Origin of the sequence: Enterococcus sp. DIV0561, from assembly GCF_050539875.1 — a bacterium.
GTDB classification, from domain to species: domain Bacteria; phylum Bacillota; class Bacilli; order Lactobacillales; family Enterococcaceae; genus Enterococcus; species Enterococcus faecalis.
Map to the genome: position 1 here is coordinate 212,501 of NZ_CP172927.1, position 115,343 is coordinate 327,843.

The window sequence follows — 115,343 nt, forward strand, 5'->3', positions numbered from 1 at the left end:
CCGGGATGGACTTACCGCTGGTGTACCAGTTGTTCTGCCAAGGGCATTGCTGGGTAGCTATGTAGGGAAGGGATAAACGCTGAAAGCATCTAAGTGTGAAGCCCACCTCAAGATGAGATTTCCCATTTCTTTAAGAAAGTAAGACCCCTGAGAGATGATCAGGTAGATAGGTTGGAAGTGGAAGGCTAGTGATAGTTGGAGCGGACCAATACTAATCGGTCGAGGACTTAACCAAAGAATGGATAAGTAAAAGCAACTTGGTTATTTTGATTCAAACTTCAATCCAGTTTTGAGTGAATGAAGATTCAACTCAATAAGAAACAACACCCAGTGTGGTGGCGATAGCGAGAAGGATACACCTGTTCCCATGCCGAACACAGAAGTTAAGCTTCTTAGCGCCGATTGTAGTGAAGGGTTTCCCTTTGTGAGAGTAGGACGTCGCCACGCGAATTGTTGTTTTTGGAGGTTTAGCTCAGCTGGGAGAGCACCTGCCTTACAAGCAGGGGGTCAGCGGTTCGATCCCGTTAACCTCCATTTTTTGAGCCGTTAGCTCAGTTGGTAGAGCATCTGACTTTTAATCAGAGGGTCACAGGTTCGAGCCCTGTACGGCTCATATTCATATTTCATTTGCGGGTGTGGCGGAATTGGCAGACGCACTAGATTTAGGATCTAGCGCCGCAAGGCGTGGGGGTTCAAGTCCCTTCACCCGCATATTTAGCCGGCTTAGCTCAGTTGGTAGAGCATCTGATTTGTAATCAGAGGGTCGAGGGTTCAAGTCCTTTAGCCGGCACCATTTTGCGGAAATAGCTCAGTGGTAGAGCACCACCTTGCCAAGGTGGGGGTCGCGGGTTCGAACCCCGTTTTCCGCTTAGCCAATTCATTACGCCGGGGTGGCGGAACTGGCAGACGCACAGGACTTAAAATCCTGCGGTGAGTGATCACCGTACCGGTTCGATTCCGGTCCTCGGCATTGTTTTATATTTAGCACCCATAGCTCAACTGGATAGAGTGTTTGACTACGAATCAAAAGGTTAGGGGTTCGACTCCCTTTGGGTGCATTAGTTATATACGGGAAGTAGCTCAGCTTGGTAGAGCACTTGGTTTGGGACCAAGGGGTCGCAGGTTCGAATCCTGTCTTCCCGATAATAATTTTCATGGGGCCTTAGCTCAGCTGGGAGAGCGCCTGCTTTGCACGCAGGAGGTCAGCGGTTCGATCCCGCTAGGCTCCATTCTTATTTAATATAAGAGTTTCGCGGTGTAGCTCAGCTGGCTAGAGCGTCCGGTTCATACCCGGGAGGTCGGGGGTTCGATCCCCTCCGCCGCGATTATACATTTGGAAGAGCCTGGACCTTTAGCTCAGTTGGTTAGAGCAGACGGCTCATAACCGTCCGGTCGTAGGTTCGAGTCCTACAAGGTCCATTGTGACGTTGTTTATAGTTTTATTTTTATCATGGAGGATTACCCAAGTCCGGCTGAAGGGAACGGTCTTGAAAACCGTCAGGCGGGTAAAACCGTGCAAGGGTTCGAATCCCTTATCCTCCTTTATTAGGAATCAATTTTCCTTAGTCTAATTATCGCGGGGTGGAGCAGTCAGGTAGCTCGTCGGGCTCATAACCCGAAGGTCGTAGGTTCAAATCCTGCCCCCGCAATTGCTTTTGATTTCAAAAGCACATAAAAAGAAAAGTATGGTTTGGTAGTTCAGCTGGTTAGAATGCCTGCCTGTCACGCAGGAGGTCGCGGGTTCGAGTCCCGTCCAGACCGCCATGCGGGTGTAGTTTAGTGGTAAAACCACAGCCTTCCAAGCTGTTGTCGCGAGTTCGATTCTCGTCACCCGCTTTTCTTTTTGGGCCTATAGCTCAGCTGGTTAGAGCGCACGCCTGATAAGCGTGAGGTCGATGGTTCGAGTCCATTTAGGCCCATAATTTTATAAAATGGCCCGTTGGTCAAGCGGTTAAGACACCGCCCTTTCACGGCGGTAACACGGGTTCGAGTCCCGTACGGGTCATAGTTTTGTTACGGAGGATTACCCAAGTCCGGCTGAAGGGAACGGTCTTGAAAACCGTCAGGCGGGTAAAACCGTGCAAGGGTTCGAATCCCTTATCCTCCTTTCTTAGGAATCAATTTTCCTTGGTCTAATTATCGCGGGGTGGAGCAGTCAGGTAGCTCGTCGGGCTCATAACCCGAAGGTCGTAGGTTCAAATCCTGCCCCCGCAATTGCTTTTATTTTTTAAAGCATACATTTGCATAAAGCAAAAACGAATTGGTTTGGTAGTTCAGCTGGTTAGAATGCCTGCCTGTCACGCAGGAGGTCGCGGGTTCGAGTCCCGTCCAGACCGTTTTTGGCTCGGTAGCTCAGTTGGTAGAGCAATGGATTGAAGCTCCATGTGTCGGCAGTTCGATTCTGTCCCGCGCCATCCAAGAAAAATTTGCGGGTGTAGTTTAGTGGTAAAACCACAGCCTTCCAAGCTGTTGTCGCGAGTTCGATTCTCGTCACCCGCTTTTTTCTTATTTGGGGCCTATAGCTCAGCTGGTTAGAGCGCACGCCTGATAAGCGTGAGGTCGATGGTTCGAGTCCATTTAGGCCCATTTATTTCTTGGGGAAGTACTCAAGTGGCTGAAGAGGCGCCCCTGCTAAGGGTGTAGGTCGGGAAACCGGCGCGAGGGTTCAAATCCCTCCTTCTCCGTTTTTTCTTTTTAATGGCCCGTTGGTCAAGCGGTTAAGACACCGCCCTTTCACGGCGGTAACACGGGTTCGAGTCCCGTACGGGTCATAGTGAAGCATACAAACAATGTTTGTATGCTTTTTTTATTTTTATTACAAAAAAATGTCGTTGAAAGCGTTGACATTTGTTGTAAATATGTTATTCTTTGGATGTAGGGATAAGTAAATAGATGGATAGTGATTGTTTAAAGACAAGCTAAACCTAATTTTTTCATGAAGCGACAGATGTGTCGTTCTTTTTGAAGAAATTGGGTTTTTCTTTTTTCAACGAAACACAAAGGAGGTGGGGCATTGATTATTCACAAAATTTTGAACAATAATGTGGTTATTACATTAGATGATGATAAACGAGAGCAAATTGTTATGGGCAAAGGAATTGCTTTTAAGAAACGCATTGGGGATTGGGTTCCTGATGAAAGTATCGATCAAGTTTTTTATTTAGCCAATCAAGAAACATCACTTAAGTTTCAAGAATTGTTAGGAAATATTCCTTTAGAGATGATGAAACTCTCGGATGACATTATTGTTTATGCAAAATCAACGTTGAAAAAGAGTTTGAATGATACCATTTATATTTCTCTGACGGATCATTTGTACACAGCTTTAGAAAGAAAAAAACAAGGAATTGCAATTAAGAATTTATTATTATGGGATATTAAACGTTTTTTTCCTGAAGAGTACGAAGTAGGAGTAAATGCTTTAAAAATGGTACAAAAGCGCGTAGGAATGGAATTGTCAACGGATGAGGCAGGTTTTATCGCATTGCACTTGGTGAATGCGGAGATGGAGGAAGAAGTCGGTAATATTTACGAATTGACAAAGTTGATGCAAGAGATTACAAATATCGTCAAATACTATTTTAAGGTAAGTTTTGATGAAGACTCTGTTTACTTTTATCGATTTAGCACACATTTAAAATTTTTCTGTTATCGCTTATTACACCAACGTGAAGTTGTCGAAAATGATGATGAAGAACTGTATGCGGTAATTAAAAAGAAATATCTCAACGCCTATCGTTGCGTGGAAAAGATCAGCTTGTATTTAAATGAGAACTATGACTATCAAGTTTCAAATGAAGAACGCTTGTACCTAACGATTCACATTGCACGAATTGTACAAACAACGTAACATTAAACGCACCACTTTGGATAGTGACATTCAGTTGGCTAAACCTTCAAATGAAAATAAATTTTTGGAGGAAAAAAAGATGGGAAAATATCATGAACTAGCAGAAAAAATTGTAAAAAATGTCGGTGGGCAAGAGAATATTAATAGTTTGACACATTGTATCACACGTCTTCGCTTCAAATTAAAAGATGAGAGTCAAGCGAATGATGATGTCTTAAAAAATATGGAAGGTGTGGTAACTGTTATGAAAAGCGGTGGACAATACCAAGTCGTTATTGGAAATCATGTCCCAGCCGTTTATGAAGAAGTAGTTAGTATTGCAGGCTTGTCAGGAGAACGTGAAGAAGAAGCTTCTAGTGGGAATTTATTTGATCGCTTAATAGATATTTTAAGTGGTTGTTTCCAACCCTTTTTAGGGGCGTTAGCAGCGGCTGGGATGGTCAAAGGGTTAAATGCCTTATTGGTTTTCTTAAAGCTCTATACGGCTACGTCAGGGACTTATACCATGTTAAATGGGATTGGCGATGCAATTTTCTACTTTATGCCAGTTATTTTAGGTTATACAGCAGCTAAAAAATTCCGGTTGCATCCAATGGTAGGGATCGTGATTGGCGCAGCTTTATGTTACCCAACGATTCAAGGAAGTGCATTACAAACGGCCTTTGAAACAACAGCGGGTGCCGGAGCCGCAGCACCGTATAATTTATTCGGCTTACCTGCCTATAATACATTTATGGGGATTCCTTGGGTCGGTGCGAACTATACAAGTAGTGTCGTACCAATCATCTTCATTATTGCTTTTGCGGCACAAGTTCAAAAAGTGTTTAAACGTATTATTCCAGAAGTTGTTCAAACGTTCTTAGTACCGTTTTTTGTCTTGTTGATTGCCTTACCAATTGGTTTCTTAGTAATTGGGCCAATCGTTAGCATGCTAACGGATTTATTAAGCGCTGGCTTTACAGCATTAATGAGTTTCTCACCAGCTTTGTATGGTTTGATTCTTGGTTTCTTCTGGCAAGTCTTAGTTATTTTTGGTTTACATTGGAGCGTTGTGCCATTAGCTATTATGCAAGTGACACAAGAAGGTTCAAGCCAAGTATTAACGGGATCATTTGCAGCTAGTTTTGCGCAAACAGCGGTTGTTTTAGCGATGTTCTTCAAATTGAAAGATAAAAAGTTAAAAGCTTTGTGTCCGCCAGCAATTATCTCTGGTATTTTTGGTGTAACAGAGCCAGCGATTTATGGAATCACTTTACCGAAAAAATGGCCATTTATTTATTCAATGATTGGTGGCGCTGTCGGTGGTTTATATTTGATGATCAACAATGTGACAGCTTATACAATGGGTGGTTTAGGAATTTTCGGTGTGCTAAACTTTATCAATGGTGATGATGCAAGTGGGATGATTCAGTCCTTTATTGCAATTGCCATTGCAGCGGTCGTTGGTTTTGGTCTAACATTCTTCTTCTGGAAAGACAATACAGTTGAGGAAGAAGAAGTGATTATTGATAAAACAACGATTAAAAAAGAAAATATTACAAGTCCAGTCAAAGGACGAGTGTTATCTTTAAAAAATGCAGAGGATCCTGCTTTTGCAAATGGAGCTTTAGGAAATGGGGTCGTGATTGAACCAACGGAAGGTAAAGTGGTTGCACCCTTTGATGGAACGATTGTCACACTATTCCCAACAAAACATGCATTAGGTTTGATTTCAGATAACGGCACAGAATTATTGATTCATATTGGGATTGATACAGTTCAATTAGAAGGTGAAGGCTTTGAAGCTTTTGTAAAACAAGGTGACCGCGTGAAAAAAGGTCAAACATTAGTAACCTTTGATTTAGAAGGAATTAAAAAAGCTGGGTTTAGTACACAAATCCCAATCGTTGTGACGAATACAGCGGATTATTTAGATATTTTGGAAGTCGGCAGTAATGAAGTTTCAACAAGCGATGATTTGCTGACCGCTTTAATATAAAAAGATGTGGAGGAAGAGAATTTATGGCATTTAGAAAAGACTTTTTATGGGGTGGCGCAACAGCAGCCAATCAATGTGAAGGTGGCTATAACGAAGGTGGACGCGGTCTGGCAAACGTCGATTTAGCGCCAACTGGTCCAGATCGTTTTCCAGTAATCACTGGTGAAAAGAAAATGTTTAACTTTGATGAGGAACATTTCTATCCTGCACAAGAGGCGATTGATATGTATCATCGCTATAAAGAAGATATCGCCTTGTTTGGTGAAATGGGTTTTAAAACATACCGTTTATCCATTGCTTGGAGTCGAATTTTTCCAATGGGAGATGAAACAGAGCCGAATGAGGAAGGCTTGAAGTTCTATGAAGACTTATTCAAAGAATGTCATAAATATGGGATTGAGCCACTAGTAACGATTACACACTTTGACTGCCCAATGCACTTAGTGGAAGAATATGGCGCTTGGCGTAGTCGTAAGTTAGTAGGTTTCTATGAAAATCTTTGCCGTGTAATTTTCAACCGATATAAAGGATTAGTCAAGTATTGGTTAACATTTAACGAAATTAATATGATTTTACATGCACCATTTATGGGAGCAGGTCTATACTTTGAAGAAGGCGAAAACAAAGAACAAGTGAAATACCAAGCGGCCCATCATGAACTACTAGCAAGTGCAATTGCGACAAAAATTGCTCATGAGGTAGATCCTGAAAACCAAGTAGGTTGTATGTTAGCGGCTGGTTCCAACTACGCTTATACTTGCAAACCAGAAGATGTTTTCGCTGCTCGACAAGCAGATCGTGAAAATTATTTCTTTATTGATGTCCAATCACGCGGGGAATACCCTGCGTATGCTTTAAAAGAAATGGCACGTAAAGGTATTCAAATTGAAATGGAAGAAGGCGACGAAGAACTTTTAAAAGAACATACGGTGGACTTCATTTCGTTCTCTTATTATTCTTCTCGTGTCACATCAACAGATCCAGAAATTAATGAGCAAACAGCTGGTAACATCTTTGCCTCTGTGAAAAATCCTTATTTAAAAGCCAGTGAATGGGGTTGGCAAATTGATCCACTTGGTTTGAGAATTACGATGAATGACTTATATGATCGTTATCAAAAACCACTATTCATTGTTGAAAATGGCTTAGGAGCGGTAGACACACCAGACGAAAATGGTTATGTAGTCGATGATTATCGTATCGATTATTTGGCGGCGCATATTCAAGCGATGAAAGATGCCGTTGAACAAGATGGTGTCGACTTGTTAGGCTATACGACTTGGGGCTGTATTGATTTAGTATCAGCTGGAACTGGTGAAATGAAAAAACGCTATGGCTTTATCTATGTGGATCGCGATAACGAAGGAAATGGTACGTTAAAACGAAGCAAGAAGAAATCGTTTGATTGGTACAAAAAAGTAATCGCAACAAATGGTGAAGATTTAAGTAATTAATAAAATTAGCAACTATTAAAGGGCGTTTGACGTTGGTAGAAAAAACAAGGACTCTTCTGCCAGCGTCAATTCCCTTGATGGTTTCTTTGTTATGCCTAAAAACAGAGGGAAAGAGGGATTTTATGGGATTTCCAGAAAATTTTTTATGGGGCGGCGCAACAGCTGCTAACCAATATGAAGGTGGCTATCTTTCAGGAGGCAAAGGTCTGAGTACATTAGATGCAATTACTGGTGGTAGTCAAACAGAACCGCGACGGATTACGTATTTAACTAAAGAGGGCCAAAAAGCTTCGTGTACGCGCGATCAAGCATTGCCCGAAGGAGCGATTGGCTATATCGATGAAGAGTTATACTATCCTAGCCATGTAGCGACGGACTTTTACCATCATTACGAAGAAGATATCGCCTTATTTGCAGAAATGGGTTTCAAATGTTTTCGGCTGTCTATCGCCTGGAGCCGGATTTGCCCAAATGGAACAAAAGAGATTAATGAAGAAGGCTTAGCCTTTTATGATAAAGTTTTTGATACTTTGCTGCGCCATGGAATTGAGCCTGTTGTGACGATTAACCATTTTGATATTCCGATGTATTTGGCCGATGAATATGATGGTTGGAAAAATCGTGAAGTGATTGATTTCTTTGTTTTCTTTTGCGAAACCATTTTTACACGTTATCAGAATAAAGTGAAGTATTGGATGACTTTTAATGAAATTAATTTTTTAAGAAGTTGGACGCAAATTGGGATTCACAATAATGATAAACAAAGTAAATATCAAGCGGCACATCATCTATTTGTAGCAAGTGCGAAAGCAGTTGAATTAGGACATTCCATCAATCCAGATTTCCAGATTGGTATGATGGTGGCTTATATCCCAAGTTATCCTTTGTCCTGCAAACCTGAGGACGTGATGGCAGCTGTTCAATTTAACCGAGAGCAAGAATTTTATATGGATGTCCAGGCTAAGGGATATTATCCAGCGCATAAGCTCAAAGAATTTGAGCGTGAAGGAATGACAATTCAAATGGAGTCAGAGGATTTAGCGATTATTCAAAAAGGAACAGTTGATTATATCGGGTTTAGTTATTATATGTCGACCGTTTCGACTGCTTATCCCGAAGAAGTAAAATATGTCGGAGGCAACCAAATGCCTGCGGTTAAAAATCCTTATTTGCAAGAATCTGAATGGGGCTGGGCTGTCGATCCTTTAGGATTAAGAATTTCATTGTGTCAGTTGTCAGATCGTTACAATATGCCATTGTTTGTGGTTGAAAACGGGTTTGGCGCGGTGGACACATTGCAAGAGGATGGCTCGATTGTCGACGATTACCGCATTGATTATTTTAAACAACATATTGAAGCCATGAGAACCGCAGTAGAAGAAGACGGGGTTAACTTAATTGGTTATACGCCATGGGGTTGTATTGACTTAGTTTCAGCAGGGACTGGCGAAATGAAAAAACGTTACGGCTTTATCTATGTAGACATGGATGACGAAGGTCAGGGAACCTTGAAACGAACTAAGAAAAAATCATTTAATTGGTACAAACAAGTTATCGCTAGTAATGGTGAAAACTTAACAACTGAGTAGAAAATGAGGGGAAATAAAAAATGAAAAAACGATTGACGATTGTGGGGATGCTTTTTCTGGCCATTTTAGTAATGGTTGGTTGTGGTAAAAATCAGCAAGCAACGACAAAAGAAAAAGAGACAAAACCTGAAGAACTAACTCTTTACATTGTGCGCCATGGAAAAACCATGTTAAATACGACGGACCGCGTACAAGGATGGTCAGATGCGGTCTTAACACCAGAAGGTGAAAAAGTTGTGACCGCAACTGGGATTGGTTTGAAAGATGTTGCCTTTCAAAATGCATATAGTAGTGATAGTGGCCGCGCCTTGCAAACTGCTCAACTTATTTTAGATCAAAATAAAGCAGGCAAAGACCTTGAAGTCGTGCGTGACCCAGATTTACGTGAATTTAATTTTGGTAGCTATGAAGGGGATTTAAACAAGACAATGTGGCAGGATATTGCTGATGATCAAGGTGTTTCCTTAGAAGAATTTATGAAAAACATGACCCCTGAATCTTTTGCCAACAGTGTAGCTAAACTGGATCAACAGCGCGAGGAAAGCAAGAATAACTGGCCTGCAGAAGACTATGCTACAATTACCAAACGTTTGAAAAAAGGCTTAGATAAAATTGTTGCCACAGAATCAGCCAATCCCGGAAATGGCAATGTTTTAGTGGTCTCTCATGGCTTGAGTATTTCAGCGTTGTTAGCAACTTTATTTGATGATTTTAAAGTCCCAGAAGGCGGTTTGAAGAATGCTAGTGTTACAACGATTCATTACAAAAATGGCGAGTATACTTTGGATAAAGTCAATGATGTCAGCTACTTAGAAGCAGGCAAAAAAGAATCAAAATAATCTAAGGCGTCGAGAAACAGTTTATTTAGGAGTTGGTGGAGCAAGAAAAGGGTTGCTCCACCAACTCCTATTGTTGTGTTCTTTTTTTATTAAAGGTAGAATCAGAAAGAAGAATTTTTTCATTGGGAGGAAATGAGATGAAAAATAGAACAAAATCACGCTTGAAAAAAATTGTCCTAGGACTTGGGCTTTTTTTAGTAATCTTAGTCATCGGCCTGACTATTTTTATTAAAAATAGTACGTATCAAGCGACCGATTCGGCCTTAAAAATAAGTCAAAGTGCCGCGCAAGAAAAAAACTATGATTATTACACAAACGGGCAAAAAAATGATACAGCACTGATTTTTTATCCAGGTGCATTGGTTGTGCCAGCTAGTTATAGTGAATGGGCGCAAGAAGTTGCTACGAAAGGTTATGATGTCTATGTTGTTCATTTTCCTTTGAATTTAGCGGTTCTTGCACCAAATGCTGCAGAACAAATTATAAAGGATCATCCACAACAAAACTTCGTTTTGGCTGGGCATTCCCTGGGTGGTGTGATGGCTAGTCGTTTTGTAGCGGAAAATGAGCAACGAATCAAAGGCATGATTTATTTAGCCAGCTATCCTGACGAAAAAGGTGCACTAAACAAGCAAAAACTGCCGGTTCTGTCAATAACAGCCACAAACGATGGTGTTTTAAATTGGACTAGCTACCAAAAAGCCAAACAGTTTTTGCCAAAAGATACGCAGTATGTATCTATCAAAGGTGGTAACCATGCAGGGTTTGGTAATTACGGTGTCCAAAAAGGAGACAACAAAGCGACAATTTCTAACGAGCAACAGCAAACAGAAATCAGTCAATTGATTGTAGCGTGGCTACAATCACGCCCCAATAAATAATCCGATGAGCCGAAATGTTATTTTTTCGGCTCATTTTTAATACGATAAACAGAGGGGGTTACGCCTGTTTCTTTTTTAAAAGTGGTGGCAAAATATGCTGCGGTTTGGAAGCCAACTTTTTTCGCGATTTGTTGAATCGTAAGGGGTGAATGGAGAAGCAATTCTTGGGCTTGCCTAATTCGGACACTTGTTAAATAAGCTAATGGGGTTTGTTTCGTCTGTTCCTTAAAGGTTCGCTGCAAATGAAAGGGACTACCGTGGCAGGCTTGCGCTAAATAGTCTAAACTTAAAGGTTCCGCTGAATGCCGATCAATAAATTGCTTAATTTGAGCAACCCATTCCTCGTTAGGAACGACTTGCCCGGTTGGTTGACATCTTTTACATGGACGAAAACCAAGTGTTAAAGCTTCCTGAGCCGTTTTGAAAATCAGAACGTGGTTCTTGTTGGGCACACGGGAAGGGCACGAAGGACGACAAAAAATTTTAGTTGTGGTCACACCATAAAAAAAATCACCATCAAATTGCGTATTATTTTTTTGAATGGCTTCCCAACGTTTCTGAGTAAGTCGATACGTTGTTTTCATTGTAAGCACACCTCCCGTTTTCTTCATTGTAAAAGAATCCCTAATAAAAACAAGTAAAAAGTGATAGGAGCGCAAGATTTTGAAAGCCAAAAGAATTATAATGAAGATAAGAAAACACGAGAAAGAAGTGTAGACATATGGTAAAAAAGATTTATTATGCGCAACAAGAATGGCAGAAAGATCACTATTATCTTGGTGTGACAGACGCTGGACTAGCTTTTGTAGGTTCAGCCAATCAATCGATAGAAGAGCTGAAAAACTGGTACCCTCAAGCACAATTAGAAGCTTCTGAAAAGAAAACTGCGCCTTATAAAGAAGCATTAATAAGTTATCTTAACCAACATTCGACAACGTTTGCTTGCCCCATAGACATCGAAGGAACGCCCTTTCAAAAAGAAGTTTGGCAGGCGTTGCAAGAAATCCCTTATGGTGAGACAATGACCTATCAAGAAATTTCAGAAAAAATTGGGCGTCCACGTGCGGTTCGAGCAGTTGGCACAGCGATTGGGAAAAATCCTTTATTAATGGTCATTCCTTGCCATCGAGTCATCGGCAGCAAGGGACAATTAACCGGTTACCGTGGTGGTTTAGCAATGAAACAAGCATTATTAACATTTGAACAGTCTTAAAAGGAGGCGGCGATGAACAACTATCAATGGTATACAGAACAATGGGGAAAACCTACAAGAGAGGATGATTTGCTGTTTTTATTGTTGACGGTGGGTGTTTTTCAAGTTGGTTTAAGTTGGAAAGCAGCAGCAGGGAAAAAAGTAGCATTCATGAAAAATTTTTGCCAAATGAAGCCGGAAAAAGTTGCCGCGCTGTTGCCTGACGAAGTCGATCGAATAGTAGCTGATCCAGATATGATTCGCAATCGGCGCAAAATTGAAGCAACCATTAAAAATGCGCAAGCAATTTTAAAAGTACAAGAAGAATTTGGCAGTTTTGCCAATTATCTATGGCAATTTGTAAAAAACGTCCCCGTTTTATCTATTTATGAAGAAGCATACCAAGTCCCGCGCACACAGCTTTTGTCAGATAACGTAGCAAAAGACTTAAAAAAAAGAGGATTTTCTTTTGTAGGTCCGATTGTCACCAATATGTTTCTGAAAGCTAGCGGGATTATCCAGGTGGAAATTTTAAATCCAGAATAAAGGAGTGTTAGGATGTTTGAAAATGAATCTCTTAGTTTTGAAGAACAAACAATTATTCAAGCAGCAGAGCGTTATGTTCAACAAGAATTAGCCAACGAAGCAAGTGGCCATGACTGGTGGCATATTTATCGGGTGACACAATTAGCAAAAACAATTGCAGAGAAAGAACAAGCAAATTTATTTTTATGTATATTAACAGCATTGTTACATGATATTGGCGATGAAAAATTTAACGAAAGTGAAGAGGCTGGCTTGCTAAAGGTGCAACAATGGTTGGAAGCGAATGACGTATCAACAGAGCAAACGAATCACATCCTTTCTATTATTGCTAATATGTCCTTTAAAGGAGGAAATACTGGGAAAACAGTCACTACATTAGAAGGAAAAGTGGTCCAGGATGCGGATCGATTAGATGCCATCGGTGCGATTGGAATTGCACGGGTGATGGCTTATTCGGGAAATAAAGGCCGTTTAATTCACGATCCTCACAAACAACCTCGTGAACAGTTAACCCAAGAAGAATACCGGAATGGGGAAGATACTGCTATTATGCATTTTTACGAGAAACTTTTAAAGTTAAAGGAACAAATGAATACAAATTATGGTCGCTTATTGGCGGAAAAGCGTCATCAATTTATGGAACTTTATCTGGAGGAATTTTATCAAGAGTGGGACGGACACCGATAAATGAGGGCCAACTAAAACAGTCAGTACATTTCTTTTTGAATTTTAAGAGAACTCTTTTTTACAAATACCTCAGAAGTGGTAAAATGATGGATGAATAAACGGGTGGTTTATCTTAGTTTTACGTTACATATAGGAGGTAATTATGGAGACAAAAAAATCGAGTGGCATGTTTGCAGTTATTGCCGCACTGATTGCGAATATTTTAGTAGCGATTAGTAAATTTGTTGGTTTTGCTTTAAGTGGTAGTACCGCTATGATGAATGAAAGTATCCACAGTGTCGTAGATTGTAGTAACCAGGTGTTATTACTTTTTGGGAATAAGCGCGCTTCTCGTGGACAAAGTGCATTACATCAATTTGGAGAAGGCCGTGCAAAATACTTTTTTAGTACAATTGTTGCAACGATGCTCTTTTTTGGTGGGGGTGCGTTAGGCGTAATGGAGGCTATTCAGAAGTTACTGCATCCCTCTCACGAAGTAGAAAATGTGGCTATTGTCATTGGTATTTTAATTTTTGGTTTGCTTGTGGAAGGTAGCTCGTTGCGTGTAGCGATGAAAGAAATCAAAGAATTGAATACAGAGAAGTTATCGCTCTTAAAATTTTTGCGAGAAAGTCGTCACAGTGAAATTTTAATTATTTTTACGGAAGACTTTTGTGCGGTTATTGGTTTGTGTTTAGCTTTGGTGGGGACCCTTTTAACGATGGTAACTGGGATTGCTGCATTTGATGCTATCAGTGGTTTACTGATTGGTTTACTATTAATGTGTGCAGCCATTTTCTTAGCGAAAGAATTTTATAGTTTGATTATAGGCGAAAGTGTGACCGCTACAGATTTAGCAAAAATTAAAACTGCATTTGATCGGGCGGATGTTGAAAAACTAATTGATGTAAAAACCGTTCATTTAGGCCCAACTGAAATTTTAGTAGCGGCAAAAATTGATGTGGTAGAACCAATGGAAGAAGATGCACCTGATGTTGTGAATGCGATTGAACGAGACATTCGCAGTAAAATGCCTGATAAAAAAATCTATATCTATATTGAAGTTGACGATTATGATGTGAATTACGTTCGTAAATAACAAATGAAAGAATAACTTTAAAAAACAATATGGGGGAAGAAACGATGCAAGAGGCAATTATAACAAGTACAGTAGATTTAACCAGTGGTGGTTGCAACGCCTGTGGTTTAGTGGAAGATACCGTCTACACATTAGCAATGAATGGAGTGGACATTCCGTTAGATGGCTTGACAGTTGCTCATCTAGTTTCTGCTGTTGTTGCCAGAAATGGATTTAAACAGGAGCTGCAAATGGATATGCTAGATGACGAATATATCCTTTATCGAAAAGAAGACACAGCAGTAACCTTTAAAGAAACGTACAATCATTTAAGCTACGATAACGGTTCTGAAAAAATCCAATCTAAAAATAAACTGGAAGATTTACCAAAACTTTTTGAACAAGTCAATCAAATCCTAACAACTGTTTTTGGAATTGAAACTGTCAATTTTATTATAGAATAAAGTACAAAATAGAACAGAAATTGGACAATCAATGAGTGAAAGAGATTGTCCAATCTCTGTTTTTTAATGTATAAATAGAAAATAAAGACAAAAAATGATTAAGTTAAGTGAACGCCTTTATCGACATAAATGATGTCACCGACCACACCACTAGCTAGTTCACTGACTAAAAAGGCACAAGTGTTTCCGACTTCTTCAATGGTTACACCTGTTTTATCTGGTGTCCGCTCATTAGAAATACTAATCAATTGATCGTAGTCTTTTACACCAGTCACAGCCAATGTTTTAATCGCTCCTGCGGAGATTCCATTGACACGAATTTTATCTGCAGCTAATTCAAAAGCTAAATATTTCACGGCAGTTTCTAAAGAAGCTTTAGCAATCCCCATCATATTGTAGTTAGGAATCGCACGTTCGGAACCTAAATACGTCAATGTGACAATTCCTGAACCAGGATTTAACAAAGGTTTCGCATAATGAGTGACTGCTAAAAGAGAGTAGCTACTAATATCTTGTGCTAATAGGAAACCATCACGAGTGATGTCACTAACGTTTCCAGACAATTCTTCTTTTTTGGCAAAAGCAATCGCATGGACTAGTCCATCGATTGTGCCCACTTCGTTTTTGATTGTTTCAAAGGCTGCTTGAATGGACGCATCAGAAGCAACATCGCACTCCACCAACAAATCATTTTCATCTGCTAATTTAACCACTTGCTTTTTCATGCGTTCGTTTTGATACGTATAAATAACATTGGCCCCTTGATCTTTTAATGCTTTTGCACAGCCCCAAGCAATACTTTTTTTGTTGGCAACACCCATTACGACGACATTCTTATTTTGTAAAAACATATAAAATCTCCTTTAATAAAAAATTTTTGTTGATAGAATAGGCTTTTCTTCATCAAAATGTAAAAGTTACATTTATTGAGTTGACGAATAAAATTTCAACTGGTATTATCTGTGTGAGAATGATAACAAAATCTTCTCAATTTTCTAATCTTGAAAAAAACAGACATTTTTCCTGATGTCTGAATTATTAACCAAAATACTTTGAAAGTCAAACTATTTTTCTTATTTTTTAAGAAAAAGTGCTGGAAACCGCATGAAATAATAGTTTGATAATCAAAATAAACTCGGAGGTACAGTATGAAAAGAGTGGTCATAACCGGCATGGGAGCCGTAACACCATTAGGCAATACCGTAAAAGAATTTTGGCATAATCTAGTGGATGGCAAGCTAGGAATTGGCAAAATCACTAAATTTGATTCTGAAGATACTGGGGTGGCTTTGGCTGGCGAAGTGAAAGAGTTTGACCCAAGTGCTGTTTTAGAACGCAAAGAGCAAAAAAGAATGGACTTATTTTCTCAATATGGCTTGGTGGCTGCTTTAGAAGCGTGGGAAATGAGTGGTTTAACAGAAGCAACGATTGACCCGACTCGTTTAGGTGTGATTGTCGGTAGTGGGATCGGCGGGATGACTACCTTACAAGACCAAGTACGGGTAATGGATAAAAAAGGCGCAAAACGCGTAACACCATTTTTCGTGCCTATGGTAATTGCTAATATGGCAGCGGGAAATATTTCGATTCGTCTAGGTGCAAAAGGACCTTCTCAAACTATCGTGACTGCTTGTGCTTCTGCGACGAATGCGATTGGTGAAGCTTTTCGCACGATTAAATATGGTTTAGCGGACATGATGGTAACTGGTGGCACAGAAGCCACAGTATGTGAAATTGGGATTGCCGGTTTTGCGGCATTGAATGCTTTAAATACAACAGAAGATGCGACTCGGGCTTCGATTCCTTTTGATAAAGAACGAAAAGGTTTTGTGATGGGTGAAGGCGCAGGAATGCTGGTTTTAGAAGAACTCGAGCATGCACAGAAACGTGGCGCAACTATCTACGGCGAAATTGTTGGATATGGCAGCAACTGTGATGCTAGCCACATGACCGCTCCTTTAAAAGACGGTAGTGGCGCGGCGGCTGCGATGGAAATGGCGATTGCGGAAGCAGGGATTACGCCGGAACAAATTGGGTATATCAATGCTCATGGTACGTCAACCCCAGCGAATGACGCTGCGGAAACAACGGCCATCAAACGTGTCTTTGGTGAGCGAGCATCGCAAATTCCAATTTCAAGTACAAAGAGTATGACTGGACATTTATTGGGCGCGGCTGGCGGTATCGAAGCGATCGCTTGTGTGCAAACATTGCAAGAAGGAAAAGCTCATCCGACAGTAGGCTACCAAGTAGCTGATCCAGATTGTGATTTAGATTATGTCACAGAAGGTGCACGTGACATTACAGCGGACTATACAATTAGTAATTCGTTTGGCTTTGGTGGCCATAATGGTGTAATTTGCTTGAAGAAATGGGAGGAAAACTAGTATGAAAAAAGTAATGACTGCAACAGAAATTATGGAAATGATTCCTAATCGCTATCCGATTTGTTATATTGATTATGTGGATGAAATTATTCCAAATGAAAAGATTATTGCAACAAAAAATGTGACAATTAACGAAGAATTTTTCCAAGGACATTTCCCTGGAAATCCAACAATGCCAGGCGTTTTGATTATTGAAGCATTGGCACAAGTAGGTTCGATTTTAATCTTAAAAATGGATCAATTTGAAGGTGAAACGGCCTATATTGGCGGTATTAACAAAGCCAAATTCCGTCAAAAAGTGGTCCCTGGTGATGTCTTGAAATTACATTTTGAAATCGTCAAATTACGTGACTTTGTCGGCATCGGCAAAGCGACTGCTTACGTGGAAGATAAAAAGGTCTGCGAATGTGAATTGACGTTTATTGTGGGACGATAAGAATCAATCAATTTTGGATACGTTAGTTTCCCTAAGAAAAGGAATAAGTCATATTGGCTTATTCCTTTTTAAATTTATATAAATAACACTAACGCAAAAAAACATGCTATAATCATGAAAAGCTTACGTGAAGGTGGTAAGCTTATGAGTAAAACAATTTACAGGAGGGTTTTTCTTTTGGATATTTCAGTAGAGTTTTCGGGACATAAATTGGCGAATGTGTTAATGAACGCATCAGGCATTCATTGTATGACAATTAAGGAAATGGATGAGTTAGCGGCTTCTCAAGCAGGTGCTTTTGTCGCTAAGACAGCAACACCTAATCCTCGTCAGGGCAATGAGGAGCCTCGGTATTTTGATACACCATTAGGAAGTATTAACTCAATGGGCTTGCCTAATTTAGGGATTGATTATTATTTAGATTATCAGATTGCACGTCAAAAGGAATTTCCTGAGGAGTTACGCTTTTTATCTGTATCTGGTATGAATTATGAGGAAAATATCGCTATTTTAAAAAAAGTGCAAGAAAGTGAATACACAGGAGTGACAGAATTTAATTTGTCTTGTCCCAATTTACCTGGTAAACCGCAAATTGCTTATGATTTTGAATTAACAGAAAAGCTTTTAACAGAAGTTTTTCAATTTTTTACTAAACCATTAGGTGTAAAATTACCCCCATTTTTTGATATTGCGCATTTTGACGCAATGGCTGAAATTTTAAATAAATTCCCTTTAGTATACGTGAATAGTATTAATAGCATCGGTAATGGTTTATATATTGACAGTGACAAGGAAGAAGTGGTCATTAAACCAAAAGGAGGTTTCGGTGGACTGGGCGGCGAATATGTCAAACCAACAGCGTTAGCCAATGTTCGTGCGTTTGCGCAACGTTTGAAACCAGAAATCAAAATTATTGGAACGGGCGGTATTACATGCGGAAAGGATGTTTTTGAGCATCTTTTATGTGGTGCGACATTAGTACAAGTTGGCACACAATTGCATCAAGAAGGTCCACAAGTTTTTGAGCGTCTAGCCAAAGAATTACAAGAAATCATGGCAGCAAAAGGTTATGAAAGTATTGAAGAATTTCGTGGGAAATTGAAAGAGATGTAACAAAAAACCGTCAAGAAAATTTCTTGACGGTTTTTTTGTTATTTCACAGCCTTAACATTTTCCATAAAGGCTTCCAAATATTCAGGTTGTGTTAATTGTTGGTTACAGGTGTCGCTATCATGGCAAATGTAATTGCCTTTTTTCGTGTAGGTTCCGTCACCGCCTGATTTGGTGGTAGCTAGGAACATAGACACATTCGTGATTGTTTGACAGATGGAGCAAACACCTTTAACAATGGTGGGTGAAAGGGTGCCGTGGACGCCGATTAATTTATTTTCTCGATAAGCTAAGATAAATTTTTTCTGAGTCCCAGCGTCGTTCCAACCGACATAGGTATTGTTCCGTAAATCCATGTTTTCCCACTCAGGAATCTTTAACTTTTTCACTTTGCGAAAGACTTTCGTGACTTGTGGTGTTGAAGGTTCTTTAAAGGGCAGCACGGTTTCTTTTAATTCATCTAAATATTTTTCAGCACGTGCGCGTGTTAAACGACGATCCATCACTTTGTCCAACAAAATCGTAACAGCAGGGTGTTCTTCTGGAAATAACCCATTGATTTTTTCGGCACATAGGGCCTGGACAGTTTTGACAGTCGTAGCATCGTTGACAGACGTATAGGTGTTTAGTAACACAGCGACTTGTTCTTTAATTATGTTAAATTGGTAAGGTTGAATAGTTGGGTTCATGATTTTAAATTCCTTTCAAATAGACCGAATACATACGCTGAAAGGCAATTTGTCTCACCAACGTATGTTTAGTGACAGACAACCTCATGTGTTTTTGATAAAGATAGCGTTTGACGTATCATATCATCACCCCCTTTAATGATTGATTTTTTCTATGTAAAAAGTGAAAATAATTGATGAAAGCTTGGTAATTCTAACGCAATTCAAGAAAAAAGGCAAGTTAAACTCGTTTTATTTCCCAATTCAATGTCTGGGGAGTGATAAACTTCTAAAAAAGATACGTGATTTCCTAGATTAATCCTAGGTTATTTGCTACAATAATGAAGAATTAACCAGAGAAAAGGAGAAATTACAATGATTGCAGCAAGCGATTTAAAAGCCGGTATGACTTTTGAGCAAGACGGCAAATTAATTAAAGTAATGGAAGCTAGCCACCACAAACCAGGTAAAGGTAACACGGTTATGCGTATGAAATTAAAAGATGTTCGTACGGGTTCAACAACAGATACAACAATGCGCCCAGATGAAAAAGTGAAAAAAGCGCACATCGATACAAAACCGGTTCAATATTTATACAGCCAAGATGATATGGCTATTTTCATGGATTTAGAAACATATGAACAATACGAAGTACCAACTGCTTTAATTGAAGAAGAACTAAAATATTTATTAGAAAATATGGAAGTAAAAATTCAATTTTATGGTGAAGAAGTCATTGGTTTAACTTTACCAACAACGGTAATTTTACGTGTTGCTGAAACACAACCTTCAATCAAAGGCGCAACAGTAACTGGTTCTGGTAAACCCGCTACAATGGAAACAGGATTAGTTGTTAACGTTCCAGATTTTGTTGAAGCAGACGAATTATTAGAAATCAATACTGCGGAAGGTACGTATTTAAAACGTGCTAAATAAGTAGCAGAAAAACAGAAGGCTAGCCTTCTGTTTTTTTTTGGTCTATTAATTCTTTTACCTATAAGAAAACCATTGGTGTGATAGGAAATAGCAATCGTTAGAATCGTTGACACTAGAAAATGGGAAATGGTATAGTTTGGTCAACACATGACGAAGGAGGAAATCAACCATGACGAAAAAACAAGCTAGCTTTTTTTTAGAAACGGAAAGCTGTTGTTGTATGGTGCAAAATAGTGCAGCATACTCTTTTGTGATGGGGAAAACCTCCGTTATTTCTGAAAAATTGCCTAACACGATTCCTCTCTGAATCTAGACAACCAGAAATAAACAAAAAAGGTGCTGATGCGATCAGCACCTTTTTGTTTTATGTACATGTATTAGAAGGAGGAATTCACTATGATTGTTCAGTCAATTTTAGACACAATCGGAGCAACACCATTATTTGAATTTACAAGTGAACAATATCCTATGCCAGAAGGCACTAAAATTTATGCGAAACTAGAATATTTGAATCCAGGTGGCAGTGTCAAAGATCGGCTTGGTGTGCATCTTCTCAAAGAAGCAATGAAAACGGGAAAGATAAATCAAGCCACAACAATTATTGAACCGACAGCGGGGAATACAGGGATTGGCCTGGCATTAGCTGCCAGTCAACTGGGCCTCAAGACAATCTTTGTTGTGCCAGAAAAATTTAGTCAGGAAAAACAACAGCTGATGCAAGCGTTAGGTGCTAAAATTGTCCCTTCGCAAACAGAGCAAGGGATTGTCGGAGCGATAACTAGTGCTCTAGACTTAGCCAAGGAAATTCCTAATAGTTACGTGCCGTTACAATTTGAAAATCCGGATAATCCTGCTGCTTACTACGAAGGATTAGGACCTGAAATTGTTCAAGACCTAGGCGGGAAGATTACTAGCTTTGTCGCAGGTTTAGGCAGTGGTGGAACATTTGCAGGTGTTGGCAGATATCTCAAAGAACAAAATAGTAAGACGCAATTATGGGGCGTGGAGCCAGAAGGTTCAATTTTAAATGGCGGACCTGCACACGGACATGAGATCGAAGGTATTGGCGTGGAGTTCGTGCCGCCTTTTCTTAAACAGATTCCTGTGGACGGCTTTTATACCATTTCAGACGAGGATGGTTTTTTCTGGGTCAAACAATTAGCCAAGAAAAGCGCTTTGCTGGTGGGAAGCTCCAGCGGCGCAGCGTTTGCGGCGGCATTAAGAGAGGCGCGCCGCTTACCAGCAGGTAGCACAATTGTAACTATTTTTCCTGACGGTAGTGACCGTTATTTATCAAAAAATATTTATTCTTAGGAGGAAAACTTTTATGAAATTCAATACCAAATTAATTCATGGCGGCATTAGTAAAGATACAACAACAGGTGCAGTGAGTGTTCCTATTTATCAAACGTCAACCTTTGAACAAAACGGCGTGGGCCAGCCAAAAGAATATGAATATTCTCGTTCAGGTAATCCCACACGTCACGCGTTAGAAACCTTAATTGCTGAGTTAGAAGGTGGGAGCCATGGCTTTGCGTTTAGCTCAGGCTTAGCGGGTATTCATGCAATCATTTCTATGTTTGGACCCGAAGATCATATTTTATTAGGTGACGATGTCTATGGGGGCAGTTTCCGTTTATTGGACAAAGTATTTGTAGCAAATGGGTTAAGCTATACGATTGTAAACGCCAGCGACTTAGCAACAATTGAAGCCGCAATTCAGCCAAATACAAAAGCCTTGTTTTTGGAAACACCAAGTAATCCACTGTTAAAAATTACAGATATTGAAGCGGCGGCTAAGCTTGCTAAAAAACATCAGTTGTTAACCATTGTCGATAATACGTTTGCAACGCCTTATTTTCAACGGCCGTTAGCGTTAGGTGCTGATATTGTGGTTCACAGCGGGACAAAATATTTAGGGGGCCATAGTGATGTAGTTTCTGGTTTAGTCGTAACGAATCATCCAGAAAGCGCAGAAAAGATTGCCTTTTTACAAAATGCGATTGGCGCTGTTTTAGGACCACATGATAGTTGGTTGGTCCAACGTAGTTTAAAAACATTAGGCGTCCGGATGGCAGCGCATGCCCAAAATGCTCAAAAAATCGCAGAATTTTTAGAAGCGCATCCAGCTGTAGCAACGGTGTATTATCCAGGACTAGCGAGTCATCCTGGTCACGAAATTGCGCAAAAACAGATGTCGGGGTTTAGTGGTATGATTTCTTTTGAATTAGCCAAGGATGAGCAAGTCGTTCCTTTCGTAGAAACGTTGGAAATTTTTACTTTAGCGGAAAGTTTAGGTGGCGTAGAAAGTTTAATTGAAGTACCTGCCATTATGACTCACGCATCTATTCCCAAGGAAAATCGTGAAGCCGTGGGAATTAAAGATGGACTCATTCGTTTATCTGTAGGAATTGAAGCAGTCGAAGACTTGTTGGCTGATTTAGAAAAGGGATTACAAGCATAAACAAAAGGCCCTCGTCTTTAGACGAAGGCCTTTTGTTTATAATTCTTCTCCATTCGTAGCAATCACTTGTTGATACCAAGCAAACGATTTTTTCTTTCGCCGTTCCAACGTTCCGTGACCATCGTTGTCCTTATCTACATAAATGAAGCCATACCGTTTCTTCATTTCGCCTGTACTAGCGCTCACTAAATCGATGAATCCCCAAGGTGTATAGCCCATCAAATCAATGCCGTCATACGCAACGGCTTCTTTCATCATCTCGATATGTTCACGTAAATAAGCGATTCGGTAAGTGTCGTTAATCGTTCCGTCTGGTTCTAGCTCATCAATAGCACCAAAGCCATTTTCAACAATAAAGAGTGGTAATTCATACCGATCATTGAAACAATTCATTGCATAGCGTAAGCCCATAGGATCGATTTGCCAACCCCAATCAGATGTTGCTACATAAGGATTTCGCACCAAGTCTTTTGCTTCATTGTAGTCAAAAGTAGGGGCCTTTTCTGCACCTTTCACAGCAAACGACATGTAATAGCTAAAGCCAATATAATCAACACAGCCATTAGCCAAATCAGTTAAATCTTCTTCTGTGACATCTAATGAAATGTTTTTTCGTTTCAAATAGCATTGAATTGCACTTGGATAATGACCGCGGACATGAACATCGGTAAACCAATAACGTTTTTTCATTGCGCTAACACTCATCATCATATCCTCAGGATTACAAGAATAAGGATAAATAGGCACCATCGCAATCATACAGCCAATTTGGAAGTCGGGATTGATAGCGTGGCCAATTTTCACTGCACGTGCGCTAGCGACTAGTTCATAATGAGCAGCCTGATACATAATTGCTTCGCGGTCTTCTCCTTCCTGGTAAGCAATACCAGAGTTAGTAAAAGGTGCAAAATCTTCTTCATAATTGGCTTGGTTGTTAATTTCGTTAAAGGTCATCCAATATTTGACTTTTTTCTGGTAACGAGTGAAACAGACTTCAGCAAATTTGACAAAAAAATCAATGATCTGGCGATTGCGAAATCCGCCATATTTTGTGACTAAATGATAAGGCATTTCAAAGTGAGACAGTGTCACGACTGGCTCAATGCCATTTTTCAAACACTCGTCAAAAAGTGCATCATAAAAACGAAGACCTTCTTCATTGGGCGTTTCTTCATCTCCGTTAGGAAAAATTCGTGTCCAAGCAATAGAGGTTCGGAAACAATTTAAACCAAGTTCTTTGAATAGTTGAATATCTTCTTGATAGCGATGGTAAAAATCAATCGCTTCATGGTTAGGATAGTGTTCATCCGGTAAAACGCCTGCGGTAATTTTACGAGGGACGCCATGTGCACCAGCAGTCATTACATCCGCCACGCTCACCCCTTTACCGCCTTGGTCCCAGCCTCCTTCTAATTGATGAGCAGCGACAGCGCCGCCCCAAAGAAAATCATTTTTCAAAATTGACATATCGTTTCAGTCCTTTGTTCAAATTTTTATACGTTTTGTGCTTCGACTTTTTCAAGGGTTTCTTCAGTAATCGGTTGATTGGTTTCTTCTGCGTAATTAAGTGCATCCATTTTTTTAGCAAACGGTAAATAGATAAAGAAACTCATCGTTAGTACCACTACTTGAAGCAACGCTGCTTGCCAACCACCAACTAAAAGTCCAGAAATGATTGGAGGAGTAGTCCAGGGAACTTGTACCGCAGTAAAGAGAGGAACCAGTCCTGTGTACAAGGCAAAATATGTCACAACAGAAGAAACAATCGGTGTGATAATGAATGGCACAGCCATGATTGGGTTCATCACGATAGGTGTAGCAAAGACAATTGGCTCGTTAATATTGAAAACAGCTGGCCCAATTGAAAGCCGACCTAATTGCTTAAACTGAGCTGATTTGGCAAAGAAAACCATGAACACGACTAACCCGATTGTCATGCCCGCACCAGTGACCGTTAAAAATTGATCTAAAAATTGTTGTGTAACAATATGGCCACCATTAGCCAGTGTTAAGTCTTTTCCAGATTTCAAAATTTCGGTGTTTTCTAAAGAGTTTGCTTGTAAAATAGGGCCCATGATACCGCCAACGATTGTTGACCCGTGAACACCGAAAAACCAAAAGAGCGGAATGACAAAACCTAATAGTAATGCGCCACCTAGTGAATCTGTGACTCCTTGAAGTGGTGATTGTAGCACTTCGTAAATAAAGTCAAAGAATGTCGTATTGAAGACTTTATCTAGAAGAATGAAAATTAGCATTGCACCAGTTACAATGACGCTGGCAGGAATTAACGCAGTAAAGGAATTGGCCACATTTTCTGGTACAGCTTCTGGTAATTTGATACGAATATCATGACGTAAAAACCAACTATATACAACGCCGACTAACAAACCAACAATAATAGCTGTAATCATCCCTTTGCCAGCTGTCCAATCTTTGTTGATGACATTGCCAACTACTGCGCCAGAAACCGCATCTTTGACTTCAGATGACATAAACAAAATGAAAACCACCATGGCAATCATACCCGCTGGGAGGCCTTCAAATCCCTCGCTTTTTACATACGAGTAGGCAATACCGATGACCGCAAATAACGACATAATCGCAAAAGATGCCCCATATGCTTGATTGAAATAAACAGCCAGACCGCTTGCGTTAACCCATTCAGAAATAGCTGTAACTGGGAAATTCGCTAATAGAAGAAATACGGAACCAACAATGGTAAAAGGCATCGTGTAAAGCATCCCGTTCCGTAAGGCAGTAATTGCTTTGGTATTGACGAATTTTAGTACTGGAGGTAATAATTTCTCGTTAATCCATTCGTTCATAAAAATCTCTCCTTTGAAGAATAATATAAATGCAAATGTATCCGTTTACATATTTACTATATAAGCTTATTTGAAGAAAAAATAGACTTTTGCCTGAATGAGAAACATGTACCAAGAAAAAAAACAAAAAAGCTCATGCTGTTTTAGACAGCATGAGCTTTTGTGAAAAACAACTAGGAAGGTGTTTCATCTAGTTCCTTTAAAAGTTGACTTGCTTGATGAGCTAGGAGTTCAATTAAAGCAATGACAGGGATTTGAGTGGTTGTATTGACTGATTTATCTGCAAATGGAGAACGTTCGTCGGGCATATAATAGGAGATGTTGTAGTCAGCCAAGCGGGCAATAGTTGAATGTTGATTGTTGGTAATGCTTAGCACTTTGGCGCCAGCTGTTTTAAAGTCGGTCATTTGTTTAATCATTTCATTGGTTTCCCCAGATACAGACAGAATCAAGGCTAATGTATTTTCAAATCCGCGCTTGGGGATAGGCGTAAAGGGGTCAGCAATACTGTAAGAATTGATATTTAAGTTGGCAAAATAACGACTGCCATAACTACCTAAAATTCCGCTAGTACCAATGCCAGTAAAGGCAACGTGACGTGCTTGAACAATCATTTGAATTGCTGGACGAAGCATTTCGTAATAGGTTTCTTGGTTTAATTTTTTCAAAAAAGCATCGACGTGAACTGTGGCATCATAAAAATTTTCAAACGTTTGTGTTTGTTTGGCTTCTTCTTTCACTGCATATTTTAATTCGGAAAAACCAGCATAGCCCATTTTGTTACAAAATCGTAGAATCGTTGAGGTGGAGACATGACAGGAAGTAGCCAGTTGGCGAATGGTCTGTTGAGGGATTTGGTGCAGGTGTTCCAATACATAATGGTAAACGAGCATTTCTAATTCATTCAAGGTCTGAACCTTCTCTAAATCAAACAAAGTAATCCTCCTTTATATAAAAACTGAATATGTTATTTTTTTGTGTAAATCAAATACACCAATTCTTATTTTTCTTGAAAAAAATGTAAAATAACTCAATAAAAAGTTTCTTATTTCCTATTTTACAAAAAGTAGCCCAATTATCCTAGTTTTTCTCTTTTTTCTTTTAAAAATAACAATGCGCACCCCTAGAGTTTTTTGTGAAAACAAGCTAAAATAGATAAGAAGAGAAAAGGAGGCGTTGATGTGGCACGGGAAGTAATTTTATTTATTGCAGCGAGTATTGATGGTTTCATTGCGGACAAAGCGGGCGGTGTTGCTTGGTTAGAAGAGAATATTCGTGGCGATGAAGAAGATCGTAGTTACGATGAAATGTATGAAAAAATAGACACTGTGGTAATGGGGCGGACTACTTATGATCAAGTGACACAAGAATTGTCCCCAGATGTGTATTTTTATGAAGACAAGCATTCTTATATCATTACCTCTCATCCAGAACCATCAACTGCTTCAAGAACTTTTACAAAGGAAGATCCCGTCACATTAATTCGTCGTATCAAAGAAGAAGACGGCGCGGGAATTTGGATTGTTGGAGGCCCGAAAGTGGTTCAACCGCTTTTGGCAGCTGATTTAATTGATACCTTCATTTTGACGACAATACCACTGTTTCTGGGTGAGGGCATTGCTCTATACGAGACAATGGATCAATCAATCCCAGTTCGTTTAAAACAGGTTTATCAAAAAAATGAGTTGGTTTATTCGATTTATCAACGTGAAAACAAAAATTAAAAAATAATTATTCGGTTGGGCAAGTTGCTTTCAAGGTTTTGAGTTTCTCATAGGGCGAGAGGAACAAAGCAACAGTTGTCTAGCCGTTTGTGTTGTTTTTGATTGACAAAGAAATGGTAGAGGAGAAAAAAAATGAAACATCAGATCAAAAGAAGGTTGTATATTTCACCTGTTCAAACAATTGTCTTAGGCTTTTTTCTATTAATTGTTGTAGGCACAATCTTATTAATGATGCCTTTTTCTGCACAAGCTGGACAAAAAACGCAATGGATTGATGCTTTTTTCGTGGCAACTTCCGCCGTCTGTGTTACAGGGCTTTCGCCTTTGAATACGGCGGAACATTGGAGTCCTATCGGGCAAGTTATTATTATGATTTTGATTGAATTAGGCGGCTTAGGCTTTTTAACCGTTGCCACGATTTTCTTTAGTTTGCTACGGAAAAAAGCGTCACTAAGTGTACGGATGTTGTATCAAGAAGCTTTAAATGTTAGTGAAGTTTCCGGAGTTTTTCGTTTAATGAAATATATTATGAAGTTTGCGGCCATTATTCAATTACTTGGAGCCTTCTTGTTGTCCTTTCAATTTGTGCCAACATTTGGGTGGAAAAAAGGGATGTTTTTTAGTCTCTTCCATGCCGTTTCGGCATTTTGTAATGCTGGCTTTGATTTGCTAGGGGATAGTATGGTTCCTTATCAAAATTCGCCTTATCTTTTACTAGTCATTAGCTTTTTAATTATAGCTGGTGGTTTAGGATTTATTGTGTGGCGCGATATTTTTGCAATGATTAAAGGTTATAAAAATAGAATTAAGCACCGTGTTAGTATTCATACACGTCTTGCTTTAACGGTGACCGCCACCTTTTTAGTCTTAGGGACCGTTATTTTTTACATTTCAGAATATCGCCATTTTCCAGCTGACATGTCTTTTTGGCAGCGTCTTGTCAACAGTTGGTTCTTGTCGGTTACACCAAGAACGGCTGGCTTTTATTCAGTTGATTATTTGAAAATGAGTAATCCAGGCCTGATTGTCACGATTTTGTGGATGTTTATTGGTGGCACTTCAGGATCAACCGCTGGCGGCTTGAAAACCACTACGTTTGGTGTGTTATTTTTACAATTTCGTGCGATTTTTAAAGGGAAACAGCGAGTGGAATTCCATGAACGCACAATTCCTGAGCGAGTAGTGCTCCAAGCGTTTACTTTGTTCTTCTTGGCAACTTTTTTATGTGTAACTGCTTCGGTTATTCTCTCGTTTACAGAAACATTACCTTTAAAAAACGGGATTGAGTATATCGTTTTTGAAGTGGTTTCTGCATTTGGAACGGTTGGTTTAACAATGGGGTTAACACCAGATTTAACTGTTTTTGGTAAACTGGTGATTATTTTTCTAATGTTCGTCGGTCGTGTGGGTGTGTACACGGTGTTATTGTCATTAATTAAGAAAGGCTTGGAAAGTCAGTCGAAAGTTCAATATCCAAAAGAATCAGTGATGATTGGTTAATAGAGAAAGAGGGAAATAGAATGGAATTTTTAGGTATTTTATGTTTGATTTTAATTACAACGACTTTAGCAGGTGTTGCTTGTAAAAGAGTAGGAATTCCTGCGGTAATTGGGCAATTGCTAGTAGGGATTGTTTTAGGTCCAGCGATGTTAAATATTGTGCATCAAGATGTGTTTGTGCATGACTTTTCAGAAATTGGTGTCATTATGTTGATGTTTATTGCTGGAATGGAATGTGAATTGGAATTATTGAAAAAATATGCGAAACCTAGTGTCATGGTTGCTATTTTGGGCATCGTTTTACCGGTTGGTTTTACTATGTTGATTGGTCAGCTGTTTGCTTTTTCTTGGAAAGAAGCTTTTTTCCTTGGGTTAGTTTTAGCAGCAACGTCGGTCAGCATTTCAGTAGAAGTATTAAGAGAGTTGAATGTTTTAAGTAGTAAAGAAGGTGCAACGATTCTTGGAGCTTCTGTCGTTGACGATATCGTGGTCGTGATTATTTTAAGCGTCGCTGTCGGCATGATTGGTGCAAGTACAGGCGGCAATACAGAAGTCAGCTTTATTGTTAAGTTAATTGAACAAGGCTTATTCTTTATTGGGATTTTCTTTTTGGTCCGCTTTATCGCTCCCTATTTACTACGTTTAAGTCAAAAAATGAACATTGGGTCGTCTGTTATTATCATGTCATTGATTATCTGTTTGGGCATGGCTTATTTGGCTGATTTAGTTGGTTTAAGTTCTGTCGTAGGTGCCTTTTTTGCAGGGATTGCTGTGGGACAAACGGATGCAAAAACAGAAATAGATTTCAATATTGAAGCTATTGGCTATGCCGTGTTTATTCCCGTCTTCTTTGCCAGCATTGGCTTATCAGTGACATTTAACACATTAGGAAAGGATTTACCTTTTATTTTGGTAATGACGATTATGGCGATTTTAACGAAATTACTGGGTGGCGCCTGGGGAGCAAAAATGGTTGGTTTCTCCAATACAAGTTCTTTAATGGTCGGTGCTGGGATGGTTTCGCGTGGGGAAATGGCATTAATCATTGCGCAAATTGGCTACCAATCTAAATTACTTTCAGAAGCGTATTATACGAGCATGATTGTGGTAATTATCTTAACGACCTTAGTTGCACCGTTCTTATTGAAATACTTTGTTAAAAAACAAGAATCTGCGTTGCAATAAAAAAAGATGAGCAGAAGTTGTTGACAAAAAAATAAAATAGCTATATGATGAGTTCAAGATAAATGACTACGTTTGTAGTCAATAACCTTGAACTCTTTTTTTATTGATGAAGGAGGAATTTAACGAGTATGGCAAAAGATAAATTAGCGACAATTACAGATGCAGAGTGGGAAGTCATGCGGGTTATTTGGACCCAAGGCAAGACCACGAGTCGTGAAGTGCATACACTTTTAAATGAGAAGAAAGAATGGAAATCAACGACCGTCAAGACGTTACTAAGTCGTTTAACAGATAAAGGGTTAGTTGGAACGGAGAAAGCAGGCAATAAATATATTTATTATCCGCTAGTAGAAGAACGTCGGAGCGTTGAAACGGTGGCAGACGAACTTTTAGCCAAGGTGTGCAGCCGTAAAGTTGGTTCCGTGGTAGAAACAATTTTAACAGAGAGTCAGTTGAGTTATGACGATTTGGATCGATTAGAGGAACTCTTGAAAGAGAAGCGCAAGACGGCGGTTGAATCCGTCCCTTGCAACTGTATTCCTGGTCAATGCCAATGTCATTTAATTTAAAAAGGAGTGAAAAAAATGGAAAGTAAAACGTTTGATATTGAAGGGATGAGCTGTGCTTCCTGTGCCCAAACGATTGAAAAGGCTACGGCGAAGTTACCTGGGATGGCAAAGGCAAGTGTCAATTTAGCTACGGAAAAATTAAGTGTCACGTATGATCAGACGGAAGTCACAGAAGAAGAAATTAAGGAAGCTGTGTCAGATGCTGGCTACAAGGCGATTAGCCCAGCCCAGCAACGAACGTTTGCGATTGAAGGAATGAGTTGTGCTTCCTGTGCCCAAACGATTGAAAAAGCTGTGAACCAATTATCTGGTGTTCAACAAGCGATTGTTAATTTAGCCACGGAAAAACTGGTGGTTAGTTATGACGACCATCAAGTAACGAGTGCTGAAATTATCAAAGCAGTTACGGATGCAGGTTATCAGGCGACAGAAGAAGTCGCTGCAGGTGCAACAGCGGACCAAGATCGTGAAAAGAAACAAAAACATATTGCTGAGATGTGGCAACGTTTTTGGATCTCAGCGGTGTTTACAGTGCCACTTCTTTATATTGCGATGGGACACATGGTAGGCTTACCATTGCCGGATTTGTTGAATCCAATGACACATGCGACGACCTTTGCAATGGTTCAATTGATTTTGACGTTACCCGTCCTATATGTCGGCAGAGAATTTTTCACAGTTGGTTTTAAAGCGTTATTTAAAGGGCATCCAAATATGTTTTCTTTGGTAGCTTTAGGAACCAGTGCTGCTTTTGTGTATAGTTTATATGGCACAGTCATGATATTCTTAGGAGACACAAGTTTTACAATGGCTCTTTATTATGAATCAGCGGGTGTTATTTTAACTTTAATTACATTAGGAAAATATTTCGAAGCTGTTTCAAAAGGGAAAACCTCAGATGCGATAAAAAAATTAATGGGTTTAGCACCGAAAACTGCCCATATTTTACGTGATGGCGCAGAAATTGAAGTGCCAGTTGATGCTGTTCAGTTGGATGACATTGTGATTGTTCGCCCAGGAGATAAAATCCCTGTTGATGGAGTGATTGTTTCAGGCAGTAGTTCTGTGGATGAAGCCATGTTAACGGGCGAAAGTTTGCCTGTTGAAAAGAAAGTCGGTGATGCAGTAATTGGTGCTAGCATCAATAAAAATGGCAGCTTTCAATTCAAGGCAACAAAAGTGGGAAAAGAGACGGCCCTTGCCCAAATCATTCAATTAGTGGAAGATGCGCAAGGCTCAAAAGCACCGATTGCACAATTAGCTGATAAAATTTCGGGTGTTTTTGTCCCAATCGTTATTGGTTTGGCTGTTCTTTCTGGCTTGGCTTGGTTCTTTTTAGGACAAGAGTCATGGATTTTCGCTTTGACAATTACCATTTCTGTGTTAGTGATTGCTTGTCCTTGTGCGCTCGGCTTGGCAACGCCGACTGCGATTATGGTGGGGACAGGTAAGGGCGCTGAAAATGGCGTTTTAATTAAAAGTGGGGATGCTTTAGAAACCACTCACAAAATTCAAACAATCGTGTTTGATAAAACAGGAACTATTACAGAAGGCAAACCGGTGGTTACGGATATTTTAGTTGCTGATTCAGCACTTTCAGAAGCTGAGTTACTAACATTAGCAGCTTCTGCAGAACAAGGATCAGAACATCCTCTAGGTGAAGCAATTGTGGGAGCGGCTAAAGAACGTCAATTGCCATTAGCAGAAGGAAGCGATTTTTCAGCGATTCCAGGTCATGGCATCCGTGTGACAATCAACGAACGAGTCCTACTTTTGGGCAATATAAAATTAATGAAAGAAGAAGGCATTGAGCTATCAACGTTTGTTCAACAAGCGGATCGTTTGGCAGAAGAAGGGAAAACCCCAATGTTTGTGGCAAAAGATGGTTCGTTTGCGGGTATCATTGCGGTAGCAGATACTGTGAAGGATAGCAGTCAAACAGCCATTGCACGTTTGCATAAAATGGGGATCGAAGCCGTGATGATTACGGGAGACAACAAGCGTACTGCAGAGGCGATTGCGAAACAAGTAGGTATCGATCGTGTCTTAAGTGAAGTTTTACCAGAAGATAAAGCGTTAGAAGTGAAAAAACTACAAGCAGAAGGCAAAAAAGTTGCGATGGTGGGTGACGGGATTAATGATGCACCAGCACTTGCCCAAGCAGATGTGGGGATTGCTATTGGTTCAGGCACAGATGTTGCAATGGAATCGGCCGATATTGTGCTAATGCGTAGTGATTTAATGGATGTGCCTACAGCAGTTGAATTAAGTAAAGCGACCATCAAAAACATCAAAGAAAATCTTTTCTGGGCATTTGCCTATAATACATTAGGTATTCCAGTGGCTATGGGTGTGTTACACTTATTTGGTGGACCTTTGTTAAGTCCGATGATTGCAGCAGCAGCTATGAGTTTTAGTTCAGTCTCTGTCTTACTAAACGCTTTACGCTTAAAAGGATTTAAACCTTCGACGGTGAAAAGAACTAGTGGAAGTCAAAAATAAAATTGAAAAGGATGAAGTGAAATGGAAAAAACAGTAAAAATTGATGGGATGAAATGTGATGGCTGTGTTCAAGCGGTCACTGAAAAATTTAGTGGAATTGACGGCGTAACGAATGTTGCGGTTCACTTGGCAGATCAAACAGCCGTTGTGACAGCAGATCGTGAAGTAAGCCAGGATGAACTGAATACCACGTTGGCAGATACAAAATTCAAGGTTGTCAGCGAATAACAAAAAACAGGGCCTACCATCATGAGTAGGCCCTGTTTTTTTGTTATGGAAGTTTTGCTTTGATTTCCTGATAAATCTTAGTCGTTTCTTGACCATCACGCGCAGTATAATAATAAACTTTCTCCCGCGTTTCTATTTTCAGAATCGGATGACTTTTTGTATAAATTAGTAAATAAGCAGGTTTTCCAGCGACTTTAAATTCTCCTGTTAAGTAACTATCTGTCGCAGCACCCATTGTGCGGATGCGTTCTTGAGGTAAGTCATCAATCAAAGAAACAGCAGTGATTTGGTTAAAAGGAATTGACCTTGTTTTTGCTAATGGGGCAGATAACTCAATTTGTTTCTTTTCAATAGTTGCTTGAAAGGCATGACTAGAAAAATCATTTATAAACATTGGTACTGTGGCAAAGAACAGCACTGCAACCGTTAAAATACCAGTAGCGGCTAGAATAATTTTCCCAGCAGGCCGTCCTAGGTTAATAGATAAATTCATACCAATGCGATCAGGAACCATGATTTTGGGGTCCTTTGGATTGATATAAATCCCATACCGCCAATATTGATCATCATCCCCATAGCGATAATCGCCAGCCTGTAAAACGAATTGATCTTGTTTTTTGCGCATTGAAAATAGGTAGTAGAAGAGAAAGCCTACATAAACAAACAAAAGAATAAAATAACAAAAAGTAAGGGCCATCGCAACCGTATAATCAATTACAATTGTGAAAGTTGGTAAAATGGTTAGCGGTGCAAAAACTAAGGCGGATAAAACCATTAAAACAGACCAATGATGCCGAAATAAGTCATTGATTTGCTGATTAATTTTTGAGTCGCTAGTTAGCGGTTTGACAGGTAAGCGCGCAATAAAATAATAGCCGCCAATGAACAAACTTAACATCAAAACAGTAATTAAGAAAAGAATCCAGGAACCAATCGCCGTTTGCAAGGAATAAAAGCCCCCAGCAAAAGTAAGAATAATCGCAGGTAAAAACCACCAAAATGAAATAAGTTTCTGGTTTTTATTTAAAACTAATTGCGTATCGATTAAGAGAGGACGTTTAGGCAACAACCAGCCGTTTTGCATTTTTAAAGCGGCCATTTTGCGAATATAAACAATTTGCAGATAGTAGCCACTGCCAATAAAACTAAATAAAAGTAACAGAAAAAGGAACAATAAAATCGAATCATAAGGAATAAATAACAAAGGTAAACTAAGAACACTAAAAACAGCTGCTAGTTGAACCAAGCGTTTTTTATAACGTTTTCGGATTGCTTGAACGCTGGGATCTTGTAGTTTATCTTCTGGTAAAGTATTTTCCAAAATAATATTTTTGTGAGGATTTGCATAAATCCCCATAGTAAATGCCATAAAAAAAGCGACAGAAACTAGGATGAAATAAAAGAATACCGCCATTATAATGCACGCCCTTTCGAATCAAAATTTTGATAAATTTTCTGAATAAGTGCTTGGATTTCTGCTTCGGATTGCTGATGTAAAAAACTTTCAGCCAACAGAAGTTCTAAACGCTCATGCAATTGCTGTTGCCAAACAGCGGTAGCAGGTAACTTTGCGGCAATTTTGGTGCCGTTACGACGGTCAGTCACAATATAACCTGATTGCTTTAACTTATTATAAGCTTTTGAAACAGTCATCATATTGACCCCGATTTCGTCCGCCAATTGTCGGATAGAAGGCAAACTTTCATTGGGAACCAGTTCACCTTTGGCAATGCCTACAATGATTTGATCAATGAGTTGCTGATAGATGGGCTGTTCGCTTTGTTCATCTATTTCTAAAAGCATCGAATCACTCCTGTCTTATTTGTGCTATCTGTATTATATATACTAATACAAAAAGAGTTGGAAAGCAAGGAATTTAGAGTAAATGGTTGTTTCTACTTAAAGAGAAGCATATAATGAAGAAGAACGTAAAATGAAAGGACGATGAAAATATGACAGCAATTGAACCAAAATTAACAGAGAAATTCCATCAAGATTTCTTGAACAATAATAAACAAAATGCCTTACAACGTAGTGTAGTAAAAAATGGTATCAGCGCTTCAGGTGAATCTGTACAAGGAGCCGTGAATAACGTACCCGTCTTTTCAGTCGACTTAGCTACTGGAAAAGTGGCCAATCAAAAACAAAGCGGTCGCTGCTGGATGTTTGCGGCATTAAATACATTTAGACATAGAATGTTAAATGCGTTTCAATTAAAAGATTTTGAATTATCACAAAACTATACATTTTTCTGGGATAAATATGAAAAATCAAATTATTTCTATGAAAATATTATTGCAACAGCCGATCAACCGTTGACTAGTCGTAAAGTGGCCTTTTTATTAGCTACACCACAACAAGATGGTGGGCAATGGGATATGATCGTTTCAATTTTTGATAAATATGGCGTAGTGCCTAAAACGGCAATGCCTGAAAGCAGCAACAGTTCCAATTCACGTGATTTAAACAACTATTTAAATAAAAAATTACGCAAAGATGCAACAATTTTACGCAGTTTAATTGAAAAAGGCGCTTCTGCTGAAGAAGTCCAAAAAAACAAAGAAGCAATGTTACAAGAAATTTATAATTTCTTAGCAATCTCTTTAGGAACGCCGCCAGAAACCTTTGATTTTGAATACCGTGACGAAGAAAAAAATTATCATTTGGATCAAAATCTAACACCGCAAACATTCTTTGAAAAATACGTTGGCGTTAATTTACATGATTATGTAAGTATTATTAATGCTCCTACAGAAGATAAACCCTTCAACAAAACATACACTGTTGAAATGTTAGGGAATGTTGTCGGCGGCAAAGAAGTTAAATATTTAAATGTAGAAATGGCTGCTTTCAAAAAATTAGCTGCTGCACAATTGGAACAAGGCGAATCTGTTTGGTTTGGTTGTGATGTCGGACAATCTTCAACACGTGACACAGGAATTATGGCATTAGATGTTTACGATATGAACGATCTTTTTGATATTGATTTTACGATGACTAAAGCAGAACGTTTAGACTTTGGTGAAAGCTTAATGACACACGCCATGGTTTTAACAGGTGTTGATATCGTTGATGGCCAAACAACAAAATGGAAAGTGGAAAATAGCTGGGGTGAAAAAGTCGGTGAAAATGGCTTCTTCGTTATGAGCGATGCGTGGATGGACGAATACACTTATCAAATCGTTGTGCACAAAGATTTATTAACTGACGAACAGAAAAAAGCTTGGGAACAAGCGCCAACTGTTTTGGCACCTTGGGATCCAATGGGAGCATTAGCATAAAACAGAAAAAGAAGGCCCCCGCCGTCATGGCGGGGGCCTTCTTTTTACGTTGGGCGGCGAACTTCACGGATTTCGCCCAATGTTGTATAATCATTGCCTGCTAAACGAGCAATCGGTTGGAGTTTTTCAGGTAAAATGTACTGATGTTCTTCATCGAAAACGGCTGAATCAAAATAGAAATCGGTAATTTCTACAATGAATAAATCCGTAATAATTTGACCTTCATGGTTAGCAATAGGTACATATTGATGTAAGCGAGCTTCCATCCGAATCGGCGCGGCTTTGATTGCTGGAACAGTAACAGTCTGGCTGGCAATGGTTTCAATACCGAATGTGTCAATTTCACTGATCTCTGCTGCTAAAGACGCCGAAGTCTGATTCATTTGAGTAAGAACGTCTTCGTTAACGAAATGGATGACAAGTTCTTTAGTAGCCAAGATGTTTCGTGCCGTATCTTTAGGCTCTTTGTCTGGTCGTAAAATGGACAACGTTGCTAAAGGAATTTCAGCTGCCGCCGCATTAAAGAAACTAAAGGGAGCAGCGTTGACGACACCTGTAGCTGTATCTTGTGTTGTAACCCAAGCGATTGGCCGAGGAATAATACTTCCTGATAAAAATTTATACGCTGTTTTTGCAGATAACTCGTTACTATTGTAATGAATCATAGGAACCTCCTAGAAAAAATACTAATTTCTTTGAACATTCGCATCTGAAGTATCGAAAGGACGCACAAATTCTTCAATCCCTGCCCGTTTTGGTTCTAAAAATGGCGGTAATGATAATTTTTCACCAGCGTGTTCATAGGTTTCATCCTCTAAAAAACCAGGACCATCGGTTGCCAGTTCAAATAAAACATGTGTTGCTGCCAAGAAATATTCAGATTTAAAGTAAAAACGTTCCACAAAGCCAGAATTAGGAAATTCCAAACGATTAATTTTTTCAATCCAGAAACGTAGTGCTTCCTCATCGGCAACGCGCAAGGCTAAGTGATGGACATTGCCGTAGCCTTCTTGGGCCGCTGGCAAATCTTCTCGATGCTCTACGATAATGCTGGCACCATTCCCACCTTCGCCAACTTCAAATAAATGGAAACTACCTTCAGCATCAATCAATTTGAACCCTAAAACTTCAGTTAAAACTAGTTGCAGATGTTCGTAATTTTCGACAGTTACAAAGGCTGGACCTAAGCCGATTAAAGCGTGTTCGCTAGGGACGTTAGATTTTTTCCAAGGCGTGCCGGCTGCAACACCTTGGTTCTTTTCATCAGAAATAAGTTGGTAACGTTGATTGTCAAAATCTTCAAATTCTAAATACTTTTTGCCAAAACGTTCTTGAATTTCTCCATGATCAATTGCATATTCATTAAAGCGTGATACCCAGTAATCCAAAGCAGCATCATCTTTTACACGGAAGGAAGTACGAGAAATTGTATTCGTTCCTTTGGTTCCTTTAGGTAAGCCTGGGAAGTCAAAGAAAGTCATGTCTGTTCCGGGAGAGCCGGCATCATCAGCAAAAAATAAATGATATGTTTCAATATCGTCTTGGTTGACAGTCTTCTTAATTAAACGTAGACCTAAAATATCGGTGAAAAAGTGATAAATTTTTTCAGCACTTGAAGTCATGGCAGTGACGTGGTGTAAACCTAAAATTTGTGTATTCATAATAAAAATCCTCCTAAAAGAAAAATAATTTTTTAATTAACTAACTTACTAAAAGTAAGTTTAAATGATTAGTTCTAAAAATGCAAAAGAAATGTCTCGAATTCGAACTATTATTTTTTAGTTGATTTTTTTTAAAAATAAGAATATAATAACCTGAGATATTTTAATACATAAACTTTCGTAAACATCGCCGGATGCTTGCGACTAAAGTGTTAATGAACAGTTCTTAGGCCATAGCTGAACTGTTTGTTGGCACTTTTTTTGTTTGGAAGGGAAGGAAAACAAGATGAGTAAAGCTTGGTTAAAAGTTATTTTTGGCGCTTTTTGTGAAGTGATTTGGGTCATTGGCATGAAGCATAGCACAACATGGTGGGAGATTTTAGGGACAGTAATCGCAATCTTTATCAGTTTCTATGCGCTGATTAAAGCAGGAGAGGAATTGCCAGTCGGTACAGCCTATGCTGTATTTGTTGGCTTAGGTAGTGCTGGAACTATTGTGACAGATCATTTTTTATTCCACACACCATTGGGCATAGGAAAAGTTCTTTTTCTGTTGCTGTTATTAATAGGTGTAATTGGCTTAAAAATGGTAACTGGAAATAAAGAGGAGGAAACAAGATGAGTTGGTTATACTTAGTTATTGCAGGCTGTTTTGAAATCTTTGGTGTAGGTTCAATTAAACTATTTACAACAAAAAAAGACTTACGTTCATTGTTAATTTTAATTCTAGCGTTTAGTGGTAGTTTCTTATTCTTATATTTAGGGATGAGACAATTACCGATGGGCGTTTCTTATGCAGTTTGGACAGGAATTGGTACAGCAGGAGGCGCTATTTTAGGAATGCTCTTAGGTGAATCAAAAGACCCACGCCGGATATTTTTTATTTTTTTAATCATTGTTTCTGTGATTGGTTTAAAATTAATTGGTTAGAAAGCGAGAGAACATTGTTTGGATTATTGAAAGACAGGTGAGTAAAATTTAAAAAGAGACAGAACCAAATGCGGTGTTCTGTCTCAAAATAGCTTTTATTTTACGAGGTTACTATAACGTGTCGCAAATTCATTGTTGTAGGACTTGCCGTTGACATCTTGACCAACGTCCCAATTTGCAGACCAAGTCATTAAGCCACGGATAGGATTACCGTCTTTTGCTAACTGATCAAAAGTTTTGGCTACAGGGGTAGCCTCAACAACATAGCCACTACCAGCAGCATCCCGATTTGCTGGTAAACCAAGGACTAATTTATCGTTTGGTATCTGTAGATAGCCGCGTGTGCCATGGATTAATGAATCAGACATATAATAGAGGAACTCGTATTTTAGAGCATCGTTGCTTTGAGCAACCCAAGTCATAATTTCATCAACCCAGACACCGTCGCCGCCTTGGTTATATAATTGTGGGGCAATGTAATCATAATAACCATTTAGGGAAGTAATGTATGTTTCATAAGCGGCACCAGGTTTTAAATAAGGGAATTCTGGCGCCATCGTAATGATGAAATTTTTTCCTTGTGCTCGATAATGGTCTTTGACTATTTTCAACGCAGCAGGGATAACGGTTTGGTTGTCGCCAGCAGTAATCGCCAATTGCTCTAAATCGATGTCTAAACCATCAAAGCCGTATGTTTCCACTTGACGAATGATTTCATTCGCAAAGGCTTGTTCATCGCCTTTGACTAATTGAATATGTGCATCTGCTCCACCAAGTGCCAATAAAACTGCGCGACCTTGACTATTTAATTGTGCGACTTCTTGTCGGAAGGCAGTGTCCGTTTGGTTATAAGGCTTGAACGTAGGAATCCGTGTCAGACCATCGCTTTTCATGAAGGAAACCGGTACGACATTGTAGGCTTGATTTACTTCTGAAAGGTTCAGTGATGCTGATGTTCCTTGTTTGTAACCATCGCGTCCTTTTGAGGCCCAGTTATGCCAATATCCAACCAACACTTTTTTGCCAGAGATATCTACCATCGTATCCGCAGCATCTGCAGAAGCTTGAGTAGGCGTTAACCACAAGCCAACTGCTACGGTTGAAAGAAGGAGAAAAGCAGGAATTATTTTTTTTAACTTCATTTTTTGGAACTCCTTTAATTTAGTTTAAGATGTGAGTGTTTTTACTGAATGTTCACATCAATCGCTTGGTAAAAGGCGTTCACCGTATCACCAATGCCCCAAACAGCGTAAATGACATGATAACCTTTGCGGTCTGTCGGAATATTAATTGTTTGTTTAACAACTTTATTAGGAACTTCTTGTTTGCCGTCAATTGAAGCAATTTTGTCGAAGTTTTTAATGTCTAATGGTTGATTGGGATTCCAGCCATTTTTAGTAATATAGTAATCCCAAGAAGCAGTTCTATGTTGGGCAGTTAAGTTCCAAGTGATGTCAAGGGGACCTGTGGTAATGTTTGTTTTGTGCCAACGAGTAGCTGTTTGTTCATCCAAAGGTTCAAAACCTGAGACACCTGCACTGGCTAATTTACCAGTAATAAACGTATTTTTGGGCGCTTCGATACTTTGAGGTTCCCATTGTGCACGACCAACATTTGTATTTAAGTTACCACCAGCAGAACTACCAAAGAAAGCACGACTTCCAGGACTTGCTACGTAACCATGAGCCTCCGAAACAGTAGGGGCCAATGCAGCGCCACCTAAAACAAAACTAAAAGCCAGGACGATTGTTAATAAACTCTTTTTCACGAAAAAAACCTCCTAAAAAATTATTTTGTATGCGCTTACAGATAGGAATATAACATAATAATCTTTCGGATACAAATAATAAGAAATGTTATTTTTAAAAATAAAACAATATTTTTTAAGTAATATTAAGAATGTTTTTAAATAATATAAATAATAGTGTTTTTCAAAGTTTTGTTAATTTTTCATTCGGAATCGCAATTGAAGAAATCACGTGGTATACTTTTAAGAAGAAACAATGACACGAAAGTAGCCATTGGAAAAAGGAGATTATTTCGTGGGAAAAAAACATACATCCTCTTATGAAGTTGCCTACTATGACGGCGATTTTACTGGTGCAATGAAAATACCGGCTTTGTTAGCGGTTGTCATTAAAGTATCAGAAGAACAAACAGAATTACTAGGAAGAAATGCAGCTTATGTCGCCCAATTTGGCCTAGGCTGGGTCATCACCAACTATGAAATAGAGATTCACCGCTTACCAAAAGTTGGTGAAAAAGTAGCAATTACAACGCAAGCTATGAGTTATAACAAATATTTTTGTTATCGTAACTTTTGGGTTCATGATGAAGAAGGCAATGAATGTGTCTTTGTGAAATCAACCTTTGTCTTAATGGATCAAAAAAATCGGAAAATCAGTAGTGTGCTACCAGAAATTATTGCACCTTTTGATTCTGAAAAAATCACTAAAATTTATCGCCATGAAAAAATTGAAAAGGTCACAGAGGGGAACTTTTTACCTTATCGTGTGCGTTTTTTTGATATTGATGGCAATCAACATGTTAATAATGCGATTTACTTTAATTGGTTATTGGATGTGTTAGGGTATGACTTTTTAACAACGCATCAACCGAAAAAAATTCTTGTGAAATTTGACAAAGAAGTAGAATATGGCCAAGAAGTCGAAAGTCATTACGAAATTGTCGAACAAGAAAATCACTTGAAAACACGCCATGAGATTCGGATTGATGGTCAAACCTATTGTGAAGCGAATATCGATTGGACCAACTAAGTTGAGATGACGGTTTAGAAAAATAAAAAGTTACGCAGAGGAGGAAGGACATGATTCGCTTAGGATTAACATCTTTTAGTGAACACGACTATTTAACTGGAAAAAAACGGGCCACGCTTTATGAATATGCCAGTCATTTACCGCTAGTTGAAATGGACACGGCGTATTACGGGATTCCTCCCAAAGAACGAGTAGCTGAATGGGTCAAAGCAGTTCCCGAAAACTTTCGCTTTGTCATGAAAGTTTATAGTGGAATCAGTTGTCAAGGTGAGTGGCAGACCTACTATGCAAGTGAAGAAGAAATGATCACCGCTTTTTTAGAAAGTATGGCCCCATTAATTGAAAGTAAAAAATTATTTGCCTTTCTGGTACAATTTTCAGGAACATTTGGTTGTACGAAAGAAAATGTCGCTTACTTGCAAAAAATTCGTCACTGGTTTAAAGACCTACCCATCGCCATTGAATTACGAAATAATTCATGGTATCAACCAAACTTTGTAAAACAAATGTTGCAATTTATGAAAGAAAATCAATTTTCACTTGTGATTGTAGATGAACCGCAGATTCCTACAAATCCAGTGCCTTTTTATCCTTATGTAACGAATCCTAATCTCGTGCTCTTCCGGTTTCACGGACGTAATGCGGCTGGCTGGTTAGCCAATGATGCAGAGTGGCGTAAAAAAAGAACCCTCTATCATTATAATACGCAGGAAATCGCTGATTTAAGCGAAGCTGTTTTAAAAATGTCGCAAGAAGCTAAAGAAGTGGGCGTAATTTTTAATAATAATTCTGGCGGCGATGCCGCAGAAAACGCTCTACAGATGCAAAAAGTCTTGAATTTGAGTTACGATGATTTGAATCCAAAACAATTAGATTTATTTTGAGAAAGAAGGTAGCTGAATGTCTGAAAAGCAATCCCCTTATGAAATGGCTTGTGCCTTCCACGAGGTTTTTAATCCACAACAACCAGAGCAACCAACTGCTTTTTCGCCAGCGCTAGCCAGTCGGCGAGCAGAGTTTAAAGTTGAAGAACTTGTAGAATTTTTATATAGTGCTGCTAATAATGACCAGGTGCTTTTTCAACAATTGGTCAACGGATTAAAAAAATCTGTCGATAAAGCAGAGCAGAAAGTCTTGGCGAAAGGCAAACCAGTATCTGATCCTTTAGTGGAGGAAGTGGACGCACTAGTCGATTTATTGTATTTTACTTATGGTTCGTTTTGCTTAATGGGCGTCAATCCAACAAAAATTATTGAAATCGTTCATCAAGCCAATATGGGAAAATTATTTCCAGATGGACAGCCACATTATGATCCGGAAACAAATAAAGTATTAAAACCTGAAAATTGGGAACAAGATTTTGCGCCAGAAGCTAAAATTAAAGCGGAAATTCAACGCCAATTGAAAATTACTGAGACCAATGAAAAAGACGAATGAGTTTTCTCATTCGTCTTTTTCATTAATCATGGAAGAACGTCCGATATAAGGCTTTGATGGCTTTTTCTTCTTGTTCTTTTTTGATACCAAACATAATACTTACTTCCGAAGATCCTTGGTTAATCATTTCTAAGTTGATTTTTTCTTTGGCTAACGCCATTGTACTTTCAGCAGTAACCCCAATTCGTTGGCGCATGCCTTCCCCGACAATCATAATCATGGAAAGGTGATGCGTGATGCGTAACTCATCAGGCGCTAAAACTTCTTGGAGTTGGGCCATCAGTCTATTTTCAATTTCAGTTGTTAACTGGTCTTCTCTTAAAACAATTGTGATGTCATCAATTCCTGAGGGCATATGCTCATAGCTTAAGGCTAATTTTTCTAGTACTTCTAAAAGCCGTCGCCCAAAACCTAACTCTCTATTCATTAAATACTTACTAATGTAAATACTTGCGAACCCTTGATCACTAGCAATTCCTACAACAGGGGCATGCTTCACTTTGCGAGAAGTAGTAATTAGGGTGCCAGGATGATGTGGGTTGTTAGTATTTTTGATAACGACTGGAATATTTGCGCGATAGGCAGGCATTAAAGCTTCGTCGTGGAGGACGGCAAATCCTGCATAAGCTAACTCCCGCATTTCTCTGTAGGTCAATTCTTGAATCGTTTGAGGCTGTTCAATAATTCCAGGATGGGCGACATAAATTCCGTCCACATCGGTAAAGTTTTCATACAAATCTGCTTGAACACCTGCGGCAACAATGGACCCTGTGATATCGGAACCGCCACGAGAAAAAGTACAAATTTCGCCGGCTTCTGTATAACCAAAGAAACCTGGAATAACCAAGATTTGTTGAGTCTCACGATAGGCACTAATTTTCTCTAAAGCTTTTGGTAAAATGCGGGCATTGCCTGGCTCAGGTGTCACTAGGAGACCTAATTCTTTTGGACTAATGTAGCGAGCATCTAAGCCATTCTGATTGAAAAAACTGGCAACAACTTTTGCATTATTGTCCTCGCCGCTAGCTAAAAAATAGTCAAATAAAAAAGCATTGTTTTCTTTTGGTAAAGTGGCTAATTGGCGAATCGAAATAGCAATATCAGCTAAAACTGCTTTATCCAAGTGTAATTCATCAAAAAGATCTTCATAACGACGAATGATGGCAGAGATTGTCGATTCAATTTCCTCATTATTTAAGTAGCGCTGATAGTATTGAATCAATAAATCAGTCACTTTAATATCTTGCGGGGTTCGCTTTCCAGGAGCGGATACAACGACAAACGTTCGGCGCGGCTCTTCCTTGACGATTTGTAAGACTTTCTGTAACTGTGGTGCTGATGCTAGCGAGCTACCGCCGAATTTAACTACGTTCACGTTTATCACTCCTGTTTTTAATTATTTTCTCATTTGTAGATTAGTAAAAGGATACCGAAAAACATTTAGAAAAGCAACCACTTATTTTCAGAAAGTTAGGAAATCATGAAAATATTTGTTCTTCATTTTTTCTTAAAATTTTGTTAAACTGTAAAGATATGAGTCGTAACGAAGGAGTTAAATAGTATGACAGAATCCAAAACTGCCATTATTTTTGATATGGACGGTGTCCTAGTAGATAGCGAAGCTTATTATTATGAGCGACGTAAAGCATTTTTAGCGGAATTTGATTTGACCATTGAGGGCCTAACCTTGCCGGAATTAGTCGGTGCGGATATGCGTTCATTATGGCAAAAGATTGAACAAGTCAACAAAAGAGAGCTAGATATTGCTTTTTTAAATGAACAATACATAGCCTATAAAAAAGCGCATCCGATAGATTATTTAGCTGTGCTTGATGAAAATGCGAAACGTGTTTTACAATTTTTAAAAAGACAAGGCTATAAAATCGGATTAGCTTCTTCTTCCACAAAAGACGCAATTGAAGAGGTTTTGACAGTGGGGCAATTAAGTAGTTATTTTGATGCGGTCGTGAGTGGGGAAGATTTCGAAGAAAGTAAACCGGCGCCGGATATTTATCTGCACACGTTACAAGAATTAGCTGTTGCGCCACAGGAATGTATAGCCATTGAAGATTCAGAAAAAGGCATTGCTTCTGCCAAAGAAGCTGGGCTAGAAGTTTGGGCTATGCGTGATGAACACTTTGGGATGGATCAAAGTCAAGCGGATGCCTTCTTAACACAACTAAGTGATATTTGTAAAAAAATTAGTGAAAATCGGATCGATAAAAGCAGTGAATCAACCCCTTCGTAAGAAGATCGCGGGTTTTCTTAAAAAAATTTGTTATAACTAGTGAATGAATATACAGTTTGTGCTATAATTTTCTATAGGTATTTCTGCAAGAATGCCCTTTTTCAAGGGTCAGGAACAATAGATAACCGTGTGAAGAGAACAAACAACCTTTCTTTTATTATAGAAAAATTATCGGAGGAGCCAAAATGAAGAATAATTGGATTATCATTTTAGTACTAGTAATCGTTATTATTGCTGCGGTGCTATACTTAATTGGTTATTTTATGCGCAAAAAAAATCAAGAACAATTAGATGAATTAGAAGTTCGTAAAGAAGCCCTGTTTGACTTGCCAGTCTTTGAAGAAATCGATGACATTAAAAAAATGCATCTAGTTGGACAGAGTCAAAATAGTTTCCGTGAATGGAATCAACGTTGGGTAGAACTATCAACGCGTTCTTTCGCCGAACTAGAGAGTCAAATTTATGAAGTCGAAAATCAAAATGAAATTTTCCGTTTCATGAAAGCGAAGAAAGCAGTCGTGGAAGCGAATGAAACGATGACCGAAATGGAAGCCGAAGTGGAAGTCATTCGTAATGGCTTGAAAGAATTACGTGAAAGTGAAGAGCGCAATTCATTAGAAGTTCAAAAAGCTTTGGATGTCTATGAAGAATTAAGTAAATCACTAAAAGATGATAAAGCTAGCTTTGGTCCAGCATACTCCGAAATCCAAAAACAATTAAGAAACGTCGAAATTGAATTCACACAATTTGTCACACTAAATACATCGGGGGACCCAATCGAGGCTCGAGAAGTCCTAGAAGATGCGGAACGTCATACGTATGAATTGGAAGACTTAATGAAACGGATTCCACCAATGTATGAAGAATTAAATGAAACTTTCCCAGATCAATTAAAAGAAATCGAAGAAGGCTACAACCAATTATTAGCTGACGATTACGTGTTCCCTGAACAAAACTTTGCTGAAGAAATTCAACATGCGAAAAAACGTGTCGAGAATTCAATGGCTGATTTAGAGAAAACAGAGATTGCCGCAGTAGAGGTCGCAAATCGCGACACAGCAACGGCGATTGATGCATTATATGAAGTGATGGAACGTGAGATTGAAGCGAAGAAATATGTCGTGACCAATCAAAAAATTATTGACGATTATATTTCTCATTCCTTAAAAAATAACCGTCAATTAATGATTGAATTGGACCATGTATCACAAAGCTACACCTTAAATAACAACGAGCTAGGACGTAGTCGTGGTTTCCAAACGGAAATTGAAGAAATTATTCGCCGTCAAAAAGACTTGGAACCTCGAATGAAAGAACATACCGTTCCTTACTCTGAAATTCAAGCGTTCTATAAAGAATGCTATAAGATTTTAGATGATATTGAAAATCAACAATTAGAAATTGATGCTTCATTGAAAGAACTAAGAAAAGGCGAAAAAGTCGCCCAAGAAAAAGTCGACGAATACGAATTCCGTTTACGGAGTATCAAACGGTATGTTGAAAAGCAACGATTACCAGGTTTGTCTGCTGATTACTTAGAATTTTTCTATGTGGCAACGGATCGAATTGAAGATTTAAGCCGAGCCTTAAATAAAATGCGCATTAACATGGATGAAATCAATCGTTTGTGTGACTTATGCGAAGATGATTTAGAGTTATTAGATAAGAAAACAAAAGATTTAGTCAATGCAGCAGCTCTGACAGAACAAATGATGCAATATGCAAACCGCTATCGTCATACTCACGAGAACATCCGAACGGCTTTAGATAAAAGCATGTATTTATTCTCGACAGAATTCCGTTATCAAGATGCATTAGATGAAATTGGAACAGCATTGGAAGCTGTTGAGCCAGGGGCGTTCAAACGAATCGAAGATTTTTATTTTAAAAATATCAATAACCCTAATCTAACAGCAATTTAATTAAACAATCACTAAACAGAGGTTTGTCGACAGACAAGCCTCTGTTTTTATGGCGTGGGGGTGACTTGAAGTGATACTTTAGAAAGTATATAATGGGAAAGAATTTTAAAAAAGAAGGGTGACAAATGATTTATTTTGATAATAGTGCAACTACACCGATTTACCCCCAGGCTTTAGATACATATGTAAAAACCAGTCAGCGGATTATTGGCAATCCGTCTAGTCTGCATGACTTAGGCAACCAAGCGAATCGGCTCTTACAACAAGCACGGAAGCAGATTGCGGAGCTAATCAATGTTTCAGCAAATGAAATCTATTTTACAAGTGGCGGAACTGAAGGAGATAATTGGGTTTTAAAAGGAACGGCAATCGAAAAACGAGAATTTGGTAATCATATTATTATTTCTGCAGTGGAACATCCAGCAGTTACAGAAACAGCGGAACAATTAGTCGAACTAGGTTTTGAACTTTCTTATGCGTCAGTGGATAAAGAAGGTCGTGTAAAAGTCGAGGAACTACAGAAATTAATTAGAAAAGAAACGATTTTGGTTTCTGTTATGGCAGTCAACAATGAAGTGGGAACGATTCAACCAATTAAAGAAATTAGCGAGGTTTTAGTGGAGTTTCCTAAAATTCATTTTCATGTAGACGCGGTTCAAGCAATTGGGAAAGTTAATTACTCAGAGTGGTTAACGGATCGGGTGGATTTTGCAACGTTTTCTGCACATAAATTTCATGGACCACGAGGCATTGGTTTTATGTATTGGAAACAAGGAAAACGTTTAGCGCCGCTTTTAACAGGAGGCGGGCAAGAAAACAACCAACGCAGTGGGACAGAAAACGTACCAGCAATTGTGGCAATGGCCAAAGCGTTACGTTTGCATTTAGAGAACGAACAACAACGGCCGCAACATGTGGCGACATTACGGAGTTATTTATTAAAGGCGCTAGAAGAATTTCAAAATGTAACTGTTTTTTCACAAGATAATGAACATTTTGCGCCACACATTTTATGTTTTGCTTTGAAAGGGATTCGTGGCGAAGTGCTGGTCCATGCATTGGAAGAAAAACAGATTTATATTTCGACTACGAGTGCTTGTTCTAGCCGGAAAAAAATGGCTAGCAGCACCTTGTATGCCATGCATGTGCCAGGGGAATTAGCGACTTCCGCTGTGCGCATTAGTTTAGATGAAAGCAATACAATGGCAGAAATTGAACAATTTATGATTGTTTTCAACCAACTTTATCAAAAATTTTCTCGTGTAAATTAATAAAAAAATAAGTCGGAGCCTAGAAATAGGTTCCGACTTATTTTTTGTTCTCTTTATCGATTGAAGCGGTAGCCACTTCCCCAGAGTGTTTCAATTGGAGAGTCAGAAAGATTGGCTTTTTTTAATTTTTCCCGAATCCGTTTAATGTGAACAACGACAGTCGAAACCTCAGTATCTAAGGCATCAAACCCCCAGACACTTTCAAAAAGTTCTTCTTTATTCCACACACGGTTAGGATGTTCCATCAAGAAAACCAACAATTTGTATTCTTTGCTTGTAAAAATAACTTCATTTTCTAAAACAAACACTTTGTGGGCGGCAGTGTCGACAGCGATTTCATTGATTTTTAGTAATTGTGGCGGTTGCTCTGCCTTGCTTAACAATTGATAGCGGTTCATATGGGCTTTTGCTCGAGCGACCAATTCATTGGGACTAAACGGTTTAATTATATAATCATCCGCACCTAAGCCAAGACCACGAATTTTATCAATATCTTCTTTTTTAGCCGAAACAATCATGATCGGCGTTTGCTTTTTTTTCCGAATTGCACGACAGATTTCAAAACCATCCATAGTTGGCAGCATCACATCTAAAATAATTAAATCAAAGGGCTCATTTAAAGCTGCTTCCAATCCTTTTTTTCCATCATGTTCGATTGTGACAGTCATATCGTTAATTTCTAAATAATCTTTTTGCAAATCAGCAATACTTGGATCATCTTCAATAATTAATACATGTGGTTTCATTTTTCATCCTCCAACAACGGCAGCGTAATTATCACGTTGGTGCCGTCTCCTTTTTTACTTGTGACAGTGATTGTTCCCTGATGATAGTCAATAATTTGTTTGACAATACTTAACCCCAAGCCGCTTCCTTTGACCGTTGGGGTTCGAGATTTGTCCACACGATAGAAGCGTTCGAATAAATAAGGTAATTCTTTTTCATCGATACCAATACCATTATCTGTAATGGTTAAAATTAAGTCTGTTTGATTATGCGCTAAAGAAATCGTAAAGGCTAGTTGTTCTTTAGTGGGATCCGCAAATTTAATACTATTTTGAATTAGATTGGTAATTACGCGATTCATCTGCGTTGGATCCATTTGAACATATAAAGCTTCGGCGGGAAGGACAGAAGTGATCACGAGTTCTTGTTCCAAACGGTATTCTTCAAGAATATGTGCAATAAAACGAGTGAAATTGGTCTTTTCCATTGTAAAGACAGCACGGTCTAGGTCTAATTTAGAATACAAAAATAATTCTTCAATTAAATCATTGAGGCCTAAACTTTTTTCATGAATGACCGTTAAATAGCGCTGTTTTTTTTCTTCGGTATTGGCAACACCATCCATCAAGCCTTCAACGTAACCAATGATAGAAGTAATTGGTGTTTTTAAGTCATGAGAAATATTGGCAATTAATTCTTTCCGATTAGCTTCATATTTTTCGCGTTCCGCATTGGCTTCTTCTAAATCTTGCCACATTTGTTCAAAACTAAGTTGGAGCTGTTTGACTTCTGTTGAGACGGTTTGGTGGCTAGTTGGTGTAAATGGATTTTCTTTTTGGGCATCCTTACCCAATGTTTTAGTCGCTTTTTCTAATGCTTCTAATGGCTCGATAGTGGTTTTGGTTAAGCGCTTATTAATGAGCCAAGCTGCCGCAATTGCTACAAGGATAATTAACAAAATCATCCAGATAATCCAGCGTGTGAAGAATTCAAAAAGGCTGCTTTCGCGTTTCAAGACAATAAAGCTCCCGTTAGAACCATCTAAATAATGAAAATCGGATTTGACATAATGATACAGACGCCCTGCGTTATCCAGTGTGCCAGTTGGCGTAATATTATTCATTTCGTAGTTTGGAATATGTACAGACAAAGATTTTTCTACTAAATTATCCGAATAATAAGGAAACCGTGCATTCTTTCGAATAATCACACTTAATCCTTTTGCTTCAATTGTTTGAATCGTTTCCTTTAATTCTTTACTCAAAGGCGTATCTAGTAATTTCGGTGATTTTTTTAGCAGTTGATCTAAGGCCAAATAACTTTCTTCTTCGTTAGCGGTCAATGGTCGTTGCTTATTCATCATTCGGTAAGCTTGGGGCAAACTGGGGACAGTTCCTAATGTGATGTAAGAAGCTAAGGATAAAACAGCTAAAACAGAGGCTAAAGTAATAATGATGGCACTAATATAAGAAATAAAAAAGCGGCGTTTAATGGTCAAAAGCGTCCCTCCTAGTGGTTTTAATCTATTTCTTACTTATAGTGTATTACAAGTGAACAAAAAAAAGCTAGTATTGTTATTAACTTTTTTTCATTTGTTTATAATTTGTTCATTTTTCGGCAAGTAGGAGTTTATAAGGCTTTGCTATTCTAGATATATCAAAAAGAAAAAGGGGATTACCAACCATGAAAAAGAAAAAAGTTTTTAGTGCGCTTACCTTATTAACCTTTAGTACGTTGTTGATTGCAGGCTGTGCTGGCGGAGCCAACTCTGCAACAGATAAATCAAGTGCAGCTAGCTCAAGCACTGCAGTCTCTAGTTCAGCAGAAGCAGCTAAAGAGCAATCAAAAGGACAAGAATTAACAGAAATTTTATCCAGTACTGATTGGCAAGGCACAAAAGTTTACGACAAAAACAATAATGATTTAACAGCAGAAAATGCTAATTTTATTGGTTTAGCAAAATATGATGGTGAAACAGGTTTTTATGAATTTTTCGACAAAGAAACAGGTGAAACCCGTGGCGATGAAGGCACATTCTTCGTGACAGACGATGGCGAAAAGCGTATCTTAATTTCGGATACACAAAACTATCAAGCAGTGGTTGATTTAACGGAAGTGACGAAAGATAAATTTACCTATAAGCGAATGGGGAAAGATAAAGATGGGAAAGATGTAGAAGTCTTTGTAGAACATGTCCCTTATTCTGACAAAAAGTTAACTTTTACGAACGGTCGTAAAGATTTAGAAACAGAAACTGGCAAGATTGTTACCAATGAACCTGGCGATGACATTTTAGGGGCCACATTATGGAATGGCACGAAAGTTTTAGATGAAGACGGTAACGATGTTACTGAAGCAAATAAAATGTTTATTAGTTTAGCAAAATTTGATAATAAAACAAGTAAATATGAATTCTTTGATTTAGAAACGGGTAAAACTCGTGGAGATTTTGGTTACTTCCAAGTAATTGATAATAACAAAATCCGTGCCCATGTTTCAATTGGTGACAATAAATATGGAGCTGCATTAGAATTAACAGAATTAAATGATAAACGTTTTACGTATACACGAATGGGTAAAGACAATAACGGCAAAGAAATTAAAGTTTTTGTGGAACATGAACCGTATGAAGGCGACTTTACGCCAAACTTCACGTTCTAATTAGTCAATTACGAGTAGATGAAGTGGCCAAAAGAAAGTAAAGGATTCTTTTGACCACTTTATTTTTAACAAAAAAATAGTTTATAGTTGTTTTTAATCGTTTATAAATTGTTCATTTTTCTGACAGTGGTAGTTTAGAATCGTTTGTTAAGATAGGTTTATCAAAGAAAAGGAGCGATGCTTTATGAAAAAGAAAGTATTAAGTTCGATTACTTTAGTAACATTAAGTACGTTACTGATAGCAGGTTATGCAAGTCCAGCATTTGCAGATCATGCAGCCAATCCAAACAGTGCTACAGCAAATTTAGGTAAACATCAAAACAATGGCCAAACAAAAGGCGACAAGGCGACTAAGATTTTATCTGGTACGGACTGGCAAGGAACCCGAGTTTATGATGCTGCAGGTAATGATTTAACGGCAGAAAATGCTAATTTTATTGGGTTAGCAAAATATGATGGTGAAACCGGTTTTTACGAGTTTTTCGACAAAAATACTGGGGAAACCCGTGGTGACGAAGGAACATTTTTTGTGACAGGTGATGGTACAAAACGAATTTTAATTTCGCGGACACAAAATTATCAAGCCATAGTGGATTTAACTGAAGTAAGTAAAGATAAATTTACTTACAAACGTTTAGGAAAAGATAAACTGGGGAATGATGTCGAAGTTTACGTGGAACATATCCCTTATCATGGGAAAAAATTAGCTTTTACAAATGGACGTGAAGCATTAACCAATCAAACTGGCAAAATTGTGACAAATAAATCAGGGGATAAAATTTTAGGAACAACCTTGTGGAATGGCACAAAAGTCGTAGATAAAAATGGGAATGATGTGACAGCGGCCAATCAAAATTTCATTAGTTTAGCGAAATTTGATCCAAACACAAGTAAATATGAATTTTTCAATTTACAAACGGGTGAAACCCGCGGCGACTTTGGGTATTTCCAAGTGGTGGACAATAACAAGATTCGGGCCCATGTATCTATTGGTACGAATCGTTACGGTGCGGCGCTAGAATTAACGGAACTAAACAATGATCGATTTACGTATACTCGAATGGGTAAAGATAACGCTGGTAATGATATTCAAGTGTTTGTGGAACATGAACCTTACCAAGGAACTTTTAATCCAACATTTACCTTTTAAAAACTAGACATGAGAATAGGAACCAAAAGCAGGACTTCCTGCTTTTGGTTTCTCTCTTTTTAAAATAGAAAAACAGAGAAAGCGTTTTAATCGACAAATAAAAAAAGATTCGTTAGATTAGAACCACTGGAGAAAAATCTCATATTTCTCTCGAGGAAAGGAAGTTGAGCACAATGAACAAAAAAATTTTAATGGGGCTATTAAGTGTCGTGACCATTCCATTACTTGCTGCGTGTCAAGGAGGAGAAACACCTTCCGCAGCGTCAAAAAATAGTCAAACGGTGACTACTCAAAGTAGTGCAAAAACTGAAAGCACCAGTACAACCCGTTCGGTGGCTCAAACAACATCAAAAGAGGAAGTGAAAGAACCGATGAAGACCTATGAAGTGGGTGCGCTTTTAGAAGCAGCCAATCAACGAGATACGAAGAAGGTCAAGGAAATTTTACAAGATACTACTTATCAAGTGGATGAAGTCGACACAGAAGGCAACACACCGCTCAATATCGCTGTTCACAATAATGACATTGAGATTGCAAAAGCGTTGATTGATCGGGGTGCCGATATTAATCTGCAAAATAGCATTAGTGATAGTCCCTATCTTTATGCGGGAGCACAAGGACGTACGGAGATTTTAGCGTATATGTTAAAAAATGCGACACCAGATTTAACTAAGCATAACCGTTACGGTGGCAATGCGTTAATTCCGGCAGCTGAAAAAGGACATATTGACAATGTGAAGCTCTTGTTAGAAGATGGACGAGAAGACATAGATTTCCAAAATGACTTTGGCTATACAGCGTTGATTGAGGCAGTGGGGTTACGTGAAGGGAACCAACTTTACCAAGATATTGTAAAATTGTTAATGGAAAATGGTGCGGATCAATCCATTAAAGACAATTCTGGTCGAACAGCAATGGACTATGCCAATCAAAAAGGTTATACGGAAATTAGTAAAATTTTAGCACAGTACAACTAAGTATTGTGTCCTTTCGGGAAGGAATAAATACAGGTAGGAGTGAAGGAAAGCATGAATTATTGGTTAAAAAATGTTCGAATTGAAACAGGGTATCAAAAAGAAGGTGACTGGTTATCTGGGACAGTAACCAAAGAAGTGGCAATTGAAGTAACAGATGGAGTATTTACAAAAATCATCCCCAATGAAGAATTGGTAGAAGAACCTGGGTTGACAATTATTGATGGTCACCATCAATTGATTTTACCAGGTTTGATTGAAAAACATTGTCACTTTGATAAAAGTAAACTAGGTGTTCCGTGGTATCCGGTGACGCCAGCGAAGTCAATTGTGGAACGTGTCGAAGCAGAAATCCCTTATTTAGATAGTTTAGAACTTTCTTTAACTGAACGCGCCAATCATTTAATTGACTTAGAATTACCACATGGCGCGACAGCCTTCAGAACACATGTTGACGTGGAACCGATGACAGACTTACGTTATTTTGATGAAGTCCAAGCATTGGCCCAAGCGAAACCATTTGCGGTAGAAATTGTCGTCTTTCCACAGCACGGCTTACTACGTTCAGATTCCGTTGAATTAGTTGATCAAGCATTGGCAAAAGGTGCCGATTTTATTGGTGGCGTGGATCCTTATTCATTGGATGGTGATTACAAAAAATCATTGGCTGAAACATTCCGCTTAGCAGATAAACATGGTGTCGGTGTGGATATTCATTTACATGACCGTCATGAAGCTGGGACAACAACGATTAAAGAAATTATTCGTTTAACGAAAGAATATGGTCTACAAGACAAAGTATTTATCAGTCATGCCTTCGGGTTAAATGATTTCATTGGTGAAAAACGTGACGAAGTTTATGACGCTTTAGCAGCAGAAAAAATTCATATTAATTCCAGCGTGCCAATCACACCTAACACGATTCCGCCAATTATGGAATTGTTACGTCATGGAGTCAATGTCCATCTTGGTTGTGACAATATCTACGATTGCTGGTCTCCTTATGGTGATGGCTCATTACAAGAAAAATTGGCTCGTTTAGGTGAACTTTTTAATGTGAAAGATCAAGATGCTTTAACACAATTATTAGGCTTAGTGACAGATGGTATCACGACTTTAGATGAACAAGGGCAAGCAAATTGGCCGCAAGTTGGTGCTGAAGCAACTTACTTACTCACTGAAGCAGAATGTGCGGCGGCTTTTGTCGCTCGTCAGACACCGGTGGAAATCAGTGTGGTAAAAGGAACCACACTTTATCAAAAATAACAAAAAGAAGCGAGATTTCTCGCTTCTTTTTTTGTTATGCTTATCGTTCCTTCAACCAGCTATCCAATTGCTCAAATAAAGCGATGACCGAAGGATCTTTGGTTTGTTTTAAAAAATCATGTTCTAAATAGTAAACCGCTTTAAAGGTACTCTCAGGAATGGTCCGTCCGATTTTTTTGCTATAGCGGAACGGCACTTCTTCGTCTGAGCTACTAGCTGTACTGAAACAAGGTGGAAACGTTTTTAATGTTTCGTCTGACAGTGCGTAAGCAGACCAGTCCTCATTTTCTGGTAATCCGTAAAAGTGCGGCAATAGCCCTTGCTGAATACTGTAATGATACAGCAGATAGCGAGAAAGAAAAGGATCATCCCAAACAGGCTTTGTTTGGTCAATGGTAGCTATTTCTTTAGCGGAAATGGCTTGCTTTAATAATTTTCGTGGCTCTTTAATAAATTCTAAATCTGTATAGCCGTAAAAATTGACTAAAAATTGTGGCGTCAAATTTAGTGTTTGTAATTGTTTGGTTAACTGTAACATTAAATAACCGCCAGCGGAACGTCCGCACAAACCAAATGGCTGATTTTGAATAATCTCTTCGTTTAGCAATTGGAAGGTTTCTGTTAGCGTCCCTAAGATGTGATCGATTTTTGTATTTGGAGCCAACAAATAGTCCAGCGCTAAAACGGTATAGCCATTGCTTGTAAACAGCTCCTTCAGTTCTTCTGGTAAATCACTTTTGGTTCCATAAATCATCCCGCCACCATGTAAATAGACGACATAGTTCGTTGATTCAGTCGTAGTGGGGTAGATAGTAACTGTTGCGCCATTAGCGAGTGTTTGATTGTTTTTCAAGTGCACGTCTCCTCATCTTTATAATGTATGTGGCAATTTCATAATTTAACAATTGCAAGGGATTGGCTAAGTCAATATCAAGAAGTTGTTCCACTTTGTTTAAACGATAACGAATCGTTTTTGAATGAAGGAACATCGCTTCAGAGGTCTGTTTATAGTTGCGATTATTTTGGAAAAAACTGTACAAGGTTTCAAACAAATCGTAGTTATTTTCGGCTAATTGATAAAGTGCGCGAGGAATTAATTCGTCTAAATTTTCCAATTGGTCTTCGCGGATAAAATTTTTAAATACCCCGATATCGGCTAAGGTGACAATTGGTCCGTTATAAAAAGTTTCATTAAAGCGCAGAATGTCCAGACATTCAATCAGTAGCTCTTTAATCCCTTCTCGTGATTTTAAACTGCTGACGGCAACGGTAAGCGTGTCGTTTTCTTCTAAAAGTTCAGCTAATAAACGACTTAATTGCAGCTTTGTAATTTTTCCATCACTTTCATTGAAGTTAAAAAGGACCGCCGAATAATTTAGCTGATCGAAGAAGATGGATTTCACACGCAGGGTACGAAGTAAGGCAATAATTCGTTCTTTCATGAGTTGTGTATTGGTGTCTTTGGTAGAAAAAGCAATCGCTTGGTAAGAATCTAGCTCTTGCATTTGCACTTCACGAAGCAAACTGTTTAGCTCGTCAGGATTTTGTGGTGTATTTTGTAAAATAGCATCCGCTAAGTTGTTCAAACGAGTATACCGTTCTTTTTTTAACAAATTTTCGGTATTGAATTTTTCTTGTAAGACATCAATCGCATTTTCGATAATCACTAAATCCGTTTCTTTAACCTTTTCATCTTGTAAATAAACCAGAAGTAAACAATTAGTGGAATAACTATTGAAAATAGAAACTTCTAGTGCCAACTGTTTTTTGGGGTTGGCATGAGAATAAAGTGTTAAAAGAGAGTAATCATTTTTAGTGAATTCACTGTTTTTTAGTTTTTCTCTTGAGAGCACAATCGCATCATGGGGTAAGTCACCATCGCTAATTTCCAGATGTTTATCCAACATTTTTAAAGCGAAGGGTAATTTAATGATGTCATAAAATTCTTGCATAATCGTCTCAACCGTTGGGTAGTGGCGCTCTAATTTGGTGAAACGTTGGCGCACATCGTAATACGTACGTAAGACATGCGACTGATAATTCAACAAAGGCTCGTAAATCGTAAATAGAATTTTTTCATAGCTAATGTCTTGTGTGATTTTAATTAAAGGAATTTCATAATTGAAACATAATTCGATAAACCACTCTGGAATCATTTTAATGAATCGATCTGTTTTCAAAATTAAGCCGCTGATGCCAATTCGGCGCATCTTTACGAAAAAATTTTCCAACTCTTTTTCGGGTAGATCATGCAATGCGTAGAAAGAAGTCAAAATTAACTGATTCTTTCTACTCCAGTTCTCGATATCAATCGCTTCTAAGACCATTGCCGAATCAACTTCATTGTCTAAACCAATCTCTTTCGTCAAAATTTTACCTTTTTTTAAGTCACCTATCGATAATAACTCTCTTAATTTCATCGTTTTCTCCTTTTTTCCTCTTATGGATAAAAATTATACCATTTTTTTAGAATTATGTCCGATGAAAACACTTTCTCGTTTCGATACAATAGCATTGTAAGGAATAGATAGGAGGATGAACAATGTTACACACAGTAATTTTGAAAAACAATTACCAAGACTCCATCAACTTAATGTTATTGACCAATAAAATCAATGCATTAGATGGTGTAACCATGAGTCAAATCATGATGGGAACAGATGCCAACAAAGACATCCTTAACAACACGAACTTGTTAACGGATGAGGCCAATAGTGCATCTGCAAACGACATGATGATTGTGGTTGACAGTGAAAAAGAAAACATCATGGAAGAAGTTATGCCAGCGATTGATGAATTCTTAGATGATTTATCAGCAAAGGGAACTAGTGAAGAAGCACAAGCAGCAACTTCTTGGTCAGAAGCGTTTGATCTTTTACCAGAGGCGAATGTAGCGCTATTCAGTATTCCTGGTGAATATGGTGCGCCAGAAATGGAACGTGCCTTAAAAAATGATTTACACGTGTTCTCTTTCACGGATAACGTGTCAATTGAAGATGAAGTACGTTTGAAAAAATTAGCGCATGAAAAAGGCTTACTAATGATGGGCCCTGACTGTGGAACTGGTATTATCTCAAGTATTCCAATCGCCTTTACAAATGTTGTTTCTCCAGGAAACATTGGCGTTGTTGGTGCTTCAGGAACAGGGATTCAAGAAGTTACAACGATTATTGACCGCTTAGGTGGCGGAGTTGTTCACGCCATTGGTACTGGTGGTCGTGACTTAAGCGACAAAGTAGGCGCTATCACTGTGAAAGATGCTATTGTGGCCTTAGAAAATCACGAACCAACCGATGTGATTACAGTCATCTCTAAACCACCTGCAAAAGAAGTTCGTGATGAAGTGGTTGAATTATTACAAAGTATTTCAAAACCAGTCGTTGCGATTTTCTTAGGAGAAAAACCAACAAGTCACGAAGGCAAAGTTTATCTAGCTCATACATTAGAAGAAACAGCTAAAATTGCTGTTGATTTAGCAAATGATGTGGCCGTGAAGAAAAATTACTTTGAAGCATTAGCAAAACCAGCTGTACCAACATTACCAGAAGATAAAGTTGTAAAAGGCTTATATTCAGGTGGTACATTAGCTTCTGAAGCAGGTATGTTAATTTCTGAAGCTTTAGACCTTGGCGGTTTAGTGAAAGCAGAAGGTTATGTCTTGAAATCTCACGGTTATGAAGTCATTGACTTAGGCGATGATATGTATACACAAGGTCGTCCCCACCCAATGATTGACCCAGATGTTCGTATCGAAAAAATTCGTGAATACGCACAAGATGAAAAAACTGGGATTATCTTATTCGATGTGGTGTTAGGCTACGGTGCTCATGAAGACATGGTTGGTGCATTGTTACCAGCAATTGAAGAAGCGCGTGCCACAGCCAAAGAAGCCGGACGTGATCTTTACTTTGTTGCAACTGTTTGTGGGACGACGAAAGATCCGCAAAATTACCAATCGTCGGTTGATCGTTTGAAAGAAGGCGGCGTTTTAGTTGCAGAAAGCAATGCTAAAGCTGTTCAATTAGCTTTATTGTTAAAAGGAATCGAAATTTCAGAAGACGATAAAGAAGTGGTTGCTTACAACGGACCAACTGTCGATGTACCAAAACCAGGCGAAAAAGTAATGGAACTATTAACAACCAAACCAAGAATCATTAACGTTGGGTTACAAAGCTTTACAGAATCAATCGTTGATTACGGTGGCGAAACTGTTCAATTTAACTGGCGTCCGCGTGCCAACGGCAATAAAAAAATGATTAAAATTTTGGATGCTTTGGAAGATTACAGTGAACAAATCGAAGCTGAAAATCACAAAGTAACAGACAAAATTAAAAATGCACAACCATTCTTAGTAGATGTGGTACCTGCAAAATCAGTGATTCCAGAATTAAATGATGACGCACAAAAAACATTACTTCATGCTGGACCACCAATCCAATGGTCTGAAATGACTGGACCAATGAAAGGTGCTTGTATCGGTGCAGCATTATTCGAACGTTGGGCAGACAACGAAGAAGATGCTTTGAAGATTTTTGAAGCTGGCGAAGTACGTTTCATTCCTTGTCACCATGTAAAAGCAGTTGGACCAATGGGCGGTATTACTTCTGGTAATATGCCAGTCTTTGTTGTAGAAAATCGCTTAGAAGGTAACGAAGCATACTGTATCTTGAATGAAGGTATCGGTAAAGTATTGCGTTTTGGTGCTTATTCACAAGAAGTGGTTGATCGTTTAGATTGGATTAAAGATGTTTTAGGACCAACTATTGCGAAAGCTTTGAAACTTTCTGAAGAAGGCTTGAACTTAAACGTATTGATTGCGCGCTCTATTACAATGGGTGACGAGTTCCACCAAAGAAATATTGCCGCATCTTTGAACTTCTTAAAAGAATTGTCTCCATTAATTATCAAAACAGATATTCCAGAAGATCAAAAATACGAAGTAATCAAATTCTTAGCTGACACAGATCAATTCTTCTTAAATGTCATGATGGCAACTGGAAAAGCAATTGTTGATGGTGCCCGTAAAGATACCAACGGAACGATTGTCACAACGATGACTCGTAACGGCGTGAACTTTGGGGTCCGGATTGCAGAAACAGGCGATCAATGGCATACCGCACCAGTAAATACACCAAAAGGTCTTTACTTCACTGGTTTCAGCGAAGAAGACGGAAATCCTGATGTCGGGGATAGTGCAATTACTGAAACAGTAGGCGTTGGAGCAATGGCTATGGTAGCTGCACCTGGCGTAACACGGTTTGTTGGTGCAGGTGGCTTTGAAGATGCGTTAGCAACCTCAAATGAAATGGCAAAAATCTGTGAAGGACACAACCCAACATTTTCAATTCCAACTTGGGATTTCCAAGGAACTTGTTTAGGAATTGATATCCGTAAAGTGGTGGAATTAGGAATTACACCAATCATCAATACAGGGATTGCACATAAAAATGCCGGTGTTGGTCAAATTGGTGCAGGGACAGTTAGAGCACCTCTAGGCTGTTTTGAAAAAGCCCTAGAAGCGTATGCTGAGAAACTAGGCATTACGGTTGAATAACCAACTAGTCATTAGTGACTACATTTTTCCTATCCACCAATATGGCAAGATGGGAACCATTCACAGTGTTTTTGAACGTTCATTTAATCTGAAAGTCCAGGATCAATTAATCAATGTTGCGAACTTCCATAATTATTTATCAAGCTTTGGTATGTTTTTGCCAGATCAATTGTTTCAAGAAATCTTTCCGTATGTACAACAAGGTAATAAAGTCAAAATCACAGAAAATCAGTTGACCTTTTACAGTACAGTCGGCGTGAAAACGATCCAACTCACACCTGCTGAGGTCGTTTCTTTAAACATTACTCATTTCAAGTTAGAAAAAGACCAATTACGCTTGTTGCGAGACCGCTTATTAGCGAGAAACTTAGAACGTAGAATTGGCCTGCCTTTAGACGAACGAGCAAAGCATATTTTCAAAAAAATGAGCCAAAAACAAAAAGTTTGGACACTATCGGAATGGCAAGAAGTAACGAATTATCTGATTGGTCGGGGCAAAGGGTTAACCCCGAGTGGTGATGACATTTTAGTGGCGTATCAAACAATTCTGTTCATACTTGCTGATGAAAGAGCTGCGGCGTTAGCCGCTACTCTTTCGGCAGCAAATTTATCCACAACAGATGTTAGTAAAGGCTATATTGCAAGCTCGGCTAAAGGATATGTAAATTCATTGTTGTATCAGTTACTCTTGGATTTGGAGAACCATCGGGATAATAGAGTTGACGAAAATATTGACAGAATTATACAAATCGGACATTCCTCTGGTAAAGATATGTCATTTGGAATGTTACTAGCTTTACAATCTGTAGAGTTAGATGAGAAGTGAGGAGAAGACATGGAGAATAGTAAAAAAAATCAAGCAGTGCAAGTGAGCAATAGTTACTGGATTAAAGTCGTAGCCATTTTCTTCGTAGGCTGGATTTTAATGTACGCAACACGAACTATTTTTAATCCAGTGATGGGGGTCATTGGAGAACAATTTGGTCTAAGTAACACACAACTTGGTTTAGCCAATAGTATCTTCTTTCTAACCTATGCTGTTGCACAGATTCCTTTTGGGATGATTGGCGATAAAATTGGGCGGAAATTAGTCATTGCTGTTGGGTTTATCGTTCTTGCTATTTCTACTTATTTTAGTGGATTAGCGACAACCTTTGTTATGTTTTTAGTCATTCGTGCAATTGCTGGTATTGGTCAAGGCGCTTACTATGGCCCGCAATATGCGCTATCGACAGAAGCGATTCCAGCAAGTAAACGGACCATCGGTAATGCCATCATCAATAGTGGGATGGCCTTCGGTACATCAGGTGGGTACTTACTTTCAAGTAAGTTGGTTTTAGAAAATGGTGAACATTGGAGCAAACCATTCTTTATCATGGCGATTCCAACGTTTATCGTAGGAATTCTTTTCTATACAATTTTGAAAGAAAAAGTGATTCGTCCTGGTGAAGAAGCTGCACGAGCAGCTGCTGAAGAAGGACCACAAGAAAAGATCTCATTAAAAGAAATTTTTTCAAATCGTAATTTATTAGCCGCATTTATTTTATGTTTCACAAGTATTTATGCAAACTTTGTCATTATTACTTGGTTGCCACAATTTTTAATTGCTGAACGTGGCTTTACAGGAGCGAGCGTTGGTTTCATTTCATCACTTGTACCATGGGCCTCTATTCCAGGCGCCTTAATCTTCGCTCGTTTGAATGATAAAACAGGTGCGACGAAAAAATTAGTCTTTACATTAGTACCTTTAGCAATCCTATCTGTCTTTGCGATTGCTTTTGTAACAAATCGGACATTGTTAATTTCTGTTTTAATTCTTTATGGGTTAACAGGGAAATTAGCGTTAGATCCAATTATGGTGACTTTTGTTACCAAACATGCACCAAAAGCGGCCTTAGGAACAACGTTAAGTGCCTATAATTTTATCGGGATGTCAGGGTCAATCCTAGCACCGTATGTCACAGGATATTTAGCAGATACAGCAGGCTCAATGCAAGTTGGCTTCTATCTTTCTTGTGTACTATTAGTTATTGGTTTACTAGCTTTTGCTTTCTTAGCTAAAGATGAAAGTAAACCGAAATTAGGTTAATTATCCCTTCGATAATGACTGAAACAATCAAAATGAGCAAGACAAAATCTTTCATTTCGTAAACAAATTATTTCTTATCCGTCGATACTGAAAAGATTTTGTCTTTGCTTTACTAAAAAGGAGCGAATCAATCAATGAGTTTAAACGTAATTGCCCTAGGTGGGAATGCTATTTTAGATACGGATCCAACAGATGAAGGCCAAAAAGCCGTCGTTAATCACGCGGCCAAATATATTGCAGAATTTGTTGCCAAAGGGGAACAAGTCATTGTCTGTCACGGAAACGGACCACAAGTAGGGAATTTGCTTTTACAACAAAAAGCAGGCGAAAGTGAAAAAAATCCAGCGTTGAAATTGGATACTTGTGTTGCGATGACACAAGGAAGCATCGGTTACTGGTTACAAAATGCTTTAACTAATGAGTTTGAAAAACGTAACATTGCTAAACCAGTTATCTCTGTAGTTACGCAAGTGCGTGTGGACAAAGAAGATCCTTCGTTTAAAAAACCATCAAAACCAATTGGTCCATTCTATACAAAAGAAGAAGCTGACGCGGAAGCAGCCAAAGATGGCTCTACGTATGTGGAAGATGCTGGCCGTGGCTACCGAAAAGTTGTTCCATCACCAATGCCTAAAGAAATTGTTGAAAAAGAGGCGGTTCGTGCTTTAGTAGAGGCGGACGTTTTAACTATCTGTTCTGGTGGCGGGGGCATTCCTGTCGTAGCAGAAGACGGACAATACGTAGGTGTGGAAGCGGTTAACGACAAAGATTTCTCTGCACGTGTTTTAGCTGAAAACGTTGATGCAGACCGTTTGATTATTTTGACAGGCGTTGATAACATCTACATTAATTACAATCAACCAGATCAAAAAGCATTAGAACAAATCAGTGTAGCCGAAGCAGAAGAATACATTAAAGAAGGTCACTTTGCTGCTGGTAGTATGCTACCAAAAATCGAAGCTGCCTTAGACTTCGTAAAAGGTGATGACAAACGGAAAGCAATCATTACTTCTATCGAAAACTTAGAAAACATCGATAAAGAAGCAGGAACTGTGATCAGTCAAAAGGGGTAGTTTACCATGAAAAAACCGTCCATGATCACCCAAATTGCAATTGCTGTTGTCGTAGGAATCCTCGTAGGACTCTTGATTCCTGCTAGCGGCAATTACTTGAAAATAGTTGGAGATGTCTTTTTGCGACTGATGCAAATGGCTATTCCTATCTTGATCTTAGGGCAAATTGTCCAAGCAGTTGGCAGTATTAATCCAAAAGAACTAACGAGCCTTGGGGGTAGAACAATCGCTGTTTTCGGGATTTCCTCCTTAGCTGCCGCTTTATGGGGCGTCCTAATGGCAGTCATTTTTAATCCAGGATACGGTGTTAAAATGACTGGCTTCCAAGATGCTTCTATTAAAGCGCAAGAAATCTCAATCACTGATACGATTTTAAATTTCGTTCCGAAAAATATTTTTGATTCACTGACTCAAGGATCGATTATTCAAATTATTGTCTTTGCATTATTTTTTGGTTTAGCACTGAATAAATACTTACAAAGCCATCCAGAGACACAACTCTTCCAAATAATTGTGGACTTTAATGAAGTTATCATTACAGTCATTCGATACGTCATGTATCTAGCACCTCTGGGGATTTTTGCTTTAATTGCTTCAACAATTAGTCACTTAGGCCTTCAAATTATTTTACCGTTAGTGAAGTATCTATTGGTCTATGGATTAGGAACTATTTTATTTTTGGGCATCTGGATTTTGGTTATCACATTGTACTGTAAAGTAAGTCCACTACGTTTAATTACAAACATGAAAAATATGTCTGTGATGGCCTTGGCGACAACTTCTTCAGCAATTACTTTACCAGTAGCTTTGGAAGAAACAGAAACAAAATTAGGTTTAAGTAAGCGAATTACTAACTTAGTGTTGCCGTTAGGTATGTCGTTAAACAGTAACGGTTCAGCGATGCATATGGCTTTTACTGTAATGACTATCGCTCAGATGTATCAGCTAGAGTTTGATATTACGAAAATGATTTACTTAGCAATTACAGCAACGTTTGTCTCACTAGCAAACGCAGTTGTTCCCGGTGCGGGCTTAGTCTCACTGGCAGTGATTGTTCCGCAAATGGGTTTACCCATTGAGAGTATTGCAATTTTTGCAGGCGTCGAATGGTTTGTTGGCATGTTACGAACAATTTTAAATGTCAATTCAGATGTTTACTCTGCTATTCTAGTTGCAAAATCAGTGGATGAAATTGACTATACTGTCTTTAACAGTAGCAATAAGTAGTGAAAAAAGGGGAGGAAATGCAAGGACGAAGAAGAAAATCACTTGTTTTCTTTCCCTTTTTTAAGATTAATGATAAAGGAGCAAGCGCAATGGAAGAAATGGTTGTCGTTACACCGGAAAAATTAGAAAAGCTGATGAAGCAAAAATTAGAAGCTGCTGGTTTACATTCTGAACATGCCGAAGAAGTTGCTCGACATTTAACTTTTGCAGATGCTAGCGGTATTCATTCACACGGGGCGGTTCGTATGGATTATTATGCGGAACGGATTGCAAAAGGCGGGATCACGATTGACCCCGAATTATCATTTGAAAAAACTGGACCGTCCACTGCCATTTTTCATGGCGATAATGGCGTGGGTCAATTTGTTTGTAACGAAGCATTAGCTGCTGCAGTTGACCTAGCCAAAGAATCAGGGTTAGCATATGTTGGCGTTTCTCAAACGAGTCATAGTGGGACGTTATCGTATTATGTTAAAAAAGCAGCGGAACAAGGCATGGTTGCTCTTTCGATGTGTCAATCTGATCCAATGGTGGTACCGTTTGGTGGTACAAGCAATTATTTTGGGACAAATCCAATCGCTTTTGCAGCACCTAGAGCAGGTCATGAACCAGTCGTGTTTGATATGGCTACGACAGTACAGGCTTGGGGGAAAATTTTAGATGCACGTTCAAGAGATGTTGAAATTCCCGACACGTGGGCAGTAGACGAAAAAGGCCAGCCAACGACTGATCCTTATGAAGTACGAGGTTTATTGCCGATTTCAGGACCAAAAGGATATGGACTAATGATGATGGTCGATGTCTTAGCTGGTTCGTTGTTAGGCTTACCTTTTGGTAAACATGTCAGTTCCATGTATGCGGATTTAACGGAGAAACGGAATCTGGGTCAGATGTTTTTAGTCATTGATCCAAGCCGCTTTACAGATTCTGAACGATTTAAAGAAAATATTAATCAAATGGTGGAAGAACTTCATAGTGTGCCTACAGCAGAAGGGTTTCAACAAGTTTACTATCCAGGAGAAATTGGTCAGCTAAACTATCAAAAAGCCATGTCAGAAGGCATTGAAATTCCACAAAGTATTTATGATTATTTAGTTAGTGAGATTGTACATTACGATAAATATGGCGGGCAAGGTGCCTTTGCCAAATAATGAGGAGCGCAGAGAGTATTCGCTGCTGCGTTGCTCTCGCCTTCTTTCTATTGGAGGAAAGTAAAATGAAAAAATCGTCAAAAGTAGCACTTATTTTTGCATTTTTAGTTAGTATTTTTGTGCCAGTTGCGGCCTTTGCTGATGAGATTGGGGATGTAGTTGCCCCGACAGGAATCATGGCATTAGTTGTGATTATTCCGTTGATTGTTGTTTTGGTTCTATTGTTTATGAAAGTCGATATGATTATTGCTGGTTTAATTGGTGGCGTCTTAGCGATGCTGATTGGTGGCATTGGACTAGAAGAAGCGAATAAACAGATGTTGGAAGCTATCCCGATGATGTTAGGAATTACCGTTCCCATCATTAATTCAGCTGTTGCGATGGCGGTCTTTAAAGCAGGTAGTTATTCAGCTGCATTAACTTTAGCCAAACGAGGCACAAAAGGAAAAGTCGAGTATGTTTCAGCTTTTATTGTTATCTTATTAGCCGCAGCCACATATATGTCAGGAATTGGTGGCGGAAGTGCGATGGTTATTGCGCCATTGGCCTTTGCCGCAGTTGGCGTTGTTCCTGAATTAATTGCAGCAATGTCTTTAGCTGCTGCGGTATCATTTACAACATCACCCGCTTCATTAGAATCAAGTATTGTTTCAAAATTAGGTGATATCAGTGTCGGTTCATATGTTTCAACCATGCGACCTTACTGGTTATTCTTCGTAGCATTAGCGATTGTTTTAGCCTTTTGGGGCACGAAACATAGAAATGTTGGCTTTAAAGAGTCGGCAGATGATGAATTTGATAAAAAGAGCAATGGTGAATTATTTAAAATTACCTTGCCAGCCATTTTCTTATTGTTTGCTGTAATTTTTGGACCAATTGTGAATGATTTAATTGGTTTTGCCTTCTTTACGCCACTTGTATACATGATTTTAACATTAGTTTTAATTTTCTTATGTACAGATTTCTCAATGAACAAATCTGTCGAAGCGATGGTAGATGGGTCTACATATATTTTGACTCGTTTATTCCAAGTAGGGATTTTCTTAGCCTTTATTAATGTTATTGCACAAACAGGAACGTTTGCTGTCATCGCAGGTGTTGCTGAAAATGCACCAGCCTTTATTGTCGTGCCAGTTGCCATTTTAACAGGGATTTTAATTGGGATTCCAGCTGGGGCCTACGTAGGTTCTGTTTTAACTTTAGTGCTACCAGTTGCTGTATCGTTGAACTTCCCGCCGTTAGCATTAGGTTTTGTAGCAATGGGTGTTGGTTTAGGTAGTCAAATGAGTTTCGTTAATATTACTATGCAAGCTTTATCTTCAGGCTTCCAAATTCCAATTTTGGATGTAGTTAAAGGAAACGTGAAATGGTTAAGTATTGCCTCTGTACTATTATTAGTTATCGGTTTAATCTTTGGATAAAAAACAATTTAGGGAGTGGAAAACATGGATTTATTAATTAAACAAGTTCGTCTTCAAGACGGTGAAGCATTACAAGATGTAGCTATTAAAGAAGGAAAAATCATTGAAATCGCCCCAGTTATTACTGGCGATGCCAAAGAAGTCATCGAAGCAGATGGTCGTGTTTTAATCCCAGGTTTTGTAGAAAGCCATTTACATTTGGACAAGGCATTAATCGCTGATCGTAAACCAAATAAATCAGGTACGTTGAAAGAAGCGATTGAAGTAACCGCGGAATTAAAACCAACATTTACCGAAGAAGACATTTACGACCGTGCTAAACGTGCCTTAGAAATGTTAATCGTTCATGGAACCACGGCGTTAAGAACGCATGCAGAATTTGACCCAGCGCAAGGTTTTACTGGCTTCAAAACAATTATGCGTTTGAAAGAAGAATACAAAGAGTTAATTGACATGCAAGTAGTTGCGTTTCCGCAAGAAGGAATTTTTAAAGCCCCTGGAACAGAACAAATGATGTATGAAGCAATGGATATGGGCGCAGACGTTGTCGGCGGTATTCCTTATAATGATGCACCAGCGAAAGAACATATTGATTTAGTGTTTGAAATTGCTAAAAAATATGATAAAGATGTAGATTTACACCAAGATTTTGCCGATGAAGCTGATGATATGAGTATTGAATATTTATGTGAAAAAACCATCGCTGAAGGCTACCAAGGCCGTGTTTCAGTGGGCCACTTAACGGCATTGCATGCCTTACCTGAAGCAGAATTGGCGCCTATTATTGCAAAAATGGCGGAAGCAAATATTAGCGTGATGGCTTTACCAGCAACGGATTTACATTTAGGAGCTCGCGGTGATCAGTACAATGTTCGACGTGCGGTTACGCCAATCCGTAAATTACGCGATGGTGGCGTGAATATCTGTATTGCTACAAATAATATTCGCAATGCTTTTACACCATATGGCACAGGGGATATTGTTCAAACAGCGATGCTAGCCATTCCTGTTGGGCACCTAGGTGGAGCGGATGACTTAAAAACAGTGCTACCAATGGTAACAACAAGTCCTGCTCGTGCGATGGGACTAGAAGGATACGGTGTCGCAGTTGGGAATAAAGCAGATTTAGTCTTATTAGACACAAAAGTGGTTGAACATGCGATTATTGATATTCCAGAACGGTTATATGTTATTAAAAACGGCCGTGTTACAGTCAAGACAGACAAAAAAGTCGAAATCATTCGTTAAGAAAAAAATCAAAAAGCTCAAAAGGTTAGTTTGCGCAACTAACTTTTTGAGCTTTTTTTGATAAAGGTGAAGATGTGTTTGATTGATCCTGTTTTAGTTATTTTTTTGTTCCTCGAGTTCTATTTATAACAGAATTAAATCATTTCTTTGCTACCAACCGATCTAATTGTTCTTGAATCGCTAGTAAGTCAGGTAAAGAAACTTGCGCATTAATTAATAAAAATGGTGCAGCTTGTTTTACTTGCAGCAAAGGCGTAGTGCTTAAATAAAGGTCGTACCTATCTTCTTCAGACAATTGATTAATTGCAAGGTGATAGAAACTTGCAAACGTTTCACGAATTCGTTGAATGATAATCGCTTCAATCGGTGTAGGTAAGTCTGTTTCTATTTTTATGTGAATTGTTTGATTGAAAGCTGTTGGAGCAGTAATTAACGTGTAGGCCATCGATAATTGAAGGCCTAAGCCAGTTTGTTTAGCTGGGTTCGAAACATAGATGTCTTGCTTGGCGACTATCTTTTGTGCATGCTCAAATAAATGAGCAAAATTTTGTAATAAATACTTCTTAATATTGTAGCCAGTAAGTGTAAAATCCATTTGTTCAAATAACTCTACGAAAAGAAGACCAGCCACTAATTGTTTTGTGAATAAGCCCCTGTTTTTTGTCGTTTCAAAGGCATGAGGGTTTTCTGTTTCAAGGGAGTGAAGAATCTTTTTAATAAAAGAATTCGTCTCTGAAAATGGTTGGTTAGGTTCGATTAAATCTATAAAATGTTTGTTCGAGAGTTGTACTGTTGTATTTGTTAATAGAAATAAAAAAATCAGCTGGCTTTCACTCTTGGGTAACAGAAAGGCGTTCGTTAATTGATTTTCTAAATGTTCTTTTAGTAGATGATGAGTATCAACAAATTGAAGCAGTACTTCTTGATCTTCATCAGATAAAGAAGAAATAGATTCAGAAAATAGGAAATTTGTCTGGAATCCCTTTCGATAACGAATAATATTTACCGCTAAAATATAACAAATAAGTTTCATATTCAATTGATTAGCTGGAAAATAGCCTAAAGCAATCAGTTCTTTCGCAAGGGTTTCACATTTTGTTTGCGAAACGTCAGCAAATGGCCAATCGAGACCAGAAAAAACGCGCCAAAAGAAAGCAATCATGAAAAAACGAATGCGTGGTTCAGCACCAACTAAACGAATCTCGCCTTTGGTTCTCTGGATCGAAAAATCAAAGGTTTTTAAAATGGTATCTAACTCAGCAACCTTATGCCGAACAGTTGATTCGGATAAGAATTGGTCCATACTAAATTTTGTTAAATGAACATTGCTTTCAAAGAATAGTTTTTCGAGCAATGTAAAATACGGACTACTTTGCAAAATTTGCTTCGTCAAAATTTTATATTCTTTTTTTGATCCCATGAAACAATAGCCTTTACCTCGCTCGGCAGAGAAAATATGTGAACAATTATTAGCCAATACATAAGGTTTACTAATTAAGGATTCGTAGTATTTATTGATTGAACGTCGATCCATTTGTAACAATTGACTAAGTGTTTCAATACGAATAAAGTTTTTTTTATGGTACAACAAACGCAGTAAATCCAATTCCTTTTTAACTTCTGAGCCGAAAAAAGTGTCTAATATTTCCATTATTCTTCTCCAATTGGTTCGATTCTTTTTGTTAAAATAAGTATAACTTGTTTTTTATTCGATTGTTTAAAAAAATGTACTTAGCAAGTACATTTTTTTGTCTCCTTAAAAGTTATTTCTGTAGTAAGTTACATATATCGCTCAAATTTCATTTGAATGAGAAATTACTTACCACAAAGGAGTTAAAAAAATTGAAAAAAACAACCTTATTTTTATTTATGTTCTTTTTCCTAATGATTATTTTTAGTATAGACGTTTCCGCAGAAACATACAATTTTAACTATAAAAATGACGAACAAGGTCATTATTTAACGAACGGAATTAGTGAGGGAGATACATACAATTATGATTATGGTCATGCCCCTGAAGCGACATTTGACGAAGAAAAATATGTGAATTATGGAGATGAAGCTTATTTGAAGAAAAGCGTGGCGGCTGTAACAGGCCAGCAAGGGCTTTTTAATGTGACTTTAGATGTAAAAGGAAATCAAACAGAAAGCCCCATTGATCTAGTGTTAGTGATTGACTATTCTTCATCAATGAAAGGTGAAAAATTAAACAACGCTTTGAAAGGCTTGCAACAATTCGGCGAAGAACTTTCAGATTCATTAACAGATGGTCATGTTCGAATTGGTATTGTTGCCTATAATCGACTAACTTACTCCACCGCGGATTTTTCTACAGACATGAATGACTTAGAAGACTTTTTAAGAAATACAGCCGAACCACATTCAGGTACATTTATGCAAAAAGGCTTGCTAGAAGGGCAACGTTTATTGGCTGAAAAAAGTCGTCCAAATGCAAAAAAGATGTTGGTTCATATTGGTGATGGGAGTGCAAATGCTAGTTTTTTACCTAGAGAAAATGCTCAAATCTATCCCAATAATGGTGAAATTATCGATTACAACGGTTACCATACATCGTCCTACATGGAAGAGTTTCAAACAGAATCCAATCAGTACTATACAAGTAACAGTGCTTCTACTGATGCTAACGCTATCCAAACAAACAGTACAACAGTGACAGATAATACGTTAGGAACCATTGTTTCTCTAAAAAAATCAGGAGATACTTATTATTCAATTGCAGCTAATCCTTCGTTAAGAGGAGAGTATATTAGTAGGAATATAGCTTCTGATCCTAAAAATTATTTGATTATTGATGAAAATTTATCTGGCTTGGGCACTGCGCTGAAAGAATTAGCTGGGAGTATCAATAATACTATCCATGAGGGGCTCATTATCGATCCGATGGGAGAAAATATTCTTTTACAAGGTGCTGGGAATTTCACAGAAGATAACTACCAACTAAAAGGTTGGCGAAAAATACCAACGGGTGAATGGTTAGAGGCTAGTGACTTATTGACTGATGTCGTAGTTACAGAAGAAAATCAAGTGCTCCATATTTCTACTATTTCATTAGGAAAGAACGAACGTTTAACATTAACTTATCAGATTAGATTGAACACAGAAACAAATGATTTTAAAGGAGATACATGGTTTTTATGTAATGATCGTACTACGTTACAGCCAACTCCAGAAGAAGAAGCAGTTGATTTTCCGATTCCAGCAATTAAAGCACCTACTGTACAATTAAAATTGATTAAGAACTGGGAAAATATTGCAGAAAAAGAAATTCCAGAAGCAATTCAATATCAAGTAACTCGAAAAGCGACAACAGAAGAAGCTGCTTGGTCTACTTCAGAAGTCATGCAACTAACCAAAAAAGAAGGCTATCAAAAGCTGATTAATCAAGTAACGGTTAATGGCGCAGAAGTAGTATTACCAAAGTTTAATAACAGGGGTGAAGACTTTATATATCAGATAGAAGAAGTGAACGTGCCATCTGAATTTGACAGTATAATGACAAAGACAAAGGATGAATTTATCCTTACCAATCGTCGTAAAGAAGTTGTTTCCAGCACAACAGATACAAGTACGAATGAGTCTTTAAGTTCTGAGACTGCTACGACAAATTCGAGTGCTGAAAAACCAATTGTTGTAGAAACTACCACAGCAACCTCAGAACTCAAGGATAATAATTTCTTAGCAGAGACGAACACAACAGCAAAAAAAAATAACGAAGGCTACACCCAATGACACACATTTACCAAAAACAAACGAAACCCAGAAATTTCAAAGAGTATTCTTACTATTAGGTGGTTTATTGGTAGGTTTATCTGGATTCTATTTACTTAAGCAGAGAAACTAAAATAATTCTTTAAATAAAGCAATAAAAGGCGGCTCAACGAAGCGGCCTTTTTCTTGATTCATTACCAAAATATAACGAATTTTGTAACAAAAACGTTTGATAAAAAGAAGGAAAAATGATTAATTTTACGAAAAAAAGCATATATCGACAAAAAAGAAGCAAAATTTGAATAAAAAAAGAAAAAATATGAAAAAAAATCGAAGAATTGTTTAACAATTGAAAACACGTGAAAACCAGTCATGACAAGGTGTAAAAACCTTACAAAAGGTAAGTTTACCTATTATGAAGAAAGAAGGAATGATCTGAAATGTTTTTGTAACATTTCTATTGCTTAATTGAAATATGGGTGTGGTAGAATGTTTTTGTCGTAAGAAAAGATTAAGATATTTTAAATAAACTTTAGAAATTAATTCGGAGGAATGACAAGTGAAGAAACGTCTATTTGCATCAGTATTACTATGTTCATTAACGCTATCAGCAATTGCTACCCCAAGCATCGCTTTGGCGGACAATGTTGATAAAAAAATTGAAGAAAAAAATCAAGAAATTTCATCATTAAAAGCAAAACAAGGGGATTTAGCTTCACAAGTATCTTCTTTAGAAGCAGAAGTATCTTCAGTATTTGATGAAAGCATGGCTTTACGTGAACAAAAGCAAACACTAAAAGCAAAATCAGAACAATTACAACAAGAAATTACAAACTTGAATCAACGTATTGAAAAACGTAACGAAGCAATCAAAAATCAAGCACGCGATGTTCAAGTTAATGGACAAAGCACAACAATGCTAGATGCAGTTTTAGATGCGGACTCAGTTGCAGACGCAATCAGCCGTGTTCAAGCTGTTTCAACAATCGTAAATGCCAACAACGACTTAATGCAACAACAAAAAGAAGACAAACAAGCTGTTGTTGATAAAAAAGCTGAAAACGAGAAAAAAGTGAAACAACTTGAAGCAACAGAAGCTGAATTAGAAACAAAACGTCAAGATTTACTTTCTAAACAATCTGAATTAAACGTAATGAAAGCTTCATTAGCATTAGAACAATCATCTGCTGAAAGTTCTAAAGCTGGCTTAGAAAAACAAAAAGCAGCTGCTGAAGCAGAGCAAGCACGTTTAGCTGCTGAACAAAAAGCTGCAGCTGAAAAAGCCAAACAAGCTGCTGCAAAACCAGCTAAAGCTGAAGTGAAAGCAGAAGCACCAGTTGCCTCTTCATCAACAACAGAAGCACAAGCACCAGCAAGCTCAAGCTCAGCAACTGAATCAAGCACGCAACAAACAACTGAAACAACTACACCAAGTACAGATAATAGTGCAACAGAAAATACTGGCTCTTCTTCATCAGAACAACCAGTACAACCTACAACACCAAGTGATAATGGAAATAATGGTGGCCAAACTGGTGGTGGAACAGTTACACCAACACCTACACCAGAACCAGAGAAACCAACACCACCAACACCAACACCTTCTGCTGATCCAACAATCAATGCATTGAACGTTCTACGTCAATCATTAGGTTTACGTCCAGTAGTATGGGATGCAGGTTTAGCAGCTTCTGCAACTGCTCGTGCAGCACAAGTTGAAGCAGGTGGTATCCCAAATGATCACTGGTCTCGCGGAGATGAAGTTATCGCAATTATGTGGGCTCCAGGTAACTCAGTAATCATGGCGTGGTACAATGAAACAAACATGGTAACAGCTTCAGGTAGCGGTCACCGTGATTGGGAAATTAACCCAGGTATTACACGTGTCGGTTTTGGTTACTCAGGTAGCACAATTGTAGGACACTCTGCCTAATCAGCAATGATAAAAATAGACGTAAGCAGCTTCTGAAAAGAAGCTGCTTTTTTCGTTACTATTTCATCCGTCTCCGTTGACAAATTTGCTAAACGTGGTATTCTAATTATAATCTAATAATTTCCGTTGAATAGGAAAGTAAATGCAAGACAGCTGGTAGAGAGACTTTGGTTGGTGAAAAAAGTTAGATGTCTGTATCGAAAAATGGCCTAGGAGGAATTTTTGTCGAAACGTAGGCAAAAACGTAATGTCTTTCGTTAACAAGACCGCTGATTATGATTGTCAGTTGAAGGGAAAGAGTCATCTTTCCGAAAAAAGGTGGTACCGCGATAATAATCGCCCTTTTACTAGTTACGGCTAGTAAAAGGGCGTTTTTTTATAAATAAAAATAGGAAAGAGTGAGGCAAATGAGTAGTCAGATTCCTTTTACAGTTGATCATGTGGGAAGTTTTTTACGTCCAGAAACAATTAAGAAAGCACGGAAAAAGGTCCAAGCAGGTGCTTTATCTCAAGCAGAGCTACGTCTTATTGAAGATGAAGAAATCAAAGCATTAGTAGCAAAACAAAAAGCTGGCGGCTTACGGGGAATCACAGATGGTGAATTTCGTCGCGGTTTTTGGCATATTGATTTCTTAGAAGGATTAAATGGCGTGACAGGCTATATTCCAGAAACGGGGTATAACCAAACCTTTCATGGAAAAGCAGCTCCGGCCTATAATATCCGCGTAGTGGATAAAATATCTTTTCCTGCGCAACATCCATTTTTAGAGGACTTTTCATTTTTAAAAGAGGTGGTGGAAGTTGGTGATGGCACGGTAGCCAAAGCAACGATCCCTAGTCCAACCATGATTTTACGTCAAGAAATTTTATCCAACGACGGCACCTCGCGCATTCAAACAATTTATCCAGAGATTGGTGCTTTTTATAAGGATTTAGCACAAACATATAAAGATGCAATTGCGGCCTTTTACGAGAAAGGTTGCCGCTATTTGCAATTTGATGATACAAATTGGGCGTTTCTAGCGGATCAGACAAAACAAGAAGAATTACGAGCGAAAGGAATACAGCCAGAAGAAATTGCACAAGTGTGTACCACGATTATTAATGAAGCCTTAGCTGGCAAGCCAGAAGATTTAACTGTAACCACACACATTTGCCGTGGGAACCATGCTTCGTCTTGGTTATTTTCAGGTGGTTATGAACCGATAGCAAAAGAATTATTTGCTACGAATTATGATGGTTTCTTCTTGGAATATGACTCAGATCGTGCAGGGGACTTTTCACCATTAAGACATTGGCAAAATAATGGCAGCAAAGTCGTTTTAGGTTTAGTTACTTCTAAGTTTCCTGAATTAGAAGAGACTGAACAAGTGAAAGCACGAATTGAAGAAGCCCAACAGTTTGTTCCTTTAGAAAACTTAAGTATTAGTCCGCAATGTGGTTTTGCTTCGACGGAAGAAGGAAATCGTTTGACGGAGGAAGAACAATGGCGCAAAGTTCAATTACTTCAAGAAATTGCTAGAGAAGTATGGTAAAAAAGAGGTCGGGACAGAAGTGTTTAACTCCGAGAAATAAGAAGGAATTTCCGAAAATTGTTCTATAATTTTTGGAGAATTTCGGCTTATTTCCGAAGGAGTTGCTTCTGTTCCCGCCGTTTATCAGTTTTTGAGCGTGGAACAAAAATCCAAAGTGATTTTTGTCCCACGCTCTTTTTCATTGTATTATTTTAAATATTGATCTTTAGTAAAATTCGTGTGTTCATACTCGCCATTGTCACCATAAAAGCGGTTATAGCGTTGTTTGAATTTGCGGAATAAATAAATGACTGTCACTTTAACTAGGCAATACATTGGAATCCCAAAAATAACGCCCATTAAACCAAACAGTTCACCCATAACTAACAAGACAAGTAAAATAGTAATCGGATGGACTTTTAATTTATCGCCCATCACACGAGGAATAACAAAATCTCCATGAATCAATTGGATGGCAAACCAGACGATAACAAATTTTACTACCATAAATGTGGAATCCTGAAAGGCAATAATCAATCCAGGAATAAAGGCAATAAATGGCCCGATATAAGGAATAATACATAAAATACCCGCAGCTAAAGCTAAAATGCTACCAAATTGTAAACCAATTAATAGAAAAGCTGGCCAATACATAATCCCTAAAACCAAGGAAGCAATGACTTGACCTTTTAGATAATCGCCAATTTGAATGTTGGCAATTTGGCTATATTCATCAAAATCAGGACGAAAAGCTGGGGGAATGATGCCTTTTACAAAGCGATAAAACTTTTCTTTGTCTTTTAAAAGGAAAAAGGCGATGATAGGTCCTGTAAACAAGGTTAGGAAAGTAGAAGAGACTGCAGAAAAGACGCTTCCCAGACCTTGTGCGCCTGTTTGTAGGTAATCCCCTGCAAAGTCTTTAAAGGAGTTTGCAAGTTTGCCCCAGAGCTGATTAATCGACTCATTAGCGGATTCTAAATCTTTTGCAAAAGGTGTTTTAGCCATAAATTCTTGTACTGCTTGGAGCGTGCTTTTCCAAAAACTTGGGAATTGTTTGATTAATTCTTCCGTTTGGTCTTGGATAATTGGGAAAAGTTGCAGTCCAGCTAACACTAGTAATGCAATAATTAAGACATAGAGAATCGCAATCGCCCAAACACGGGGAATTTTTTTCTCAAGGCGTTTCACCATTGGATTAAGCAAATAAAATAGAATAATACCAAAAAGTACCGGGCCTAAGACGGCACTAAAAATAACAAAAATTGGTTTAAAGATAAATGAAACAGTGTTGAATAAAAAGATAGTTACAGCAATTAGACAAAGGATAGTTAATGTGTAAAGTAAATTTTTCCCACCTAAAAAGCGGATCCACTTGGTACTTTCTTTATCCATAAGTTGCTCCTTTCGTTAAGCTTTATTTCTAAAATGACCAATAATTTCAATGACACCCATGAAAATCAGGATAAATCCAAAGACTTGCATCAAAACTAAAAGACTTTTGAAGGGGTTGAAAACTAAAACAGCTCCAGCGATTAAAACCAGAATACTGTAGATAAGCGCGCCTGTTTGACGAGTATTTAAAGCAAAAGTCAATTGAACGAGGCCGTTTATAACAATGCTAATCCCTAATAAAAATGGCAGAATCGAAACAATCACCGGTGCAAAAAATAAAAAGGCTACTGCTAAGACGACAAAGATTAAACCTGTTACGAAACCAAGCCCCCAGCTACCCGTTTGTTTTTTTATTTTGTAGTCATCATAAATATTAATTAACCCTAAAAGCATCAAATAACCAGCAATTAAATAACCGACGAACTGGAAGAAAGCACCGGGATTAAAGACAATGGCACTTCCGATAACGATAAAGACGGCGTCGCGCAATAGGGTATGGCGCCGAAAATTTTCTCTAAAAGTTTGGAACATAAAAATCCTCCTCAATGTTATTGTTTCTTTTATTCTAGCGGAAAAAAGAAAAAAGTGCGAGTGGTAGCTCTAAAAAGTGTTGGAAACTGTGTCTTTAGAAAAAATAACATTAAAAATTAAAAAAGTCTTACAAATGAGCGAAAATTGGCATATAATGGAAAGTGAAATTTTATTTTAAGAAGGAGAGATTTGATGGATTTATTACCTTTATTAGGCGTATTGATCGTCATTGTCGGCTTCGCATTGAAATTTGATGCTATCTTGATTGTGATGGTTGCTTTAATAGTGACGGCTTTTACTGGCGGGCTTGGTTTGACATCAATGCTAGAAACACTAGGAACAACCTTTGTGAATAATCGAGGCATGGCTATCTTTATTATTATTATGTTAGCAACAGGAACGTTAGAGAGAAATGGCTTGAAAGAGTCAGCGGCTACGTTGATTAAACGATTCAAAAAGGTATCTGCTGGTGTGATTATTGACATTTATGGTGTCTTTCGGATTATCTTCGCCGCTTTTAACGTAAGTTTCGGTGGGGTAGCAGGTTTTGTGCGTCCGATTATTTTGCCAATGGCGTTAGGAACAATTGAATCAAAAAATTTACCAATGGTGCCAGAGTATGAAGAAGAACTAAAAGGGATGGCTTCAGCCATGGAAAATATCTGTTGGTTCTTTGGTCAAGTTCTGTTTGTTGGTGGGGCTGGGGCATTGCTTGTTCAATCAACATTGAAAGATTTAGGCTATGAAGTGACATTAGGTAAATTGGCTTTAGTGGAAGTACCAGTCGCCTTAGTTGCCTTAATTTCGGCAAGTATTTACTTTACTTTAAAAGAAAAAAGATTACGTAAAAAATATTATGGACAGGAGGGACTGAAATGAGTTTTTTCACAGATCCAAGTATTGATTTGAGTGCAAAGTTATTGGAAGTCCTTTATATTTTTATGGGTATTATCTTGTTATATACAAGTTTTCGTAGTTTTCGTGATAAAACCAATCAACATGCGTATGGGACTAGTTTATTCTGGGGGATTTTAGGGATCTTAATCGGTTTTGGTCGGTTTATTCCACCAGTTGCCTGTGGCGTACTTATTTTTGTGATGACAATTCCGGCAATTCTTCAAAAAGTGACAAAAGGAGAAAGTCGCTTACCTTCGAAAGAATACATGGAAAAAATGTCTCAAAAATTAGGAATGAAGATTTTTATTCCCGCACTAAGTATCGGGGTTTTTGCAATTCTTTTTGCCACATTGACTACTTTAGGGGCTTTAGTCGGTGTCGGTGTTGGTGTCTTTGTAGCGATTTTCATCATGATGTTCTTTTCTAAAAATAATACGCCGAAAGTATTTTTTGATGATGCGGCGGAAATGTTAGAGACAGTCGGTCCGCTTAGTACGTTGCCAATGCTATTAGCTTGTTTAGGTGCTGTTTTTACTAGCGCTGGTGTTGGTGAGATTATTTCAAAAGGAGTTAGTGCCGTAGTACCAGCAGGAAATGTCAATGTAGGGATTATTATTTATGCTGTGGGAATGGTTATTTTTACGGCTATCATGGGCAATGCCTTTGCAGCAATAACCGTGATGACAGTCGGAATTGGTGTGCCGTTTGTCTTTTCTTTAGGTGCAGATCCCGCATTAGTTGGGATGGTTGCCTTAACATGTGGTTTTTGTGGTACACTGTTAACACCGATGGCTGCGAACTTTAATATCGTACCTGTAGCCATGTTGGAAATGAAAGATAAGTACGGCGTCATTAAAAATCAATTGCCGATTGCACTTTTCATGTTAATTTTCCAAATTGTTTATATGATTCTATTCAAATAAGAAAGGATGATCGAAATGAAAGTTGTCGTTACTGGTTTTGATCCATTTGGAGGAGAAGCAATCAATCCTGCCTTTGAAGCAGTCAAAAAATTACCTGCTGAAATTGCAGGAGCTGAAATTATTAAAGTGGAGGTGCCAACTGTTTTTGGCACTAGTGGTGAAAAAGTGGCTGAAGCAATTGAAACCCATCAACCAGATATGGTGATTTGTGTTGGACAAGCAGGCGGCCGTCAAACAGTCACTGTTGAAAAAGTGGCGATTAATTTAGCGGAAGCGCGTATCCCGGATAATGCAGGACAACAACCAAGCGATGTACCGTTGGTTGAAGATGGAGCAACAGCCTATTTTACAAATTTACCGATTAAAGCGATGGTAAAAAATTGTCATGACCATCAATTACCTGCAGCGATTTCTTATACAGCAGGAACCTTTGTATGTAATGATATTATGTATCACTTACTACACTTAATTAACACTAAATATCCAACTATTCGTGGCGGATTTATTCATGTTCCGTTCCTACCAGAACAAACAATTGATAAACCAACGTTTGCTTCTATGTCATTAGAAGCAATCACAGATTCTTTGTTCTATATGATTGAAGCAGCGGTAAAAACGCAAGAAGATATTCAACTACAAGGTGGCACAACCCACTAATTAACAGGCGCTTTCGTGAGAACGGAGGCGCTTTTCTATTTTTACAAAAAGAAAAAGTAATTTTTGTTGGCGTGTGAAAAAATTTTTTATACTATTTTCGTTGACAAGTCGGTTTCTTCTTGGTATATTGAGATTCATAAATTATTAGCCCAGTAGGAAATAGATGTTTTGTTCAGAAAGTCGATGGTTGCTGCGAATCGATCAAGTCTATTTGTGAATTACACTAATAAGTAGTAACAATTACATAATACATAAGCGAGAAGCAAGTAAGCTTCTAATTAAGGTGGTACCGCGGAGAGATTCGTCCTTATTCTTTAAGGATGAATCTCTCTTTTTATGTAGCTTTAGGAGGCGTTTTCAATGAGTTGTGGAGGGGTTATTCGTTATCATAAGATCCTTTAATGTCAGAGTATTCAGAAAAAAGATTAGAGGAGAGTAACGAAATGAAAGAAAAACAGAAAAAGAAGACCGTGAGTGTTCGAGAAGCAAGTATCGTGTTATTAATTATTGTGGCAGCTATTGCGACAGGAGTAATTGGCTTAAAGATATCGCCAAATATTACTATTTTGTTTGTGATTGCATTGATTTTAGGCTACGCAATGTTTCGTAAAGTACCATTTGATCAAATGCATAAAGGGATTGTTGATGGCTTGAAGCCAGGGATTATTCCAATTTTTATTTTCATTTTAGTGGGTGCATTGATTGCCGTTTGGATTCAAGCAGGAATTATTCCAACGATTATGGTTTTTGGTTTTAAAATGATTAGTGTTAAATGGTTTGTGCCGTCAGTTTTTATTGTCTGTGCGATTGTCGGCAGTGCAGTAGGTAGTGCTTTTACAGTGATGTCAACAATTGGAATTGCCTTTTTCGGTATTGGCAGTACCTTAGGATTAAACCCTGCTTTAGTTGTGGGTGCGATTGTTTCTGGCTCAGTCTTTGGTGATAAAATGTCGCCTTTATCAGAATCAACAAACTTAGCCGCAGCGATTGTTGAAGCGGATTTATTTAAACATATAAAAAACTTGATGTGGTCGACTGTACCAGCATTTATCGTCTCTTTAATCTTGTTTATGATTTTAGGGCAAACGTACGCGAATACAAGTCTGACAGAAGTAGTTCAAGTTATTCAAGTATTGGAAGACCACTTTACCATTTCCATTTGGTCATTGTTACCATTAGCCTTAATGTTAATCTGTGCCTGGCGCAAAATTCCAGCGATTATCACGATTTTGTTAAACATTATTGTGGCAGTAATTATGATTATTATTCAAAATCCGAAAGTATCGTTGCAGGCATTAGGAAACACGTTGGAAAATGGGTTTGTTTCTCAAACGGGGAACGCACAAATTGATCAATTACTAAGTCGTGGCGGAATTATGAGTATGATGCCGACTGTGGCACTTATTATTCTAACGTTGTCTCTAGGTGGCTTATTAATGGAATTAGGATTGATTTCTGCGGTCATGGAAGTTGTTTCGCAGAAAATGAGCAGTACACCGAAATTGATTTTATCAACGTTATTAACAGGAATTGGCGTAAATATTTTTATTGGTGAACAATTCCTATCGGTTATTTTACCAGGGAATGCCTTTAAAGAAGTTTACAAAAAAGAAGGCTTGGATCCGACTGTTTTAGGCAGAACCTTGGAGGATGGTGGGACGGTTATTAACTACCTCATTCCTTGGGGGATTGCAGGTAGCTTCGTAGCGGGGACCTTTGGCGTACCAACGTTGACTTACTTACCATTTGTTTTCTTTAGCTTATTATCGCCTGTCTTCTCAATGGTCAGTGCATTTACTGGTTTAGGGATTAAGCGGTTATCAGCAGAACCTGTTACCGAAAAATAGATTGATTAAAATAGAACAGTTGATGGGGAATACTGTAGTTTCTCTCTGTCAATTGTTCTATTTTTCTTGTAAAAAAGGTTGCATTTTTAGAAAGAAACAGTTATAGTTGACTAGTCAATTGTTGACGAGTCATCTTTTTAAGGAGGAAACTATGTCGTTATCATTACGGGAAGTCAGCCAATTATTATGTCAGTTAAAGGTATTAGATCAAAAAATTACCAAAGTTTTTGAAGAGCAAGTTGGCTTGAGTTTGACTCGTTATGAGTTGCTGATGATTTTAAAAGAACGTCAGCCGTGTCTTCAAACAGAGATTCAAGAACACTTAAAAATCGATAGTGGTGCGGTCACTCGCCATTTGAAAATTTTAGAAGAGAAACAGTATGTGACACGACAGCGAAATCCAGAAAATAATCGGGAAGTGCTAGTGCATTTAACAGAAAAAGCACAACAAGAACTGCAGCAATGTACAGCCAAGCAACAAACGGTAACAGAAATTATTCCCAGTACATTTACAAAGGACGACTGTCGCCAATTAAAAGAACTTTTGACAAAACTAGATCAAAGCATTACAACGAAAGAGGTATGATAGAATGACAACATATACAACGAATGATTTTTCAGAGATTGTTTTTGGCCGCAAATCGGTTCGGGTGTACGATGAAACCCATAAAATTTCTCATGAAGAAATGTTAACAATGATTCAAGAAGCGACCACCGCCCCTTCTTCTGTTAACATGCAGCCATGGCGTTTTGTCGTAGTGGAAAGTGAAGCAGGCAAAGAAAAATTAAAACCCTTAATTCGCTTTAATACGCGTCAAAATGAAACATCTTCTGCAATGCTCTTAATTTTTGGTGATCTAAACTGCCATGAGCGAGGAGAGGAAATTTACAATCAAGCTTATGCTAGTGGTAAAATGCCTAAGGAAGTGCGGGACCAACAATTAGCAGCAATTATTCCCCATTATGAAAGTTTAAGCAGAGAACAAATGAATGACATCGTAAAAATTGATGCGAGTTTAGCAGCTATGCAATTTATGTTAGTGGCACGAGCTCACGGATATGAAACAAATCCAATCGGTGGTTTTGAAGCGGAAAAATTAGCCGAAACATTTGGTTTAGATCAAGAGCGCTATGTCCCAGTAATGATTTTATCTGTGGGTAAGGGCATGGAAACTGGCTATGAATCTGTTCGTTTAGCACCAGAAAAAATCACGACATTTGAATAGGCAATAAAAAATGACGGCGTACGCTTGTATCAACCAACGATCTTAAAGAAAGTTGGCTAATGCAACAGCGATGCCGTCATTGTCGTTGGATAAAGTGACTTCCGTTGCGATGCTTTTAAGCTCTTCAACGGCGTTTTCCATAGCAATCCCCGTGCCGGCCCATTCCAACATTGTATAATCGTTGTGCCCATCACCAAAAGCAATTACTTCTTCAGCAGCTATACCTAACTGTAGGGTTAGTTTTTCTAAAGAACGCGCTTTATCAATATTTTTTGCGGTAAATTCAAAATAGAAAGGAGCGGAAAAAGCAGCGGTGACGGTTTCTTTGAAAGGCGCGTAGATGGCCTCATGATATTTTTGTAAATAGGCGGGTTCACCAGCAATTAAAATTTTGTTCAAGGGAAAGTTTAGTCTGGCGGCTAAATCATGCCACTCACATAATTGAAAGTTGCCGCCCCGTGATTCATATTCAATAATATTAAAATCACCAGTCTCTAAATGTAAGGTGTGATGAAAAACATCATTGACATACATAAATGTTTCATCATTAATCATTGGAATTACGTCAAATTGTTTCAAATGCTCTAAAATTTGTTGACTCAATGATTTTGAAATTGTCTGGTTAAATAGTTGTTGCTGACTGCCATGATGGGTGACACAAGCGCCGTTATAGGAAAGTAGGTGTCCGTTATAATGAGCCATCTCCAATTCATCTGCTAAGGGTCGCATACCGTTAGTCGGGCGGCCAGAAGCCAAAATCAGTGAGAGGCCTTGCTTTTGTGCAGCTACTAGTGCTTGTCGCGTTTTTGGTGAAATCTTTTTTTCTGAAGTTAACAAGGTACCATCAATATCCATTACAATTGCTTTGATTGCCATAATTGGCCTCCAATCCGAAGAGTTTCTTTCTTTTAGTATAAAAGTTTTTTCTATTAATGTAAACGGATTCTCTTGTGAGGTGTATAAAAGAATTATTTTACAAAAATCTATACTATTTTTTTGTGAAATTTCATATAATAGAAGTATTCTAATTATCTACATAGAGAGCGAGGGACAAGGAATATGAAGGAAAAAGAAATGCATTCGCTCTTTTTTAAACATAAGTTTGTGAAAGTAATTCCCTATTTACGTCGTTTTGGTCATCGTTTGAGTGGGATGATTATGCCAAATTTGAGTATTTTTATTGCGTGGAGCTTATTGTCTTTGGTGGCTGGCTATACGACTGGGAATCTACGGCTAGCTCTTTCTGAAGTCGAAACGATAATGATTCGAGTTGTTTTACCGATTTTAATTGGTTTTACAGGCGGAAAAATGTTCGAGGAACAACGTGGCGGCGTTGTTGCTGCTATTGCGACAGTGGGCGTGATTGTTTCCACAGATGTTCCACAGTTGTTTGGTGCTATGTTTATTGGGCCTTTAGCAGGATATACTTTCGCCAAAATTGAACAAATTTTCTTACCGAAAGTTAAAGAAGGCTATGAGATGCTGACTAAAAACTTTTTAGCAGGAATTGTGGGAGGACTGCTTTGCTGTTTTGGTATTCTGGTTGTAGCTCCTACTGTTGAAAGCGCTAGTTTTTGGCTGTATCAATTTTCTTCTTGGTTAATTGAAGCCAATCTTTTACCATTGGTTCACGTTTTCTTAGAACCCTTAAAAGTGTTATTTTTTAATAATGCGATTAATCATGGCTTATTAACGCCTCTAGGTTTAGAAGGTGCTAGTCAAACAGGTCAGTCCATTTTATTTTTATTGGAAACAAACCCTGGACCAGGCGTGGGCGTTTTGGTTGCTTTTCTGCTGTTTGGTCCTGTAGGACAACGAAAAACAGCAGGAGGCGCCACCATGATTCAATTGATTGGGGGTATTCATGAAATTTATTTTCCGTTTGTTTTGATGGATCCGCGCTTATTTTTAGCAGTAATTGCTGGAGGAATGAGTGGTACGCTTGTTTTTCAAATATTTAATGTGGGGTTAAGCGCTCCTGCTTCGCCAGGTTCATTGGTTGCGATTTTAGCCAATGCCCCGACTGAGGCAAGGCTGGCGGTTTTTAGTGGAATTTTTGTTAGCTTTCTGTGCTCTTTTGCAATAGCAAGCTTGTTATTAAAACGTCAACGAGGAACTGAACCAGTTTCAATGATAAAGATGAAGGAGAAGGAGGAAGACCAAGTGGAAACAGTCACACCTAACTATCAGCAAATTTTATTTGTTTGTGATGCAGGAATGGGCTCAAGTGCCATGGGGGCTAGTTTGCTAAGCCGACAATTAAAAGCGGTGAACTTGGAGATGCCTGTGACTTACCAGTCCGTTCATCAGATGAAGTGGCAGCCTAAGACATTAGTGGTCATTCAAGCAGAATTGAAACAGTTAGCACAAAAGTACGTCCCAGAAAAGGATATGGTGAGTGTTCAAAATTTTTTAGAAATTAAATCCTATTACCCGCAAGTTTTAGCCAAACTGACTGCTTCTTCTCAAGAGGAATCTTCACTTGGTTCAGAGTCTACTGGAACGAACCCGACAAAACAAATACAGAAGCTTGTTTTTTTATATGCCGAGAATGTTCGAGGATCGCAAACAATGGGAATGGAATTATTGCGGCAACAAGCGGCGAAACAAGGAGTCGCGATTGAAGTATCTAAAGAGCCACTGGAAACAGTCTTTTTTACCAAGGAGACAACCTACGTAGTGACTCGTGAACTGGCGCAAGCCTATCATTTAGATTTAACGCAACAAAATTTATACGTAGTTACTAGTTTTTTGAATAAGAAAGAGTATCAAGAATGGCTGGAAGGAGGAGCTGATAGATGTTTTTAACGACAAGAGAAACTGTTCTATTAACGGAATTAGTGAATAGTCCTACCCCCGTTTCAGTAAACCGCATGATGAATTTGTTAAAGGTTAGCCGCCGGACGGTATATCGTGAATTAGAAAATTTAGAAACCTCGCTAGCATCGATGGGCGCGACGTTGGAAAAAGTAGCTCGTGGGCGCTTTTCGATTCAAGCAGATGAAGCAGCGATGACGGAAATTCAGGCTGCTATTTTAGGAGAAGAGACACAGGAACTTTCTACTTTGGCGCGGCAACATGCGATTTTATTGACATTACTTCAAACAAAAGAGCCAGTCTCTATGCATTATTTTCTGGAAACGTATTGTATTAGTAATACGACTTTTTATGCCGATATTAAACAATTAGAAACACGGATTGCTCGGATTCCGTTGACGATTTCTCGGAATCAAGGTTATGAAGTGACTGGTTCTGAAAAATATCGCCGTCTTCTAATGGCGAATATTCTAAGTATGGAAATTAATGAGTACCAATTTTTTCATTTTACCGAATTAACAACAAGCGACCATTTTTTCTTTCAGTTTATTCATGCAGAACATTTAGCATTTGCACAAAAAATTGTTCAGCCAGAAGTAGAAACTTTATTTCCAGCATTAAGTGATCGCAAATTACAACATTTGATTTTAATGTTAACAATTGCGATGGATCGAGTCACTGCAGGTTTTTATTTAGCTGATGAGACCTATACTGGGCAGATGAATAAGGCTTTTCTAAATTGTTCTAAACGACTTTTTTCAAAAGTCGCTGCTGAAACGAAACAACTATACGCTGTCAGTGAGATTGTTTTTTTTGCTAGCTTATTAAGTGATTTTTCTAATTCTTTTGATGAAGATTTTTTTGATGAACATTTTGACACTCAGCTGGCTTATGCAGTGAAACAACTGATTGAAGCAGTAAGTCAAGAAACGGAAGTTAATTTTTTCGAAGATACCAATTTGTATAAAATGTTGTTGACGCATTTATCAGGTGTTTTTTCTCGGGCGGTTTTACAAGAAGAAGATTTAACGAATCCCATTTTAGAACGGATCATGAATCAATATCAAGAAATAGCTGCGGCTTTACGCCAAGCGTTGCCGCAAATTTTTCCGCAAAAGAATCTATCGGAAGAGGAAATTGCCTACATGGTACTTCATTTTGCTAATTCTTTAGAACGGAGTCCCAAAATTATGGAAGTTGATATTGCTGGTTTTTCTCCTAGCGGTTTGGCTTCGACAAGTATGTTGGAAATGCGATTACGGCGCTACTTTCCTTTTATCAACCAGATTCATTTTTTTCGGATTGCGGATTTAGGTAAGGTGAATGTTGAGGAAAACTATGACTTAGTGATTTCCACTTCGTTATTACCAGGATACAATGGCAAATATAAATTGATCTCACCGTTACTTTTAGACGATGAAATCCGCCAATTGAAAGAAGAGTTTAAGCGGATTAGTCACGAAAAACGCTCGCTTAGGAAAGCACCTGTGAAAAAAACAGGTGGCGAAGAAAGCTACGAAACAGTGGTCGCTTTCATGGAAGAAATTAGTAAACTATTAGAAACATTTTTCATAGCAGATTTAAATAATCAAGCGGATTTGGCAGAAACCGTTCAACAAGCCCTCGCGCAACTTTCCGCAGATTTAATCACCGATAGTGCAATCGTTTGTCAGCAATTGATGAAACGTTACGAGCAAGCGCCTATTGGGATTCCTCAGACGGAAATGGCCTTATTCCATACCTCAAGTACAGCAGTGACACAGCCTGTTTTTTGTATTTTTAATTTGGCCCAGCCACTTATGATTGAAGGTATGGATAAAAAGCCGATGCAGTTACAACGTATGTTACTCATGCTAGCGCCGATGCCGATTGATGAAACAATCGGGAAAATTTTAGGAAAAATCAGTGGTGCGATTATTATGAATGATTTAAATACAGAAATTTTTCATTCAGGAAATGAAGCCATTGTTTATCAGTTGCTTTCGTCATTATTAATTGAAGAAATGAAAGGCTAGGTGTTGAGAGATGTTTGAAATTACAGCGGAGCAAATAATGTTGAATCAATCGTATGCTAGTTGGGAGGAAGCACTTGCAGCTTCTGGTGAATTACTGCTAAAAAATCAGTTGGTCACGCCTGACTATGTCAAAGCAATGTATCAACGTCAACAAAAAGTCAGTGTGTATATCGGTAACTTCGTGGCATTGCCTCATGCGGAAGGACAAGATGAACAAGTTTTAAAAGAAGGGATTTGCTTTATTCAAGTGCCTGATGGGGTCAACTTTGGTACGGAAGCAGATCGAAAAATAGCTACTTTGTTATTTGTCGTTGCTCTAAAAAGTCAACGGCAACTAAGCATGCTTCAAGAATTAGCTTTTTTCTGTTCAGATCTCGAAAACATTCAGCGGCTCAGTGATTGTCGAACAATAGATGAAGCGCAAAAAATTCTGGCTCAAGCCTAAAGTTACATCTGAAAAAAATTGGTAGTAAAAAATCAATTCATTCTGAAATGTTCAATAATTATTGAAATAATTTTATAATAAAAATTAAAATATTTTTATTTAAGAGATTAAACAAAAAAGATAAGAAGATTCCTTGACAAAAAATAGGCCCTATGATAAATTTAAAGTAACTTGTGACAAAGTCGTGCATGGATGCACTAAAAAGACACCCTATTGTGGTAGGGTGTCTTTTTTTGCTGTTTAGACAGCAGCGGTTGGAAGCAACTTGTTTATTCCTCGTTCTGTTTTTCCAACCAAATGGTTACAAGTTTCAGGACAATCCCGACAAAAATCGGCACAAGAATTTTTGTGACAATCTCGTACATGTGATGCACCTCCTTTCGAGGCAAGTCGCCAATTTGAGTATAGCATAAAAAGTTGTCCATTTATTATTGAAATTATTATAAATGGAATAAGCACGTGTTTTCTGGTTTTCGTAACTAGAGAACACGTGCTTTTTTCTTTCAACTTTTGGCACAATGGTTTGTGCCAAAGTACGACTTTTTCCAGATTTGGAAAGCGGATACAATTTAGTCAACAAGAAAAGTTACTTGAGAGAAGGGGAATAAAAATGGAACAAGTACCAGAAAAAAATAAAGTATCAATTAAAGCAAAAGTCCAAAGACTTGGCAGTACCTTATCTAGCATGGTGATGCCCAATATCGGGGCGTTGATTGCGTGGGGCGTTTTGACAGCGCTATTTATCCCAGATGGATATCTGCCAAATAAAGCCTTTGCCACGATGGTTGGCCCAATGTTGACCTATTTAATTCCATTATTAATTGGCTACACTGGTGGGAAAGTAATTGCAGGTGATCGCGGTGCCGTAGTTGGCGCAATTGCGACAATGGGCGTGATTGTGGGAACCGATATTCCGATGATGCTAGGTGCCATGATTATGGGTCCACTTGGTGGCTTTACAATTAAGAAATTTGATCAGTATTTCCAACATCGGATTAAAGCTGGTTTTGAAATGTTAGTAAACAATTTTTCAGCTGGATTAATTGGTTTTGCGTTAGCTTTACTTGGTTTTTCAGCGATTGGCCCAATTGTCGATGCGCTGACTGCTGCAATGGCACGTGGTGTGGAAATCATTTTAAATGCTCATTTGATTCCATTAACGAGTATTTTTATTGAACCGGCAAAAGTGCTCTTTTTAAACAATGCGATTAATCATGGCATTTTAACACCCTTAGGGACAGAACAAGTCTTATCGGCTGGTAAATCAATTCTTTTCCTATTAGAAGCAAACCCTGGTCCTGGGTTAGGTGTCTTATTAGCATTTATGTTTTTTGGAAAAGGTGCGGCAAAATCTTCTGCGCCGGGAGCAATAATTATTCATTTCCTTGGTGGTATCCACGAAATTTACTTCCCATATGTAATGATGAAACCGTTATTATTCTTATCGGTTATTGCAGGTGGTGCGACAGGTAGTTTGGTTTTCCAAACGTTAGATGCTGGTTTACGTGCGCCCGCTTCACCAGGCTCCATTATAGCTATTTTAGCGATGACACCAATGGGTTCTTACTTACCAGTTATTTTAGGTGTTTTGGCAGCAACTGCTGTTTCCTTTGCAGTATCCGCAGTCATTTTAAAAGCAGATGCGAAAGAAGAAAGTGATGAATTTGCCCAAAAAGTGAAAGAAACCCAAGCGGCTAAAGCAGCATCAAAAGGATTAACTGTCGCAAATGGTAGTGCTTCATTGTCAGGAATTCAACAAATTATTTTTGCTTGTGATGCTGGGATGGGCTCTAGTGCAATGGGGGCGTCTATCTTACGGAAAAAGGTCCAAGAGGCTGGTTTAGTACAAACTGTGACGAATCGGGCTATTAATAATTTGACCGATGAGGGAAATACATTGATTGTCACACAAGCGGAATTGCAAGAACGGGCTAAACAGAAAGCACCTAATGCAACCTTTGTAGCAGTTGAAAATTTCTTGAACTCACCACGTTATGATGAAATTGTGGCTGAACTATCAGGTACCAAAGAAAAAAACGACGCACAACCAACAGCCTTCAAAGCAACACCTGCTTCTGAAATTGAGGGAGATTTAGCAAATGTCAATGAGATTCTTTTGGTTCACGATGACCGTGTCGGGTCAGCAACGATGGGAATGAAAGTCTTAGAAGAAATTTTAGATAAAGAGAAAATTTCAATGCCGATTCGAAAAATTAATATTAATGAATTAACTCAACAAACACAGGCTTTAATTGTCACAAAAGCTGAACTAACGGAACAAGCCCGTAAAAAAGCACCGAAAGCGACACACTTATCAGTAAAAAGTATGGTTAATCCCCAAAAATATGAAACAGTGGTTTCGCTCTTAAAAGAAAGTGCCTAGAGAGGAAGAAAACAATGGAAAATCTTACGAATATTTCAATTGAATTAAATCAACAGTTTAATACAAAAGAAGAAGCTATTCGCTTTTGCGGCGAAAAACTAGTCGAGGCAGGCTGTGTTGAGCCCGCTTATATCGAAGCAATGATTGAAAGAGACCAATTGCTATCTGTTTATATGGGGAATTTTATTGCCATTCCTCATGGAACAGAAGAAGCCAAAAAATTAGTGAAAAAATCAGGAATCTGTGTAGTGCAAGTCCCAGAGGGCGTTAATTTTGGCACCGAAGAAGATGAAAAAATTGCTACCGTATTATTTGGGATTGCCGGAGTCGGTGAAGAACATTTGCAATTAGTCCAACAAATTGCACTTTATTGTAGTGATATGGATAACGTGGTGCAACTTGCCGATGCATTAAGTAAAGAAGAAATAACAGAAAATTTAGCCATTGCTTAAAGGAGAGAATAAGAATGAATGCAGTACATTTTGGAGCAGGAAATATTGGACGCGGCTTTATCGGCGAAATTTTAGCTAAAAACGGGTTTCATATTACGTTTGTGGATGTTAATGAAACCATCATTCAAGCGTTAAAAGAACGTAAAAGTTATACAATTGAATTGGCTGATGCCTCACATCAACAAATTAACGTTGAAAATGTGACTGGGTTAAATAACATGACAGAACCAGAAAAAGTAGTAGAAGCAATTGCGGAAGCCGATTTAGTCACGACGGCGATTGGTCCTAATATTTTACCAAGAATTGCTGAATTAATTGCCCAAGGAATTGATGCACGTGCCGAAGCAAATTGCCAAAAGCCGCTGGATATTATCGCTTGTGAAAATATGATTGGTGGTTCAACCTTTTTAGCAGAAGAAGTGGCCAAATATTTGAAAAATCCAGCTTATGCTGAACAATGGATTGGTTTTCCTGATGCGGCGGTTGATCGGATTGTTCCATTACAAAAACATGAAGACCCACTTTTTGTTCAAGTTGAGCCTTTTTGTGAATGGGTCATTGATGATACCAACCGAAAAGCCAAAGAGATTCAGTTAGAAGGCGTTCATTACGTTGCTGATTTAGAGCCGTATATTGAACGAAAATTATTTAGTGTAAACACTGGCCATGCTACAGTTGCCTATACAGGGGCGTTGTTAGGCTATCAAACCATTGACGAAGCGATGCAGGACGCCTTAGTGGTAGCACAACTCAAATCAGTTTTGCAGGAAACCGGTAAACTTTTAGTGGCCAAATGGAATTTTGATGAACAAGAACATGCAGCCTATATTGAAAAAATTATTCAACGTTTCCAAAATAAATATATTTCAGATGCTATTACACGTGTAGCACGGACACCAATCAGAAAATTAGGTGCGCAAGAACGGTTTATTCGACCAATCCGTGAATTACAGGAACGCAATCTAGTGTCGCCGCATTTATTAGCAATGATTGGTATTGTCTTTAATTATCATGATCCAGAAGATGAACAAAGCCGTCAATTACAGGAAATGCTTGACCAAGAAAGTGTTGATACAGTGATTGCTGAAGTAACGGGCATTGAAGATCCAGAAACGGTTAAAAATATTAAACAAAACGTAGAACGCTATGCGCGACCACAAGTAGCATAATAACAAAATCCTTCTACCAAGATACTTCACATTTCTTAATTAAAGGGAAAAAAACAACCGCTCACTGATTAAAGTGAGGGGTTGTTTTTTACATATTGACTAAGTGGTTTTTGATAAAGCTCTCCTTTGAAGGCACCTGTATTGAAGTATTCAGCTAATTGGTAACCAATGAATGGGCCAGTAGTGAGTCCTGATGAACCAAGTCCGCTAGCAACCACAAGGTGGGGCATTTCTGGCAAAGGGCCAAAAAACGGAGCGAAATCGGATGTATAAGCACGTGTACCGACGCGGTAATGCATGGGTTGCTTAAAAAGCTGCTCTGCTTCTTTTAGAAATGGCGCAGTCCCAGAAGTTAGTTGTTGAAAAGCGCTAACAGTCTCTTCTAAATCCCAGGCTTGATCATTTTCGTGGGTGGCACCTAATAAAATTTTCCCTTGATTAAAAGGAATTAAATCGGCTTCGCCATCTAACATAGCAACAGGCCATTGCTGACTGTTTGTAAAAGGGGTCTCGAAAACTAATAATTGTCCTTTTTGGGGACGAATGTCCACAGATAAATTTAAAGTAGCGAGTAATTCCTTTAAATGAGGACCAGGTGTTAAAGCAAGAAAATCAACGCTCTTTTTTTCTGAATTTGTGACAATTTCCCACCCTTGATTCAGTTGTCGAAAGTGCGCCCGTTGTGAGCAAAAAGTGACCCCGTTGGCTTCGGCGCGTTTCTGAAGATGGTTTAGATAAGCTGGTCCATCTAGGCGACCGCCGCCAGAAATAAAAAGTGAGGGAGTTTCCTTAAGTAGCGGTAAGAACTTCGCTGTTTGAACTGCTGACAACATCGTGATTTCTCCAATTTCAGGTGCAGTTTGCTTACGCTCTTCTGCCAAATGGGCTAAGTCTGCCAAAGCGGCTGCCGGGCGCAAAATGACAGTCCCTGATTGACGATAAATATCCTCCGTCAGCTGAAAATCTTTGACTAGCTTTGGAAATAGGGCAGCGCCCTCTCGCGCTAATTGGTACCATTTCTTATTCCGACGTTTGGATAGCCAAGGGGAAATAATCCCGGCGCTCGCTTTAGTCGCTTGGCCGAGCCCTTCATCATAAACGGTAATGTCAAATTTTTGTGGATCTAAATAATTAGCTAACGTCATTCCGATAATGCCGCCGCCAATAATGGCAATTTTTTTCATGCTTCTTCTCTCCTTCGAACAGTTGTATTGTAACACAAAAAAACCGCCTCTAGACAGAGACGATTGAGAGATAAATTGTTAGCGGGTCCTTCTGTGTGTATAAATAGAATTGCCGCCTTCTAAAACGTGAACAATTTCTTGTGCCATTTCTGCCACAGGCACGGGATCATAGCCAATAAATAAGTTCTTTAAAAAGGGGATTTTCTTAAAAAAATAAATACATTTACTAAAAAGTATGGTGCCGGTACGTTCTTGACCTACAAGTAAACTAGGATAAAAAATCACCGCTTCGGCGACTTCTTGGTGGATTAGTTCCTCCGCTGCCAATTTGGCATCCATATATTTTCTCAAAGGGAAAGGAACAGTATTGGCTGAAATAAATAAAAACTTAGCTGGCTTTTTTTGTTGTGCTAAAAAAGAGCTGATTTTTTTCACGGGCGTCAGAATTAGCCGTTGATAGGTTTTCTTTTTTCGTGGATTTTCAAATAAAATACCTACTGTATCAATGACCCAGTCAGCACGCTGGACTTGTTCTTGCCAATTCGTGTCACGAGTAACATCGGAGCATACCCACTGCACTTGGTGGCTCCAAGATGCGGAGAGCGTGGCAGGCTTTCCATGACGTGAAACACTGATAACTTGATGTTGGCGTTGGACTAAAATTTTTGCGATTTGTTGACCTAAAAAACCGCTACCGCCAAAAATAATAATTTTCATGGCAAGCCCTCACTTTCAATTGTTTCTTCTAGTGTACCTTAAATAAAAAAAGAAGCAAAAAATCTCGATTGCGCATAGTTTAGTTATAAATAACATAAAAATAACCTTTTTAGATTGTTGAAACACAAAGACCCAACAATGGTTATTTATTGTCGTGAAATAAATAAAAAAATGAACAAAAATGAAATAAATCAGACTAAAGGCCTAGAGAAAGGCCCTTGTTTCTTGAATTCAAGCATGGTTAAATAGTTATAAGTGAACGACCGAGCAATTTAGTTTGTTGGGGAAAATAGACAGAATGAGGAGATGAAACGAAGAAAATGAAGAAGAAAACGATAATTATATTGGGGGCAGTTGCGCTAATTGCGGTTGGGGGCATCGTAACTGTGAATGCGTTAAATAAAAATGCACAACAAATAGCTGTCAAGCAAGCGCCTAAAGATGACTGGGGAATTGACTATTTTGACGTTCCCGACTTGCAACAAATTTATATTAACGGTGTCATCCAACCGGAACAAATGGAAGCCTTTGCGCGTGATCAAAAAATAACAAAGGATCCAGAGATTAAGGTGAAAAACGGCGATGTCGTAGATGCAGGCACAGAACTATTTACTTACGAAGATGAGGCGGTCACAAAAGAAATTGAGGCACAACAAAATAGCTTAGCCAAATTAGAAACGAAGCGGGCGAATATCTATAATAAGTGGAATCGGGCCATTGATAAATTTAATAAAACTAAAGAAGAAGACCGCACGATGTCTGGTGATGATTTAAATGAACAATATCAAACAGAAGTCGATGCAGTAGATGAAGAGATTACCTTCACCAATGAAACCTTAGCGGATTTAGGAGCGAAGCAATATATTTCCACAAAGGCTAATTTCAAAGGTCGCGTATCAATTCCAGAAGTAAAAGATGCCAATTCACCGATTTTACGGTTAACTTCAGAAGATCTTTATTTAGCTGGGAAAGTGAATGAAAAGGACTTGACTAAAATTAGTGTTGGGCAAAAAGCTAAACTAACTTCTGTTTCCAACAATGTGGTTGTGGATGGCTCAATTTCTTATATCGATGATAATCCTCCTGAAGGCAACAGCGATGCCGCGAGTGGCAATCCAGAGGGCGGCACGACGATGTCTAGTTATAGCGTCAAAATTGCGTTGGCCAATTTAGACAAAGTCAAAAATGGTTACCATATGCAAGCAACCATTGATTTAGGCGATTTAGGGGCGATTGAGTTACCGAAAAAAGCGATTCAAAAAGAGGGTGAACAGGCCTACGTTTTAGTGAATGATTTTGGAACCATCATTCGTCGTGATGTCCAAGTCGGGCAAGAAAATGGCGACAAAATGGCGATTGAATCTGGCTTAGAATCAGCCGACCGAGTGGTTATTTCTTCAAAAAAACCAGTAAAAGTCGGTGATATTGTTGAATCAGATGCAGCGATTGCTTCTGATGAATCAGCAACCAACGAATCACTGACAGATGCGTCGAAATAGGAGGGCTTGATGGTGGAAGCAAACAATACAAATCAACCCCTCATTGAATTGCGGGACATTAACAAGTTCTATCCAGTAGGTAAGGAAAAACTACATGTTTTAAAAGAATTGAACTTGACCATCCATCAAGGAGAGTTCATTTTAATCATGGGGAAGTCCGGCAGCGGTAAGACAACACTGATGAACATTATTGGTTTCTTGGATCGCTTAACAGACGGAAGCTATCATTTCTCAGGAACAGATGTTTCAAAATTGTCTGAAAATAAAAAATCAGCCTTTCGCAATGAATATCTAGGGTTTATTTTTCAACAATTTTTCTTGATTAATTCTTTAAATGTTAGTCAAAATGTTCAATTGCCCTGTGTTTATGAAGGGAAAAAAAGCCGCGCTGAGAAAAAAGCGATTGCTGAAAAATACCTAAAAATTGTCGGTTTGGAAACAAAAGCCAAATCAAAAGTTACTGAACTTTCTGGAGGACAGCAACAAAGAGTAGCCATTGCTCGTTCCTTGGTGAATGATCCATTATTGATTATGGCTGATGAACCGACTGGGGCATTGGATAGTGAAACGGGTACAGAAATTATGGAATTATTGAAAGAATTGAATGAACAGGGCAAAACAATTGTCATGGTGACACATGATGAAGATATGAAAAAATATGCCTCACGAGTGATTCATATGAAAGATGGTCGCTTTTTGGAAGAAGAGGTGATTAGATGATTGCTAATTTATTTGTTAGTACTTTTTTAAGCTTAAAGGCACATAAGTTGCGGGTATTTTTAACGATGGTCGGGATTATTATTGGGATTACATCAGTCGTAACGATTTCTGCGCTAGGTGAAGGGATGAAGCGTCAAGTTGTGAAGGCATCCAGTGCAGTGAACGCGGATGTTTTGAAGATTCATTATACAATGTCAGATGGTAGCAGTGACAATTTTATGTCCTATGAAGAGCCAGATTATACGTTTAGCCGAGTGGACTTGAAAAAATTACAAGACATTCAAGGAATTGAAAGTATTTATCCTCAATATGGTGAATCAATGATGGGGGGCGGAGACAATTTGTTTGTACCAATGGATTATTTTGGGGCGCAAGCGAATTTATCCATTACGTCGACTAAAGGGCAGAATGATATTTTATATGGTCGTGATTTTCAACCGAGCGATGCAAATACAGATGCGATTGTCTTAAATCATGATATCTTTGAAGCGCAAATTCGGCTTGATGATCCTAGCCAACTCATTGGAAAAGCTGTTTCAATTGGTGGTTATATGTACAAGGTGATTGGTATTTTAGCACCAAAAGATTTAGATAGTTTGGGCATGAACGATGATTGGGCAACTGCTATGAGTAGTTTTGTTTCTCGAGAATCATATAATAAATTAGCGAAAACAAAAGCAATTAGCGGCATCAATATTAAAGTTCGTGAGGGAGCGGACCGTGAAGCAATTTTAGGACAGGCAATCACTATTTTAAGTGAAAATCATCCTGAAGTGAAAGGAACGTTTAAAGAAAATGACCAAGACCAACAACTCCAACAACAAATGGAAGAAATGGTCACGGGTATGACGATGTTTCTGATGGCAATTACTGCAATCTCCCTATTAGTCGGGGGAATTGGCGTCATGAACATCATGTATGTGTCTGTCACGGAACGGAAACGAGAAATTGGGATTCGTCGGGCTATTGGTGCTAAACCACGAGTCATTTTATTCCAATTTTTAATGGAAGCAGCGTTTATAACATTGATTGGTGGTTTGATCGGTGTCGGCTGCGGCTACTTATTGGCAACTGTGGTCGGTGGGTATATTTCGATTACGCCAATTATTACGCCGTCCATCTTTGCCATTTCAACATTGGTTTCGGTCTTCACAGGTATCTTTTTCGGAATTATTCCAGCAATTGGTGCTTCGAGGATGGATCCGATTAAAGCGATTTATAATTAAAAAGAAGAGCTTGGTAGTCACATCTTGTTTGATGATCCTATCAAGCTCGCTTTTTTATTTCATATCACTAAGAATTTTCTGAATCAATTCTTGTTGAAACTCTTTGGTATATTGTTCGGTGAGTTTCGCTTGTTCTTCTTGGGACATTGATGGATTCGCCATCATAGCGGCCATCATTTTTTTGCCAACTGTTTCAGTCCCTTCTTTTTTGATATCAGCGGCATGTTGTTCCATATATTCGCCTAATTTTTTGGCTTGATCAGCACTTAAAACTAGCCAGTCACTAGCAACGTTGAAGGTGTTTTCTTGTTTTGCAAATTGGTTATCGTTGTCAGCAAGGCCAAATAGTGTTTTGCCCCAAGACTCTTGATAGGACCATTTCGTCGTTTTTTGGACTAATGTGGCTTTTTGAGCATCTTTTTGAACTGTGTTTGTGACGTTTTCCGTTCCTGTTTTTTGTAGTTTCTTTTTATCTGGTGTGTTATATAAATAAACTTTTTCGGAACCATCGCCCAACGGCTGGTACAATAACATGTTGGGGCCATCTTTGCTTGCGCTACTGCTTTTTAGTTCAAACGTTTTGTCCTGAGTAACTTCGGTCATACCAAAATGATCTTTATCGTTTAAAACGATAAGACTTAACGAAGCTAAGAAGCCTAAACCAAAAATAACCATACAGAATTTATGCCAGACTTTTCGGCCAAATACATTTGTGTAGGCAAAGCCTAACACGCAAAGGATTAAAAGAAAAATAATCATTATTTCATTGCACCTACTTCCTTAACCGGCATCGCTTCTTTTTTATTTAAGAAGAAAGTAATCGCCAAGCCGAGAACGCCAAAGATTGTTGCCACGAAGAAGGCTGCGTGATAGCCGTTTAATGTTGCGTTTGTTGCTTGATCGCGATAAGCGAGTGGGGCTGTTTTTAATAAGTCTGATGCAGGTAAGCCGCCTTTGGTAACATTTGTTAAAACACTAATCAAAACAGCTGTTCCAATTGAGCTGGCTACTTGTCGGAAGGTGTTGTTTACAGCAGTTCCGTGACTTAATAAATTCATTGGTAAAGCATTCATGCCAGAAGTTGTCACAGGCATCATGACCATCGAAATACCAAACATCCGAATCGCATATAGGACAATGATATAAATAATAGGTGTTGCTTTTGTTAAGAAAGCAAACGGTAACGTTGCAGCTGTTAAAATAAACATCCCGGTAATCGCAAGACGACGGGCACCAATTTTATCAAAAATGCGACCAGTTACTGGCATCATAAGTCCCATGACTAACGCTCCTGGTAAAAGCATTAACCCTGAATGGAAGGCAGATTCGCCACGAATATTTTGGATATACAAAGGTAAAACCATTTCGGCACCAATCATTGCCATGTTGGTTACGCCAGATAAAATGGCCGCAACAGTAAAGACTTTTGATTTAAAAACGCGTAGTTCTAAGAAAGGTTGTTCTAAATGCAATTGTCGATATGTAAAAAGACATAAAACAATCGCACCAACAATTAAGAATCCATAGACTTGCGGGCTACCCCAACCTTTATCACCAACGCTTGAGAAGCCGTAAAGTAAGCTACCAAAGCCGAGAGTAGAAAGAATGACCGATAAGACATCGATACTTGGATTAGATAATTGGATGACATTTTTCATTAAGAATGAAGCCAAAATTAGGACTAAAACGACAATTGGAATGACCATCCCAAAAAGGTCACGCCATGTATAAGAATCAATAATCCAACCAGATAATGTTGGACCTAAAGCGGGTGCTAATCCGATAACAATTCCCGTTGTGCCCATGGCAGCGCCACGTTTTTCAGGCGGGAAAATTGAAAGCATAATTGTTTGTAAAAGAGGCATAGATACGCCGACCCCTGCGGCTTGAACAAGACGTCCAGTCAATAACATGCCGAAGTCTTGCGCTACAAAACAGATGATGGTTCCGATTAAGAACGTTGACATCGCTGTTATGTATAATTTTTTTGAACTAAATTTGTTAATCAACCAAGCACTGATGGGAATCATAATGCCGTTCACAAGTAGGAATCCAGTGGTTAGCCACTGTACACTTGAAGCTGAGATATCAAATTCTTTCATTAATGTAGGTAAGGCCGTCGTTAAAAGTGTTTGGTTTAAAATCGTACAAAATGTTCCGATTAGTAAAACGCCGACTAGTAACGACCGGTTATAAGGTTTTCCGTGAATATCCACAGGTTGTTGTGAAGTCACATATATCGCTCCTTTTTCTGTAAGTTTCAAATTAAATTGCATTAACTACTTTACAACTAATTAGAATCTTTGTCAACTTACTTGACAAAGGTGTAAAAAAAACTACAATTAAGGAAAGGATAAGGGAAAGGAAGTTAAACTAATGTGGTCAAAAATGATTCAGCGTTTATTAAATGAAGAAAATTTGTTGATAGGAATTAGTGAACTAAGTGAAATTGCTGAAGTTTCGCCACGTCAACTTCGTTATTGGGAAGAAAAAGGGTATATTTCTTCTATTGCGAAAGACGCAAACGGTCCACGGAAATATCGGTTACATACAGTCGTCAAAGTGCATTGGATCAAGCGTTTTTTAGATGAAGGATATACGTTACAAAGTGCGGTGGAAAAAGCAGAAGAGCAGCATCGTAATGTGGGGATGACGAAAAAAATCTTTAGTCAAATGTTTCATGGTATCTCAGAAGTTTGTCCCAATTACGTAGCGATTGATTTGGGCGATTTCGATGAAGAACAAAAATTATATGTCGTATTTAATGAAACCACAGAAGTCAGTGAGTATCTTTTAATTCCTAAGGATGCAGATGTTTCTGATGAGTTAAAGAAAAGAAAATAAGAATGAAATAGGACTGGGAGAAAGACCTGAAGTGAAAGTAAAACGTTACTGAATGAATCTTCGAGTTCTTTTTTTCTTGCAATTTCTTTATTTTTCTATATAATTTCTTATATGGAAAAGGAGGGTTTCGATGAAAGAAACAAAACCTTACGGAACAGTCTTGTTAAAAGCGGCTAAAATCATGGACTGTCTAAGTTTACAACCCGATCAAACCTTACAGGAAATTGCAAAGAATACCGAAATGACGGCATCAACGGCAATCAAAATTTTAGAAACCTTAACATTAATTGGCTATGTTCAAAAAGACACGAACAAGACGTACCGCTTAGGAACAAAATTGATTCGCTATGCGAATCAAAGTGTGGAGCAAATCGATTTAGCTGAAATTGCGGTACCTTATTTAGAAAACCTTCAAAATACGGTCGATGAAACCATTCATTTAGGGATTTTAAATAATAATGAAATTCTGTATATCAATAAATTAGAACCGAAAAATCAAACGATTCGCATGTCCTCGAAAGTGGGAATTACTCGACCTTTGTATAATTCGGCCATGGGTAAAGCCGTTTTAGCAGAATTTTCGGAAGAACAAGTGCAACAATATTTAGATACGCAGACATTAATTCCCTATACCGAAAATACGATTACCAATCCCTTGCGTTTGAAAAAAGAATTAAAACAAGTGCAACAAACGGGGGTTGCTTACGATGATGAAGAAATTGAACAAGATATTTTCTGTAGCGGAGTATCTTTAATGAAAGATGGCGAAATTGCGGGTGCTTTTAGTGTAAGCATGCCGAAATATCGTTTGACAGAGGAAAATAAAACGACGATTAATCAAGCCCTTTTAGCAACAAAAGCAGCGATTGAAGCGAAATTATAGTAGAAAAAGAAAGCCAAACAAAAGTCGATTGAGATTTTTGTTTGGCTTTCTTTTTTTATTTTTATAAAAACGTTTGCATTTTCTTTTTTTATCTGTATAATGAAGTTGTGAATTTCTTTATAATAAATATATATTTCTAAATAAGAAATGAGGGAGTCTGTTGAAGCGAGTATCAATTTTACAAAAATTAGAAAATGCTGGCGTGATTGCTGTGGTTCGCGGAAAGACAAAAGAGGAAGCGCTAAAAGCTAGTCAAGCTATTGTAGCAGGCGGTATGCGGGGGATTGAGTTAACCTTTACTGTTCCTCAAGCAACAGAAGTGATTCAGGAATTAGTTGCGTTATACAAAGAAAATCCTGACGTAGTCATTGGTGCGGGGACAGTTTTGGATGCTACGACTGCTCGTTTAGCTATTGTAGCAGGGGCTGAATATATTGTGAGTCCAAGCTTCGATGAAGAAACCGCTAAAATTTGCAATTTATATCAAGTTCCCTACTTGCCAGGCTGTATGACCATCACAGAAATGAAAGAAGCACTGAAAAGCGGAGCAGATATTATTAAACTATTTCCGGGAAGTGTTTATGGACCGAGTGTTATTTCGGCATTTAAAGCGCCATTGCCTCAGTTAAATATTATGCCAACGGGTGGTGTCAGTTTGGAAAATATGGCCGAGTGGTTTGCTGCAGGTGTGACGGCCGTCGGTGTTGGTGGCAATCTGTTAGCGCCAGCAGCAACTGGGGATTTTGAAAAAGTTCGTGAGGTTGCCCAAGCCTATATGGAAAAATTCCAAGCAATCAAAGGGGTGTAGGCACATGGGGAAAGTCGTAACATTGGGAGAAATCATGTTGCGTTTGTCCACGCCTGTCGGAATACGCGTAGCACAAACAGAAAATTTCGCTGTACATTACGGCGGTGGTGAAGCGAATGTAGCGATTTCGTTAGCGAACTATGGCCACCAAGTGACGTTTGCTAGTAAAGTGCCCGATAATTCATTAGGAGAAGCCGCCAAAAAGCATTTAAGTCGTTATGGGGTTTCAACGGAATTTGTACGAACTGGCGGAACACGCCTAGGAACATATTACTTGGAAACTGGTACAGGAGAACGAGCAGCCAGTGTTGTCTACGATCGCGCCTATTCAAGCTTTGCTCAAATCGAAGAAATGGAATGGGACTTACATGAGCTGTTTTCAGGAGTAGAGATCTTTCATATTTCAGGGATTACAGCGGCGTTATCAAAAAATTGGCAAAGTATGACGGTTGCGCTAGTTAAAGCAGCGAAGCAAGCAGGGTGCCAAGTAAGTTTTGACATTAATTATCGAGGGAAACTTTGGTCCCAGAAAGAAGCGAGCGTGGCATTGAAGGCCATTCTTCCATTTGTTGATATTTGTTCAGCTGGGGTATTAGATGCTCGTTATTTACTGGAGATTCCAGAACCAGAGGAAGAACTTGAAGACGCATTAACGTGGTACTACCGAAAAATGCAAGAACGTTATCCCAACATTCAAGTATTTTATTCAACCAAACGTCAAGTACACTCAGCGACAGATAATGAATTAATCGGAACGCTATGGTACAAAGGTGCGTATTATACGTCCAAATGTCATCGATTACAACCGATTGTTGACCGTGTCGGTGCCGGTGATGCGTTTGCTGGTGGGGTTTTACATGGTTTATTAGCTGCCTATGATCCACAAACCTGCATTGATTTTGCGACAGCGGCTAGTGCGTTAAAACATACTGTCCATGGTGATTGTAATCAATTTAGTCAAAAAGAAGTCCTTGCTTTTTTGGCAACGGGCTCAGGAAAAATAAATAGATAGGAGATTTTAGTTATGCAAAATATGGAAACACGTTATACACATAGTCCGGCGGATATCCGTCACTATTCAACAGAACAATTGAGAGATGAATTTTTAGTAGAGAAAGTTTTTATTCCAGGTGCAATCAGCTTAACCTACACACATAATGATCGGATGATTTTTGGTGGTGTGACACCGACCACAGAAGAATTAGAAATTATTTTGGACAAGGAATTAGGAGTTGATTATTTCTTAGAACGTCGTGAACTAGGAGTTATTAATATTGGGGGACCAGGCTTTATTGAAATTGATGGCGCCAAAGAAACAATGAAAAAACAAGATGGCTATTATATTGGGAAAGAAACAAAACATGTTCGTTTTTCTTCAGAAAACCCTGATAATCCAGCAAAATTTTACATTAGTTGTGTTCCAGCACATCATAAATATCCCAACGTAAAAATTAGTATTGATGAAATTACCCCAATGGAAACGGGTGATCCATTAACATTGAACCAACGTAAAATTTACCAATACATTCATCCGAACGTTTGTGAAAGTTGCCAGTTACAAATGGGCTACACCATTTTAGAACCAGGTAGCGCTTGGAATACAATGCCTTGTCATACACATGAACGTCGTATGGAAGCGTATGTTTATTTTGATATGGAAGAAGATACGCGGATTTTCCACATGATGGGTAAACCAGATGAAACGAAACATTTAGTAATGAGTAATGAACAAGCAGCCATTTCACCAAGCTGGTCAATTCATTCTGGGGTTGGTACAAGTAATTATTCCTTTATTTGGGCCATGTGCGGAGAAAATATTACGTACACAGACATGGATATGGTTGCAATGGATCAATTAAAATAAACTAAAGAAAGAGGAGAAAACATGGAATTTAAAATGAATGATTTTCAATTAGATGGAAAAGTAGCGTTAATTACAGGTGCTGTTTATGGGATTGGCTTTGAGATTGCGAAATCCCTAGCGGAAGCAGGAGCAACAATTGTTTTTAATAACTTATCTCCTGAATCAGTTGAACAAGGCTTGGAAAATTATCGGGCCGCAGGGATTGAAGCACGTGGTTATGTGTGTGATGTCACTGATGAAGAGCAAGTTCAAGCGATGGTCGCTCAGATTAAAGAAGAAGTCGGCTCTATTGATATTTTAGTCAATAATGCGGGAATTATTAAACGAATTCCAATGGTGGAGATGTCAGCAGAAGAGTTCCGTCAAGTGATTGATGTTGACTTGAATGCGCCATTTATTATGGCAAAAGCGGTTATTCCAGATATGATTGAAAAGGGTCATGGCAAAATTATCAATATCTGTTCAATGATGAGTGAACTAGGTCGTGAAACAGTTAGTGCGTACGCGGCAGCAAAAGGCGGACTAAAAATGTTAACGAAAAATATTGCTTCTGAATATGGACAATATAATATTCAATGTAATGGGATTGGACCTGGCTACATTGAAACGCCACAGACGGCGCCATTAAGAGAACCAGGGCATCCATTTAACGAATTCATCTTGGGACGAACACCTGCTAATCGTTGGGGCACACCAGCAGACTTAGCTGGCCCAGCAGTTTTCTTAGCATCTAACGCTTCTGACTTTGTTAACGGACATATCTTATATGTTGATGGTGGGATTTTAGCTTATATTGGAAAACAACCATAATAAATAAGTAAAGGAGCGAGATTAGCAATCTCGCTCCTTTACTTATGGCTAGCCTTCTACTAAAAACTCACATAAAAGAAAGAAGCAATCGCCACAGCAAATGAAATAATAGCAAACACTAAACTACTCCATAGTCCTAACAGAATAAATGGTGAGGTTCTTTTGCCGCTCTCTTTCTTTAAGTAGGAAAATGTCCGTCCAGTAACAATGAATTGCCAGATACTAATCAATAAAAAAATACCGCCAATTAAGTAACGCATGTCCTCGTCCTCCTTCTATTTAGTATACCACTTGATGAAAACGTTATCAAAACGCTGTATAAAAAAGTTGCCTTTCAAAAAAGAGAAAGGCAACTTTTTGACGGTTTAACGGACGTCACCCATTAAGTTTTGGATTGGTTTTTTCACAATGAATAAGAGAATCCCAGCAACGACAGCTACAAGTCCGACAATCCCAAAATATGCTGACTCTGTTCCAGGTGTATAGAAACGAGCAATTTGAGCGTTAATGGCTTGTGAAGCGGCATCTGCTAATAACCAAATAGCAACGGTTTGAGCTTCGAAAGCTTTCGGTGCTAATTTTGTAGTAATCGATAAGCCAACGGGAGATAAACACATTTCTCCGACAATCATAATGAAGAAACTAAAGAATAACCAAAGTGGACTCACCCGTCCTTCGGTACCATAAAGTATACCTGGCAACATTAATAGGACGAAGGAAAGACCAGCAAAGACTAGCCCTAGTGAAAACTTCACAACTGTTGATGGTTGACGTTTACCTAGTTTTGTCCATAATGTAACAAAAATAGGGGTCAAAATAACTACGAATACAGGATTTAATGATTGGAACCAGCTAGCGGCAATCGGGAAGCCAAACAAACTCGTTTGCGTCCGTTCATTTGCAAATAGAGCAAGAATAGACGAACCTTGTTCTTCCAATGACCAGAAAACAATTGCTGCTAAGAATAATGGCAAGTAAGCCAGAACTTTTGGTTTTTCTTCAGCAGTGACATCTTTAGACGTTAACATTTTGCTGAAATAATAAACAGGTAACAGGATTCCTAACACGCTGATGGTATTAATAAAGAAATCAATTGTTAAATGTCCTGTGACATAGGCGCCACCAAAAATAAGTAAAGCAACGACAATTGCCAACATAAATGCTTTAGCAAATTTCTTTTGCTCTTCTTTAGACATTGGATTAGTTGGGGCCTGACCAATTCCAGCCAGAGATTTACGTCCTTGGAAATAATATTGTAGTAGCCCGAAGAACATCCCTACTGCAGCAACGGAAAAGCCTAAATGATAATTATATTCTTGTCCTAAAGTTCCGACAACAAGGGGAGCGATTAAGGCTCCGATATTAATCCCCATGTAAAAAATGGAGAAGCCTGCATCTCTACGTAAGTCAGTTTTTGAATAAAGATGGCCAACCATCCCTGAAACGTTTGGTTTTAACATCCCAGTCCCAAATACAATTAACATAATAGAAACGAATAAGGCGGGGACACCAAATGGGGTAGCGAGAACAATATGTCCAGCAATGATTAACAAACCACCAATAAAAACAGTTTTCCTTGAACCTAAGACACGGTCAGAGACCCAACCGCCAATGATACTGGACATGAAAACCATTGATCCATAAATGGACATGATGGCTAAGGCAGTTGCTTTGGGGAGACCTAAACCGCCATTGGCTACGGTATCGTAAATGTAATACATTAGAATAGCACGCATGCCGTAGTAACTGAAACGTTCCCACATTTCTGTGAAGAACAGTGTTGCTAGTCCTTTCGGTTGTCCCAGAAAGGATTTGTCTAATTTCTCAAGTTGTTCTTTGTCACTCATAGATAAAACTCCAATTCTTATAATATTCAGAATATTTGATAATAAAATGACTTAAATGTAGATTCATATATTTTATTACTCATAGATTGGAAAATAGAAAGAGAAAAAACTGATTACGTTTTTAAATAACAAGCGTTCGAGTGATTATTTGTTTTTTATTCGTGAATTACAATAAAAATGAATATTTATTCTGCTTTATTTTCAATACTTTGTTTTCGTAGTTGCTTTAGCTGTTCCTTTTTTGAATAAGATTAAAATGAATAAATAACAAGCAAAATATAAGATTTTTTTGTTTAACTCTTTTTTTTCAATAGGAAGTGCTTAGTGTTTTTTCAGAATCGAAAAAGCGAATACGACAAAAAATTTATCTATATAATAGAAGGAAAAATAAAAATAGTGAATGATAAAAAAATTCAAAGAAAACACCTGTTCTTTTTAGGCGTGAGTTTTTAAAAAAAACATTCTCATGTCTAGTATCTTTAACATTTTGTTACTTTTTGACTGAAACGAATGTAACAAAACCGACATTTAATGGCTAATCAAGGATTAGAAAACGGTTTCTAGAAAATAAAATCCTGTTTTTTTAACTTTTTTTCGCAAAATATAAACAGGGTAATATCAAGCTTCCAGTAGCTTTTTATTACAAAATGTAACAAAACCGACATTCTAGTAATAAATTGTCACGAGATATTCACCTACGGCCGGCCATTCGATGATAAAGTATGTGAAGTCGTTTCGATAAAGCGAAGCAGACGTGGTTGTTGCCGAGAGCTAAGAGCAACAATCAAATATTTTTAATTACAAAGGAGAAACATACATGAAATCAATCAAAACGATTTTACTTGGAACAACTTTGGCCGCAGGTTTAGGATTATTCTTAGGAACAGACGCAAACGCAGAAAGCTTATATACAGTTAAAGCAGGAGATACTTTATCAACAATTTCTCATCAATTTGCAGGAGACAATAGCTTAATTCAAAAAATTGCTTCTGATAACAAATTGCCAAACCTTGATTTAATTTTTGAAGGAGAACAATTAGTTATTCGTTCAGAAAAAGAAGTTGCTAATACTCCAGCACCAGCTGTAGAAGTTGCACCAGTTCAACAAGTAGTTGAACAACCTGTTGCACAACCTGTTGCACAACCAGTACAACAAGAAGTACAACAACCTGTTGCTCAAGAAGTAGCGCAACCAGCAGCACCTGCCGCAAGCAGTGATGCAAAAGAGTGGATCGCACAACGTGAATCTAGTGGTTCTTACGATGCAACAAACGGTCAGTATATCGGTCGTTACCAATTATCTGCCTCTTATTTAAATGGTGACTATTCACCTGCCAACCAAGAACGCGTGGCAGATCAGTACGTAGCAGGTCGCTATGGTTCATGGGATGCAGCTAAATCATTCTGGTTAGCAAATGGTTGGTACTAAAATTAAATAAACGAAGTAATCTAATTACTTATTAAAAACCATAAACAAAAAAACAGTAACCTGTAAAGATTACTGTTTTTTTTGTCGATTTGTTAAGGTACAACGCCCCACGCTCGTCAATTGGTGGTCTGCGTTATAAATTTTTGCTTCCCAAACTTGAAGGGTCTTTCCCGAGTGATCGGGTGTCGCAATCACGGTAAGGCTACCATCATGGACACTACGAAGATGATTTACTTGTAAGTCTATGCCGACAGCAAAAGTGTTTTCAGGAACGTTTTCGTTCGCACCTAAACTACAGGCAGTTTCAATTAAGACGCCGTTTAAGCCCCCGTGGACAAGGCCATAGGGTTGTTTATGCACGTCTTTTATCGCTAAAGTAAGCTGACATTTCTCAGCAGAAACCTGTTGAATCGTGATGCCTAAATACTCTAAAAGATGAATAGTAATCAGTCCTTTCTAATAAAAGAGAGAATAAAAGGTTTTTTATTTATTATACAGGAATGAAGAAAATTTGAAATAGCCATGTTTTTTCTTAAAATTCAAGCGACTTTTTCTCTAAAGTGCCGATTCTTGTGTATAATAGAAAAGATGAGATTAATGAAGGAGGTTTCCTAATGAGAAACTGGACAACAATTAAAGAATATGATGAAATTTTATTTGAGCAAGAAGGCAAAGTAGCAAAAATTACTATCAACCGCCCGCATGTTCACAACGCATTCACACCAAAAACAGTCATGGAAATGATTGATGCATTCAACATTAGTCGTGATAAAGAAGATGTCGGGGTTATTATTTTAACAGGCGCAGGTGACCAAGCATTCTGTTCTGGTGGCGATCAAAAAGTTCGAGGTAATGGTGGTTACGTTGGCGAAGACAATATTCCACGTTTAAATGTGTTAGATTTACAACGGTTAATCCGTGTCATTCCCAAACCAGTCATCGCAATGGTGAAAGGCTGGTCCATTGGCGGCGGCAATGTTTTACAATTAGTTTGTGATTTAACAATTGCGGCTGAAAATGCTAAGTTTGGGCAAACAGGACCAAATGTCGGTAGCTTTGATGGTGGATACGGCTCAGGTTACTTGGCGCGCGTTATCGGCCATAAAAAAGCGAAAGAAGTTTGGTTTATGTGTAAACAATATTCTGCCCAAGAAGCTTTAGATATGGGCTGGATTAATACCGTTGTTCCATTGGATCAAGTAGAAGATGTGACAATGGAGTGGGCAGAAGAAATGTTAACCAAAAGCCCGATTGCTTTACGGATGATTAAAGCCTCTTTAAATGCCGATACAGATGGCTTGGCTGGTGTGCAACAATTAGCTGGTGATGCGACACTTCTTTACTATACAATGGCTGAAGCACAAGAAGGCCGAGATGCATTTAAAGAAAAACGGACACCAGATTTCGATCAATTCCCTAAATTCCCATAAACCAATGACTTGGTTAAATAAACAAGTACAAAAACGTCCCGATCATCCTGCTTTTTATTTTCAGGATGAATCTTGGACGTTTTTAGAAGTGCAACAAGAAGTCAGCCATTGGGTAGCCACATATCAACAGGTGCTTGCACCAGAAGAAAAACGTGTGGCTTTATTCAGTAAGAACAGCAAAGAGTTGTATTTTTCAATTCTAGCCTTATGGGAATTGGGGAAAGAGTTATTATTTTTAAATACGCATTTGACACTTGCTGAACTGACTTTTCAGTTAAAAGATGCGCAAGTTAAAACGATTATTGGTGCGCCTGAAACGCAGGCTTTGTTAGAAGAAATTTCTTTTGTCGACGTTCAGCCAATGATTAAAAAACAGCATAGTCTTTCACATCAGGAGTTTCAACAGCCAAGTGACTTAGAGTCGGTGGCTTCTATTATGTATACATCAGGAACTACAGGACAGCCTAAAGGGGTCTTGCAACGGTTTAAAAATCATCTGGCCAGTGCTAGAGGCACTCAAGAAAATATGGGGATTACTGCTGAAGATTGTTGGTTGTGTGCAGTCCCATTATTTCATATTAGCGGATTGTCGATTGTTGTTCGACAACTCGTCTTAGGTTGTAGTATTCGCCTTTACGATAAATTTGATGAACAGCAAGTGACACAAGATTTACAAGAAGGCCGTGGAACCGTCATTTCAGTGGTTGCGACAATGTTGCAACAATTATTGTCTGTCTATCCTGAGGCTGGCTACAGCGCCAGCTTTAAAGGAATGCTATTGGGTGGCGGACCGATTGCACCGGATAAATTAGCGCAGTGTGAGGAAAAAGGGATTCCAGTCATTCAATCTTATGGGATGACGGAAACGTGTTCGCAAGTTGTTGCCTTGAAATTTGAAGATGCGGCACTGAAAATCGGCTCTGCTGGGCAACCGTTAAAAGATATGCAGATCAAAATTGTTGATGAACTAGGACAAGAACAGCCAGAAAAGCAAGTCGGAGAAATTTTACTTAAGGGACCAAACGTTGTTTCAGGTTACCTTAACCATCGTCAACCTGAAAAATGGACAGCGGATGGTTGGTTTAAAACAGGCGACATGGGCTATTTAGATGCACAAGGTTACCTGTATTTGGTTAGTCGTTTAAGTGAACTCATTATCTCTGGTGGTGAAAATATTTACCCCACTGAGGTTGAACAGGTGTTACAGGCGATAACAGGAATTAAAGCAGCGGCAGTTGTAGGAGAACCAGATGCACAATGGGGAGCCGTCCCAGTTGCTTATGTGATTAGTGACCAAGAACTCACCTTAGCGCAAATTCAAGACCAGTGTTCACGAAAACTGGCAAAATATAAACGACCGAAACGCATTTATTTTTGTCATTCTTTCCCGCAAACAGCGAGTGGAAAGATTGCCAAACATCGTTTCATGACAGAAGAAAGAGAGGCGTTTTTAATCAGATGAAATTGCCTGATGAATTACGACAAGCCTATCAGAAGAATGCCCGTCAGTTCAGTTGGGTTTTTCCATTAGAAACAGAACAAACAGCCTTGGCAATTTTTGCCGCTGGTGAAAAGGCATACCAAGGAGAACGTTTTTTTTGGCAAACGCCGAAAAAAGATTTTGCTTTGGTTGGCTTCGGATATGAAACTATCTTAAAAGGCGCAGAAACAGAAACGCATCAATTGAACAACTTTTTAAAAAAAGAGGCGGCAACTCGTTTTCAAAATATGTCTATTTCTGGTACGGGGGCTCTTCTGTTTGGCGGTTTGCCTTTTGATACAGAACAAACGCCTACTGAGGCCTGGGGAGAGTTAGGGGAAGGTTGGTTTTATCTACCAAGTATTCTATTTACTTTTTCAGGTACACGTATTTATGGAACGCTGAACTTTTCAGGTTCTAGTGAACAAGAAGTCGAGGAACGTTGGTCGACTTTGGTGGCTCAGTTTGATCGCTTGTTAGCTACCTGTGAGGAATTGCCAGCTGTAGCGGAAACAAAGATTGACAAGGAAGAAGTTGCCGTGACTGAATGGCTACAAGCTGTTAACGAAACCGTAGCAGTCTTAAGAGAAGATGGCCCTTTAAAAAAAGTGGTTTTGGCTCGACAACTTGCTGTGAGCAGTCCTGAAAAAATTCGAAGTAACCAAGTGCTCGTTAATTTAATGGCACAACAACAAAATACGTATTTGTTTGCTTTGGAAGCCAACGACACAAGTTTCATTGGTGCAACACCAGAACGACTTCTGTTGGGTACTAAAGAAGCGTTTGCGACCGCTTGTATTGCAGGAACCATTAAAACGGGTCAAACACCAGAAGAAACGAAAACTTTAGGAGCACAACTTTTACAAGACCGCAAAAATACCGGAGAACACCAAATTGTGGTGGAACGTTTAGCGAAAGAGTTGGCGAAGATGACGACTTCTGAAAACAGTATTCAAGCACCCATTATTTTGGAAAATCGAGATGTACAACATCTTTATGTGCCAATCTCAGGTCAACGTAAACCGGGAATTTCGTTTTTGGAAAGTGTGATGCAGCTACACCCAACGCCAGCTTTAGGCGGTGAGCCCAAAGAGTTGGCAGTCGAATGGATTCGACAATATGAGCCAGGGAGTCGTGGGTTATATGGTGCGCCAATCGGTTGGATTTCAGGGAATGATGATAGTGGCGAGTTCGCTGTGGCCTTGCGTTCAGGTGTCTTTGCTGGTCAGCAAGGCGTTCTTTATGCAGGTTGTGGTATTGTTGCGGATTCCCAAGCAGAGCTAGAAAGAGAAGAAACGAAAATAAAATTTCAACCGATGTTACGAGGAATTGGAGGGCAGGTTTAATGAATCATCAAGAAACAATGACCGATTATTTAACGGCCTTTATTGAAGGCTTAAAAAATAGCGGGGTTGAACAAGCAGTCATTAGTCCAGGGTCCCGTTCCACACCACTGGCTTTATTACTTCATCGGGAAACCGCAATCCAAACTTTTGTCGATGTCGATGAACGTTCCGCTGCTTTTTTTGCTTTAGGATTAAGTAAAGCGAGCCAAAAACCAGTGGTCTTACTTTGTACTTCTGGAACAGCAGCTGCAAACTATTATCCAGCAATTTGCGAAGCCAATATTAGCCATGTACCCTTAGTTGTTTTAACAACGGATCGGCCACATGAGTTACGTCAAGTTGGTGCTCCTCAAGCCATGGACCAATTACAAATGTATCAAAATCATGTGAAATTATTTGTTGAAATGGCTTTGCCAGAAGCAACAGAAGAGATGTTGAATTACGCCTATTGGCAAGGCGCTAAAGGAGCAGCATTCGCGCAACAAACGCCTGCTGCACCTGTTCATTTGAATTTTCCTTTGCGGGAACCATTATTACCTGACTTAGAGAGAAAAACAAAGAGTTCTCAACAAACGGCTTTATTCGCTGGCCAATCAATCCTTTCTACAGAACAAGTGCAACACTTAGCGGATCAATGGTACCAGAAAAACGGCGTCTTGGTTGTCGGTGGCAGTCATACAGAGGAGGAAGCGGCGTTATTTATTCAATTAGCCGAAGCTTTGCAATGGCCGTTACTAGCGGATCCTTTAGCAAACATTGTGACACATGGGCAAAATAGTGAAGTTGTTATTGCACACAGTGATCTGTTTCTAAATGTGACGACCTTGCCACAAGAACCAGAAGTGGTAGTGCGTTTTGGTTCGCTGCCAATTTCTAAAAACATCATGTTATGGTTGAAACGCTTAACAACGACAGAGACTACTTTTTATTTTGTGGACGAAAATGGTCAATGGCAAGAGCAATTGAAAAAATCACAAACGGTTATTCAGGCAAAGGAAACCACGTTTGTAGAACAACTGCTAACGGTTGTCAAACCAACAGAAGCGACTTGGTTAGCACAATGGCTCCTGCTGGAAAAAACGGTCTCTGAAGTTCTTCTAGAAACGCTGAACGCGACAGAATTAAATGAAACAACAGCCAGCTTAGCTGTTCACCAAACGATGAAAGAGAACGGTCAGTTATTTGTATCTAATAGTATGGCTATCCGCTACTTAGATCGATTTATGGATAGTCGTCCTTATCGGATGTTTGGAAATCGCGGCATCAACGGGATTGATGGGATTGTTTCAACTGCTTTAGGGATGAGTGCCGTAGCACCGACACAGCAAAACGTTTTACTGATTGGTGATTTAGCGCTATATCATGATATGAATGGTTTATTTTTGGCTAAACGTTATCAGTTGCCGTTAACAATTGTTTTATTAAATAACAATGGTGGCGGGATTTTCTCTTTTCTATCTCAACGAACTTTACGTGAGGACGATTTCGAGCCTTTATTTGGAACACCGCTTGATTTAGATTTCTCGTTAGTTGCTGAACTTTACGGTGCTTCGTATCAAGAAGTCAAAACAATCGCGGAGCTCAAGCAAATTTTACAAACAGCGGCTGAAGAACCACAATTTCAAGTGATAGAAGTCAAAGGAAATCGCCAAGAGAATGTTCATTTGTACGAATCAATTTTAGCTGAAATTGGTAGACGAGTAGAAAGACAGGGGATTTCATGGAACGGTTAATTCGGGGGATGCAGTACCATTATCAATGGTTAACACCTTTTGATGCAAAGCGAACGACACTAGTCTGTTTACATGGTTTCACAGGAACGTTAGCCACGTTTGCAGCTGTTTTTCCCAGTCAAACACCTTATAACGTTTTAGGCATTGATTTACCTGGGCATGGCGCGACTGCTAGTTTGGTAGCACCAGAGCGTTATACCATGAAACAGGTTTGCCATGATCTTGCTGAACTAACCGAATCGCTAAATTTGCCTTGCTTTTGTTTATTAGGCTATTCAATGGGCGCTCGAACAGCTTTAGGTTTTGCATTACATTATCCACAAAAGGTACAGCAGCTTTTATTGGAAAGTGGATCACCAGGTTTGGCCACCGCCGCAGAACGTCAGGCTCGTATCTGTCAAGATCATCGTTTGGCGGAACGTCTCTTAGAGGAACCGCTGGTGGATTTTATTG

The 115,343-nt window shown here is 38.6% G+C and carries 104 protein-coding genes, 25 tRNA genes, 2 rRNA genes, 1 pseudogene and 2 other annotated features (2 of these 134 running past the window's edge); of the genes and pseudogenes, 102 read left to right on the forward strand and 30 right to left on the reverse strand.

Annotated elements, in window-relative coordinates; all coding sequences use genetic code 11:
- The 33 genes from IGM13_RS01010 to IGM13_RS01170 form a co-directional block, all read left to right on the forward strand.
- Positions 1 to 235 (forward strand): 23S ribosomal RNA (locus IGM13_RS01010); it begins 2,678 nt to the left of the window's first position.
- Positions 236 to 331: 96 nt separating this feature from the next.
- Positions 332 to 447 (forward strand): 5S ribosomal RNA (rrf, locus tag IGM13_RS01015).
- Between the two features lie 14 nt (positions 448 to 461).
- Positions 462 to 534: transfer RNA gene (locus IGM13_RS01020), tRNA-Val, on the forward strand.
- A gap of 6 nt (positions 535 to 540) precedes the next feature.
- Positions 541 to 613: transfer RNA gene (locus IGM13_RS01025), tRNA-Lys, on the forward strand.
- A 16-nt stretch (positions 614 to 629) separates the two neighbouring features.
- A tRNA-Leu gene (locus IGM13_RS01030) sits at positions 630 to 711 on the forward strand.
- A gap of 6 nt (positions 712 to 717) precedes the next feature.
- Positions 718 to 793 (forward strand) — tRNA-Thr (locus IGM13_RS01035).
- A gap of 4 nt (positions 794 to 797) precedes the next feature.
- Positions 798 to 869: transfer RNA gene (locus IGM13_RS01040), tRNA-Gly, on the forward strand.
- Between the two features lie 15 nt (positions 870 to 884).
- Positions 885 to 970 (forward strand) — tRNA-Leu (locus IGM13_RS01045).
- 14 nt (positions 971 to 984) lie between these two features.
- Positions 985 to 1,058, forward strand: a tRNA-Arg gene (locus IGM13_RS01050).
- Positions 1,059 to 1,069: 11 nt separating this feature from the next.
- Positions 1,070 to 1,143, forward strand: a tRNA-Pro gene (locus IGM13_RS01055).
- A 13-nt stretch (positions 1,144 to 1,156) separates the two neighbouring features.
- Positions 1,157 to 1,229 (forward strand) — tRNA-Ala (locus tag IGM13_RS01060).
- Positions 1,230 to 1,251: 22 nt separating this feature from the next.
- Positions 1,252 to 1,325: transfer RNA gene (locus tag IGM13_RS01065), tRNA-Met, on the forward strand.
- A 20-nt stretch (positions 1,326 to 1,345) separates the two neighbouring features.
- Positions 1,346 to 1,419 (forward strand) — tRNA-Ile (locus IGM13_RS01070).
- Between the two features lie 33 nt (positions 1,420 to 1,452).
- Positions 1,453 to 1,542: transfer RNA gene (locus IGM13_RS01075), tRNA-Ser, on the forward strand.
- Between the two features lie 33 nt (positions 1,543 to 1,575).
- Positions 1,576 to 1,649, forward strand: a tRNA-Met gene (locus IGM13_RS01080).
- Between the two features lie 38 nt (positions 1,650 to 1,687).
- Positions 1,688 to 1,764: transfer RNA gene (locus IGM13_RS01085), tRNA-Asp, on the forward strand.
- 1 nt (position 1,765) lies between these two features.
- Positions 1,766 to 1,836: transfer RNA gene (locus tag IGM13_RS01090), tRNA-Gly, on the forward strand.
- A 9-nt stretch (positions 1,837 to 1,845) separates the two neighbouring features.
- Positions 1,846 to 1,919: transfer RNA gene (locus tag IGM13_RS01095), tRNA-Ile, on the forward strand.
- Between the two features lie 14 nt (positions 1,920 to 1,933).
- Positions 1,934 to 2,005 (forward strand) — tRNA-Glu (locus IGM13_RS01100).
- Between the two features lie 12 nt (positions 2,006 to 2,017).
- Positions 2,018 to 2,107, forward strand: a tRNA-Ser gene (locus IGM13_RS01105).
- Positions 2,108 to 2,140: 33 nt separating this feature from the next.
- Positions 2,141 to 2,214, forward strand: a tRNA-Met gene (locus IGM13_RS01110).
- A gap of 48 nt (positions 2,215 to 2,262) precedes the next feature.
- Positions 2,263 to 2,336: transfer RNA gene (locus IGM13_RS01115), tRNA-Asp, on the forward strand.
- A 5-nt stretch (positions 2,337 to 2,341) separates the two neighbouring features.
- Positions 2,342 to 2,414, forward strand: a tRNA-Phe gene (locus IGM13_RS01120).
- Positions 2,415 to 2,428: 14 nt separating this feature from the next.
- Positions 2,429 to 2,499 (forward strand) — tRNA-Gly (locus IGM13_RS01125).
- Between the two features lie 13 nt (positions 2,500 to 2,512).
- A tRNA-Ile gene (locus IGM13_RS01130) sits at positions 2,513 to 2,586 on the forward strand.
- Between the two features lie 10 nt (positions 2,587 to 2,596).
- A tRNA-Ser gene (locus IGM13_RS01135) sits at positions 2,597 to 2,684 on the forward strand.
- A 15-nt stretch (positions 2,685 to 2,699) separates the two neighbouring features.
- Positions 2,700 to 2,771: transfer RNA gene (locus IGM13_RS01140), tRNA-Glu, on the forward strand.
- 242 nt (positions 2,772 to 3,013) lie between these two features.
- Complete coding sequence (licT, locus tag IGM13_RS01145; RefSeq protein WP_033591570.1) at positions 3,014 to 3,850, forward strand: BglG family transcription antiterminator LicT; 837 nt, start codon at positions 3,014 to 3,016, stop codon at positions 3,848 to 3,850.
- 79 nt (positions 3,851 to 3,929) lie between these two features.
- On the forward strand, positions 3,930 to 5,828 hold the full coding sequence (locus tag IGM13_RS01150; protein ID WP_033591569.1) for a beta-glucoside-specific PTS transporter subunit IIABC: 1,899 nt from the start codon (positions 3,930 to 3,932) through the stop codon (positions 5,826 to 5,828).
- Positions 5,829 to 5,851: 23 nt separating this feature from the next.
- The gene (locus tag IGM13_RS01155) at positions 5,852 to 7,282 is read left to right on the forward strand and encodes a 6-phospho-beta-glucosidase (RefSeq protein ID WP_002355183.1); all 1,431 of its coding nucleotides are present in this window, start codon (positions 5,852 to 5,854) and stop codon (positions 7,280 to 7,282) included.
- A gap of 122 nt (positions 7,283 to 7,404) precedes the next feature.
- Positions 7,405 to 8,871, forward strand: coding sequence for a glycoside hydrolase family 1 protein (locus IGM13_RS01160; RefSeq protein WP_010816269.1), 1,467 nt, complete (start codon positions 7,405 to 7,407; stop codon positions 8,869 to 8,871).
- Between the two features lie 20 nt (positions 8,872 to 8,891).
- Complete coding sequence (locus IGM13_RS01165; protein WP_002419252.1) at positions 8,892 to 9,710, forward strand: histidine phosphatase family protein; 819 nt, start codon at positions 8,892 to 8,894, stop codon at positions 9,708 to 9,710.
- A 137-nt stretch (positions 9,711 to 9,847) separates the two neighbouring features.
- On the forward strand, positions 9,848 to 10,591 hold the full coding sequence (locus IGM13_RS01170) for an alpha/beta hydrolase (protein WP_002419251.1): 744 nt from the start codon (positions 9,848 to 9,850) through the stop codon (positions 10,589 to 10,591).
- 17 nt (positions 10,592 to 10,608) lie between these two features.
- Here IGM13_RS01170 and IGM13_RS01175 read toward each other — a convergent pair whose 3' ends face one another.
- Complete coding sequence (locus IGM13_RS01175) at positions 10,609 to 11,202, reverse strand: bifunctional transcriptional activator/DNA repair enzyme AdaA (RefSeq protein WP_002419250.1); 594 nt, start codon at positions 11,200 to 11,202, stop codon at positions 10,609 to 10,611.
- Between the two features lie 110 nt (positions 11,203 to 11,312).
- Between IGM13_RS01175 and IGM13_RS01180 the strand changes: the two genes are divergently transcribed.
- The 5 genes from IGM13_RS01180 to IGM13_RS01200 all read left to right on the forward strand — a co-directional run bounded on the left by IGM13_RS01180 (position 11,313) and on the right by IGM13_RS01200 (position 14,537).
- Positions 11,313 to 11,804 (forward strand): methylated-DNA--[protein]-cysteine S-methyltransferase, encoded by a 492-nt coding sequence (locus tag IGM13_RS01180; protein ID WP_002419248.1) that lies wholly within the window; start codon positions 11,313 to 11,315, stop codon positions 11,802 to 11,804.
- Positions 11,805 to 11,816: 12 nt separating this feature from the next.
- A complete protein-coding gene (locus IGM13_RS01185) occupies positions 11,817 to 12,329 on the forward strand; it encodes a DNA-3-methyladenine glycosylase I (RefSeq protein WP_002355189.1) in 513 nt (170 codons plus the stop codon).
- 12 nt (positions 12,330 to 12,341) lie between these two features.
- On the forward strand, positions 12,342 to 13,016 hold the full coding sequence (locus IGM13_RS01190) for an HD domain-containing protein (RefSeq protein WP_002383916.1): 675 nt from the start codon (positions 12,342 to 12,344) through the stop codon (positions 13,014 to 13,016).
- 142 nt (positions 13,017 to 13,158) lie between these two features.
- Complete coding sequence (locus tag IGM13_RS01195; RefSeq protein ID WP_002355191.1) at positions 13,159 to 14,094, forward strand: cation diffusion facilitator family transporter; 936 nt, start codon at positions 13,159 to 13,161, stop codon at positions 14,092 to 14,094.
- A gap of 29 nt (positions 14,095 to 14,123) precedes the next feature.
- Positions 14,124 to 14,537 (forward strand): DUF4809 family protein, encoded by a 414-nt coding sequence (locus tag IGM13_RS01200; protein ID WP_002389555.1) that lies wholly within the window; start codon positions 14,124 to 14,126, stop codon positions 14,535 to 14,537.
- Between the two features lie 98 nt (positions 14,538 to 14,635).
- Here IGM13_RS01200 and fabI read toward each other — a convergent pair whose 3' ends face one another.
- Positions 14,636 to 15,388 carry an enoyl-ACP reductase FabI gene (gene fabI, locus IGM13_RS01205; RefSeq protein ID WP_002358338.1) on the reverse strand — a complete coding sequence of 251 codons (753 nt, stop codon included), beginning with the start codon at positions 15,386 to 15,388 and terminating at the stop codon, positions 14,636 to 14,638.
- Between the two features lie 297 nt (positions 15,389 to 15,685).
- Between fabI and fabF the strand changes: the two genes are divergently transcribed.
- From fabF to IGM13_RS01220, 3 genes are all read left to right on the forward strand, one after another.
- Positions 15,686 to 16,924 carry a beta-ketoacyl-ACP synthase II gene (gene fabF, locus IGM13_RS01210; RefSeq protein ID WP_002358339.1) on the forward strand — a complete coding sequence of 413 codons (1,239 nt, stop codon included), beginning with the start codon at positions 15,686 to 15,688 and terminating at the stop codon, positions 16,922 to 16,924.
- Between the two features lies 1 nt (position 16,925).
- Positions 16,926 to 17,360, forward strand: coding sequence for a 3-hydroxyacyl-ACP dehydratase FabZ (fabZ, locus tag IGM13_RS01215; RefSeq protein WP_002355197.1), 435 nt, complete (start codon positions 16,926 to 16,928; stop codon positions 17,358 to 17,360).
- Between the two features lie 144 nt (positions 17,361 to 17,504).
- Positions 17,505 to 18,473, forward strand: a complete 969-nt coding sequence (locus IGM13_RS01220; RefSeq protein ID WP_002386045.1) for a dihydroorotate oxidase — start codon at positions 17,505 to 17,507, stop codon at positions 18,471 to 18,473.
- 38 nt (positions 18,474 to 18,511) lie between these two features.
- On the opposite strand, the gene IGM13_RS01225 is transcribed toward IGM13_RS01220, so the two are convergent.
- A complete protein-coding gene (locus IGM13_RS01225; protein ID WP_002355200.1) occupies positions 18,512 to 19,159 on the reverse strand; it encodes a FusB/FusC family EF-G-binding protein in 648 nt (215 codons plus the stop codon).
- 354 nt (positions 19,160 to 19,513) lie between these two features.
- On the opposite strand from IGM13_RS01225, the gene efp reads away from it, so the two are divergent.
- The 4 genes from efp (at position 19,514) to IGM13_RS01245 (ending at position 22,538) form a co-directional block, all read left to right on the forward strand.
- On the forward strand, positions 19,514 to 20,074 hold the full coding sequence (gene efp / locus IGM13_RS01230) for an elongation factor P (RefSeq protein ID WP_002355202.1): 561 nt from the start codon (positions 19,514 to 19,516) through the stop codon (positions 20,072 to 20,074).
- 169 nt (positions 20,075 to 20,243) lie between these two features.
- Positions 20,244 to 20,381: a hypothetical protein gene (locus IGM13_RS01235; protein ID WP_002419246.1), complete on the forward strand. Its 138-nt coding sequence runs from the start codon at positions 20,244 to 20,246 to the stop codon at positions 20,379 to 20,381.
- 89 nt (positions 20,382 to 20,470) lie between these two features.
- A complete protein-coding gene (locus IGM13_RS01240; protein ID WP_002419245.1) occupies positions 20,471 to 21,388 on the forward strand; it encodes a PLP-dependent cysteine synthase family protein in 918 nt (305 codons plus the stop codon).
- A 13-nt stretch (positions 21,389 to 21,401) separates the two neighbouring features.
- Positions 21,402 to 22,538, forward strand: coding sequence for a cystathionine gamma-synthase (locus IGM13_RS01245; protein WP_010715000.1), 1,137 nt, complete (start codon positions 21,402 to 21,404; stop codon positions 22,536 to 22,538).
- Between the two features lie 36 nt (positions 22,539 to 22,574).
- On the opposite strand, the gene genA is transcribed toward IGM13_RS01245, so the two are convergent.
- The 3 genes from genA to genR all read right to left on the reverse strand — a co-directional run bounded on the left by genA (position 22,575) and on the right by genR (position 26,301).
- Positions 22,575 to 24,005, reverse strand: a complete 1,431-nt coding sequence (gene genA, locus IGM13_RS01250; RefSeq protein WP_002419242.1) for a 6-phospho-beta-glucosidase GenA — start codon at positions 24,003 to 24,005, stop codon at positions 22,575 to 22,577.
- A 26-nt stretch (positions 24,006 to 24,031) separates the two neighbouring features.
- Positions 24,032 to 25,366 carry a PTS sugar transporter subunit IIC gene (gene genB / locus IGM13_RS01255; protein WP_002355207.1) on the reverse strand — a complete coding sequence of 445 codons (1,335 nt, stop codon included), beginning with the start codon at positions 25,364 to 25,366 and terminating at the stop codon, positions 24,032 to 24,034.
- A gap of 173 nt (positions 25,367 to 25,539) precedes the next feature.
- Positions 25,540 to 26,301 carry a transcriptional regulator GenR gene (gene genR, locus IGM13_RS01260; RefSeq protein WP_002362941.1) on the reverse strand — a complete coding sequence of 254 codons (762 nt, stop codon included), beginning with the start codon at positions 26,299 to 26,301 and terminating at the stop codon, positions 25,540 to 25,542.
- A gap of 246 nt (positions 26,302 to 26,547) precedes the next feature.
- Between genR and IGM13_RS01265 the strand changes: the two genes are divergently transcribed.
- From IGM13_RS01265 to IGM13_RS01290, 6 genes are all read left to right on the forward strand, one after another.
- Positions 26,548 to 27,090: a dihydrofolate reductase family protein gene (locus tag IGM13_RS01265; protein ID WP_002419241.1), complete on the forward strand. Its 543-nt coding sequence runs from the start codon at positions 26,548 to 26,550 to the stop codon at positions 27,088 to 27,090.
- A gap of 132 nt (positions 27,091 to 27,222) precedes the next feature.
- Positions 27,223 to 28,590 (forward strand): TrkH family potassium uptake protein, encoded by a 1,368-nt coding sequence (locus tag IGM13_RS01270; protein ID WP_010816275.1) that lies wholly within the window; start codon positions 27,223 to 27,225, stop codon positions 28,588 to 28,590.
- A 20-nt stretch (positions 28,591 to 28,610) separates the two neighbouring features.
- A complete protein-coding gene (locus IGM13_RS01275) occupies positions 28,611 to 29,774 on the forward strand; it encodes a cation:proton antiporter (protein WP_002355211.1) in 1,164 nt (387 codons plus the stop codon).
- Between the two features lie 128 nt (positions 29,775 to 29,902).
- Positions 29,903 to 30,343 carry a CopY/TcrY family copper transport repressor gene (locus tag IGM13_RS01280; RefSeq protein ID WP_002358353.1) on the forward strand — a complete coding sequence of 147 codons (441 nt, stop codon included), beginning with the start codon at positions 29,903 to 29,905 and terminating at the stop codon, positions 30,341 to 30,343.
- A gap of 15 nt (positions 30,344 to 30,358) precedes the next feature.
- Entirely contained in the window at positions 30,359 to 32,845 is a 2,487-nt protein-coding gene (locus tag IGM13_RS01285) for a heavy metal translocating P-type ATPase (protein WP_002419239.1), read from the forward strand.
- Between the two features lie 21 nt (positions 32,846 to 32,866).
- Complete coding sequence (locus IGM13_RS01290; protein ID WP_002355215.1) at positions 32,867 to 33,073, forward strand: heavy-metal-associated domain-containing protein; 207 nt, start codon at positions 32,867 to 32,869, stop codon at positions 33,071 to 33,073.
- Positions 33,074 to 33,116: 43 nt separating this feature from the next.
- Here IGM13_RS01290 and IGM13_RS01295 read toward each other — a convergent pair whose 3' ends face one another.
- Positions 33,117 to 34,487 (reverse strand): PH domain-containing protein, encoded by a 1,371-nt coding sequence (locus tag IGM13_RS01295; RefSeq protein ID WP_002419238.1) that lies wholly within the window; start codon positions 34,485 to 34,487, stop codon positions 33,117 to 33,119.
- The gene (locus tag IGM13_RS01300) at positions 34,487 to 34,876 is read right to left on the reverse strand and encodes a GntR family transcriptional regulator (protein ID WP_002358356.1); all 390 of its coding nucleotides are present in this window, start codon (positions 34,874 to 34,876) and stop codon (positions 34,487 to 34,489) included. The genes IGM13_RS01295 and IGM13_RS01300 overlap by 1 nt, the downstream gene beginning before the upstream one ends.
- 149 nt (positions 34,877 to 35,025) lie before the next feature.
- Here IGM13_RS01300 and IGM13_RS01305 point away from each other — a divergent pair, with 149 nt between their 5' ends.
- Entirely contained in the window at positions 35,026 to 36,354 is a 1,329-nt protein-coding gene (locus IGM13_RS01305; RefSeq protein ID WP_002358357.1) for an aminopeptidase C, read from the forward strand.
- A gap of 44 nt (positions 36,355 to 36,398) precedes the next feature.
- Here IGM13_RS01305 and IGM13_RS01310 read toward each other — a convergent pair whose 3' ends face one another.
- On the reverse strand, positions 36,399 to 37,019 hold the full coding sequence (locus IGM13_RS01310; RefSeq protein ID WP_002383902.1) for a flavin reductase family protein: 621 nt from the start codon (positions 37,017 to 37,019) through the stop codon (positions 36,399 to 36,401).
- A 21-nt stretch (positions 37,020 to 37,040) separates the two neighbouring features.
- Positions 37,041 to 38,015 carry a ring-cleaving dioxygenase gene (locus IGM13_RS01315; RefSeq protein WP_002355221.1) on the reverse strand — a complete coding sequence of 325 codons (975 nt, stop codon included), beginning with the start codon at positions 38,013 to 38,015 and terminating at the stop codon, positions 37,041 to 37,043.
- Positions 38,016 to 38,280: 265 nt separating this feature from the next.
- Between IGM13_RS01315 and IGM13_RS01320 the strand changes: the two genes are divergently transcribed.
- Together IGM13_RS01320 and IGM13_RS01325 are read left to right on the forward strand one after the other, a co-directional pair.
- A complete protein-coding gene (locus IGM13_RS01320; protein WP_002386054.1) occupies positions 38,281 to 38,637 on the forward strand; it encodes a DMT family transporter in 357 nt (118 codons plus the stop codon).
- Entirely contained in the window at positions 38,634 to 38,945 is a 312-nt protein-coding gene (locus IGM13_RS01325; RefSeq protein WP_002361148.1) for a DMT family transporter, read from the forward strand. Before IGM13_RS01320 ends, IGM13_RS01325 begins: the two co-directional genes overlap by 4 nt.
- 95 nt (positions 38,946 to 39,040) lie before the next feature.
- On the opposite strand, the gene IGM13_RS01330 is transcribed toward IGM13_RS01325, so the two are convergent.
- Together IGM13_RS01330 and IGM13_RS01335 are read right to left on the reverse strand one after the other, a co-directional pair.
- On the reverse strand, positions 39,041 to 40,087 hold the full coding sequence (locus IGM13_RS01330) for a chitinase (RefSeq protein ID WP_002383898.1): 1,047 nt from the start codon (positions 40,085 to 40,087) through the stop codon (positions 39,041 to 39,043).
- 41 nt (positions 40,088 to 40,128) lie between these two features.
- Positions 40,129 to 40,713, reverse strand: a complete 585-nt coding sequence (locus tag IGM13_RS01335) for a lytic polysaccharide monooxygenase (protein WP_002355225.1) — start codon at positions 40,711 to 40,713, stop codon at positions 40,129 to 40,131.
- Between the two features lie 274 nt (positions 40,714 to 40,987).
- Here IGM13_RS01335 and IGM13_RS01340 point away from each other — a divergent pair, with 274 nt between their 5' ends.
- The 3 genes from IGM13_RS01340 to IGM13_RS01350 are packed head-to-tail and all read left to right on the forward strand — an operon-like array spanning position 40,988 to position 43,159.
- Complete coding sequence (locus IGM13_RS01340) at positions 40,988 to 41,722, forward strand: acyl-ACP thioesterase domain-containing protein (RefSeq protein ID WP_010715004.1); 735 nt, start codon at positions 40,988 to 40,990, stop codon at positions 41,720 to 41,722.
- Positions 41,723 to 41,772: 50 nt separating this feature from the next.
- A complete protein-coding gene (locus IGM13_RS01345; RefSeq protein WP_002358361.1) occupies positions 41,773 to 42,606 on the forward strand; it encodes a DUF72 domain-containing protein in 834 nt (277 codons plus the stop codon).
- A gap of 16 nt (positions 42,607 to 42,622) precedes the next feature.
- Positions 42,623 to 43,159 carry a haloacid dehalogenase gene (locus IGM13_RS01350; protein ID WP_002419236.1) on the forward strand — a complete coding sequence of 179 codons (537 nt, stop codon included), beginning with the start codon at positions 42,623 to 42,625 and terminating at the stop codon, positions 43,157 to 43,159.
- A gap of 22 nt (positions 43,160 to 43,181) precedes the next feature.
- Here the strand turns inward: IGM13_RS01350 and IGM13_RS01355 are convergent, their stop codons facing one another.
- Positions 43,182 to 44,534, reverse strand: coding sequence for an aspartate kinase (locus tag IGM13_RS01355; RefSeq protein ID WP_002385384.1), 1,353 nt, complete (start codon positions 44,532 to 44,534; stop codon positions 43,182 to 43,184).
- Positions 44,535 to 44,720: 186 nt separating this feature from the next.
- On the opposite strand from IGM13_RS01355, the gene IGM13_RS01360 reads away from it, so the two are divergent.
- The 3 genes from IGM13_RS01360 to IGM13_RS01370 all read left to right on the forward strand — a co-directional run bounded on the left by IGM13_RS01360 (position 44,721) and on the right by IGM13_RS01370 (position 48,600).
- Complete coding sequence (locus IGM13_RS01360) at positions 44,721 to 45,407, forward strand: HAD family hydrolase (protein WP_002419234.1); 687 nt, start codon at positions 44,721 to 44,723, stop codon at positions 45,405 to 45,407.
- Between the two features lie 185 nt (positions 45,408 to 45,592).
- Positions 45,593 to 47,329, forward strand: coding sequence for a septation ring formation regulator EzrA (gene ezrA / locus IGM13_RS01365; protein WP_002375789.1), 1,737 nt, complete (start codon positions 45,593 to 45,595; stop codon positions 47,327 to 47,329).
- Positions 47,330 to 47,454: 125 nt separating this feature from the next.
- The gene (locus tag IGM13_RS01370) at positions 47,455 to 48,600 is read left to right on the forward strand and encodes a cysteine desulfurase family protein (RefSeq protein WP_002419232.1); all 1,146 of its coding nucleotides are present in this window, start codon (positions 47,455 to 47,457) and stop codon (positions 48,598 to 48,600) included.
- Positions 48,601 to 48,653: 53 nt separating this feature from the next.
- Here IGM13_RS01370 and IGM13_RS01375 read toward each other — a convergent pair whose 3' ends face one another.
- Together IGM13_RS01375 and IGM13_RS01380 are read right to left on the reverse strand one after the other, a co-directional pair.
- Positions 48,654 to 49,346, reverse strand: a complete 693-nt coding sequence (locus IGM13_RS01375; protein ID WP_002355236.1) for a response regulator transcription factor — start codon at positions 49,344 to 49,346, stop codon at positions 48,654 to 48,656.
- On the reverse strand, positions 49,343 to 50,686 hold the full coding sequence (locus IGM13_RS01380; protein ID WP_002419231.1) for a sensor histidine kinase: 1,344 nt from the start codon (positions 50,684 to 50,686) through the stop codon (positions 49,343 to 49,345). The genes IGM13_RS01375 and IGM13_RS01380 overlap by 4 nt, the downstream gene beginning before the upstream one ends.
- Before the next feature lie 323 nt (positions 50,687 to 51,009).
- On the opposite strand from IGM13_RS01380, the gene IGM13_RS01385 reads away from it, so the two are divergent.
- The 4 genes from IGM13_RS01385 to IGM13_RS01400 all read left to right on the forward strand — a co-directional run bounded on the left by IGM13_RS01385 (position 51,010) and on the right by IGM13_RS01400 (position 55,377).
- Positions 51,010 to 51,987 (forward strand): DUF4822 domain-containing protein, encoded by a 978-nt coding sequence (locus IGM13_RS01385; RefSeq protein WP_002383654.1) that lies wholly within the window; start codon positions 51,010 to 51,012, stop codon positions 51,985 to 51,987.
- 184 nt (positions 51,988 to 52,171) lie between these two features.
- Entirely contained in the window at positions 52,172 to 53,137 is a 966-nt protein-coding gene (locus IGM13_RS01390) for a DUF4822 domain-containing protein (protein ID WP_002419230.1), read from the forward strand.
- A 173-nt stretch (positions 53,138 to 53,310) separates the two neighbouring features.
- Positions 53,311 to 54,114, forward strand: a complete 804-nt coding sequence (locus IGM13_RS01395) for an ankyrin repeat domain-containing protein (RefSeq protein WP_002383656.1) — start codon at positions 53,311 to 53,313, stop codon at positions 54,112 to 54,114.
- 51 nt (positions 54,115 to 54,165) lie between these two features.
- Entirely contained in the window at positions 54,166 to 55,377 is a 1,212-nt protein-coding gene (locus IGM13_RS01400) for an amidohydrolase family protein (RefSeq protein ID WP_002419229.1), read from the forward strand.
- 40 nt (positions 55,378 to 55,417) lie between these two features.
- Here IGM13_RS01400 and IGM13_RS01405 read toward each other — a convergent pair whose 3' ends face one another.
- Positions 55,418 to 56,230 carry an alpha/beta hydrolase gene (locus IGM13_RS01405; protein WP_002383659.1) on the reverse strand — a complete coding sequence of 271 codons (813 nt, stop codon included), beginning with the start codon at positions 56,228 to 56,230 and terminating at the stop codon, positions 55,418 to 55,420.
- Positions 56,205 to 57,797, reverse strand: a complete 1,593-nt coding sequence (locus IGM13_RS01410) for a PucR family transcriptional regulator (RefSeq protein WP_002355248.1) — start codon at positions 57,795 to 57,797, stop codon at positions 56,205 to 56,207. The genes IGM13_RS01405 and IGM13_RS01410 overlap by 26 nt, the downstream gene beginning before the upstream one ends.
- Positions 57,798 to 57,919: 122 nt before the next feature.
- Between IGM13_RS01410 and fdrA the strand changes: the two genes are divergently transcribed.
- The 8 genes from fdrA to IGM13_RS01450 all read left to right on the forward strand — a co-directional run bounded on the left by fdrA (position 57,920) and on the right by IGM13_RS01450 (position 69,140).
- Entirely contained in the window at positions 57,920 to 60,931 is a 3,012-nt protein-coding gene (gene fdrA, locus IGM13_RS01415; RefSeq protein WP_002355249.1) for a DUF1116 domain-containing protein, read from the forward strand.
- Positions 60,924 to 61,757 (forward strand): DUF2877 domain-containing protein, encoded by an 834-nt coding sequence (locus IGM13_RS01420; RefSeq protein ID WP_002355250.1) that lies wholly within the window; start codon positions 60,924 to 60,926, stop codon positions 61,755 to 61,757. Before fdrA ends, IGM13_RS01420 begins: the two co-directional genes overlap by 8 nt.
- A 9-nt stretch (positions 61,758 to 61,766) precedes the next feature.
- Complete coding sequence (locus IGM13_RS01425) at positions 61,767 to 63,020, forward strand: MFS transporter (RefSeq protein WP_002355251.1); 1,254 nt, start codon at positions 61,767 to 61,769, stop codon at positions 63,018 to 63,020.
- A 134-nt stretch (positions 63,021 to 63,154) separates the two neighbouring features.
- Positions 63,155 to 64,093, forward strand: a complete 939-nt coding sequence (arcC, locus tag IGM13_RS01430; RefSeq protein WP_002355252.1) for a carbamate kinase — start codon at positions 63,155 to 63,157, stop codon at positions 64,091 to 64,093.
- 6 nt (positions 64,094 to 64,099) lie between these two features.
- Positions 64,100 to 65,320 (forward strand): dicarboxylate/amino acid:cation symporter, encoded by a 1,221-nt coding sequence (locus tag IGM13_RS01435; protein WP_002361159.1) that lies wholly within the window; start codon positions 64,100 to 64,102, stop codon positions 65,318 to 65,320.
- Positions 65,321 to 65,409: 89 nt separating this feature from the next.
- On the forward strand, positions 65,410 to 66,471 hold the full coding sequence (allD, locus tag IGM13_RS01440; RefSeq protein WP_002413499.1) for an ureidoglycolate dehydrogenase: 1,062 nt from the start codon (positions 65,410 to 65,412) through the stop codon (positions 66,469 to 66,471).
- Positions 66,471 to 67,892 (forward strand): hypothetical protein, encoded by a 1,422-nt coding sequence (locus IGM13_RS01445; protein ID WP_002383665.1) that lies wholly within the window; start codon positions 66,471 to 66,473, stop codon positions 67,890 to 67,892. Before allD ends, IGM13_RS01445 begins: the two co-directional genes overlap by 1 nt.
- A gap of 24 nt (positions 67,893 to 67,916) precedes the next feature.
- The gene (locus IGM13_RS01450) at positions 67,917 to 69,140 is read left to right on the forward strand and encodes an amidohydrolase family protein (RefSeq protein WP_002383666.1); all 1,224 of its coding nucleotides are present in this window, start codon (positions 67,917 to 67,919) and stop codon (positions 69,138 to 69,140) included.
- A 139-nt stretch (positions 69,141 to 69,279) separates the two neighbouring features.
- Here IGM13_RS01450 and IGM13_RS01455 read toward each other — a convergent pair whose 3' ends face one another.
- Positions 69,280 to 70,791, reverse strand: a complete 1,512-nt coding sequence (locus IGM13_RS01455; protein WP_002419228.1) for a helix-turn-helix domain-containing protein — start codon at positions 70,789 to 70,791, stop codon at positions 69,280 to 69,282.
- Positions 70,792 to 70,865: 74 nt separating this feature from the next.
- On the opposite strand from IGM13_RS01455, the pseudogene IGM13_RS01460 reads away from it, so the two are divergent.
- Positions 70,866 to 73,002 (forward strand): annotated as a pseudogene (locus IGM13_RS01460) (vWA domain-containing protein).
- A 61-nt stretch (positions 73,003 to 73,063) separates the two neighbouring features.
- Here the strand turns inward: IGM13_RS01460 and IGM13_RS01465 are convergent.
- Positions 73,064 to 73,243: a hypothetical protein gene (locus IGM13_RS01465; protein WP_033591568.1), complete on the reverse strand. Its 180-nt coding sequence runs from the start codon at positions 73,241 to 73,243 to the stop codon at positions 73,064 to 73,066.
- Positions 73,244 to 73,428: 185 nt separating this feature from the next.
- On the opposite strand from IGM13_RS01465, the gene IGM13_RS01470 reads away from it, so the two are divergent.
- Both IGM13_RS01470 and IGM13_RS01475 read left to right on the forward strand, forming a co-directional pair.
- Complete coding sequence (locus IGM13_RS01470; protein WP_002419226.1) at positions 73,429 to 74,802, forward strand: PcsB-like coiled-coil domain-containing protein; 1,374 nt, start codon at positions 73,429 to 73,431, stop codon at positions 74,800 to 74,802.
- A gap of 117 nt (positions 74,803 to 74,919) precedes the next feature.
- Positions 74,920 to 75,149, forward strand: a binding site (T-box leader).
- Between the two features lie 60 nt (positions 75,150 to 75,209).
- Positions 75,210 to 76,337, forward strand: a complete 1,128-nt coding sequence (locus tag IGM13_RS01475; protein ID WP_002383670.1) for a 5-methyltetrahydropteroyltriglutamate--homocysteine S-methyltransferase — start codon at positions 75,210 to 75,212, stop codon at positions 76,335 to 76,337.
- A gap of 186 nt (positions 76,338 to 76,523) precedes the next feature.
- Here the strand turns inward: IGM13_RS01475 and IGM13_RS01480 are convergent, their stop codons facing one another.
- Both IGM13_RS01480 and IGM13_RS01485 read right to left on the reverse strand, forming a co-directional pair.
- Positions 76,524 to 77,708 carry an AI-2E family transporter gene (locus IGM13_RS01480; RefSeq protein WP_002383671.1) on the reverse strand — a complete coding sequence of 395 codons (1,185 nt, stop codon included), beginning with the start codon at positions 77,706 to 77,708 and terminating at the stop codon, positions 76,524 to 76,526.
- 15 nt (positions 77,709 to 77,723) lie between these two features.
- Positions 77,724 to 78,239 carry an HdeD family acid-resistance protein gene (locus IGM13_RS01485; protein ID WP_002381189.1) on the reverse strand — a complete coding sequence of 172 codons (516 nt, stop codon included), beginning with the start codon at positions 78,237 to 78,239 and terminating at the stop codon, positions 77,724 to 77,726.
- A gap of 192 nt (positions 78,240 to 78,431) precedes the next feature.
- Here IGM13_RS01485 and IGM13_RS01490 point away from each other — a divergent pair, with 192 nt between their 5' ends.
- The 6 genes from IGM13_RS01490 to IGM13_RS01515 all read left to right on the forward strand — a co-directional run bounded on the left by IGM13_RS01490 (position 78,432) and on the right by IGM13_RS01515 (position 83,789).
- Positions 78,432 to 79,118, forward strand: a complete 687-nt coding sequence (locus IGM13_RS01490) for a DUF969 domain-containing protein (protein ID WP_002355265.1) — start codon at positions 78,432 to 78,434, stop codon at positions 79,116 to 79,118.
- On the forward strand, positions 79,115 to 80,059 hold the full coding sequence (locus IGM13_RS01495) for a DUF979 domain-containing protein (protein ID WP_002355267.1): 945 nt from the start codon (positions 79,115 to 79,117) through the stop codon (positions 80,057 to 80,059). Before IGM13_RS01490 ends, IGM13_RS01495 begins: the two co-directional genes overlap by 4 nt.
- Positions 80,060 to 80,074: 15 nt before the next feature.
- Positions 80,075 to 80,716: a pyroglutamyl-peptidase I gene (pcp, locus tag IGM13_RS01500; RefSeq protein WP_002355269.1), complete on the forward strand. Its 642-nt coding sequence runs from the start codon at positions 80,075 to 80,077 to the stop codon at positions 80,714 to 80,716.
- Between the two features lie 136 nt (positions 80,717 to 80,852).
- Positions 80,853 to 81,028, forward strand: a binding site (T-box leader).
- 89 nt (positions 81,029 to 81,117) lie between these two features.
- On the forward strand, positions 81,118 to 82,563 hold the full coding sequence (nhaC, locus tag IGM13_RS01505) for a Na+/H+ antiporter NhaC (protein ID WP_002383673.1): 1,446 nt from the start codon (positions 81,118 to 81,120) through the stop codon (positions 82,561 to 82,563).
- Between the two features lie 151 nt (positions 82,564 to 82,714).
- On the forward strand, positions 82,715 to 83,149 hold the full coding sequence (locus IGM13_RS01510; protein WP_002362972.1) for a MarR family winged helix-turn-helix transcriptional regulator: 435 nt from the start codon (positions 82,715 to 82,717) through the stop codon (positions 83,147 to 83,149).
- Between the two features lie 4 nt (positions 83,150 to 83,153).
- Positions 83,154 to 83,789: a nitroreductase family protein gene (locus IGM13_RS01515; RefSeq protein ID WP_002358386.1), complete on the forward strand. Its 636-nt coding sequence runs from the start codon at positions 83,154 to 83,156 to the stop codon at positions 83,787 to 83,789.
- A gap of 42 nt (positions 83,790 to 83,831) precedes the next feature.
- On the opposite strand, the gene IGM13_RS01520 is transcribed toward IGM13_RS01515, so the two are convergent.
- Complete coding sequence (locus IGM13_RS01520; protein WP_002383674.1) at positions 83,832 to 84,665, reverse strand: Cof-type HAD-IIB family hydrolase; 834 nt, start codon at positions 84,663 to 84,665, stop codon at positions 83,832 to 83,834.
- Between the two features lie 183 nt (positions 84,666 to 84,848).
- Here IGM13_RS01520 and IGM13_RS01525 point away from each other — a divergent pair, with 183 nt between their 5' ends.
- From IGM13_RS01525 to IGM13_RS01535, 3 genes are read left to right on the forward strand one after another with little or no spacing between them, the layout of a single operon-like run.
- A complete protein-coding gene (locus IGM13_RS01525) occupies positions 84,849 to 86,597 on the forward strand; it encodes a PTS transporter subunit EIIC (RefSeq protein ID WP_002419225.1) in 1,749 nt (582 codons plus the stop codon).
- Positions 86,588 to 88,621 carry a BglG family transcription antiterminator gene (locus IGM13_RS01530; protein WP_002383677.1) on the forward strand — a complete coding sequence of 678 codons (2,034 nt, stop codon included), beginning with the start codon at positions 86,588 to 86,590 and terminating at the stop codon, positions 88,619 to 88,621. Before IGM13_RS01525 ends, IGM13_RS01530 begins: the two co-directional genes overlap by 10 nt.
- 10 nt (positions 88,622 to 88,631) lie before the next feature.
- Positions 88,632 to 89,066 (forward strand): PTS sugar transporter subunit IIA, encoded by a 435-nt coding sequence (locus IGM13_RS01535; RefSeq protein ID WP_002358391.1) that lies wholly within the window; start codon positions 88,632 to 88,634, stop codon positions 89,064 to 89,066.
- A 269-nt stretch (positions 89,067 to 89,335) separates the two neighbouring features.
- Here the strand turns inward: IGM13_RS01535 and IGM13_RS01540 are convergent, their stop codons facing one another.
- Entirely contained in the window at positions 89,336 to 89,431 is a 96-nt protein-coding gene (locus IGM13_RS01540) for a type I toxin-antitoxin system Fst family toxin (RefSeq protein ID WP_015543884.1), read from the reverse strand.
- Positions 89,432 to 89,676: 245 nt separating this feature from the next.
- Between IGM13_RS01540 and IGM13_RS01545 the strand changes: the two genes are divergently transcribed.
- From IGM13_RS01545 to IGM13_RS01555, 3 genes are read left to right on the forward strand one after another with little or no spacing between them, the layout of a single operon-like run.
- Positions 89,677 to 91,449: a PTS mannitol-specific transporter subunit IIBC gene (locus IGM13_RS01545; protein WP_010816286.1), complete on the forward strand. Its 1,773-nt coding sequence runs from the start codon at positions 89,677 to 89,679 to the stop codon at positions 91,447 to 91,449.
- Positions 91,450 to 91,463: 14 nt separating this feature from the next.
- Positions 91,464 to 91,901: a PTS sugar transporter subunit IIA gene (locus tag IGM13_RS01550; RefSeq protein WP_002355279.1), complete on the forward strand. Its 438-nt coding sequence runs from the start codon at positions 91,464 to 91,466 to the stop codon at positions 91,899 to 91,901.
- 14 nt (positions 91,902 to 91,915) lie between these two features.
- On the forward strand, positions 91,916 to 93,070 hold the full coding sequence (locus IGM13_RS01555) for a mannitol-1-phosphate 5-dehydrogenase (RefSeq protein WP_002355280.1): 1,155 nt from the start codon (positions 91,916 to 91,918) through the stop codon (positions 93,068 to 93,070).
- Between the two features lie 68 nt (positions 93,071 to 93,138).
- Here IGM13_RS01555 and IGM13_RS01560 read toward each other — a convergent pair whose 3' ends face one another.
- Together IGM13_RS01560 and IGM13_RS01565 are read right to left on the reverse strand one after the other, a co-directional pair.
- The gene (locus tag IGM13_RS01560; protein WP_002383680.1) at positions 93,139 to 94,254 is read right to left on the reverse strand and encodes an NAD(P)/FAD-dependent oxidoreductase; all 1,116 of its coding nucleotides are present in this window, start codon (positions 94,252 to 94,254) and stop codon (positions 93,139 to 93,141) included.
- Between the two features lie 78 nt (positions 94,255 to 94,332).
- Positions 94,333 to 94,971 (reverse strand): NAD(P)H-binding protein, encoded by a 639-nt coding sequence (locus IGM13_RS01565; protein WP_002373205.1) that lies wholly within the window; start codon positions 94,969 to 94,971, stop codon positions 94,333 to 94,335.
- Between the two features lie 320 nt (positions 94,972 to 95,291).
- On the opposite strand from IGM13_RS01565, the gene IGM13_RS01570 reads away from it, so the two are divergent.
- The 3 genes from IGM13_RS01570 to IGM13_RS01580 are packed head-to-tail and all read left to right on the forward strand — an operon-like array spanning position 95,292 to position 98,416.
- On the forward strand, positions 95,292 to 96,470 hold the full coding sequence (locus tag IGM13_RS01570) for an efflux RND transporter periplasmic adaptor subunit (RefSeq protein ID WP_002419221.1): 1,179 nt from the start codon (positions 95,292 to 95,294) through the stop codon (positions 96,468 to 96,470).
- A 9-nt stretch (positions 96,471 to 96,479) separates the two neighbouring features.
- Entirely contained in the window at positions 96,480 to 97,190 is a 711-nt protein-coding gene (locus IGM13_RS01575) for an ABC transporter ATP-binding protein (RefSeq protein ID WP_002383683.1), read from the forward strand.
- A complete protein-coding gene (locus IGM13_RS01580; RefSeq protein WP_002355288.1) occupies positions 97,187 to 98,416 on the forward strand; it encodes an ABC transporter permease in 1,230 nt (409 codons plus the stop codon). Before IGM13_RS01575 ends, IGM13_RS01580 begins: the two co-directional genes overlap by 4 nt.
- Positions 98,417 to 98,470: 54 nt before the next feature.
- Here the strand turns inward: IGM13_RS01580 and IGM13_RS01585 are convergent, their stop codons facing one another.
- Together IGM13_RS01585 and IGM13_RS01590 are read right to left on the reverse strand one after the other, a co-directional pair.
- Positions 98,471 to 99,175 (reverse strand): DUF4811 domain-containing protein, encoded by a 705-nt coding sequence (locus tag IGM13_RS01585; protein ID WP_002383685.1) that lies wholly within the window; start codon positions 99,173 to 99,175, stop codon positions 98,471 to 98,473.
- Entirely contained in the window at positions 99,175 to 100,692 is a 1,518-nt protein-coding gene (locus IGM13_RS01590; protein ID WP_002419220.1) for an MDR family MFS transporter, read from the reverse strand. Before IGM13_RS01590 ends, IGM13_RS01585 begins: the two co-directional genes overlap by 1 nt.
- A gap of 100 nt (positions 100,693 to 100,792) precedes the next feature.
- Here IGM13_RS01590 and IGM13_RS01595 point away from each other — a divergent pair, with 100 nt between their 5' ends.
- From IGM13_RS01595 to IGM13_RS01620, 6 genes are all read left to right on the forward strand, one after another.
- Complete coding sequence (locus IGM13_RS01595; protein ID WP_002383688.1) at positions 100,793 to 101,260, forward strand: MerR family transcriptional regulator; 468 nt, start codon at positions 100,793 to 100,795, stop codon at positions 101,258 to 101,260.
- 130 nt (positions 101,261 to 101,390) lie between these two features.
- Positions 101,391 to 102,143: an IclR family transcriptional regulator gene (locus IGM13_RS01600; protein ID WP_002355294.1), complete on the forward strand. Its 753-nt coding sequence runs from the start codon at positions 101,391 to 101,393 to the stop codon at positions 102,141 to 102,143.
- A 160-nt stretch (positions 102,144 to 102,303) separates the two neighbouring features.
- Complete coding sequence (locus IGM13_RS01605; protein ID WP_002397542.1) at positions 102,304 to 102,951, forward strand: bifunctional 4-hydroxy-2-oxoglutarate aldolase/2-dehydro-3-deoxy-phosphogluconate aldolase; 648 nt, start codon at positions 102,304 to 102,306, stop codon at positions 102,949 to 102,951.
- 4 nt (positions 102,952 to 102,955) lie between these two features.
- On the forward strand, positions 102,956 to 103,963 hold the full coding sequence (locus IGM13_RS01610) for a sugar kinase (RefSeq protein ID WP_002419219.1): 1,008 nt from the start codon (positions 102,956 to 102,958) through the stop codon (positions 103,961 to 103,963).
- 12 nt (positions 103,964 to 103,975) lie between these two features.
- Positions 103,976 to 104,815 carry a 5-dehydro-4-deoxy-D-glucuronate isomerase gene (gene kduI, locus IGM13_RS01615; protein ID WP_002355301.1) on the forward strand — a complete coding sequence of 280 codons (840 nt, stop codon included), beginning with the start codon at positions 103,976 to 103,978 and terminating at the stop codon, positions 104,813 to 104,815.
- A 21-nt stretch (positions 104,816 to 104,836) separates the two neighbouring features.
- Positions 104,837 to 105,625: a gluconate 5-dehydrogenase gene (locus tag IGM13_RS01620; RefSeq protein WP_002355302.1), complete on the forward strand. Its 789-nt coding sequence runs from the start codon at positions 104,837 to 104,839 to the stop codon at positions 105,623 to 105,625.
- A 59-nt stretch (positions 105,626 to 105,684) separates the two neighbouring features.
- Here IGM13_RS01620 and IGM13_RS01625 read toward each other — a convergent pair whose 3' ends face one another.
- Together IGM13_RS01625 and IGM13_RS01630 are read right to left on the reverse strand one after the other, a co-directional pair.
- On the reverse strand, positions 105,685 to 105,885 hold the full coding sequence (locus tag IGM13_RS01625) for a hypothetical protein (protein ID WP_002383691.1): 201 nt from the start codon (positions 105,883 to 105,885) through the stop codon (positions 105,685 to 105,687).
- Positions 105,886 to 105,990: 105 nt separating this feature from the next.
- Positions 105,991 to 107,472, reverse strand: coding sequence for a peptide MFS transporter (locus IGM13_RS01630; RefSeq protein WP_002383692.1), 1,482 nt, complete (start codon positions 107,470 to 107,472; stop codon positions 105,991 to 105,993).
- An 817-nt stretch (positions 107,473 to 108,289) separates the two neighbouring features.
- Here IGM13_RS01630 and IGM13_RS01635 point away from each other — a divergent pair.
- Entirely contained in the window at positions 108,290 to 108,901 is a 612-nt protein-coding gene (locus IGM13_RS01635; RefSeq protein ID WP_048945170.1) for a LysM peptidoglycan-binding domain-containing protein, read from the forward strand.
- Positions 108,902 to 108,970: 69 nt separating this feature from the next.
- Here IGM13_RS01635 and IGM13_RS01640 read toward each other — a convergent pair whose 3' ends face one another.
- The gene (locus tag IGM13_RS01640; protein ID WP_173958697.1) at positions 108,971 to 109,351 is read right to left on the reverse strand and encodes a PaaI family thioesterase; all 381 of its coding nucleotides are present in this window, start codon (positions 109,349 to 109,351) and stop codon (positions 108,971 to 108,973) included.
- A 110-nt stretch (positions 109,352 to 109,461) separates the two neighbouring features.
- Here IGM13_RS01640 and menB point away from each other — a divergent pair, with 110 nt between their 5' ends.
- The 5 genes in view from menB to menH are tightly spaced (at most 4 nt apart) and all read left to right on the forward strand, a layout consistent with a single transcriptional unit that may run on beyond the window.
- Entirely contained in the window at positions 109,462 to 110,331 is an 870-nt protein-coding gene (menB, locus tag IGM13_RS01645) for a 1,4-dihydroxy-2-naphthoyl-CoA synthase (protein WP_002383695.1), read from the forward strand.
- Between the two features lie 4 nt (positions 110,332 to 110,335).
- The gene (locus IGM13_RS01650; RefSeq protein ID WP_002419217.1) at positions 110,336 to 111,793 is read left to right on the forward strand and encodes an o-succinylbenzoate--CoA ligase; all 1,458 of its coding nucleotides are present in this window, start codon (positions 110,336 to 110,338) and stop codon (positions 111,791 to 111,793) included.
- Positions 111,790 to 113,157, forward strand: a complete 1,368-nt coding sequence (locus IGM13_RS01655; RefSeq protein ID WP_002419216.1) for an isochorismate synthase — start codon at positions 111,790 to 111,792, stop codon at positions 113,155 to 113,157. Before IGM13_RS01650 ends, IGM13_RS01655 begins: the two co-directional genes overlap by 4 nt.
- Entirely contained in the window at positions 113,157 to 114,890 is a 1,734-nt protein-coding gene (gene menD, locus IGM13_RS01660) for a 2-succinyl-5-enolpyruvyl-6-hydroxy-3-cyclohexene-1-carboxylic-acid synthase (RefSeq protein WP_002383698.1), read from the forward strand. The genes IGM13_RS01655 and menD overlap by 1 nt, the downstream gene beginning before the upstream one ends.
- Positions 114,878 to 115,343: the 5' portion of a 2-succinyl-6-hydroxy-2,4-cyclohexadiene-1-carboxylate synthase gene (menH, locus tag IGM13_RS01665; protein WP_002419215.1), read on the forward strand. It continues 359 nt past the right edge of the window; the window shows 466 of its 825 coding nt (coding positions 1-466); its start codon is at positions 114,878 to 114,880; its stop codon lies beyond the right edge, outside the window. Before menD ends, menH begins: the two co-directional genes overlap by 13 nt.

Coding starts and splice junctions, on each gene's coding strand:
- IGM13_RS01565 (WP_002373205.1), bottom strand. CDS start 94,971: ATGAAAATTATTATTTTTGGCGGTAGCGGTTTTTTAGGTCAACAAATC.
- IGM13_RS01560 (WP_002383680.1), bottom strand. CDS start 94,254: ATGAAAAAAATTGCCATTATTGGCGGCGGCATTATCGGAATGACGTTA.
- IGM13_RS01545 (WP_010816286.1), top strand. CDS start 89,677: ATGGAACAAGTACCAGAAAAAAATAAAGTATCAATTAAAGCAAAAGTC.
- IGM13_RS01625 (WP_002383691.1), bottom strand. CDS start 105,885: ATGCGTTACTTAATTGGCGGTATTTTTTTATTGATTAGTATCTGGCAA.
- IGM13_RS01395 (WP_002383656.1), top strand. CDS start 53,311: ATGAACAAAAAAATTTTAATGGGGCTATTAAGTGTCGTGACCATTCCA.
- IGM13_RS01620 (WP_002355302.1), top strand. CDS start 104,837: ATGGAATTTAAAATGAATGATTTTCAATTAGATGGAAAAGTAGCGTTA.
- IGM13_RS01375 (WP_002355236.1), bottom strand. CDS start 49,346: ATGAAACCACATGTATTAATTATTGAAGATGATCCAAGTATTGCTGAT.
- IGM13_RS01635 (WP_048945170.1), top strand. CDS start 108,290: ATGAAATCAATCAAAACGATTTTACTTGGAACAACTTTGGCCGCAGGT.
- IGM13_RS01630 (WP_002383692.1), bottom strand. CDS start 107,472: ATGAGTGACAAAGAACAACTTGAGAAATTAGACAAATCCTTTCTGGGA.
- IGM13_RS01495 (WP_002355267.1), top strand. CDS start 79,115: ATGAGTTTTTTCACAGATCCAAGTATTGATTTGAGTGCAAAGTTATTG.
- IGM13_RS01195 (WP_002355191.1), top strand. CDS start 13,159: ATGGAGACAAAAAAATCGAGTGGCATGTTTGCAGTTATTGCCGCACTG.
- IGM13_RS01425 (WP_002355251.1), top strand. CDS start 61,767: ATGGAGAATAGTAAAAAAAATCAAGCAGTGCAAGTGAGCAATAGTTAC.
- IGM13_RS01515 (WP_002358386.1), top strand. CDS start 83,154: ATGACAACATATACAACGAATGATTTTTCAGAGATTGTTTTTGGCCGC.
- IGM13_RS01235 (WP_002419246.1), top strand. CDS start 20,244: ATGACGAAAAAACAAGCTAGCTTTTTTTTAGAAACGGAAAGCTGTTGT.
- IGM13_RS01450 (WP_002383666.1), top strand. CDS start 67,917: ATGGATTTATTAATTAAACAAGTTCGTCTTCAAGACGGTGAAGCATTA.
- genB (WP_002355207.1), bottom strand. CDS start 25,366: ATGAACGAATGGATTAACGAGAAATTATTACCTCCAGTACTAAAATTC.
- efp (WP_002355202.1), top strand. CDS start 19,514: ATGATTGCAGCAAGCGATTTAAAAGCCGGTATGACTTTTGAGCAAGAC.
- IGM13_RS01445 (WP_002383665.1), top strand. CDS start 66,471: ATGAGGAGCGCAGAGAGTATTCGCTGCTGCGTTGCTCTCGCCTTCTTT.
- fdrA (WP_002355249.1), top strand. CDS start 57,920: ATGTTACACACAGTAATTTTGAAAAACAATTACCAAGACTCCATCAAC.
- IGM13_RS01590 (WP_002419220.1), bottom strand. CDS start 100,692: ATGCAATTTAATTTGAAACTTACAGAAAAAGGAGCGATATATGTGACT.
- kduI (WP_002355301.1), top strand. CDS start 103,976: ATGCAAAATATGGAAACACGTTATACACATAGTCCGGCGGATATCCGT.
- IGM13_RS01150 (WP_033591569.1), top strand. CDS start 3,930: ATGGGAAAATATCATGAACTAGCAGAAAAAATTGTAAAAAATGTCGGT.
- IGM13_RS01160 (WP_010816269.1), top strand. CDS start 7,405: ATGGGATTTCCAGAAAATTTTTTATGGGGCGGCGCAACAGCTGCTAAC.
- IGM13_RS01455 (WP_002419228.1), bottom strand. CDS start 70,791: ATGGAAATATTAGACACTTTTTTCGGCTCAGAAGTTAAAAAGGAATTG.
- IGM13_RS01310 (WP_002383902.1), bottom strand. CDS start 37,019: ATGATTCATTACAATAGTAACGAGTTATCTGCAAAAACAGCGTATAAA.
- IGM13_RS01225 (WP_002355200.1), bottom strand. CDS start 19,159: ATGAACCCAACTATTCAACCTTACCAATTTAACATAATTAAAGAACAA.
- IGM13_RS01270 (WP_010816275.1), top strand. CDS start 27,223: ATGAAACATCAGATCAAAAGAAGGTTGTATATTTCACCTGTTCAAACA.
- IGM13_RS01465 (WP_033591568.1), bottom strand. CDS start 73,243: ATGACTGGTTTTCACGTGTTTTCAATTGTTAAACAATTCTTCGATTTT.
- IGM13_RS01300 (WP_002358356.1), bottom strand. CDS start 34,876: ATGCTTTTAGAAATAGATGAACAAAGCGAACAGCCCATCTATCAGCAA.
- IGM13_RS01550 (WP_002355279.1), top strand. CDS start 91,464: ATGGAAAATCTTACGAATATTTCAATTGAATTAAATCAACAGTTTAAT.
- arcC (WP_002355252.1), top strand. CDS start 63,155: ATGAGTTTAAACGTAATTGCCCTAGGTGGGAATGCTATTTTAGATACG.
- IGM13_RS01580 (WP_002355288.1), top strand. CDS start 97,187: ATGATTGCTAATTTATTTGTTAGTACTTTTTTAAGCTTAAAGGCACAT.
- ezrA (WP_002375789.1), top strand. CDS start 45,593: ATGAAGAATAATTGGATTATCATTTTAGTACTAGTAATCGTTATTATT.
- IGM13_RS01435 (WP_002361159.1), top strand. CDS start 64,100: ATGAAAAAACCGTCCATGATCACCCAAATTGCAATTGCTGTTGTCGTA.
- IGM13_RS01220 (WP_002386045.1), top strand. CDS start 17,505: ATGAGTAAAACAATTTACAGGAGGGTTTTTCTTTTGGATATTTCAGTA.
- pcp (WP_002355269.1), top strand. CDS start 80,075: ATGAAAGTTGTCGTTACTGGTTTTGATCCATTTGGAGGAGAAGCAATC.
- IGM13_RS01510 (WP_002362972.1), top strand. CDS start 82,715: ATGTCGTTATCATTACGGGAAGTCAGCCAATTATTATGTCAGTTAAAG.
- IGM13_RS01200 (WP_002389555.1), top strand. CDS start 14,124: ATGGGGGAAGAAACGATGCAAGAGGCAATTATAACAAGTACAGTAGAT.
- IGM13_RS01575 (WP_002383683.1), top strand. CDS start 96,480: ATGGTGGAAGCAAACAATACAAATCAACCCCTCATTGAATTGCGGGAC.
- IGM13_RS01530 (WP_002383677.1), top strand. CDS start 86,588: ATGTTTTTAACGACAAGAGAAACTGTTCTATTAACGGAATTAGTGAAT.
- IGM13_RS01170 (WP_002419251.1), top strand. CDS start 9,848: ATGAAAAATAGAACAAAATCACGCTTGAAAAAAATTGTCCTAGGACTT.
- IGM13_RS01520 (WP_002383674.1), bottom strand. CDS start 84,665: ATGGCAATCAAAGCAATTGTAATGGATATTGATGGTACCTTGTTAACT.
- IGM13_RS01540 (WP_015543884.1), bottom strand. CDS start 89,431: ATGTACGAGATTGTCACAAAAATTCTTGTGCCGATTTTTGTCGGGATT.
- IGM13_RS01595 (WP_002383688.1), top strand. CDS start 100,793: ATGTGGTCAAAAATGATTCAGCGTTTATTAAATGAAGAAAATTTGTTG.
- fabI (WP_002358338.1), bottom strand. CDS start 15,388: ATGTTTTTACAAAATAAGAATGTCGTCGTAATGGGTGTTGCCAACAAA.
- IGM13_RS01600 (WP_002355294.1), top strand. CDS start 101,391: ATGAAAGAAACAAAACCTTACGGAACAGTCTTGTTAAAAGCGGCTAAA.
- IGM13_RS01535 (WP_002358391.1), top strand. CDS start 88,632: ATGTTTGAAATTACAGCGGAGCAAATAATGTTGAATCAATCGTATGCT.
- IGM13_RS01275 (WP_002355211.1), top strand. CDS start 28,611: ATGGAATTTTTAGGTATTTTATGTTTGATTTTAATTACAACGACTTTA.
- IGM13_RS01345 (WP_002358361.1), top strand. CDS start 41,773: ATGATTCGCTTAGGATTAACATCTTTTAGTGAACACGACTATTTAACT.
- allD (WP_002413499.1), top strand. CDS start 65,410: ATGGAAGAAATGGTTGTCGTTACACCGGAAAAATTAGAAAAGCTGATG.
- IGM13_RS01380 (WP_002419231.1), bottom strand. CDS start 50,686: ATGAATAAGCAACGACCATTGACCGCTAACGAAGAAGAAAGTTATTTG.
- IGM13_RS01610 (WP_002419219.1), top strand. CDS start 102,956: ATGGGGAAAGTCGTAACATTGGGAGAAATCATGTTGCGTTTGTCCACG.
- IGM13_RS01185 (WP_002355189.1), top strand. CDS start 11,817: ATGAACAACTATCAATGGTATACAGAACAATGGGGAAAACCTACAAGA.
- IGM13_RS01410 (WP_002355248.1), bottom strand. CDS start 57,797: ATGAAATTAAGAGAGTTATTATCGATAGGTGACTTAAAAAAAGGTAAA.
- IGM13_RS01475 (WP_002383670.1), top strand. CDS start 75,210: ATGAGTAGTCAGATTCCTTTTACAGTTGATCATGTGGGAAGTTTTTTA.
- IGM13_RS01280 (WP_002358353.1), top strand. CDS start 29,903: ATGGCAAAAGATAAATTAGCGACAATTACAGATGCAGAGTGGGAAGTC.
- IGM13_RS01325 (WP_002361148.1), top strand. CDS start 38,634: ATGAGTTGGTTATACTTAGTTATTGCAGGCTGTTTTGAAATCTTTGGT.
- fabF (WP_002358339.1), top strand. CDS start 15,686: ATGAAAAGAGTGGTCATAACCGGCATGGGAGCCGTAACACCATTAGGC.
- IGM13_RS01165 (WP_002419252.1), top strand. CDS start 8,892: ATGAAAAAACGATTGACGATTGTGGGGATGCTTTTTCTGGCCATTTTA.
- IGM13_RS01485 (WP_002381189.1), bottom strand. CDS start 78,239: ATGTTCCAAACTTTTAGAGAAAATTTTCGGCGCCATACCCTATTGCGC.
- IGM13_RS01555 (WP_002355280.1), top strand. CDS start 91,916: ATGAATGCAGTACATTTTGGAGCAGGAAATATTGGACGCGGCTTTATC.
- IGM13_RS01585 (WP_002383685.1), bottom strand. CDS start 99,175: ATGATTATTTTTCTTTTAATCCTTTGCGTGTTAGGCTTTGCCTACACA.
- nhaC (WP_002383673.1), top strand. CDS start 81,118: ATGTCAGAGTATTCAGAAAAAAGATTAGAGGAGAGTAACGAAATGAAA.
- menD (WP_002383698.1), top strand. CDS start 113,157: ATGAATCATCAAGAAACAATGACCGATTATTTAACGGCCTTTATTGAA.
- IGM13_RS01360 (WP_002419234.1), top strand. CDS start 44,721: ATGACAGAATCCAAAACTGCCATTATTTTTGATATGGACGGTGTCCTA.
- fabZ (WP_002355197.1), top strand. CDS start 16,926: ATGAAAAAAGTAATGACTGCAACAGAAATTATGGAAATGATTCCTAAT.
- IGM13_RS01650 (WP_002419217.1), top strand. CDS start 110,336: ATGACTTGGTTAAATAAACAAGTACAAAAACGTCCCGATCATCCTGCT.
- IGM13_RS01155 (WP_002355183.1), top strand. CDS start 5,852: ATGGCATTTAGAAAAGACTTTTTATGGGGTGGCGCAACAGCAGCCAAT.
- IGM13_RS01285 (WP_002419239.1), top strand. CDS start 30,359: ATGGAAAGTAAAACGTTTGATATTGAAGGGATGAGCTGTGCTTCCTGT.
- IGM13_RS01180 (WP_002419248.1), top strand. CDS start 11,313: ATGGTAAAAAAGATTTATTATGCGCAACAAGAATGGCAGAAAGATCAC.
- IGM13_RS01350 (WP_002419236.1), top strand. CDS start 42,623: ATGTCTGAAAAGCAATCCCCTTATGAAATGGCTTGTGCCTTCCACGAG.
- IGM13_RS01240 (WP_002419245.1), top strand. CDS start 20,471: ATGATTGTTCAGTCAATTTTAGACACAATCGGAGCAACACCATTATTT.
- IGM13_RS01490 (WP_002355265.1), top strand. CDS start 78,432: ATGGATTTATTACCTTTATTAGGCGTATTGATCGTCATTGTCGGCTTC.
- IGM13_RS01315 (WP_002355221.1), bottom strand. CDS start 38,015: ATGAATACACAAATTTTAGGTTTACACCACGTCACTGCCATGACTTCA.
- IGM13_RS01385 (WP_002383654.1), top strand. CDS start 51,010: ATGAAAAAGAAAAAAGTTTTTAGTGCGCTTACCTTATTAACCTTTAGT.
- IGM13_RS01305 (WP_002358357.1), top strand. CDS start 35,026: ATGACAGCAATTGAACCAAAATTAACAGAGAAATTCCATCAAGATTTC.
- IGM13_RS01400 (WP_002419229.1), top strand. CDS start 54,166: ATGAATTATTGGTTAAAAAATGTTCGAATTGAAACAGGGTATCAAAAA.
- IGM13_RS01370 (WP_002419232.1), top strand. CDS start 47,455: ATGATTTATTTTGATAATAGTGCAACTACACCGATTTACCCCCAGGCT.
- IGM13_RS01190 (WP_002383916.1), top strand. CDS start 12,342: ATGTTTGAAAATGAATCTCTTAGTTTTGAAGAACAAACAATTATTCAA.
- IGM13_RS01390 (WP_002419230.1), top strand. CDS start 52,172: ATGAAAAAGAAAGTATTAAGTTCGATTACTTTAGTAACATTAAGTACG.
- IGM13_RS01480 (WP_002383671.1), bottom strand. CDS start 77,708: ATGGATAAAGAAAGTACCAAGTGGATCCGCTTTTTAGGTGGGAAAAAT.
- IGM13_RS01655 (WP_002419216.1), top strand. CDS start 111,790: ATGAAATTGCCTGATGAATTACGACAAGCCTATCAGAAGAATGCCCGT.
- genA (WP_002419242.1), bottom strand. CDS start 24,005: ATGTCAATTTTGAAAAATGATTTTCTTTGGGGCGGCGCTGTCGCTGCT.
- IGM13_RS01245 (WP_010715000.1), top strand. CDS start 21,402: ATGAAATTCAATACCAAATTAATTCATGGCGGCATTAGTAAAGATACA.
- IGM13_RS01290 (WP_002355215.1), top strand. CDS start 32,867: ATGGAAAAAACAGTAAAAATTGATGGGATGAAATGTGATGGCTGTGTT.
- IGM13_RS01570 (WP_002419221.1), top strand. CDS start 95,292: ATGAAGAAGAAAACGATAATTATATTGGGGGCAGTTGCGCTAATTGCG.
- IGM13_RS01295 (WP_002419238.1), bottom strand. CDS start 34,487: ATGGCGGTATTCTTTTATTTCATCCTAGTTTCTGTCGCTTTTTTTATG.
- IGM13_RS01330 (WP_002383898.1), bottom strand. CDS start 40,087: ATGAAGTTAAAAAAAATAATTCCTGCTTTTCTCCTTCTTTCAACCGTA.
- IGM13_RS01175 (WP_002419250.1), bottom strand. CDS start 11,202: ATGAAGAAAACGGGAGGTGTGCTTACAATGAAAACAACGTATCGACTT.
- IGM13_RS01525 (WP_002419225.1), top strand. CDS start 84,849: ATGAAGGAAAAAGAAATGCATTCGCTCTTTTTTAAACATAAGTTTGTG.